The sequence below is a fragment of the Pseudoalteromonas sp. JC28 genome, assembly GCF_013319255.1.
Lineage (GTDB): Bacteria > Pseudomonadota > Gammaproteobacteria > Enterobacterales > Alteromonadaceae > Pseudoalteromonas.
In genome coordinates, this window is the sequence record NZ_QOKX01000010.1 from 115,344 (window position 1) to 230,686 (window position 115,343).

100 protein-coding genes and 15 tRNA genes (2 of these 115 cut by a window edge) are annotated in these 115,343 nt (G+C 43.9%); 65 read left to right on the plus strand and 50 right to left on the minus strand.

What is annotated here, in order from left to right:
- Window positions 1–1,384, minus strand: the 5' portion of a protein-coding gene (locus DS891_RS20450; protein WP_174170789.1) for a DUF2339 domain-containing protein. The gene continues 1,298 nt to the left of window position 1, outside the view; only the first 1,384 of its 2,682 coding nucleotides appear in the window; the start codon lies at window positions 1,382–1,384; its stop codon lies off the left edge, out of view.
- 242 nt (window positions 1,385–1,626) lie between these two features.
- Between DS891_RS20450 and DS891_RS20455 the strand changes: the two genes are divergently transcribed.
- The gene (locus DS891_RS20455) at window positions 1,627–2,175 is read left to right on the plus strand and encodes a carbohydrate binding domain-containing protein (protein ID WP_174170790.1); all 549 of its coding nucleotides are present in this window, start codon (window positions 1,627–1,629) and stop codon (window positions 2,173–2,175) included.
- A 196-nt stretch (window positions 2,176–2,371) separates the two neighbouring features.
- Here the strand turns inward: DS891_RS20455 and DS891_RS20460 are convergent, their stop codons facing one another.
- The 3 genes from DS891_RS20460 to DS891_RS20470 form a co-directional block, all read right to left on the minus strand.
- On the minus strand, window positions 2,372–2,938 hold the full coding sequence (locus tag DS891_RS20460) for a hypothetical protein (RefSeq protein ID WP_017217868.1): 567 nt from the start codon (window positions 2,936–2,938) through the stop codon (window positions 2,372–2,374).
- 128 nt (window positions 2,939–3,066) lie between these two features.
- On the minus strand, window positions 3,067–3,315 hold the full coding sequence (locus DS891_RS20465; protein ID WP_010370628.1) for a hypothetical protein: 249 nt from the start codon (window positions 3,313–3,315) through the stop codon (window positions 3,067–3,069).
- A 226-nt stretch (window positions 3,316–3,541) separates the two neighbouring features.
- Entirely contained in the window at window positions 3,542–3,850 is a 309-nt protein-coding gene (locus DS891_RS20470) for a hypothetical protein (protein ID WP_174170791.1), read from the minus strand.
- Between the two features lie 154 nt (window positions 3,851–4,004).
- Between DS891_RS20470 and DS891_RS20475 the strand changes: the two genes are divergently transcribed.
- Window positions 4,005–5,141 (plus strand): sensor histidine kinase, encoded by a 1,137-nt coding sequence (locus DS891_RS20475; RefSeq protein ID WP_254605985.1) that lies wholly within the window; start codon window positions 4,005–4,007, stop codon window positions 5,139–5,141.
- Window positions 5,138–5,752 carry a response regulator transcription factor gene (locus DS891_RS20480; protein ID WP_010607277.1) on the plus strand — a complete coding sequence of 205 codons (615 nt, stop codon included), beginning with the start codon at window positions 5,138–5,140 and terminating at the stop codon, window positions 5,750–5,752. The genes DS891_RS20475 and DS891_RS20480 overlap by 4 nt, the downstream gene beginning before the upstream one ends.
- Before the next feature lie 160 nt (window positions 5,753–5,912).
- Here the strand turns inward: DS891_RS20480 and DS891_RS20485 are convergent, their stop codons facing one another.
- The gene (locus DS891_RS20485) at window positions 5,913–6,095 is read right to left on the minus strand and encodes a hypothetical protein (RefSeq protein ID WP_010607278.1); all 183 of its coding nucleotides are present in this window, start codon (window positions 6,093–6,095) and stop codon (window positions 5,913–5,915) included.
- Between the two features lie 212 nt (window positions 6,096–6,307).
- Complete coding sequence (locus tag DS891_RS20490; RefSeq protein ID WP_174170792.1) at window positions 6,308–7,072, minus strand: hypothetical protein; 765 nt, start codon at window positions 7,070–7,072, stop codon at window positions 6,308–6,310.
- A 226-nt stretch (window positions 7,073–7,298) separates the two neighbouring features.
- Here DS891_RS20490 and DS891_RS20495 point away from each other — a divergent pair, with 226 nt between their 5' ends.
- The 4 genes from DS891_RS20495 (at window position 7,299) to DS891_RS20510 (ending at window position 12,911) form a co-directional block, all read left to right on the plus strand.
- Window positions 7,299–9,569, plus strand: a complete 2,271-nt coding sequence (locus tag DS891_RS20495; protein WP_174170793.1) for a TonB-dependent receptor — start codon at window positions 7,299–7,301, stop codon at window positions 9,567–9,569.
- A 2-nt stretch (window positions 9,570–9,571) separates the two neighbouring features.
- On the plus strand, window positions 9,572–10,522 hold the full coding sequence (locus DS891_RS20500; RefSeq protein WP_174170794.1) for an alpha/beta hydrolase: 951 nt from the start codon (window positions 9,572–9,574) through the stop codon (window positions 10,520–10,522).
- A 9-nt stretch (window positions 10,523–10,531) separates the two neighbouring features.
- The gene (locus DS891_RS20505) at window positions 10,532–11,773 is read left to right on the plus strand and encodes a triacylglycerol lipase (protein ID WP_174170795.1); all 1,242 of its coding nucleotides are present in this window, start codon (window positions 10,532–10,534) and stop codon (window positions 11,771–11,773) included.
- Window positions 11,774–11,894: 121 nt separating this feature from the next.
- Window positions 11,895–12,911 (plus strand): AraC family transcriptional regulator, encoded by a 1,017-nt coding sequence (locus DS891_RS20510; RefSeq protein WP_174170796.1) that lies wholly within the window; start codon window positions 11,895–11,897, stop codon window positions 12,909–12,911.
- A 137-nt stretch (window positions 12,912–13,048) separates the two neighbouring features.
- Here DS891_RS20510 and DS891_RS20515 read toward each other — a convergent pair whose 3' ends face one another.
- From DS891_RS20515 to hsdR, 5 genes are all read right to left on the minus strand, one after another.
- Window positions 13,049–13,750 (minus strand): hypothetical protein, encoded by a 702-nt coding sequence (locus DS891_RS20515; protein WP_174170798.1) that lies wholly within the window; start codon window positions 13,748–13,750, stop codon window positions 13,049–13,051.
- Between the two features lie 31 nt (window positions 13,751–13,781).
- The gene (locus DS891_RS20520; protein ID WP_174170799.1) at window positions 13,782–14,165 is read right to left on the minus strand and encodes a hypothetical protein; all 384 of its coding nucleotides are present in this window, start codon (window positions 14,163–14,165) and stop codon (window positions 13,782–13,784) included.
- Between the two features lie 126 nt (window positions 14,166–14,291).
- Window positions 14,292–15,674, minus strand: a complete 1,383-nt coding sequence (locus DS891_RS20525) for a restriction endonuclease subunit S (RefSeq protein WP_174170800.1) — start codon at window positions 15,672–15,674, stop codon at window positions 14,292–14,294.
- Window positions 15,671–17,326: an N-6 DNA methylase gene (locus DS891_RS20530; protein ID WP_174170802.1), complete on the minus strand. Its 1,656-nt coding sequence runs from the start codon at window positions 17,324–17,326 to the stop codon at window positions 15,671–15,673. The genes DS891_RS20525 and DS891_RS20530 overlap by 4 nt, the downstream gene beginning before the upstream one ends.
- A 134-nt stretch (window positions 17,327–17,460) precedes the next feature.
- Window positions 17,461–20,979, minus strand: coding sequence for a type I restriction-modification system endonuclease (gene hsdR / locus DS891_RS20535; protein WP_174170804.1), 3,519 nt, complete (start codon window positions 20,977–20,979; stop codon window positions 17,461–17,463).
- A gap of 1,006 nt (window positions 20,980–21,985) precedes the next feature.
- Between hsdR and DS891_RS20545 the strand changes: the two genes are divergently transcribed.
- Window positions 21,986–24,025 carry a prolyl oligopeptidase family protein gene (locus DS891_RS20545; protein ID WP_227387650.1) on the plus strand — a complete coding sequence of 680 codons (2,040 nt, stop codon included), beginning with the start codon at window positions 21,986–21,988 and terminating at the stop codon, window positions 24,023–24,025.
- 267 nt (window positions 24,026–24,292) lie between these two features.
- Here the strand turns inward: DS891_RS20545 and DS891_RS20550 are convergent, their stop codons facing one another.
- Window positions 24,293–24,946, minus strand: coding sequence for a DUF5034 domain-containing protein (locus DS891_RS20550; protein WP_174170807.1), 654 nt, complete (start codon window positions 24,944–24,946; stop codon window positions 24,293–24,295).
- 200 nt (window positions 24,947–25,146) lie between these two features.
- Here DS891_RS20550 and DS891_RS20555 point away from each other — a divergent pair, with 200 nt between their 5' ends.
- Entirely contained in the window at window positions 25,147–26,325 is a 1,179-nt protein-coding gene (locus DS891_RS20555) for an acyltransferase family protein (RefSeq protein WP_174170809.1), read from the plus strand.
- A 74-nt stretch (window positions 26,326–26,399) separates the two neighbouring features.
- On the opposite strand, the gene DS891_RS20560 is transcribed toward DS891_RS20555, so the two are convergent.
- Genes DS891_RS20560 through DS891_RS20570 form a run of 3 tightly spaced genes read right to left on the minus strand, consistent with a single transcriptional unit; the run spans window position 26,400 to window position 28,810 of the window.
- Window positions 26,400–27,008 carry a glutathione S-transferase family protein gene (locus tag DS891_RS20560; RefSeq protein ID WP_174170811.1) on the minus strand — a complete coding sequence of 203 codons (609 nt, stop codon included), beginning with the start codon at window positions 27,006–27,008 and terminating at the stop codon, window positions 26,400–26,402.
- Between the two features lie 23 nt (window positions 27,009–27,031).
- Entirely contained in the window at window positions 27,032–28,093 is a 1,062-nt protein-coding gene (locus tag DS891_RS20565; RefSeq protein ID WP_174170813.1) for an NADP-dependent oxidoreductase, read from the minus strand.
- A 24-nt stretch (window positions 28,094–28,117) separates the two neighbouring features.
- Window positions 28,118–28,810: a type 1 glutamine amidotransferase domain-containing protein gene (locus tag DS891_RS20570; RefSeq protein ID WP_174170814.1), complete on the minus strand. Its 693-nt coding sequence runs from the start codon at window positions 28,808–28,810 to the stop codon at window positions 28,118–28,120.
- A gap of 158 nt (window positions 28,811–28,968) precedes the next feature.
- Between DS891_RS20570 and DS891_RS20575 the strand changes: the two genes are divergently transcribed.
- Window positions 28,969–29,874 carry a LysR family transcriptional regulator gene (locus DS891_RS20575; protein ID WP_174170815.1) on the plus strand — a complete coding sequence of 302 codons (906 nt, stop codon included), beginning with the start codon at window positions 28,969–28,971 and terminating at the stop codon, window positions 29,872–29,874.
- 24 nt (window positions 29,875–29,898) lie between these two features.
- Here DS891_RS20575 and DS891_RS20580 read toward each other — a convergent pair whose 3' ends face one another.
- Window positions 29,899–30,468 (minus strand): hypothetical protein, encoded by a 570-nt coding sequence (locus DS891_RS20580; protein ID WP_174170816.1) that lies wholly within the window; start codon window positions 30,466–30,468, stop codon window positions 29,899–29,901.
- A gap of 147 nt (window positions 30,469–30,615) precedes the next feature.
- On the opposite strand from DS891_RS20580, the gene DS891_RS20585 reads away from it, so the two are divergent.
- On the plus strand, window positions 30,616–31,047 hold the full coding sequence (locus DS891_RS20585; RefSeq protein ID WP_174170817.1) for a hypothetical protein: 432 nt from the start codon (window positions 30,616–30,618) through the stop codon (window positions 31,045–31,047).
- A gap of 14 nt (window positions 31,048–31,061) precedes the next feature.
- Here the strand turns inward: DS891_RS20585 and DS891_RS20590 are convergent, their stop codons facing one another.
- Window positions 31,062–32,585 carry a LytTR family DNA-binding domain-containing protein gene (locus DS891_RS20590; protein WP_174170818.1) on the minus strand — a complete coding sequence of 508 codons (1,524 nt, stop codon included), beginning with the start codon at window positions 32,583–32,585 and terminating at the stop codon, window positions 31,062–31,064.
- A 146-nt stretch (window positions 32,586–32,731) separates the two neighbouring features.
- Between DS891_RS20590 and DS891_RS20595 the strand changes: the two genes are divergently transcribed.
- From DS891_RS20595 to DS891_RS20615, 5 genes are all read left to right on the plus strand, one after another.
- The gene (locus tag DS891_RS20595) at window positions 32,732–34,204 is read left to right on the plus strand and encodes an alpha/beta hydrolase (protein WP_174170819.1); all 1,473 of its coding nucleotides are present in this window, start codon (window positions 32,732–32,734) and stop codon (window positions 34,202–34,204) included.
- Between the two features lie 127 nt (window positions 34,205–34,331).
- Complete coding sequence (locus tag DS891_RS20600) at window positions 34,332–34,640, plus strand: hypothetical protein (RefSeq protein ID WP_102056286.1); 309 nt, start codon at window positions 34,332–34,334, stop codon at window positions 34,638–34,640.
- A 297-nt stretch (window positions 34,641–34,937) separates the two neighbouring features.
- The gene (locus DS891_RS20605) at window positions 34,938–35,711 is read left to right on the plus strand and encodes a hypothetical protein (protein WP_174170820.1); all 774 of its coding nucleotides are present in this window, start codon (window positions 34,938–34,940) and stop codon (window positions 35,709–35,711) included.
- 237 nt (window positions 35,712–35,948) lie between these two features.
- Window positions 35,949–36,263, plus strand: a complete 315-nt coding sequence (locus DS891_RS20610) for a DUF6172 family protein (RefSeq protein ID WP_010370561.1) — start codon at window positions 35,949–35,951, stop codon at window positions 36,261–36,263.
- A gap of 277 nt (window positions 36,264–36,540) precedes the next feature.
- Complete coding sequence (locus tag DS891_RS20615) at window positions 36,541–37,044, plus strand: RNA methyltransferase (protein ID WP_010607298.1); 504 nt, start codon at window positions 36,541–36,543, stop codon at window positions 37,042–37,044.
- A 21-nt stretch (window positions 37,045–37,065) separates the two neighbouring features.
- Here the strand turns inward: DS891_RS20615 and DS891_RS20620 are convergent, their stop codons facing one another.
- Both DS891_RS20620 and DS891_RS20625 read right to left on the minus strand, forming a co-directional pair.
- The gene (locus DS891_RS20620; protein WP_174170821.1) at window positions 37,066–38,073 is read right to left on the minus strand and encodes a fatty acid desaturase; all 1,008 of its coding nucleotides are present in this window, start codon (window positions 38,071–38,073) and stop codon (window positions 37,066–37,068) included.
- Between the two features lie 217 nt (window positions 38,074–38,290).
- Window positions 38,291–38,728, minus strand: a complete 438-nt coding sequence (locus DS891_RS20625; RefSeq protein WP_174170822.1) for a thioesterase family protein — start codon at window positions 38,726–38,728, stop codon at window positions 38,291–38,293.
- Window positions 38,729–39,138: 410 nt separating this feature from the next.
- Between DS891_RS20625 and DS891_RS20630 the strand changes: the two genes are divergently transcribed.
- Window positions 39,139–39,453: a hypothetical protein gene (locus DS891_RS20630; protein ID WP_010607301.1), complete on the plus strand. Its 315-nt coding sequence runs from the start codon at window positions 39,139–39,141 to the stop codon at window positions 39,451–39,453.
- A gap of 368 nt (window positions 39,454–39,821) precedes the next feature.
- Here the strand turns inward: DS891_RS20630 and gcvP are convergent, their stop codons facing one another.
- The 4 genes from gcvP to DS891_RS20650 form a co-directional block, all read right to left on the minus strand.
- Window positions 39,822–42,722, minus strand: coding sequence for an aminomethyl-transferring glycine dehydrogenase (gcvP, locus tag DS891_RS20635; protein WP_174170823.1), 2,901 nt, complete (start codon window positions 42,720–42,722; stop codon window positions 39,822–39,824).
- A 182-nt stretch (window positions 42,723–42,904) separates the two neighbouring features.
- Entirely contained in the window at window positions 42,905–43,294 is a 390-nt protein-coding gene (gene gcvH, locus DS891_RS20640) for a glycine cleavage system protein GcvH (protein ID WP_095727220.1), read from the minus strand.
- A gap of 76 nt (window positions 43,295–43,370) precedes the next feature.
- On the minus strand, window positions 43,371–44,453 hold the full coding sequence (gene gcvT / locus DS891_RS20645) for a glycine cleavage system aminomethyltransferase GcvT (protein WP_174170824.1): 1,083 nt from the start codon (window positions 44,451–44,453) through the stop codon (window positions 43,371–43,373).
- An 85-nt stretch (window positions 44,454–44,538) separates the two neighbouring features.
- Entirely contained in the window at window positions 44,539–45,114 is a 576-nt protein-coding gene (locus DS891_RS20650) for a hypothetical protein (protein ID WP_174170825.1), read from the minus strand.
- Window positions 45,115–45,243: 129 nt separating this feature from the next.
- On the opposite strand from DS891_RS20650, the gene DS891_RS20655 reads away from it, so the two are divergent.
- Together DS891_RS20655 and DS891_RS20660 are read left to right on the plus strand one after the other, a co-directional pair.
- On the plus strand, window positions 45,244–46,089 hold the full coding sequence (locus DS891_RS20655; protein ID WP_010370532.1) for a LysR family transcriptional regulator: 846 nt from the start codon (window positions 45,244–45,246) through the stop codon (window positions 46,087–46,089).
- A 429-nt stretch (window positions 46,090–46,518) separates the two neighbouring features.
- The gene (locus DS891_RS20660) at window positions 46,519–46,986 is read left to right on the plus strand and encodes a transposase (protein WP_174170826.1); all 468 of its coding nucleotides are present in this window, start codon (window positions 46,519–46,521) and stop codon (window positions 46,984–46,986) included.
- Between the two features lie 331 nt (window positions 46,987–47,317).
- Here DS891_RS20660 and DS891_RS20665 read toward each other — a convergent pair whose 3' ends face one another.
- The 6 genes from DS891_RS20665 to radA form a co-directional block, all read right to left on the minus strand.
- On the minus strand, window positions 47,318–48,487 hold the full coding sequence (locus DS891_RS20665) for an FAD-dependent monooxygenase (RefSeq protein ID WP_174170827.1): 1,170 nt from the start codon (window positions 48,485–48,487) through the stop codon (window positions 47,318–47,320).
- A 10-nt stretch (window positions 48,488–48,497) separates the two neighbouring features.
- Window positions 48,498–49,670: a 2-octaprenyl-6-methoxyphenyl hydroxylase gene (gene ubiH / locus DS891_RS20670; protein WP_174170828.1), complete on the minus strand. Its 1,173-nt coding sequence runs from the start codon at window positions 49,668–49,670 to the stop codon at window positions 48,498–48,500.
- A gap of 12 nt (window positions 49,671–49,682) precedes the next feature.
- On the minus strand, window positions 49,683–50,993 hold the full coding sequence (gene pepP, locus DS891_RS20675) for a Xaa-Pro aminopeptidase (RefSeq protein ID WP_174170829.1): 1,311 nt from the start codon (window positions 50,991–50,993) through the stop codon (window positions 49,683–49,685).
- A 1-nt stretch (window position 50,994) separates the two neighbouring features.
- Window positions 50,995–51,558 carry a UPF0149 family protein gene (locus tag DS891_RS20680; protein WP_174170830.1) on the minus strand — a complete coding sequence of 188 codons (564 nt, stop codon included), beginning with the start codon at window positions 51,556–51,558 and terminating at the stop codon, window positions 50,995–50,997.
- 196 nt (window positions 51,559–51,754) lie between these two features.
- Window positions 51,755–52,678 carry a DUF945 family protein gene (locus DS891_RS20685; protein WP_174170831.1) on the minus strand — a complete coding sequence of 308 codons (924 nt, stop codon included), beginning with the start codon at window positions 52,676–52,678 and terminating at the stop codon, window positions 51,755–51,757.
- 15 nt (window positions 52,679–52,693) lie between these two features.
- Complete coding sequence (radA, locus tag DS891_RS20690; RefSeq protein ID WP_010370516.1) at window positions 52,694–54,064, minus strand: DNA repair protein RadA; 1,371 nt, start codon at window positions 54,062–54,064, stop codon at window positions 52,694–52,696.
- 128 nt (window positions 54,065–54,192) lie between these two features.
- On the opposite strand from radA, the gene DS891_RS20695 reads away from it, so the two are divergent.
- Window positions 54,193–56,694, plus strand: a complete 2,502-nt coding sequence (locus DS891_RS20695) for a PilZ domain-containing protein (RefSeq protein WP_174170832.1) — start codon at window positions 54,193–54,195, stop codon at window positions 56,692–56,694.
- A gap of 72 nt (window positions 56,695–56,766) precedes the next feature.
- Here DS891_RS20695 and ampE read toward each other — a convergent pair whose 3' ends face one another.
- Together ampE and ampD are read right to left on the minus strand one after the other, a co-directional pair.
- Complete coding sequence (gene ampE / locus DS891_RS20700) at window positions 56,767–57,618, minus strand: beta-lactamase regulator AmpE (protein WP_095727228.1); 852 nt, start codon at window positions 57,616–57,618, stop codon at window positions 56,767–56,769.
- 6 nt (window positions 57,619–57,624) lie between these two features.
- Window positions 57,625–58,167: a 1,6-anhydro-N-acetylmuramyl-L-alanine amidase AmpD gene (gene ampD, locus DS891_RS20705; RefSeq protein WP_174170833.1), complete on the minus strand. Its 543-nt coding sequence runs from the start codon at window positions 58,165–58,167 to the stop codon at window positions 57,625–57,627.
- Between the two features lie 1,018 nt (window positions 58,168–59,185).
- Between ampD and nadC the strand changes: the two genes are divergently transcribed.
- From nadC to pilB, 6 genes are all read left to right on the plus strand, one after another.
- On the plus strand, window positions 59,186–60,028 hold the full coding sequence (nadC, locus tag DS891_RS20710; RefSeq protein WP_174170869.1) for a carboxylating nicotinate-nucleotide diphosphorylase: 843 nt from the start codon (window positions 59,186–59,188) through the stop codon (window positions 60,026–60,028).
- 658 nt (window positions 60,029–60,686) lie between these two features.
- Window positions 60,687–61,145: a prepilin-type N-terminal cleavage/methylation domain-containing protein gene (locus tag DS891_RS20715; RefSeq protein WP_130126778.1), complete on the plus strand. Its 459-nt coding sequence runs from the start codon at window positions 60,687–60,689 to the stop codon at window positions 61,143–61,145.
- A gap of 61 nt (window positions 61,146–61,206) precedes the next feature.
- Window positions 61,207–62,436 (plus strand): type II secretion system F family protein, encoded by a 1,230-nt coding sequence (locus tag DS891_RS20720; RefSeq protein ID WP_130126779.1) that lies wholly within the window; start codon window positions 61,207–61,209, stop codon window positions 62,434–62,436.
- A 133-nt stretch (window positions 62,437–62,569) separates the two neighbouring features.
- Window positions 62,570–63,448: an A24 family peptidase gene (locus DS891_RS20725; RefSeq protein ID WP_174170834.1), complete on the plus strand. Its 879-nt coding sequence runs from the start codon at window positions 62,570–62,572 to the stop codon at window positions 63,446–63,448.
- Window positions 63,449–63,457: 9 nt separating this feature from the next.
- Window positions 63,458–64,087 (plus strand): dephospho-CoA kinase, encoded by a 630-nt coding sequence (gene coaE / locus DS891_RS20730; protein WP_174170835.1) that lies wholly within the window; start codon window positions 63,458–63,460, stop codon window positions 64,085–64,087.
- Window positions 64,088–64,196: 109 nt separating this feature from the next.
- Window positions 64,197–65,873, plus strand: a complete 1,677-nt coding sequence (gene pilB / locus DS891_RS20735) for a type IV-A pilus assembly ATPase PilB (protein ID WP_010607343.1) — start codon at window positions 64,197–64,199, stop codon at window positions 65,871–65,873.
- Between the two features lie 129 nt (window positions 65,874–66,002).
- Here pilB and rlmM read toward each other — a convergent pair whose 3' ends face one another.
- The 12 genes from rlmM to hemA all read right to left on the minus strand — a co-directional run bounded on the left by rlmM (window position 66,003) and on the right by hemA (window position 77,423).
- Window positions 66,003–67,088, minus strand: coding sequence for a 23S rRNA (cytidine(2498)-2'-O)-methyltransferase RlmM (gene rlmM, locus DS891_RS20740; protein WP_010607344.1), 1,086 nt, complete (start codon window positions 67,086–67,088; stop codon window positions 66,003–66,005).
- Window positions 67,089–67,101: 13 nt separating this feature from the next.
- Window positions 67,102–67,470, minus strand: coding sequence for a DUF423 domain-containing protein (locus tag DS891_RS20745; protein WP_174170836.1), 369 nt, complete (start codon window positions 67,468–67,470; stop codon window positions 67,102–67,104).
- Window positions 67,463–68,101, minus strand: a complete 639-nt coding sequence (locus DS891_RS20750) for an alpha/beta family hydrolase (RefSeq protein ID WP_174170837.1) — start codon at window positions 68,099–68,101, stop codon at window positions 67,463–67,465. Before DS891_RS20750 ends, DS891_RS20745 begins: the two co-directional genes overlap by 8 nt.
- A complete protein-coding gene (locus DS891_RS20755; protein WP_128725963.1) occupies window positions 68,098–69,003 on the minus strand; it encodes a transcriptional regulator GcvA in 906 nt (301 codons plus the stop codon). The genes DS891_RS20750 and DS891_RS20755 overlap by 4 nt, the downstream gene beginning before the upstream one ends.
- Before the next feature lie 85 nt (window positions 69,004–69,088).
- A complete protein-coding gene (kdsA, locus tag DS891_RS20760; RefSeq protein ID WP_010370475.1) occupies window positions 69,089–69,943 on the minus strand; it encodes a 3-deoxy-8-phosphooctulonate synthase in 855 nt (284 codons plus the stop codon).
- Between the two features lie 10 nt (window positions 69,944–69,953).
- Window positions 69,954–71,204 (minus strand): DUF819 domain-containing protein, encoded by a 1,251-nt coding sequence (locus tag DS891_RS20765; RefSeq protein WP_010607347.1) that lies wholly within the window; start codon window positions 71,202–71,204, stop codon window positions 69,954–69,956.
- 36 nt (window positions 71,205–71,240) lie between these two features.
- Window positions 71,241–72,107: a tetratricopeptide repeat protein gene (locus DS891_RS20770; RefSeq protein WP_017217935.1), complete on the minus strand. Its 867-nt coding sequence runs from the start codon at window positions 72,105–72,107 to the stop codon at window positions 71,241–71,243.
- Between the two features lie 149 nt (window positions 72,108–72,256).
- Window positions 72,257–72,631 (minus strand): SirB2 family protein, encoded by a 375-nt coding sequence (locus DS891_RS20775; RefSeq protein WP_029215915.1) that lies wholly within the window; start codon window positions 72,629–72,631, stop codon window positions 72,257–72,259.
- Window positions 72,632–72,639: 8 nt separating this feature from the next.
- Complete coding sequence (locus DS891_RS20780; protein ID WP_102056258.1) at window positions 72,640–74,181, minus strand: response regulator; 1,542 nt, start codon at window positions 74,179–74,181, stop codon at window positions 72,640–72,642.
- A 47-nt stretch (window positions 74,182–74,228) separates the two neighbouring features.
- On the minus strand, window positions 74,229–75,071 hold the full coding sequence (gene prmC, locus DS891_RS20785) for a peptide chain release factor N(5)-glutamine methyltransferase (RefSeq protein ID WP_174170838.1): 843 nt from the start codon (window positions 75,069–75,071) through the stop codon (window positions 74,229–74,231).
- Window positions 75,071–76,159, minus strand: coding sequence for a peptide chain release factor 1 (prfA, locus tag DS891_RS20790; protein WP_010607352.1), 1,089 nt, complete (start codon window positions 76,157–76,159; stop codon window positions 75,071–75,073). The genes prmC and prfA overlap by 1 nt, the downstream gene beginning before the upstream one ends.
- Window positions 76,160–76,166: 7 nt before the next feature.
- On the minus strand, window positions 76,167–77,423 hold the full coding sequence (hemA, locus tag DS891_RS20795; RefSeq protein ID WP_010370453.1) for a glutamyl-tRNA reductase: 1,257 nt from the start codon (window positions 77,421–77,423) through the stop codon (window positions 76,167–76,169).
- Window positions 77,424–77,506: 83 nt separating this feature from the next.
- On the opposite strand from hemA, the gene lolB reads away from it, so the two are divergent.
- The 18 genes from lolB to DS891_RS20885 all read left to right on the plus strand — a co-directional run bounded on the left by lolB (window position 77,507) and on the right by DS891_RS20885 (window position 85,015).
- Window positions 77,507–78,091 carry a lipoprotein insertase outer membrane protein LolB gene (gene lolB, locus DS891_RS20800; protein WP_174170839.1) on the plus strand — a complete coding sequence of 195 codons (585 nt, stop codon included), beginning with the start codon at window positions 77,507–77,509 and terminating at the stop codon, window positions 78,089–78,091.
- Window positions 78,088–78,936 carry a 4-(cytidine 5'-diphospho)-2-C-methyl-D-erythritol kinase gene (gene ispE, locus DS891_RS20805; RefSeq protein WP_174170840.1) on the plus strand — a complete coding sequence of 283 codons (849 nt, stop codon included), beginning with the start codon at window positions 78,088–78,090 and terminating at the stop codon, window positions 78,934–78,936. The genes lolB and ispE overlap by 4 nt, the downstream gene beginning before the upstream one ends.
- A gap of 92 nt (window positions 78,937–79,028) precedes the next feature.
- The gene (locus DS891_RS20810) at window positions 79,029–79,976 is read left to right on the plus strand and encodes a ribose-phosphate pyrophosphokinase (RefSeq protein ID WP_010370444.1); all 948 of its coding nucleotides are present in this window, start codon (window positions 79,029–79,031) and stop codon (window positions 79,974–79,976) included.
- A gap of 161 nt (window positions 79,977–80,137) precedes the next feature.
- Window positions 80,138–80,746, plus strand: coding sequence for a 50S ribosomal protein L25/general stress protein Ctc (locus DS891_RS20815; RefSeq protein ID WP_010607355.1), 609 nt, complete (start codon window positions 80,138–80,140; stop codon window positions 80,744–80,746).
- 19 nt (window positions 80,747–80,765) lie between these two features.
- Complete coding sequence (pth, locus tag DS891_RS20820; protein WP_010607356.1) at window positions 80,766–81,350, plus strand: aminoacyl-tRNA hydrolase; 585 nt, start codon at window positions 80,766–80,768, stop codon at window positions 81,348–81,350.
- 96 nt (window positions 81,351–81,446) lie between these two features.
- On the plus strand, window positions 81,447–82,538 hold the full coding sequence (gene ychF / locus DS891_RS20825) for a redox-regulated ATPase YchF (RefSeq protein WP_174170841.1): 1,092 nt from the start codon (window positions 81,447–81,449) through the stop codon (window positions 82,536–82,538).
- A gap of 310 nt (window positions 82,539–82,848) precedes the next feature.
- Window positions 82,849–82,925, plus strand: a tRNA-Met gene (locus DS891_RS20830).
- Window positions 82,926–83,049: 124 nt separating this feature from the next.
- A tRNA-Leu gene (locus DS891_RS20835) sits at window positions 83,050–83,134 on the plus strand.
- Window positions 83,135–83,170: 36 nt separating this feature from the next.
- Window positions 83,171–83,245 (plus strand) — tRNA-Gln (locus DS891_RS20840).
- Window positions 83,246–83,286: 41 nt separating this feature from the next.
- A tRNA-Leu gene (locus DS891_RS20845) sits at window positions 83,287–83,371 on the plus strand.
- Window positions 83,372–83,519: 148 nt separating this feature from the next.
- A tRNA-Gln gene (locus DS891_RS20850) sits at window positions 83,520–83,594 on the plus strand.
- Between the two features lie 79 nt (window positions 83,595–83,673).
- Window positions 83,674–83,758 (plus strand) — tRNA-Leu (locus tag DS891_RS20855).
- Between the two features lie 36 nt (window positions 83,759–83,794).
- Window positions 83,795–83,869 (plus strand) — tRNA-Gln (locus DS891_RS20860).
- Window positions 83,870–83,871: 2 nt separating this feature from the next.
- Window positions 83,872–83,948 (plus strand) — tRNA-Met (locus DS891_RS20865).
- A 9-nt stretch (window positions 83,949–83,957) separates the two neighbouring features.
- Window positions 83,958–84,042: transfer RNA gene (locus tag DS891_RS20870), tRNA-Leu, on the plus strand.
- A 131-nt stretch (window positions 84,043–84,173) separates the two neighbouring features.
- Window positions 84,174–84,248: transfer RNA gene (locus DS891_RS20875), tRNA-Gln, on the plus strand.
- A gap of 41 nt (window positions 84,249–84,289) precedes the next feature.
- Window positions 84,290–84,374, plus strand: a tRNA-Leu gene (locus DS891_RS20880).
- Between the two features lie 86 nt (window positions 84,375–84,460).
- Window positions 84,461–85,015, plus strand: coding sequence for a hypothetical protein (locus tag DS891_RS20885; RefSeq protein WP_174170842.1), 555 nt, complete (start codon window positions 84,461–84,463; stop codon window positions 85,013–85,015).
- 117 nt (window positions 85,016–85,132) lie between these two features.
- On the opposite strand, the gene DS891_RS20890 is transcribed toward DS891_RS20885, so the two are convergent.
- Window positions 85,133–86,299, minus strand: coding sequence for an FAD-dependent oxidoreductase (locus DS891_RS20890; RefSeq protein ID WP_174170843.1), 1,167 nt, complete (start codon window positions 86,297–86,299; stop codon window positions 85,133–85,135).
- A gap of 230 nt (window positions 86,300–86,529) precedes the next feature.
- Here DS891_RS20890 and miaB point away from each other — a divergent pair, with 230 nt between their 5' ends.
- The 5 genes from miaB to lnt are packed head-to-tail and all read left to right on the plus strand — an operon-like array spanning window position 86,530 to window position 91,970.
- Complete coding sequence (gene miaB, locus DS891_RS20895; RefSeq protein ID WP_010607359.1) at window positions 86,530–87,963, plus strand: tRNA (N6-isopentenyl adenosine(37)-C2)-methylthiotransferase MiaB; 1,434 nt, start codon at window positions 86,530–86,532, stop codon at window positions 87,961–87,963.
- Between the two features lie 54 nt (window positions 87,964–88,017).
- Window positions 88,018–89,052, plus strand: coding sequence for a PhoH family protein (locus DS891_RS20900; protein ID WP_174170844.1), 1,035 nt, complete (start codon window positions 88,018–88,020; stop codon window positions 89,050–89,052).
- Window positions 89,053–89,055: 3 nt separating this feature from the next.
- Window positions 89,056–89,514: an rRNA maturation RNase YbeY gene (ybeY, locus tag DS891_RS20905; protein ID WP_174170845.1), complete on the plus strand. Its 459-nt coding sequence runs from the start codon at window positions 89,056–89,058 to the stop codon at window positions 89,512–89,514.
- Window positions 89,515–89,536: 22 nt separating this feature from the next.
- Window positions 89,537–90,415, plus strand: coding sequence for a CNNM family magnesium/cobalt transport protein CorC (corC, locus tag DS891_RS20910; RefSeq protein WP_174170846.1), 879 nt, complete (start codon window positions 89,537–89,539; stop codon window positions 90,413–90,415).
- On the plus strand, window positions 90,393–91,970 hold the full coding sequence (gene lnt / locus DS891_RS20915) for an apolipoprotein N-acyltransferase (RefSeq protein ID WP_174170847.1): 1,578 nt from the start codon (window positions 90,393–90,395) through the stop codon (window positions 91,968–91,970). The genes corC and lnt overlap by 23 nt, the downstream gene beginning before the upstream one ends.
- 307 nt (window positions 91,971–92,277) lie before the next feature.
- Here the strand turns inward: lnt and DS891_RS20920 are convergent, their stop codons facing one another.
- Window positions 92,278–94,434, minus strand: coding sequence for a tetratricopeptide repeat protein (locus DS891_RS20920; RefSeq protein WP_174170848.1), 2,157 nt, complete (start codon window positions 94,432–94,434; stop codon window positions 92,278–92,280).
- 101 nt (window positions 94,435–94,535) lie between these two features.
- Between DS891_RS20920 and DS891_RS20925 the strand changes: the two genes are divergently transcribed.
- Window positions 94,536–95,195 (plus strand): hypothetical protein, encoded by a 660-nt coding sequence (locus tag DS891_RS20925; RefSeq protein WP_174170849.1) that lies wholly within the window; start codon window positions 94,536–94,538, stop codon window positions 95,193–95,195.
- An 18-nt stretch (window positions 95,196–95,213) separates the two neighbouring features.
- On the opposite strand, the gene DS891_RS20930 is transcribed toward DS891_RS20925, so the two are convergent.
- Window positions 95,214–95,939, minus strand: a complete 726-nt coding sequence (locus tag DS891_RS20930; RefSeq protein WP_029215916.1) for a Sir2 family NAD-dependent protein deacetylase — start codon at window positions 95,937–95,939, stop codon at window positions 95,214–95,216.
- A gap of 32 nt (window positions 95,940–95,971) precedes the next feature.
- Entirely contained in the window at window positions 95,972–96,478 is a 507-nt protein-coding gene (locus tag DS891_RS20935) for a winged helix-turn-helix domain-containing protein (RefSeq protein ID WP_102056247.1), read from the minus strand.
- Window positions 96,479–96,739: 261 nt separating this feature from the next.
- Here DS891_RS20935 and DS891_RS20940 point away from each other — a divergent pair, with 261 nt between their 5' ends.
- Both DS891_RS20940 and DS891_RS20945 read left to right on the plus strand, forming a co-directional pair.
- Window positions 96,740–97,111, plus strand: coding sequence for a hypothetical protein (locus DS891_RS20940; RefSeq protein ID WP_174170850.1), 372 nt, complete (start codon window positions 96,740–96,742; stop codon window positions 97,109–97,111).
- Window positions 97,112–97,248: 137 nt separating this feature from the next.
- On the plus strand, window positions 97,249–97,842 hold the full coding sequence (locus tag DS891_RS20945) for a porin family protein (RefSeq protein ID WP_010607368.1): 594 nt from the start codon (window positions 97,249–97,251) through the stop codon (window positions 97,840–97,842).
- A gap of 55 nt (window positions 97,843–97,897) precedes the next feature.
- Here the strand turns inward: DS891_RS20945 and uvrB are convergent, their stop codons facing one another.
- The gene (uvrB, locus tag DS891_RS20950) at window positions 97,898–99,901 is read right to left on the minus strand and encodes an excinuclease ABC subunit UvrB (protein ID WP_102056245.1); all 2,004 of its coding nucleotides are present in this window, start codon (window positions 99,899–99,901) and stop codon (window positions 97,898–97,900) included.
- Window positions 99,901–101,277, minus strand: a complete 1,377-nt coding sequence (locus DS891_RS20955) for an MATE family efflux transporter (protein WP_010607370.1) — start codon at window positions 101,275–101,277, stop codon at window positions 99,901–99,903. The genes uvrB and DS891_RS20955 overlap by 1 nt, the downstream gene beginning before the upstream one ends.
- 1,261 nt (window positions 101,278–102,538) lie before the next feature.
- Between DS891_RS20955 and DS891_RS20960 the strand changes: the two genes are divergently transcribed.
- From DS891_RS20960 to nth, 12 genes are all read left to right on the plus strand, one after another.
- Window positions 102,539–102,615: transfer RNA gene (locus tag DS891_RS20960), tRNA-Asn, on the plus strand.
- 19 nt (window positions 102,616–102,634) lie between these two features.
- Window positions 102,635–102,711 (plus strand) — tRNA-Asn (locus DS891_RS20965).
- Between the two features lie 34 nt (window positions 102,712–102,745).
- Window positions 102,746–102,822 (plus strand) — tRNA-Asn (locus DS891_RS20970).
- A gap of 47 nt (window positions 102,823–102,869) precedes the next feature.
- Window positions 102,870–102,946: transfer RNA gene (locus DS891_RS20975), tRNA-Asn, on the plus strand.
- Between the two features lie 187 nt (window positions 102,947–103,133).
- Complete coding sequence (locus DS891_RS20980) at window positions 103,134–105,077, plus strand: EAL domain-containing protein (protein WP_174170851.1); 1,944 nt, start codon at window positions 103,134–103,136, stop codon at window positions 105,075–105,077.
- Window positions 105,078–105,675: 598 nt separating this feature from the next.
- On the plus strand, window positions 105,676–106,257 hold the full coding sequence (gene rsxA, locus DS891_RS20985) for an electron transport complex subunit RsxA (RefSeq protein WP_010370383.1): 582 nt from the start codon (window positions 105,676–105,678) through the stop codon (window positions 106,255–106,257).
- A 2-nt stretch (window positions 106,258–106,259) separates the two neighbouring features.
- Entirely contained in the window at window positions 106,260–106,814 is a 555-nt protein-coding gene (rsxB, locus tag DS891_RS20990; protein WP_010370380.1) for an electron transport complex subunit RsxB, read from the plus strand.
- A 9-nt stretch (window positions 106,815–106,823) separates the two neighbouring features.
- Window positions 106,824–109,649 carry an electron transport complex subunit RsxC gene (gene rsxC / locus DS891_RS20995; RefSeq protein WP_174170852.1) on the plus strand — a complete coding sequence of 942 codons (2,826 nt, stop codon included), beginning with the start codon at window positions 106,824–106,826 and terminating at the stop codon, window positions 109,647–109,649.
- Window positions 109,646–110,707 (plus strand): electron transport complex subunit RsxD, encoded by a 1,062-nt coding sequence (rsxD, locus tag DS891_RS21000; protein WP_010607374.1) that lies wholly within the window; start codon window positions 109,646–109,648, stop codon window positions 110,705–110,707. Before rsxC ends, rsxD begins: the two co-directional genes overlap by 4 nt.
- Window positions 110,704–111,339: an electron transport complex subunit RsxG gene (rsxG, locus tag DS891_RS21005; protein WP_174170853.1), complete on the plus strand. Its 636-nt coding sequence runs from the start codon at window positions 110,704–110,706 to the stop codon at window positions 111,337–111,339. The genes rsxD and rsxG overlap by 4 nt, the downstream gene beginning before the upstream one ends.
- On the plus strand, window positions 111,336–112,034 hold the full coding sequence (locus tag DS891_RS21010) for an electron transport complex subunit E (protein ID WP_174170854.1): 699 nt from the start codon (window positions 111,336–111,338) through the stop codon (window positions 112,032–112,034). The genes rsxG and DS891_RS21010 overlap by 4 nt, the downstream gene beginning before the upstream one ends.
- Before the next feature lie 99 nt (window positions 112,035–112,133).
- Window positions 112,134–112,769 (plus strand): endonuclease III, encoded by a 636-nt coding sequence (gene nth / locus DS891_RS21015; RefSeq protein WP_039491909.1) that lies wholly within the window; start codon window positions 112,134–112,136, stop codon window positions 112,767–112,769.
- A gap of 80 nt (window positions 112,770–112,849) precedes the next feature.
- Here nth and DS891_RS21020 read toward each other — a convergent pair whose 3' ends face one another.
- Complete coding sequence (locus tag DS891_RS21020) at window positions 112,850–113,845, minus strand: YncE family protein (protein WP_174170855.1); 996 nt, start codon at window positions 113,843–113,845, stop codon at window positions 112,850–112,852.
- A gap of 300 nt (window positions 113,846–114,145) precedes the next feature.
- Between DS891_RS21020 and DS891_RS21025 the strand changes: the two genes are divergently transcribed.
- Window positions 114,146–115,343 carry the 5' portion of an aminotransferase class V-fold PLP-dependent enzyme gene (locus DS891_RS21025; protein ID WP_010607380.1) on the plus strand. 713 nt of this gene lie beyond the right edge of the window, so only the first 1,198 of its 1,911 coding nucleotides appear in the window; it begins with the start codon at window positions 114,146–114,148; its stop codon lies off the right edge, out of view.

The window sequence follows — 115,343 nt, forward strand, 5'->3', positions numbered from 1 at the left end:
ATAACATCGTGATGACCACTGCTACTTGGATAAACAAATACTTACCGGTGAAAGGAAAAAGTACGTCGCCGTAAGTGCCCACTTTGGGCATCAAGTAGAATGAGAGAAGTACAAACAATAGTAAATAAAATGGCCAACTATCCAATGCACTATGTCTATAAGCCGCGCACAAAACCACGCTAGCAAATAAGACATTAGCCCAAATAAGCGTATCGATTTGGGTTTTTATTATTAGCGCACATGCGATAAGTAACAGTGGGAGTAAAATTCCCAATTGCTCTTTTCTTGGCATTAATAGATCTTTGACCGGCAACGGACTTATCATTGAATTCGTCAGCCGCCAACCCAGTACGTCTACCAACACATATAAGTACATAGAGATAAGCGCAAAAATCAGCAGCACCCAAAAGTCGCCGCTTCCACCAACCGCAACCGCGGTGCAAAACCATAAGAAATGCCCAACAAAGCTTTGCCACCACAGCCATTTGCGCTTCACATAATCCGCAACCCAAATCGCAGAGAGTGAAACAAAGCTGATATACAGCAGTAACGCACCGATATTATTAGAACCGGTCGATACCAAAGCAGGCACGACATACGCACCAACGATGCCGATACCTGCGAGCACAGGGCCAAATCTCAGTGCCAAAGAGGTCGCAGCCAATGAAATAATGGCGAGTAAAACAAAGGCCATATTAGCCGGTATAAAATGATAGAAATCAAAAGCAACCAATGTCATGGCAAAGCAAGTGATCACGCCACCACTGGCAAGTGCTGCAGAAATGTATGGCGTATTAATTTTTAGCTTTTCTTTGTAGCGATTTACAACTTCAGCGGCAGTAACCAAGCTAACTCCAAAAAGGGCCCCCAGTATCACTCGCACACTAGGGGGAAGAAGTCCGGCTTCAATAGAATACTTCGTCAGAAAAACGCCGCCCAAGGCTAGCACTACGGCACCTATCCAAAAAAGTCCATTCCCTTTTAATAAAGAATCTAAAGTAAAGTCAAATTCAAAGGCTGGTTTACTCTTACTAGGCTTGGCTCTTGCGATAGTCACCATACTGTCGCTTTCAGGCTGCTGAGGTTGTGTAGGATTGGCTGTTGCAATGGAGCCACCCAATGCTGTTCGTGCAGTTAATGATGTGCTATCAGCTGTTTCGTCATTCCTTTGTCCACGCACAGAAAGCTTCTTCTCTGAACGTGCTTGATCTGAGAATTCACGACCTTCAAGTGTCGAGATCCGGCGACTTTGCTGCTCTATCGTATTTTGTAACTGATGTACTTTTTTGACAAGTTGCTTAAGCCTTTGTCTATCTTGTAGAGCAAATACAGCGCCAATAAATACAAAAAGATAAAAAATAAAAGAGATAAACTCCGTTTCCATACGATTCCTTATTTGTTTGCTAGACCCTAGCTAACCTGTATTAGAAACAGTATGAGATCAACCACACCAATAAATCAATCTCTCATGATAGGTGCCATAACTTTAGCAAGCCACATTGAAGTATGATGACTTGAAATTTTCTAACATTGGCCAAAAATGCACATGCGCCCCGTTGTCATATTACCTTCTTGTAAATAAACTAAAAAATTATATTTTAGGGACGTTGTTCTAAGGATTTTTCTATGCGTTTTTTATCACTTTTATTCGTTATAGCGGTTTCTGGCTGTAGCTATACTCAGCCGAACTTAAAGCCAAAACAATGGCGTTATGCGACCGATCCGCATGGCAGCCAAGCAATTCTGAACGGCCCGCTTGTTAATGAAGAGCAAGTTGCTATTCAGTTTAAACGCGTGCCGCGAGTCGATAAACAAAACAACTCTTGGGTAGAGCTTATTTACGACTTGCCCACTAAACAGCTCCCCTCTCAATTCAACATTGCACTGACGTATAAAAGTGATAACGCTTTGATAGTTAAGTTATCGCAACAGGAGTATGGCGGCTCAGGTGATAAAAGCTATGCGCACTACCAAACTAAATTACCAGCATCAAACACTTGGCAAACAATCAACGTAGCTCTGAATGATTTTGCCAGACCCAACTGGACACCTGCTTGGTCAAAAGACAAAGGGGTCATACTCAAGCATGTTTCCGCACTTTACTTTGTACCAGACTTGACAGACACAGAAGGTGGCGAAGCAAGCCTTGCAATAAAGAGTCTTCGAATTGAGTAATTTAGCCAATTAAATTGATGTGCATCTACATGTGGGGTATTCCACTTTACTAAACAATCGCTGCCAATTTAAGGTTAAAACGAATAACGTAAACGCAATGATTTGAATGTGATTTTTCAATAAAGCATAGTGTAGCCAGCTCATATAATTGTTAAATTAATAGCGCTGGCTAATCAGGGAGTCATTAAGCGTTAGATTACGCACCTAACGCAGTTAGCTTTTCTTTTAATTCTTCTTTATTGATTAGACCCATTTCGTGCTGCTTTTTGGTTTTACGAATTTCATCGAAATTGTCTAGTTTCAAACGTGCTTTAGCCAGCTTAGTATCAAACTCGTCTTGCGAGATAACATCAAGCTTTAGCGCTTTTTCTAGCTTCTCTTTTTCACCATCAAATTCTTTTTGGAAAACCGCTTTTTCCTGGATAACTATCTGATCTTTTAGTTGCTTCTCAATAGCGATAACTTCCGCTTCCAGATCGTCTTTACGCTTAATTAACGGATCGATACGCTCGATAGTGTCTTGCAATACAGCTTCAAGATTTGCACCATCGTTTTTGATTAGGTTTTCAATATATTTGCGGCCAATATCTTGGTATGCAATATTAAGTTGACCATCGATTGACGCGATATCTGATTTCAAACCAGCAAGCTTTGCATTGTCTTTCGTTGAAGACACAATATCACCGCTTAGTTTACTGGTAGATTCACCAATACTACTGCCAATAGATTGCGCTTGAGTTTTGAATTTATTTAATAGACTCATGGTTATTTTTCCTTAAATAGATTGAGATTTTCAATTTATGTAATATCTAGTCCAGCAGACAAACAGACAAAATATATTTCAGATTAATTAAGTAATAGGTATTAAACCCAGAGTATCTTGATTTAACTTTAAGACACTCGTTTCTTGCGCTTCGACATGATGCGTTTAGTGCCACTCCACGCCATCCAACAGCCGAATAACACAGCTCCCACGACCAAAGAGTAAATGGCAAAAGAGGCAACTTTAATAATAAAAATGACGAGCAAGGTGATAAATAGCACAACAAACAGCAAAAGTTTTGGTGATTTAGCTAGTTGCTTGGCAATAAAAGAAGGTAAAAACGCACTTAATATGCGCTCCAATCTTTGAGCATTCATAACACTATAATCCTTGTGTTTAAGTGAGATTATTTTGAGACGGACAATAGGTTATCAGCTTTATTTCTACCTGCCAAATTAATTATAGGTTAATTATCAAACTGAACAATCCCTTTTTTTAAACCAGTTATCAAATGAAACCAACCAAGAAAATAAAAATTAAAAATTTACAATAACTTAAAGAAAGCCATCTATAAATTATGGGGTTTAAATCCTTTTCATTTAATCAACAGTCAATAGAATTGAACCACCTTACCCATGATTCAGGTTCTGATAAAATAAATTTGAACGTTTGATTACTCTTTAATGTAATTTGGATCGCTTGAGTTGTAAGAGGAAGCAGTCCTGCGCCTTTGCCAAGGCACTGTTCAACCTTAATCACATCAACGATATCAATTTGATATGGACCTAGCCCCAGCAAGGTATTGAAAGGAGTAAAATGCAGTGTATCTGCCGTCGCCCATAATCTTCCATCAGCACGAGCGACGCCACATTGAACAGTGGCCATTGAAGAAACCGTTGCCATATCCGTCATAAATAAGCCTCATATGAATTACCGATACCCATCACTATCTTAGTAAAGTGATGTCACGTCACCAGTGATAAATCTCATATTTTGACTATGACAATTATCACTGTTCTCACCATAGCGATTCTGTAATAATCGAAAATAAAAACTTTGCGCAGAAATGATGGACTCTCCTATCCGCCATACAACAGACTGGCGTTTTTCAACACTTGCTTCTTGGTTAGGTGTCACACTTGCATGTATGTATTACCGTAACTCTCAGCTCGCATTGGTCGGCCAGCTAATAATTAGCGGTGCCATTTTGACATTGCTGTTTTTTATCATTAACAACCCAAATAAGCGAGTCCATGCGGCAGCCTGTACCTACCTAGTATTGATAGCGCTACTTATGCAGGTATCAACAACTTCATTAGTTTTTATTCATTTGGTCATGTTTTCTGCAATTTTTAGTCCGCACTTTTCATTCCCTAAAGTTCTGTCTGCCGTGTTACTTGCTATGCTGGTATACGGATTTACACACTATACAATGTGGGAAGGTAGCGTACCTTGGATCATCTTTGCTGTTTGGCTATTTTTTTGTGCAATGAACTGGTTTGTCAGCAGACGCATAGTTGAGAGCCTCAATATGCACTACCAATCTCGGCAAAATTACAAAGAGCTTAAAGCCACGCAACACATGATGGAAGCCATATCAGCAGCGCAAGAAAGACTCAATATTTCCCGAGAATTGCATGATTCACTAGGCCATAAACTCACAGCACTGAGTATTAATCTTGATTTCGCAAAAAGAACGGCAAGCGAAGATATGGAGCCAACCCTAGCAAGTTGCCATCAACTAAGCCAAACTTTGCTTGAGGAAGTAAGAAGTATCGTATCCACTCAGCGCCACAATAAAACACTCTTGAAACAAGCACTAGAAGCAATTTTCACGGCTACACCCAATTTGCGCTACACCTTAGAGCTAGACCGTGGTTCAGAACAAATCTCGCAAGCGCATTCACTCTGCGTGATCCGTTTTTGTCAAGAAATGGTAAGCAATACGCTCAAACATACCAAAGCAAATCATATCAATTTTGAGGTCGTAATTGACACAGCAAACCATAATCTAAAAGCTAGCGCCTTTCACAACCAAAGCGAGTCTAGCTTGCCAAAACAAGGCAATGGCTTATCTGGGCTACATGAGCGACTAGCACTACTTAACGGCTCATTCACACAAAAAATTGAAAATCAAAAGCTCATCAGCTCGATAACCATACCTGTACCCGAACTTAACCTTTTATCCGAGAATATTACATGATCAATTGCCTACTCGTGGAAGACCAAACCTTGGTGAGGTTAGGCCTAGCCAACTTGCTTAACCTTGACGAAAACATTTGTATAAAAGGGCAAGCTGAAGACGGTATACAGGCACTTGAGTTACTCGCTTCACAACAATTTGACATCATCTTACTGGATATGCGCATGCCTAATTTAGATGGACTAGGTGTACTTAATGCATTGCGCACTAACGCAATACCCACTCCAGTTTTGATTATCACTACCTTTGAAGATTGCGATGTATTGGTAAAGGCCATTAATCTTGGTGCACGGGGCTATGTACTTAAAAATATTGAACTAGAGGCATTAATCGACGCCATCCAACAAGTGATTGCAGGGAAAAAAGTGCTACAAAGCGCTTTGACGACTTACCTTCTAGATCAGCAATTAGCACCACAAGAAAAATTGACTGAAAAAGAACAAGCAGTGTTGCGCTGTTTATCTCTCGGCATGTCAAACAAAATCATCGCCAACACCTTACACAATTCCGAAGGCACCATTCGCAACCATGTCTCTCAAATACTCGCAAAACTTGAAGTTAAAGACAGAACCCAAGCGGTCATAAAGGCGATTAACCAGAGTTTGATTTAAATGAAGCTTAACCGTGACGATAGCTGGTTATTGAAAGTGAGCTCAATCCGGTTAGCGCCAAAGCTGACGGCTAGGATGGCATTAACTATCCGAAGCTAAGGTTATTTATACAAAAAAGCATAAAACGTGATACGAACTAGGTCCGCATCACGAATCAATATTACATTTCCGTACAGGCAACTTTATCCGTAGGATAGCAAGTGCCGGTAACTAAACATTTTGGACCCATGCTGCACCACTCAGTTTGCTTCACGCCACCTGCAACTTGAGGAGTCGCTTGCGCATTGAGTTCGGTATTATTAGATAGAGATTTAAGTGGTTTTTTTTGTAATTTCAATTTCATTCTTTATTTTCCTTATTGATAATTTGTACCCTTTTTAAAAGAGTACCCCAAAGTATCACCTTTAGAGATAAAGAACAATAATTCAGCAAATACTAAAATTGTAAATAATTCTTTCGCTCAGTTTTAACTAAGGGCTTAGCATGCAATCTTTACATATCGGATAATTTGCTGCGTGCAATGGACTGAGCTCAACCCAGCCCAATGCCTTTAAACTAGTATAGTGCTCGGTCTCTTTGTCCATACCCATAATATGGAAAAATATCCCAGCAAAATAAACCATCTTCTCCCACCGCACAGGTTGAGTCTTCCATTAATTTCGTCACATTTTGAATCGAAGGAAGCGTTATCCCCTTTCCTTCATTACTCCCTAAGGGCCAGCAAGATAGACCGTTATCATCTACTGCACAAGCTTGGTAAGTGTATACTTTGAGTTGCGTCGGATTAACGAGTGGTTTGCTATATACATCATTAGCGCGATTCCAGCACACCGCTCTATCAAGTTCTAAAACACATGTTTCTATAGCACCAACTGAGACACTTTTTGTAGTTAATAAGTCACCAGGAACAAACAGTTCTTCATGAGTTCCCTCCTTGATACATTGCACAAAGCGAGAATTAATCTGCTGATAACCTCTAACCATGCAAATACGGTCCTCACTTAAATCCAGAGATAATATGTTATCAAAATACATACTAGGATAATTCCAATCAGCCCCAGAGTTGTCGCTGTCACACAAAAAGCCGCCTGTGTATAAAGCGCATACGCTAATACCTTCCCAACTAAGGTAAGATTTTCTTGCTGCGCTTCCATTACTAATAGAATCTAAATTTGTTGGACGCGCTTGCAGTCGAATTTTAGGGTCTTCTTGGCTCCATTCTTTTACCAACTCGAAACACTCCAACTTACCATTTTCAACGATACATAAGTTGTCATCTCTCAAAGAAATGTCATCAGGATAGTATTGTTTATCAAACAAAACCTGACCGTAAGAATTACTTGAACACTCTAAGCCACTTTCATCAGCATCATAATATAAACACCCATTGAGCCGTAGAACAGGTTTGAGTTGAATGGATGAATAAGATATCCATGTTCGTAATGAGCTAATTTGCTCATCAAGTTGACTGTTTTTGTCCTAGCTATTGAATTTTCTTCATTCCTATACTGGAGAACATAATAATAACGACGAAAGGTTACTCAGCATGATTGCAGCAACTCAATCGCACAGAGTCAGTTCAACCAAAGGTATACCACGGCATACACTATCACTTCTGATAGCGGCTGTATTATCAGGCCATAGCTATGCCGAAGCGGAGTCCACGCTAAGCACTCAGCAAAGCAAAAAAATTGAGCGGATCAGCGTTACCGCAACGCGGCAAACCGAAAACCTACAAGATGTCGCACTTGCGGTGACCGCCCTCTCCGCCTCAGAGCTTGAGAAGATGAACGTACAAGATCTCGGTGATCTGGCATCTCACGTTCCGAACCTTAACCTGCACTCAGGTGATGCTTCCAACGCCGTCATTTATATTCGCGGAATTGGCCAAATTGACTCTATCTCCTTTAATGACCCTGGCGTTGGTGTGTATCTCGACGACGTATATCTTGGGCGCGTTCAAGGTGCCTTTTTAGATGTTGTCGACCCGGAACAAATCGAAGTATTACGCGGTCCACAAGGCACCCTTTACGGTCGCAACACCATAGGTGGCGCGGTGCGTTTCAGTAGTGCCAAACCTTCGCAAGACAACGAAGGATATGTCAGCGTGGCACTTGGAAATTATAATGCTCGGACGATAAAAGCTAGCGTCAACGGCGCATTGATTGAAGACACGCTCTCTGGACGTTTTGCGATTGCCAAAAGTAGTCGAGATGGTTTTAGTGAGAATCGCTATAACAATAGTGACGACCACGACAAAGACACCTTAGCGTGGCGCGGCAGTTTACTTTATCAACCAAGTGAGAATTTTTCGGCCTATTTAGTCGTCGACGGCTCGAACGCATCCCCCTCAAACTCACGCACCCCACATAGAGAAACGCCTATCTATTCGGTGGTAAAAGAAGGCTACTATGCGCCCGAGGAAGACCCTTTTCTCGTTGACGTTAACTACAACGATTTAGAAGAGCTCGATACCTCGGGAGCGGGCTTAACGCTTGAATATTTCACGGGCCACTCGGTATTTAAATCCATCACTGCTCGGCGCGAAATGGAATACCGCACGCACTTAGACTTAGATGCCACCCCTGATGCATCGTTTGGTATTTTTAACTTCGAAGATCAACAGCAGATAAGCCAAGAATTTCAATGGTTATACAAAGACGACAAATTCTCTTTGGTATCTGGGCTCTATTACTTTAATGAGGACGATCTGAGTTTTGGAGGCTCCGTCGCACCGGACTTTTTTGTTATGGTGGCGCCAGACGTTTACCTGCCTTGGCCTGTGATTAACGCAGGAGAACGCGATCAAGAAAATACCAGCTCAGCCCTCTACGCTAACCTCTCTTGGTCTTTGACTGAAAAGCTCGACATCACGCTTGGCGCACGCTACACCATTGAGAAAAAAGAAGTCACGTCCAAAGGCGAGGAGTTTTTTGGCACCGGTGTAACAACGGCTGAGGAAATGGAAGCGGTATTCGGCACAGGCATTGGCTATAGCCCTACAGGCTACAGCGCATCCAAGGAGTGGAAAGAGTTTACCCCAAAAGTGGTGTTCGATTACACCATATCTGACGACAGCATGGTTTACCTGAGCGCCGGAAAAGGGTTTAAAAGTGGCGGTTTTAACGGCCGGATCACCTCATTTGCACAACCTTTTGAACCAGAAACCTTGTGGAGCTATGAAATTGGCTCTAAGTCCTTATTGAATAAGCAGAATATTCGCTTAAATACCGCGGCTTTTTTCAATGACTACAAAAACTTTCAGCTCAGCCGCTTTTCTACCGACCCCGACACCGGTGCGTTTTTATCACTGTTTGAAAATGCAGGTAAAGCCACTATTTATGGCGCAGAAATGGAGCTCGAAGCCGTGGCTTCCGATAACCTCACTCTAAACCTCAATCTGGGCTATTTAGGGGGCGGTTATGATGAGCTTATCGGCGACTTTGGTAAAGAAGTCAGCGATGAAAGGGAGCTGGTTAATTCACCCAAATGGAATGGCCGTGCGGGCTTTGAATACTTCTTTAGCGCCTTTACGCAAGGCGAATTTTCACTACGTGGTAGTGCCGCCTATCGCAGTAAAACCTATCTCACCGTGAGCAGTTCAGAGGTACTTGCACAGTCTGGCTACACCCTCTTTGATATGTCACTGCACTACCGCTCCGCGGACGACAGTTGGGAAGCCAGTTTATACGGCAAAAACTTAGGCGATAAACGCTATCGTCAACACGGCTTCGATCTTAGCGCAGCACCCGGGGTTCAACTTGGTTATTACGGCGCGCCTAGAACGTACGGTATCAACCTTAAATATAAGTTTTAATTATGAAATTAGACAAACAAACACAAGCACTGTTAGACGACCTCGCGGCTCAAGCTGGCGACATTCATGACATCGAAATCTCCATTGAGACCTCACGACAAGGCGCAAGAGCGATGTTTTTGGGGCTCGCGGGAGAAATTGACGCACAAGTAAGTAGCCAAGACCTACACATTGAACACAATGGTATTCACGTGGGCGTTCGCTGTTACCGACCGGCGCAGTCTTTGGCAAGCCCCAGTCCCGCGGTGGTGTTTGTCCACGGTGGCGGCTGGTCTTTAGGAGATGTCGACTGCTATGACGGACTGGTAAAAGACTTATGCCAGCAATCCGGTGTCGTTTTTTTCAGCGTCGAATACAGCCTCGCGCCTGAACATAAGTTTCCATGTGCCCTGCAGCAAGTGATAGCCGTAGTAGATTGGCTACAAGAAAACCACCAGCAGTTGGAGCTAGACCCCACAAAGATTTCCCTGATGGGCGACAGTGCCGGTGGTAACTTAACGCTTGTTGCAGCGCATAACTTACATCAACAACAGCCAAACACCCTAAGTAACTTATACCTAGTTTACCCTGTGGTTGACTCTTTTTCTCCCCATGAAACCTATCCGTCACGCATGCAGTATGGCGATGGAAACTTGTTGCTAACCAGAGACGCAATTAAAGACACCTGCGACTGGTATTTAGCACCTGAGCAAAGCGCAGCGGACGTCAATGTCTCACCATTATTTATTGAAGACATGACGCATCTTCCTGCCACCAGTGTGCTGCTTGCCGGCTGCGACCCACTTTACGATGAGGGAATACTGCTCGCCAAAAAACTAAAGCAAGCGGGTGTGCTTAATACCTTAACCTGCTTCGAAAATACCATACATGCGTTTTTCTCCTTTGCCGTGCTCGACGTCTGCAAGCTCGCGCGCAGCAATATTGCCAATCAGTTAAAGCATGACTTGACCTAGGATAAAAATATGAAAAACACAAACACGACTTTGCGCACTCACACTTATGGGTTGCTCGTTTTTATCTCACTCGCAGCAAGTGGTGTAGCGCACGCTTCAGCGACACTTGAAGCCACCTATACCACGGGTATTAACAATGGCTGGCAAAAGGTTGAAAGATGGCGAGATAGCTCAGGGCATATCGGCAATGAAAGCTTTCCTGCTGACAACCGTGGCGATCAATCAGGTCAGCGTGCTACTTTCTTTGCATCTAACCAACCAAGCTCTGCGCAGTTTCTGCTTTATCATGCGCCGGGTTGGGATAGTAATAGCCGCCAAACACCGGTGTTGCTGATCCACGGTGCCAATCAAGATGCTGATTTGGCTTGGGCAAATCCAAACGAGGCCGGTAGTTACGGCTGTGGTCGACAAAACTGCCCTTCGCAAGGCTTAATGCAAGTGCTTGCCAATGATGATTACAAAGTCTTTGCCTTAAATCTGGCGCATAAAAATGGCGATGGCTTTATCTGGGCGGAGCAGATAGCCAATGCCATCGCTCAGGTTAAAAATAAGACGGGGGCAACGCAAGTCGATTTAGTCACTTGGTCAAAAAGCGCGTTTAATGCCCGCATGTATATTTCTTCTTTGACCAATGCTTGGAGCACTAAATTCAACAGTGACGTACGTAAACTGGTGATGCTCGGCGCCCCCAACAACGGTATTGATTGGTCATTTCGTCACGGCGTTAATCATACCTATGGTGCTTATTCGCAATGTGGCGGCAGCATAAATGGGCCTACCGCGCATGATCAAATATTATGTTTTGGCTTATGGTATTCAAGTTCCGAGTGGGTTTACGACTCGCCTTATTTTCCCGGCTCCGCGCAGATGCTAAAAGCACTAGATGATAAATATGCACTCCCCACCACAGAGCAAGATTGGTACACCACTTACTACGGTGGCTTAGGGTTTGTGAGCAAAGGCCGAGGTATCGCAGCGTTTACGGTCAACTCACTGGTAGACCAAGTTCGTAGCGCTGGCACCGACAGCAGCGTTCAAGTTTATAATCTTTGTGGCGATCAGGCCGATATGGCATTTATTCACAATGAACATACCGGCCCTTCCGATGGCGTTGTATTTATCAGTAGCTGCATCGACAGCACAGGAATAAGTAACTTGGCGGGCTCAGCGGTTGTGGCCACCAACCATCTAGAGCTTGGCTGGGAACCCAGTGCAATCAACCAAATCAAAAATTGGTTAAGTGCTCCCTAGCAGCCCCCTCGGCGGGTGGTGACAAAATACTGCACTAAAGTTGCAACGCAAAACTATTGCTATCTTGAGTTGATGTTGATTAACTGAATTGTTGAGAGTGACAGGATGAGCTTACGTATTTATGTCAAACACCGCTATTGCACCTTGCTACGTGCAATTGATGCAGCACACACTCACCGCAGCAAAACTGGAATTTGCTGCGGTCGCGCAGTATTTGGCTATCAATAAAGCCATTGACGCCCTAGATGCCATTGAGTTTATGCGCGTGATGGAACACTGTGCTGTCGAGCTCAATGACGAAAGTCTAAACCTCAACCGCAAAAAGCTTCTGCCTGGCACCAACGAATTTGTATTCAATAGCCTGCGCCATTGCCGCACCATTACTCAGCTCTTACAGGAGCTTGCCCGTGGCTATAACTTTATCCACGCGGGAACTTACAATTTCTGCGAGGTGTCACACTCTCAAGTGAGTTATATAATTGATGATGCGGCCTTTGACTATGCCACGGCCGCTGACGCGCAATTTTCTCGCTGTATGTTAGATAGCATGCTGATATTGATCCATGGCCTCGTAAAATATGTGTGCGCCGAAACCACCCAAGTTCAACTCACACAAGTGCAGACCAAAAGTGACTCAAGCTCGCTGCTAAATTCGGTTATCACCCACATTCCCATTAAACCCGTAAGCAATCGCTACTTACTCACCTATCAATACCAAGAAACGAATCAATCATTGGATTTGGCGAAGCTAGAGCATCTAACGCTCAATACCATTTATCATTCGCTCGCACGTACACTCCATCACCAGCAGTCGATCAACGACCATGCTAACTTGCTCGATAAAGTCTATAGTGAGCTTAACGCGGGAACACTGTGCCAAGAACAAATGGCTGACAAGCTCAATATCAGTCCGGCAACATTAAGACGAAGGCTCGCTGAGTATCAAACCAGTTTTAGGCAACTCAAAAATAACGTACAGAACAAGCAGGCCAAACTGCGACTAACTCAAGGCAGTAGTTTGTATGAGGTGGCGCACACGCTACAGTTTTCAGATGAGCGTAGCTTTATCCGTGCGTTTAAGTCGTGGAACGGCGTAACGCCTATGCAATTTCTGCAGGGTTTGAGTTCAAAGTCCTAACTATTAAATTTTGTTTAGAGCTGCTAATACAACTCATGTAAAAGTTGACGTTAAACAAAGTAAAGCACAACAAAAGTGATATTGTGCAACAAGCAAACAGAGTAAAAATGTAATACCGATTAGCTTAATTAAGAGATCTATTTTGAGGCCACAAAATGGAATTCAAACAAAGTAAAATCCAGCTGAGGAAGCTGCCGTTGTAGGCTATTAAGAACTTTATACTCTGAGTGAGTGCATGTCAGCGCTACTCTTATTTTTTCCTCGTAATATGAGTAACAATCAACAAAGTGTGCTTTGGTTCTCGCGTGTTGATCAACAAGAACCGTTCGCGATACGTAAGCGCTTCTTACAAATTCTTCTATTAAGTGTTTATTTTTAAAAGCAGAAGAAACATTATCGAATAAGTAAAATTCTTCGCCACTTATCCAACTAGGGCGTGAATTATAATCGTTGCCTTCGTCACTTTGCTGTATTTCACCCCTTAAAAAACCACTGCCTTGCTTCTTCAATTCCGTTGAAAAATCAATAAGTTTAAGCTGGATATTAGCATTGGCAGCTTCTTTGACTAATTGCTGATTGGTCTCTTGCGGGTGTTCACTCACCCACACCCTCATTGAATTTGCAGGAAAACGCCCCCAAATAAAATTCAATTTATTGGATTTTTTATGATTTTGTTGGGTACTTAGCGCATTCGTAGCGCTGGCATGAGAGTTAGTAGCACTTGTATTAGAATTTGTATCACTCGCGCCCCCATTCATTGCTCCCTTACCAAACTGACTTCCAATTTGTTGTAAAGCGGCGCCTAATGCTGCTTGTTTGTTATTGCTATTATCAGCCATAATTCAGCCTCTTTAATAATAAATTATTATTCTAATCTAAGTGCGTTAATTCTTTCGCCTCGGCTTCAGTCATGCCAGCTTCAATCAGGGCATTTAAGCTATCTCTTTGCATTTCATCTAATGAATTTTTAGGGGTGTATGAAACGTGAGTCGTTAGGTGCCACCCTGCTGGTATGTTGCCGCACTGCTCCGTGTAATAAATCTGAACAGCATAATGCGTTTGCTTAAGTTTTTTATATAACTCAATAGCCTCATCTAAAGTAGGAACAAAGAGTAATTCCTGCTCTGGCTCGGCATTGCGATTTTCATCGGTCACGCTCCTCACATTTTCTTTTTTCAGCCACGTTGAAGACTTAATCTCTTCAAGCTTGGCCTTCATTGCTTCTTTATTGTTATCTGAAGTGTTATCTGACATTTTATCAACCTTATTAATATGGCTATGCCGCTATGCTCAGCAAGGCACAGCTTGCTCCCTCACGAATATTAAAACCTGCATAATTAAATGCCAAAAACGCCTCTCGCCACCAAATTAATGAGTTAGTTACTTACTGATGGTTTTTGCTGCGCGTTTTTTGCCGGCCTCGGCTTTTTTAACGGCTTTAGCGAGGGCTTCTGCCTCTGCTTTTGCTTGCGCTATGCGTTCAAGCAGTTTTTCTGCTGGTTCGTCGTTGTCATCTTGTGGCACCAACTCGCCGCGAAACGCTTTCGCTAAAATACTTTGAGTCAGCTTATCCACACGCGCGCGGGCTTTATTGACTTGCGCTTCAATGGTGTCAGCAAGGGCAAAATACTCATCAACCAGGCGAACGATTTCTGTTTGTTCTTCTAAGGAAGGTAAATATATAGTTATTTCTCTAACCTTATTTAAGTTAAGGTTTGGTTGATTACCACCTACCGCAGCTTTTCGAGTTTCTTCATAGTTTTCTTGCAGCCTTAGTTTCACATAACTGGTTAGTGCAATATTATTATTTACAGTTATGGCAGCACAGGCTTGGTTGCAAGTAGCATCAATAGTTAATTCGGTCACTTGTCCCCGCGTTTTTCCTTCACCATACATAGCTAGCAGCAAAGTACCACTGGGGAATAGTTTTAACTTACAGTCTTTAACTGCAAAGTTTGAAACAAACTGTTCTGATTCATTACAAAGTGGGCTGCCAGTTGCGCTACTTGTTAACCAGGGAATGTCTGCTGAATCCCAATACTCTTCGATAGTACGTTTCGGAGTTTTACCGGTGGCAACACTTGCAACATCGCCAACAGCTAGGCTTTGCCAGTCACGTAGTTCTGATGTTCCTCGCCATTCTTCTGTTAGTTTACCGCTGACGGCGTTGGCAAGTACGGATTGGCGGAAGCGTTTGATAATGGCAGGGATGCTGTCTAAACGCCCTTTAATGGCATCAACCTGCGCCAACACATCATCTAACTTTTCAACTATTCGTTTTTGTTCTTCTACAGGAGCTAGAGGGAAAGGTAGCGTTTTAGCTACTTTTCCAGATAACTCTTTAAAAGTTGTTCCTGTTGCCAAACTTTCAGCAAGATGTTTAATAGATTTTAGGTAATAATATAGATACTTACTTTTGACATCTCTATAAGGTACGAAGCTTTTAAAGCCCTGATTTGTACAAATTTCATTTTCAGCAATGACCACGTAGCCAACAGGAGCTCTGCTACTGAAAAGCACAGAGCCTTTAGGCATCAACTTTGCTGAACAAGATGCATAACCGATTTTAGTGATTGAACGTCTTCCATGTGAAATATACAGCTTACTATATCCACTTAAATCAGCAGGTGTTATCCAAGAAATATCTAATTCATGGTTGTCAGAATAAAACTCTGAGTTTGTCGATTTTGGGGTTCCACCACTAACAACATCAGTCACCTGTTCAATTGGAACCAGCTCCCAACCTTTTGGTAATTCGTTCATGCTTCACCGTCCTGCGCCACTGGTTCAACTAAACCAAACTCAGCCTCTAACAGTTGCTTTTGTGCTTCGGCTTCATTATCTGCACCGAGGGCTTTCATCAATTGGTAAATTTCACCCATAGCGGTTGTCAGTTCTGCCATGGCCTCACCTGCCAGCACTTCTGGCTCTGGTAGGTTGTCAGCACTGGTGGCATCGTTATCTTTTAACCAAGTAATATCTAAGCTATCGCCTTTTTGCTCGCGAATATACTCACGGGAGAATTTGCGCCACCTTGCGCTCTCTAACTTTTTATTTAGCTCAAGGCTGTCTTTCTCGCCTTGCTCTTTATTTGGCTCAAGGCTGTTTGTTTCATTTTCGTCAGGGTGGATTGCGCCTAGGATGTCGTAAACACCTTCAATGCGTGGCGATAAACCGTTTTTATCTTCGCCATAGGCGGTAACAAAGGTTTCAAAGTGTTGTTCTGTGAGTGGGCGGCGTTTACCAAAAGTATTCATATTGGTACGCATATCAAATACCCAGGTCTCGGTAGTGCAGGCTGTGTCTTGGTGGATATTATCTACTGCGCCTTTTTGGAAAAACAGCACATTGGTTTTTACGCCTTGGGCGTAAAAAATACCCGTTGGCAGGCGCAAAATGGTGTGTAAGCGACACTTTTCCATTAAATCGCGGCGAATATCTGTGCCTTTACCGCCTTCAAATAATACATTATCGGGAATGACTACCGCAGCACGGCCGCCTGGTTCAAGTGCCTCAACAATATGTTGCATAAAGCACAGCTGTTTGTTTGACGTTGGGTAAACAAAAGTACGGGTAATGTTGGTGCCTGATGCTGCTCCAAACGGTGGGTTTGTTAAAATAACGTCGGCTTTTGGTAAGTTCTCACCGGCTGCACCTAAGGTATTACCTAAGCGAATAGCGCCTTCGTTTTCATCGCCTTCAATATCGTGCAATAAGCAGTTCATCAGTGCTAAACGGCGGGTTTCTGGTACTAACTCAAGGCCAACAAAGGCTTTTTGCATTTGAAAGCCTTGATCTTCGTCGCTTAAGTCAAACAAGTTGTTGGTTTTACTTTTAATGTATTTGTCAGCTTCGATTAAAAAGCCTGCGGTGCCTGCGGCTGGGTCTTGGATCACTTCACGGGCTTGTGGCTGCATTAACTTAACTATAGTGTTAATAAGCGCCCTTGGGGTAAAGTATTGCCCAGCGCCCGATTTGGTTTCGTTGGCATTTTTTTGCAATAAGCCTTCGTACATATCGCCAAAATCATCGCGGGTTTTACTGCCAGTGCCATCACCAGAATTATCTATCCACTGCAATTTGTCCATGCTCGTGATCAGCTGATTTAGCTGAGCAGGCTGGGTAATGCTGGTATTCACATTTTGGAAAATAGCGCGCACAATGGCGTGCTCATCTGCGCCCAGTTGTACTAACAAGTTACGATAAAACTGGTGCTGCTCTTGACCTAATTTGTTTTTAAGGTCATGCCAGCGAAAGCCCTCTGGCAGTAGGTCGTCTTCTTGGCCTGTCTCTTCACACATTTTTAAAAATAGCAGTGAGGCCAGCTCGTTTACGTAGTTTTGGTACGACACACCGCCATCGCGCAGGTTATCGCATAGCTTCCAGAGTTTATTGACTAAATCAGAATTGTTCATTGGTTCTCTTTGTTACTGCGTTTGGCTGTTTTTGGCAAATAGCAGCATTTTTGTGTTAAGCACAGTAGGGCTGTGCTTAACCATAAAAATTAATGGGCTAAATTGTACGTGATTTTTACTTTTGATAAACCGCTTTAAGCAGGTTCATCCCACATATATTCGTAAAACTGTTGCAGTATGCTTGATAATTCATCTTCAAAGATGCGCTCAAGCTTGCGTTTTCCGCCACTGCGGCGGTAATTGCCAGTTTTAAAGGTGGTGTCATCCAGTACCACTTGCTGTTTAATGCTCACAGCTAAACGTTCAAGCCAACTGAGTTGCGCCTCATTCCAGTTTTTACTGGCTTTTATTTTGTTAAGCGCTTTATCGACTCGGGTGTCAAACGGTAACAAGGCATCGCCCATAGCAGCACGGCGAATATGGCCGATTAAACGCGCGGCTATGTCTTCATTTTTAGTGGCTTGCCAGGCTTTACGTAAGGTTGATTCATCGTAATTTTGCGCGTCAAACCATTCTTGTAAGTCAAGCAGGGCTTTACGAGTGAGATCGCGCGGGCGATTGATGATCACTTCAAGGGCTGCTTGTTTATTTACCGAGTTGTCGACCAGTTTATCAAACGACTCAAGGAAGTCCTCAGGCTTTTCGTGATCGCCCCATACATGGGTCACTGAGATGACTTCGTCTGGCATATCGGTAAAAATAGGCATATCACGCAATGCGTTAATATCGTTTTTTAGCTGCTCTAGGCGACTAACAAAGTTAGGTAAGCTGTTAATAATCTCAGCACTTAGCCTTGGCCCCTTTTCTTTTAAGGTGTTTGGCAAGCTTAAAAAGTCACAACCTGCTTTATCAGCCAGTATTTCATCAAAGCGCTTAATGTGGCTGTCGATTTCTTTTGAGCGGTCGCGGTTACACTTTGCATGGCTGGTAATACGTTGCAGCTTAGCTACTAATTGCTCGTGGCTATGCTCTGCAAAGCTTCGGCCATCTGCCTCTTTGGTGTGGTAGGTTTCATCCGCCGTAATTTCGTTCACTAAGGTTTTAATATCAACCTCTGGGCGCACCACGACTGGACGCATGGTATCGACACTTTGTAAGGTGCTGTATAAGTTAACAGCATCAAATATCTTAAAACTGGTTTTGCCCACTTCAGGGCAAAGGCGAGTGGCGCGGCCTTTCATTTGCTCATACAAAATACGACTGCGCACTTTTCGCATAAAGACCAGATTGCAAATACTTGGTATATCAATACCCGTGGTGAGTAAGTCAACCGTTACTACAATGTTAGGTAAGCGGTCTTTTTTAAAGCGGTTAATAAGCGACTGTACTTTTTTACTGTCTTTGTCTGAGTCACCTGTTATTTTAATAATGGCGTTGTGCTCAAGCTTTGGGTACTTTGTTTTAAATGCGCTACGCAGCTCTTCTACTACCATATCGGCATGTTCATTGTTAACGCAAAAAACTAGCGTTTTTTGTTTACTGGTTGGATCAATATGATTTACCAACTCTTCGCATACAGCCTTATTAAAGCCTGTCGAGATTAAGCTACGGTTAAAGTCCGCAACCTCAAAGTTTTGCTCATCTTCTAAAGTATCGTTTAGCAACTCACCTTGTGATGACAAACGCATTACTTCAGTACCTGCACCCATAACTACGCCATCTCGTGACTGTTTAGTGAGAATTTTGACCGGTGGCTCTTGGTCAACTAAGTGACCATCAATTACTGCTTTGCGATAGCTGTAACGATAGACAGGCTGTTTTTGCGTGCCACCAAAAATATCTACTGTATGCAGGGCTGGAGTTGCTGTTAGGGCAATTTTAACAGCATCGAAGTGGTCTATTATCCGGCGGTAAGACGAAATAAAGTCTTTTGCATCGCGGAATTTTTCTTCACCTTCGGTTTGTTCTTTATCGAGAATATATCCGCGGTGTGCTTCATCAACTATGATGCAATCGTAACGCCCAACTGGCATAACTTCTTCACTTTGCAGAGTGCGTTTTACTAATGATTGCACGGTTGCTACGTGGATTTGCGTCTCGTCATCAGGGAAGCGCTCAGTTAAATCGCTGACGTTATATATAGTTTTAAAGGTATCACCTTTAATGATGGTATCTTCAAATGAATCAAGCGCTTGCTCACCAAGCGACGTTCTATCGACTAAAAATAATACGCGATTAAAGCGCTTCGATTGAATTAAACGGAACATTAAGCCAATAGCGGTACGGGTTTTACCCGTGCCTGTGGCCATTGCCAATAAGATGTCTTGTTCGCCACGAGTAACTGCTTGCTCTACCGCTTGGATGGCCTCTTTTTGATAATAACGCAGGCCTAAATCATCGGTGATTGGATTTTGCTTAAACCAATCGTTGTAAACTTGGTTGTCGGCTTCAAGTTTAGCAATAAGCTCTTCTGGTCGATGCCACTCTGGCAGCGCTTTGGGCATATTGGTATTATGACGAACATCGCGATACCAAATACCACTTTTTGTTTTGGATGCAGCGCGATATTCACGTCCATTAGCCGAGAAGCAGAATGGAATTTTATAAGGTGAGCTATTTTCGTCCTGCCATGTTGGTAAATACTGTGGCAAAGCTTCGTTAACTAGGTCGCCGTCTAAGTGTGAGAGTGTTTGACGCAGCAAGCCATGATCAAATGTTTTTGAATAGCGATACGCTTCATTCAATTTAGCGCTTACATCGGTATTCGTTTTTTTCGCTTCAATCACACCAATGGGACGAAGACCGACAAACAATACGTAGTCTGCAAAGCCTTGCTTGCCTGTTTCGTCAATGCCCGTAGGCCATTCTGCAATTGCCATATTACGGCCAACTTGTGGGCGCGTACCTTTAGCATAATTAAGTGCTTGTGTATCGGCATCCCACCCTGCTTTACGCAGTTGGGTATCGATTAGATAACGGGTCTCTTTTTCGGACAAGTTTAAGCTGCGCTTGGCTGCCGATTTTCGTAGCTCCGCATGGTAAGCTTGACGCTCGTCTTTGGTTTTTGCTGCAAGCTCTTGTTCTTTTGCTTTTAGCTCAGCTTCTAGCGCTTTAATGCGCGCCTCATTTTGTGCCTGTGTTTCCTGCTGTTTAGATTCTAAAACTGAAATATAGCCCTCAAGGCTTATTACAGTGCTTTGCTTCTCTTTAAGCTCTTTATCTGTTTTGAATTTTTTGTTGATGACTTCATCAAGCTTAGTTTTAAGCTTGAAGACTTCTGCATCCATCACAGTCGCGAGTTCGCCTTTTGGTAGTACAAATACAGGCGCTTTGTAATCTAGATTTTGTGTTACTAATGAGTAGTACCACGCAGCTAGGCGATGCGCGAATCGCAGCGTCATTTCTGCGTCTTCTAAGTCATTATGATAATCGTGAACCGCTTTATTGCCGACTTTTCGCAGCACGTGAAATACTTGAATGATATCGTCTTTTATTCCTGGTACTCGGGCGAGTTCACGGACGATCTCAATTTGCGTTTCTTTTTGATCAAATTTGAGTGCGTGGGCTAATTTTTTTGCTATCGTTTCTGCAAAAATACGTAGCTTTGCCATGGTGGTGTTTGGATCGCTAGGGTAATTTCGCTCTGCTGCCAGTGCAATTGTATATAGTTGGTTATCTATTTCTTTTAGAAATAAGAAGTTAGACTGTTTCATTCTGTATTCCTTTGCTGAGCACCTAGCTTATTTTAGATGCTGCTAACGCCATTTGTTTTTTACTAACTGGCTAGCCTATTTCAGTTATTTTTATATGATTAAGCAGTGCAGCGGCAAAATAATGTATGTTATTGTCTTGCTTGACTGATTCGATGCCGATTTTTCAGCAAACGCCATTGTCAGTCGGCTACTTATTTTTGATTAATTTGGCTACGTGCTTGTTACGCAAAATCACGTTTCATTACTTTCAAACTAGTATGTTCACCATCACGAAGCTCTTCAGGTTCTAGCCCATATTTGGTGTAAACACTTTAGTCACTGCCATGTTGACTAAAGTGTGTTTCGCAGCCTGATTCATAGGCCATCTTTGTCATACTTTGAAACACATATTACCTTATAAAAATTATTGAATAAATAACACGTTATAACAACAGAGCTTAAGATTCATGTTGTTATAACCTTTTTGGGTCCAAAACTATTATTTATTTCTTTTGAGCTTGTTTTCGCTTTTTTCGATCAGGCTGCTTGAACTTGGTGCGTGTTGTTACAAAGCTGTTGTCGCGCATAAGTTACTTCCCTCTTGATAATGCCAATAAACTCTATGTCAGCAAATTAACCTTTTTATTGTGTCGGTAGAGCAATCAGCATTATCATCACAGACCACCTCACTACTCGCTAAACTCGTACGTATTGAGCAGTATTTATTTACTTGTAGCCACTGTGTAGAACAGTTAATGGAACGATTAGATGGTAAGCAATATCAATACACTGGCGGAGGTGTGGCAACTTTCACAGCAGTGGCATAAAGCGATGTTGCTGATCCACGCCATTGAAGCACAACTCTCTCCATCGCAAGCAGATTAAGTGTGAATCGATGTAAGCAGATCACGTTTTTTTAATCAGCACACATTCCTATTTTGACGACTTGATGATAAAACGTAATAAATAACTATAAAATAGGGACTAAGTTTTGAGAAAAAAAATTACAAATATTGCGACACTATGTATGCTCACCACCTTTGCTGGTAAATCGATAGCATTAGAAAAAGATCCATACCTATGGCTTGAAGAGATTGAAGGCAAACAAGCGCTAGAGTGGGTAACGGCACAAAACGATAGCTCACTAAAACAACTCAAAAGCCACAGCCAATATAATCATATCTTTCAAAATACATTAGATATTATCAATGATCGGTCTCGTATTCCGTACGCAACTGAACGTGCAGGTTATTACTATAATTTCTGGAGAGATGCGGAGCATGTAAGAGGCATATACCGCAGAACAACTCTTGAAGAGTATAAAAAAGCGGATCCTAAGTGGGAAACCATTCTCGACTTAGATGCGCTAGCAAAAGCTGAAGACGAAAACTGGGTTTATGGCGGAATGAACTGTCACTATCCAAAGTATGAACGCTGTTTGGTGTACTTATCCCGCGGTGGTGCTGATGCAAAAGTAGTGAGAGAGTTCGACATTCCAAGCAAATCTTTTGTAAAAAATGGGTTTTATTTACCTGAAGCAAAAACCTCAGTATCTTGGTTCAACGAGAATTCAATATTTGTTGCAACAGATTTTGGAGAAGGCTCATTAACTGACTCAGGTTATGCTGGAACGGTTAAAGTGTGGCAACGCGGTACGCTGCTGGACGACGCTAAAACGGTCTATCAGGCAAATAAAAGTTCTATCAGTGCCGGAGGCTTTACGGTATACGATCAAGGCAACACAAATCACTTTCTATACGATTCTACAAGCTTTTATACTCGCGACGTCTATAAACTCGAAGGTGATAAGCAGATAAAAATTCCAGTGCCTAGCGATGCAAGCCTCCTCGGATTAAACAATGGCATGCTCTTTATCCAGCTAAAATCTGCTTGGAAGCACTTTTCACAAGCAGAAGTAATATATGCCAACATTAACGATTTGGATTCTAAAAATATCCAGTTTACAAGCTTAATCAAGCCAACAGCAAATCGTTCAATAGAAAATTTGAGTTTTACCAAATCAGCCATACTAGTTACCGTGTTAGATGATGTAAAGAATAAGGTTTTCCGCTATATGCCTAAAGCTAATGGGCAGTGGAAAATAGACCCAGTGAACTTTCCTGATACCGGTTCATTATCCGTTTTTGACACTGATCCCAATAGAGATGACTTTTTTGTCACCTACACGGACTTTTTATCGCCGACCAGTCTTTACTTAGTCGATGGTAAATCACTTGGAACAACAAAACTCAAAGGTAATAAATCACATTTCGACGCAGATAAGTTTGTTACCCAGCAAAAATTTGCGACATCAAAAGACGGTACAAAAGTGCCTTACTTTATTGTTCATAAGAAAGATATCAAGTTAGATGGTAGCAATCCTACTTTATTATATGCCTATGGTGGCTTTGAAGTTTCTATGCAGCCGTACTACTCGGCATCAACTGGTAAAAACTGGTTAGAACAAGGCGGTGTTTATGTGCTTGCGAATATTCGTGGCGGCGGTGAGTATGGACCAAGCTGGCACCAAGCAGCACTAAAAGAAAATCGCCACAAGGCGTATGAAGACTTTGAAGCCGTAGCAGAGCAGCTGATAGCAGATAAAGTAACCAAACCTCAACATTTAGGTATTAAAGGTGGTAGTAACGGCGGATTGCTAGTGGGCGCCGCTTTCACTCGCAGGCCTGAACTTTACAACGCCGTTATTTGCCAAGTGCCATTACTCGATATGAAGCGTTTTAATAAGCTACTCGCTGGCGCAAGTTGGATGGGCGAATATGGTAATCCAGATGTTCCTGAAGAGTGGGAATACATTAAAACATACTCGCCTTACCATAACCTAAGTAAAGACAAACAATATCCGAAAGTATTTTTCACAACCTCAACCCGAGATGACCGCGTTCACCCAGGCCATGCACGTAAAATGGTTGCTAAAATGAAAGATATGGGATTTGAAGTTCTGTATTTTGAGAATACCGAAGGTGGCCATGCAGGCGCTGCAAACAATGAACAGCGAGCGATGGTAAATAGCCTTGAGTTTGTTTACCTCATGGACAGACTCAAATAGCTTTAAATTTTACTATCTAACCTGAGGTTTGGATAAAGAATGTTCCAACTCATTGTTTCTAAAGCACAACTTAGTTTTTTCCTTGTCTAGCCAGAGAGTTTTAGGGAAAGCAAGGCGAATTTACGCACCAATAGCTGGCTATTGGAAGTGAATTCAACGCAGTTAGCGCTAAAACTGGCTGCTAGAAAGGCATTAATTATCCGCAGCTCAGGTTATCTAGTACGTTAAAAGCGCTCAAGCTCATATTGAGCGCTTTTCTCATTTCACCTACTCGGCAAAACTAAGCTCATGAGATTCAAGCAAGAATTGCTCACCGGTATCCAGCGAAATTTCAATATAAAATACATGGTTCTGTTTGTAAGTAGGTTCACTGTTCAGTGCAAACTGGATAAATTCGCTCGTTTTTTTATCTTCCATATCTAAAAATTCGGATATTGAAAAGTAGTCTTTTTCGCCATTATCCAGCCTACGATAATCAACCTGATTAGAGTAATCGGAACCGATATACACGATGTCGAACACCTCATTTAAGCTTGAACCTGCAGGTAACTCGTCACTAAACGCAGCGCTAGAGGTAATATTTATATCCGTGATTTTTTCATTGGTATACGGGGGAACAGGTGAGCAGGCATAAGCGGCGCTAATTAAAGAAAACTTAAAACTCGGTGCGCTTAACTGCGCTACAGACTGCGTGTCAGCTTTAAGCTGAAATACGAGCGTTTGATACGAAATAGGTTCAACGCCATCATATTCAGTGTTAACCCACTCATCTACCTGATCAGCGCTAAACTCACCGAGGTTAAAGCCGGTTATATCAAACCTTGAGTTACCAACACCACTACATTGACCATCATCAGGACCACTACTGTCGCTATTACACCCCACTAACCCTACTGCTAATGCTGCGCATTTTGCTTTCATTCTGGCTCCGTTTCCAGCAAGATAAAGTCTCAATTTTGAGTCCAAGACAGGATAAAAATAAAGTCGGTCAGCCACTTTATTTGTTATTAAATGTTCTCGTAACAACGATTCAGCCTGAAGAGTCGCTTTTCTTCAATATTTTAGTAGGCAGAAAATATAGTATAACCACCTGATAAAGCATCCAATGTAGGGATAACAGAATGCACAATAACGCGCGGTTTCATTATATTGATAATATGCGAGGCTTGGCACTATTGCTTGGCGTTGTTTTTCATGCGGCCTTAGCATACGGCCCATATTTTCATAACCTTTGGATCAGTGTCGATCCAGACAAAAATGTCTTTTTTAACTACCTCGCCATGTGGACGCACCTATTCAGGATGCCACTATTTTTTATCATCGCCGGCTTTTGTGCCGCCCTGCTTATTCAAAAACGTGGTGGTAAAGCTTATATTCAAAACAGGTTAAAACGACTACTCATTCCCTTTATTATTTTCCTACCGCTCACCTTACTGGTGTTATTACATGCGATGCATTGGGGCAGCAGCGTTGCCAGCACCCCACCACCGTTATTTGGTGTTATACAGCAGATAAAAGAGCCACAGGTGACAAGCATGCATTTATGGTTCTTATGGTATTTAAGCCAGTTCTGTGTGTTATTTTGGCTGTTACACAAGTTTCCAAAATTTTATCAACACACTCTCGCTATCGTTGTTAAACCAGTCTTTTTATGCGTTATATTGCCGGTTATCATCACGGCATCTATGTCCAATTTGATGGTGCCATTTCCAGCTCCTGATAAACTGCAACCTCATTGGTGGGCTTACGGGTTTTATGGCTCTTTATTTTTGTTGGGAGCAGGACTATTTCATCATCATGAAGTGGTAACTCGCTACTCAAAACAATTCAACTGGTTATTAATTACTGCCTGCACTTCATTGGTTGCATACTTTTACTTTTTGCCGCCATCACCGTCGCTTGAAAAAGTCATCATCGCGATCAAAACAGGCGACGCAACGCCTGAAAAAATCAATTTGATCAGCGTTGTAGTTCAAACCATCGCCATTCTCAGTTGGACTGCTGTCGCTTATTTAGCCGGGTTCAAATGGTTAAATCAATTTAACAAACAAAGTCGCTATATTTCAGACGCATCCTATTGGATTTATCTCATCCATATTCCGCTCCTTGTGTATATTCAACTTCCTCTTACGAACCTTGAAGTACCTGTCTTCATCAAGTTTATTATTGCTCTATCTCTGACGGTGACGATAGGCATTATTAGCTACCGTTATTTGGTTAGAAATACGGTGATTGGTATTTTATTAAACGGCCGAAAAGCCGAGCCAAAAAATGTAAAAGCAGGCATGTTGACGGAGTGAACTTTAGTAGAGGAAGTCGGCGTGCGAAAGTTACTTTCGCAAAAGCCAGAGCAAACCTCTGGCTTTTAAACAGCCTAACCGTAGCTGCGTGCAGCTTGATATGCGGCGCGAGCTTGCACTTTTTCAAGATAAGCCTTGATATTGCCATGCGCTGTGAGCAAACCGACTTTGTCTGCGATTTCTAGCATCACTGTCATCATAATATCGGCGGCGGTAAAGTCGTTGCCTGCGAAATAGCTTTGCTTGGCGAGTGTGGTATCTATATAAGAAAAGTCGACATTGACTTCTTTAGCAATGTAACCATCCATTGGTTTATCGCCTGCACGCTGCTCCATCTTCATCATCAAAGACGCGATCACCGGCAGTGCCAATGACCCCTCAGCAAAGTGCAACCATTCTTGATATTGATAGTACCCAGGAGTCCCCGCACTTGGTCGCAATCTACTGTCTTCTGCCTTATCTAGCAGATATTCCATGATGGCTCCAGACTCACATAAAACTAGGCTGTCATCGACCAACACGGGGGCTTTTCCAAGCGGATGCACCTGTTTTAGGCTTTCGGGCGCAAGGCGCGTTTCAGGGTTGCGCTGGTGCTTCACAAGGTCATGAGGCATATCGAGTTCATGTAAAAGCCAAAGTACTCTTGTCGAGCGTGATTCGTTTAAGTGGTGAACAGTTAACATCTAATTTTTCCTGATAAATCTAATTATACGAGTTCGTCTGGACCTAAGCGCACGACAAGTTTGCCGAAGTTTTTACCTTCCAATAAGCCAATAAATGCCTCCACTGTGTTATCCATCCCCTCGACTAAGTGCTCTTTGTACTTAATCTTGCCCGCGTTTAACCATGGCAGCATCGCTTCACTGAACTCGTTGTATCTATGTCCATAATCGTCGAATACAATAAAGCCTTGCATTTTCACTCGCTTAATCAGCAGTGTCGCCATCAGCATCGACATACGATCAGGCCCCGATGGCAACTCAGTGGCATTATATTGAGAGATCAACCCACAAAGTGGAACCCGAGCACTTGAGTTAAGCAATGGCATAACTGCATCGAACACCTTGCCACCCACATTTTCAAAATAGACGTCAATTCCCGATGGGCATGCCTGCGCTAACTGCTCAGCGAGATCATCCTTGCGGTGATCAAGACAGGCATCAAAGCCAAGCGCCTCGGTAGCGTAACTGCATTTTTCGGCGCCACCAGCAATGCCTATTACTCTACAGCCTTGCAGTTTTGCTATTTGTCCAACAAGGCTGCCTACAGCACCGGTTGCTGCGGCAACGACTACAGTTTCTCCAGCTTTTGGCTGACCGATATCCATCAGTCCCATGTAAGCGGTAAGGCCTGGCATCCCTAACACGCCCAAGCTATATGATGGGTTAGGTAGATTGTTGTCTAACTTAAGTAAGCCTGTACCATCCGAGACGCTATAATCTTGCCAGCCGCTCATCGCGAGTACCCAGTCACCTTTGGCAAATTTAGGGTTATTTGACGCTTCAACTCGGCATACTGTGCCACCCACCATCGCTTCACCAATAGCGACCGGCTCAGCATAAGATTTTGCATCGCTCATACGGCCACGCATGTATGGATCTAACGACAAAAAGACAGTACGAAGGAGCACCTCGCCTTCTTTTGGCGTTGGGATCTGTGCCTCTTCATAATTGAAGTTTTCTTGGCTTGGCGCACCATGTGGGCGTGACGCTAAGGTAATGCGACGATTCGTTTGTGCGTTTTGAACTTGGTTTATTGCGTTACTCATGATTTATTCCTTTTAATAAGCAGGTTACAGCTGGTTTAGGTACGTCAGCATTTTCTCAGCGACAAGTTCAGAGCTTGCTGGGTTTTGTCCTGTAAACAGTAAGCCATCTCTAACAGCAAACACATTCCAATCATCGACTTTCTGGAAATCAGCGCCTCGTTTAACTAGCTCATCTTCTAATAAAAACGGTACAACATCAGTCAGCCCTACTGCCGCCTCTTCGCTATTCGTAAAACCAGACACCACTTTACCTTTTACCAGATACTCACCCGATGTGGCTTTTACATCCATCAGCACAGCGGTTGCATGGCATACCGTACCAACTGGTTTATCTGCTGCTAAAAAGGCGCTTATCAATTGGATTGAATTGGCATCTGTTGCTAAATCCCATAATGGTCCGTGACCGCCAGGATAGAACACAGCGTCAAAATCTGCCGCATTCACCTCTGCTAGTGGCAGCGTATTTGCCACCAGTTCCTGCGTTTTTTGATCATCAAAATAGCGTTTAGTGCTGTCAGTTTGGAAATCAGGCTGTTCACTTTTTGGGTCAATTGGCGGCTGACCACCTTTTGGTGAAGCAAGCGTTACTTCTACCCCAGCATCCACAAAGGCATAGTAAGGTGCGGCAAACTCTTCAATCCAAAATCCTGTTTTCTCACCTGTCTTGCCAAGTTCTGCATGTGACGTTAGCACCATTAAAATTTTCTTTGCTGTCATCAAAGTTACCTCTCATTCTTTCTTAAAACTTCAGGCTATTTGGCCTGCGGATAAATATAAAAGTATGAGCTTAAGACAAGTTAGACAATGCAAACAAAAGCTAACTCTTTGTTCAAACAATTGATACAATCAATTTATCTCAGCCAGTGGAGTAATGTGTGGACATTTCGTTTGAGCAACTCAAAAGCATGGTCGTTTTTGCCCAAGTTATTGAGCAAGGCACCTTAAGCGGCGCCGCCAGGCATTTAAACTTGTCTCGTGCAGTGGTGAGTTATCATGTCAAAAAACTGGAGTCACAGTTAGGCATAAAATTGCTCAATCGCTCGACCCGCACCATTTCACTTACAGAGGCAGGCCGCGAATATTATCAGCGCTGCCGTGTGATTGCAGAGCAAGCCTTTGCTGCAAACCAGCAAATTGAGAATTTAAAGAAAGAACCAATCGGTCTAATAAAGCTTACCTGCCCTGTGAATGTTGGCCTGCAAACCATAGTGCCTGCACTCAATGAATTTAGAGCTATGTATCCAAAAATTCAGCTCGATATCATGCTTACAGATGAAGTCGTCAATATCATCAAAGAAGGGATTGATCTGGCCATTCGAGGCGCCCCACTTCCCGATTCAGGTTTGCAAGCCAGTAAACTTTCAGTGCTAAAAACCTGCCTGTGCGCATCGCCCGACTATTTGCAAAAGTACGGCGTCCCCAAACACCCTACCGATCTCTACCAGCATCAATGGGTGATTTACAAGCTGACATCGGGGGCACTCACATTGAGTAAAGGGGCTCGAGCTTATAGCATCACGATGAAAGGCGATATAAGCACCAACAATGCGGCGGCACGCACCGCTTTTGTTGAGGGAGGTCACGGTCTTGGACGAATTCCAACTTACGATGCATTACCAAAAATACAGGCCGGTACTTTAGTGCCTGTATTAGAAGATTACACGCTGCCAGACATACATGTTTATGGCGTTTTTCCAGAAGGCAATGCCAACTCTAAAAAAGTGCGACTACTGATCGATTTTCTAAAAGGGTATTTTCAGCGCCAATTGGTTGAAGCGTAAGCCTCAAACAATTGCATATTTAGCCTAGTAACTTTCAGCGGGTTTAAGTCCGTAGCGCTTTCCCAATTTGATAAGTCTGGGCTCTGCTACGCTTGGTTTTACCGTCAATACTTGGATAGGTAAATCATCTCCAACCTGCAACTTGTCATAAAAATCTTTGTTATCCAGAATAAACTCACCTTCACGACTGCCCTGAAATTGATAGCTGTACTCAACGAAATAGAAAGTCTCCTGATGCTCCACTTCTCGGTCATACTCGTCCCGGTGAACATACGTATTAGATTCAATTCTTTTGTTAGTAATGGTGCCGAAAAGGTGTTTACCAAACTCTTTCGTCAATTCTTTTTCGTAGTAGTAGCGAATACTTGATGGCAGGGAAAAAGCGTACATTCCAAGAGGTATCAAGATAAATATAGCGCCAAAAATAACAGCCCCAATACCTGCACCGTATTGCTCAGTTACCCCAATGTAAATAATGAATCCACCAACAATATAAAACGGAATGCCAACGGAGATAAAACCCAAATGCTTACCAATTGCAGCAAACAAAAACTTCAGCTTTGTAGAGAGTGATAACGATTTTTCCTTGGTCATAACAGACTATGCTCCTTGCATAAGATTTATACTGCCACGATAATAAAATATTTAGCCCTTTTGGTCGAGCAGTACCTCAGCTGCAGGATGAGATACTAATGTAAAGTGACCACACAATGATGAATAGGGATATGCAAGGAGGCTTTCATGAAATATTTGGCACTTATAGCAACGATCAGCATAAGTAATTTAGCGGCTGCACAAGGCGAAGTAGCAGCAGAGTGGCAACTGGGACAATACGCTGTATCCATTGGTGAAAAATGTGTTATTACCGTTTCAACCCCCGCTTCAAAAGAGATAATAGCAAACGGTTTCAATAACGATAAAGCCTGTAAAGTCGCCTATCTAGCCCAAACCAACATTCCCAACGCTTACGTGATAGGTGGTGGACATATTCTTATCGTCGAACAGCAAACTATCCAATCAAAGAGCTGCAGGCGTGTATCAAAGGCACTTTATTTACCAACCGATGGTCAAGCCGCATTGAGCACCACTCAAATAGAAAGCGGCAACTGCGACGGCCATATAGAGCCAAACGGAGCGATGTATTTAATTTCAGCTCTGCAAAACCCAATTTAAAAGACCTGCAGCGTTTAAGGTTTAGTAGACGCTTTAAGCGTCGCTCTAACCGACGAGACAAGCCGACGACTGACGGGAACACTTGCTCCATTGGTTAATTTCAAGTTGCTTTGATTATTATCACTTTCTAATGACACCACTTCATTTAGATTAGTTAAATAAGAACGATGTGTTTTTACAAAAATAGAGGGCAAAGTAAGTTCGAGTTGTTTTAATGAGCCTGTAAACAGCTTCTGCGTGGTGTCCTTCATGTGCAGCTCAACGTAGTCCCCTGCGGCTTTACAAAACGCAATATCCGTGAGCACAACATAGTCAGTTTTGCCTGCAATACTGACTTCCAGCTTAGAAGGAGACTGAAGTTGTTTGTTCTGCGCGAGTTTAAACTCAAGCTTGGCAATATGAGCTTGATCACTACTCAACTGTACTTGCTGAGCACGATACTCTTTAGCTTGACGAATGAAAAGGTAAGCTAGCAAGACTGCAATGATCACAAAGTGAATAATTTCGTGGAAGCTTGATGCAACAAATAGCACGGTTGCAGCCACCAACAACTGCACCACAAACCAAGCCGCCAAATTATTGTTTTTCGCGCGTCGCCAACAATAGCCTAGCTGGACTAGGCTAACGAGTAATGGCACAAACACTCCGGCCGTGGTTTTAGAGTCAAAGCCTGGCGCAAAAATAATAACAATAAGCGTGATTAGTGTACCGATATAAATCCAGTGAAGCGCGTGCTTTTCTGCAACTTTTATGGAGCTATATACAAGCAACAAAGTGCCAAATAAAAACGATAAGCCCGTCACGGTCAACAGTCGAATATCATGCCACACATAGCCATAGTCAACTAACCCTCGCGATATTTCAGCACTGAGCTGCATTGCCGCGAGCAGGCACAGTACGGCAAATATCCGAACGCTTGTATTGCCATAACGACCAAAGCTCAGACTTATAAAGTACAATGCGCCCAACAAAAAGGCACCAACCAGAATCAGGCCCAAACCACTAAATGATTGAATATACTGCTTAGGATCGCCAAATTGCCCTAGCCCAATAAAATGAATTGGGTATCCTAATGAAATAAGGCTATGCTGTGCAGACAGACCAAACACCAGTTGATTGCTTTTCTTTATAAGTGAGTCTGGCAAATAAAATACGCTGTCCATTTTGCCTATTTGCTCAGTTTTATCTACGGCAGGAAAACCGCTGCTCCCCACCTTACTACCATTTAAAAAGACTTCGCTTGATGTTTTAGCAAATAAATACAACCCTACGGGCCTTGGTATTGAGGCTAATTTCGCTCGCTCAAATTCGATTAACACCCAAACAGCCTGATTTTGCGGATCAACCTCAGATAACTTAGCTCGGTGACATTGCGGCTCAGTAAACTGTGGAATTTCTTTTGCCGAGACTGACCATGGGCAAACCGTCACGGCTTGCTCATAAGAAAATGGCAACAAAGGTTGACTGGCATAAGCCTTACCTAGAGCGCCCGAGCAACACACAGCCATCACTAAATAAAGTACAAGATTAATATTCACACTCTACCGCTTTTCCTTTTACCGTTCGTCGGCTTTTTACTACCGCTGAGCCTACAAGCCAATAAATATCGGCCTCTCATAGAAGTTCACTACCCCATAAAGTTGCCATGGTATTCAATAAAAACAAACTATTAAGGAGTAATACTATGCGATCAACACACACATTAATAGCCGCGTTAAGCTTATTCACTTGCTTATGCGTAAGCGCAGAGAAAGGTAGCGATAAGCAAGTGCTGTACAGCAATGAGCAACAAATCGAGTTTCAAGCCAACAGCGGAGAAACAACGGATGCCATAGCTGGGCACCTCTGGGTACCTGAAAACAGGAATAACCCCAACAGCAACAAAATTAGAATCAACTATGTGCGCTTTCCTGCAACCGGCAGCAATAAAGGTTCACCTATCGTGTATTTATCTGGTGGCCCCGGTGGTTCAGGGACCGCGACTGCCAAGTGGCGAAGATTTCCGTTATTTCAAGCACTAAGAGAGTTTGGTGATGTTATTGCGCTAGACCAAAGAGGTACGGGGCAGTCAGAGCAAACTGCTCCTTGCGTGTCTAGTGAACACATTGCGCTTAATGCTGTTACCACTGAAGCGCAAATTGCAGACCGTTACCGCAAAGCCGCATTAGAATGCTTTACTCAATGGAAGTCTCAAGATATTGATATATATGGTTATAATACCGCTCAGAACGCGCTAGATATAAACGACTTACGAAAACACCTAAAAGCTGACAAAGTATCACTTTGGGGGATCTCTTACGGCAGCCATCTGGCACTCAGTGCCATAAAAGCAATGCCAGCGTATCTTGACAAAGTAATTATCGCCAGTGCTGAAGGGCTCAATCAGACCGTTAAACTACCTCACCAAACCGATCAATACTTTGAAAGAGTTCAAGGAATTATCAATCAGCAAGCGCTTAAACAACAAGTGTCGGATCTACCTGCTTTGATACGCCGAGTGCACAGTAAACTTGAGCAACAGCCTATTGCACTTCAAATTACACAAAAAGACGGCTCAAAAACACCCATGTTATTTCAAAAGCATCATATTCAGTCGTTAGCTAGCATGATGATTGCCGACCCTAACCAATATCTTGCCATGCTAATTCATGTTTATTTAGGTTTAGATAACGGCAATACCGAGCTGTTAAAGCATGTTTTGCAGCGTGGAATGTTTACCGATGAGCCCATTACATTCAAATTGATGCCACTGGCGATGGATGTAGCTTCAGGGATCACCGCTAAACGCCTTGCAAAAATGACAAACCAATCGCCAACAGCCTTGCTTGGCGACAAGCTTAACTTTCCAATGCCAACACTTCACTTGATAGATAAAAAACTAGATTTAGGTGATGATTTTAGAACCGCTCCCCTATCCAACATCCCAACTTTATTGTTTACAGGTAGTCTAGACGGTAGAACGTATCCGGAAGAACAACTTGAAGCTGTGAGAGGACTTACAAATTTGACCCAGATTATGGTGAACAATGCGGGCCACAACCTTTATACAAGCTCACCCTTGGTGCTCGCCAGAATGCAAACATTCTTAAGCGGAAAACCCGTCAGTGCAGAAGCAATCCAACTACCGCTACCAAAACTTGCGCTGTCAGCACCGTAATTCGAAAAAACGACTCTAAGTGAATTGAAAAAGCAATTCACTTAGAGCGGGCTATCATCAACAAAGTTGTTGATAGCCCATAAGCTTGAGTATAATCAGGCTTTTGGCCTCTTACATCCATAGCATTATGAAAAAGCTCTCAAAAGTACAAGAAAAACAACAAGCCTTGGTACTGACCATTGCAGACAAACTCGAGGAACAAGCTCGTGCAGAAATTCCCGGCATGGTGCAATGTTGGTTTGATGTGGAATATCACTTGTTCCCCGGCTCATTAATACTCTTTTTCCAATTTGAGAATGAACAAGCATTGGAAGCCGCAAAGCCAGACCTTCTTAAATGGCAAAAGCGTTTAAGCGCCGCCATGCTGAAAAAAGGGGTGATTTTAAAGGATATGCGTAAACATTTAACCTTTACTTTGCTTGGTCCCGAGGATTAAAACTGGCGATAAAATCTAGCCGGACAACTGAACGCTATTCGGCTAGTCGATATTAACAGCTCTCATTCGCCATAGTGTTGACGCCACAATTGATTGCTAAAACGATGATTGGGAATGAGTTCTTGTTTTAAAGCAAAAAATGCTTTTGCATTTGGATTGGATTGGATTGGATTTTTTCAGCTTATTGACTGCAATCCTCCTGCTCCAAAGGTTCTTATCGATTGCAAATTCCATATTGCGTTATTTTCAAGTAAGCTGCTAAAGCTCCTTATAAATCTCAAAAAAGAGGAAAGTACGTTGGATAAGAGAATTGAACCTGAGCTTCCCAGTATTACGCCAGATTTAGATCAGGTTGAAGCCTATAAAAACTCCACCACCCAAGCGAGCCATAAAACCTCAGCACCAAAAGAAAGTACCAAACAAACAAGCCAGCCCGCCAAAGGTATGGGGATGATGAATTGGTTGGGTGCAATCTCGATTATTGCGTTGGCTGCTGCGGCGTTTGCGCTCTACCAACAAAACTTAACAACCCAGGCACAATTACTCGAGTCAACAAATCGCATTGCCGAGCTTGAACATACCCTCACCGCCACAGATGAAGAGATGGACTTGTCCGCGGGTGCAATGCAAGCAAAATTGAACACACTAACCGAGCGCACAGACGAGCTTTGGTCACAGATGGATAAACTATGGGCGTCAGCGTGGCGAAGAAACCAATCAGACATCAAAAAGCTCGAAGAGCAAGCAAGTAATAACGCTAAAAACCAGACCAGTACGACTACCAAAGTAGAAACACTATCGCAGAGTCAAACAGAGCTTGCTTTAAAACTATCGCTATTAGAAGAACAACAGCAAGCCGCTAGTGTGCTAAAAAATCAAATTGCAGCCATTAATGGCGATGTTGATCAGTTAAAGTCTCAAGCGCAAAGCAGAGACTCTAAACAGATAGAGATCGGCGCAAGCCTTACCCAAATAGAGATGACACAAACCGCACTGGCAGAAAAATTAGAGCGTTTGGAGCGTAAATTGGCAGCAGCCCCCACAACTCAAACGCAACCAAAAGCGAATTAATCCGTCATTATCAATGGTACATTAGCAATATGAGTTGGTAGCGAACTCGTGCAACCAACTCAGCTTTTATTCTCTTCGGCATTCACAAAGTCCCTCGCCAGTTCACAAAATATAACGTAAAATATCCTATTACATTCCTGTATTTATTCGCGCGTAAGCTTTACGCTTAAATCAATACACATTATCTACTCAGGCATACTGTTTTGCCGATTGAGTATTTCTTGCTTGAAGGCAACTATGAAAAAGACATTTGAACTAATTCACCCTAAAATCAAACTTGAAAGACGCGTTGACGCGGTTAAGCATGAACTTAAAAAATACCTAAAGCGCGAGCGCAACAAAACTTTGCCAGCGGGCGCTGATTATTGGGATTTTGATTGTAAGTTTGGTAACACAGAAGCAGAAGCCGAGCCGGTGCACCTATCACAACTAAACAAGTTGATTGATAAAACGCAAACTGAAAACCTCACTTCCTTTTATGTTGAGATTTTAGCAAAGCCAGGCTATAGAAAATCAAACGATTTATCTGACGATGAGTTAGAAGACTACTAAGCCCAACTTCTGTAGGTCGAGCTTTAGCTCGACAACACCATCCCCTAAAAACACAGATCCCTCAACCTCAAAAAGCGTAGGTCGAGCTTTAGCTCTACAACACCAGCCCCCTAAAAACACGGATCCCTCAACCTCAAAAAGCGTAGGTCGAGCTTTAGCTCGACAACATCACCTGCTCTCCCCCAACAATACCAACTGGCACAAAATCACGCGCATGATACAATCGCTCGTCGAATTTTTGGTGGCGCTACTGCCGGTATAGTGAGAATTAAAAAGTATGAGCGAGTCATTTGTAGCAATCGGATTAGTAAACCCTAAATCACCAACCAATGTGGGTGGCGTATTACGGGCCGCAGGTTGTTATGATGCGCAAGCCATCTACTTTAGCGGCAATCGTTACGCAAGAGCTGCAAAATATCATACGGATACAAAAAACGTTGCCGACAACATTCCCATCAAACAAGTTGATGATTTCATCAGTTTAAAAGTAGCAGGCCGTGCACTTGTCTGCGTTGAGCTGGTAGAGGGCGCAATCCCACTGCCACAGTTTGCTCACCCCGACAACGCGTTATACATTTTTGGTCCTGAAGATGGCAGCCTGCCACAAGAAATCGTGGATGCCGCTGATGCAGTGGTGTATGTACCAACCACAGGCTGCATGAACTTAGCCGCGACAGTCAACGTGTTGTTATACGACCGTATGGCAAAACGCTCAACGGGATTTGATGCTAGTCAGATACTCACCAGCCGTGATATCAATAACCGCCTAACAGTTGGATAAGTTTTTGCTGTAAGCATCTTTTTATTTTTGACTAACCCGCTCTTTGTCCGGGTAGTGATTTGCATTTTTTAGGCTTTGTAAGTCATCAAAACGTACTCCGTGCTGAGCCATAACTGGGCGTACTTTTTTACTTATCAATTGCCGAATATAAAACGGTTGATTAGGCACAAAGTGATGAATTGTGTGCGTGCGACCAAAGTCAAAACAAAACAGCTGAAACGGTAAAAACCAGCGACTGGTGATCACATGAGTCTGCTCCAGTATGTTACTCACACCACCATAATAATGCATTGAAGATGTGACGAGGTTCAAAGACGCTGAGCGGATCATATTAGGCACAATCAGCACCACCATTAAGAACTCAGCAACCGCTAGTAACTCTGCTCCCCACCTAGGTAATTCAAATGGTTGTATAAATTGCAGTACGTAATAAGTAATCACACCATATAAAGTCGCAAAATAAGCCGTGGCAAGCGGAAAACCAGCATTAAAGACCTGCAAAAACTTAAAACCCTTGATTTCTCGACTAAACCGCTTGGCATTCAATAATAAACCTAGCAATCCGTCTGTAACCACCACAGCTCGCAACCAAGGAGATTGGATACCATTACCCACCAAGCGCTCCTCTAAGTCTTGTTCAGTACCAGACATTTTATGGTGATGTAAATGAATTTGCCTGCGATACCAAGGGTTCACCGTATTTGGCCGCATAAGCCACACCGTCAACATCATGAAATGATATACAAATGGGCGGTCACTAAAATACTGCCTGTGGATCAAATCGTGCTCAAGTTCATGAGAAATAGAGGTAATAAAAGCCGCCAAGATAATACACAGCCATGCAGGAATAACGGCAAAATAGTAAAGCGAGGCAACACCAATTAGCGCACTTAACGACAACAGCAAAATCACCATAGCAATACCGTTTTGCTGATTTAAAATAGGATAACGCGTTCGAAGCGTTCGCTCTTCAGCTTGAATCGCGGAAACTATCGCTTTGATATTCTGCCTCGCCGTTAATGTTGGCATAGATAACTTAATTCACCTTTTGATATCAAGATCATAACGAAAACTCCTACTACCGTAGCAGCGGCTTTACGCCGCGACAACTTTAAAACAGCAACGCAACGAAACGCCCAAACTCCAAGCTTCTATTGACTATCGTCCATCTCACATTGTCGTAACAGCGACTTTACGCCGCGACAACTCTAAAACAGCAACGCGACAACACCTAAACTCCAAGCTTCTATTGATTATCGTCCATCTCGTATTGCTTCAAAATGGCCAACATGCTCTCTGGAATTGGCGATTTTTTCCCTGTTTTCATATTAAACATCACCACATTCGCATACCCCGTTGTGCATACTGCTTGTTGCGATTCGCTAAACGCCTCATAGCGCATGGTAAAGCGATCTTCTTTGATATCAGTGATATATGAACCAATATGCAAGGTATCTGGAAACGTAACTGGTCGTTTATATTGCGCGTACGTATCACGTAAAACCGGACTATGGGTAGGTTCTGATAATACAGAAAGTAAGCCCGTTTGAGTCAAAAAATCGATTCGCGCGGTTTCAAAATAGCGAAAATACGACACGTTATTCACATGCCCCAACGCATCCATTTCTCCCCACACCACATTCACTTTGGTAGTGATTGCAAACTTTTCTAAAAATTCCTGCATGATGTTGCCTTTAATTTTGTTTATTGAACTCGAGAGTAACAACTCATCGTACCAGCAACAAGGTTAACGAGATAGTTTAAGGCAACTTGTCAAAACAAAGAAAGTAAAGCCAGCATTTCGCAGTGCAACCTTACGCCCCCCGTAGGTCGCCATTTATGGCGAAAAATAATGCCTCAGCTCCCTTCGTTTTCAGCGTAGCTTTAGATACAAACACAATTCAAGCGCAATCCCTATCATTCCATCTCACAAAAAATTGACGCCTTTTATAGGATCAACACCTAAGATAAATCACCAATGATTTTTCTCAATACTTTCAATATATAAGCAAACAGCAGAGCAATATTTATAAGCTTGGTTTAAAAAATGCATCTGAAATCAAAATCAGAATTAAACTTAAGCATGTCACCAATATGAACAAAAGCACAAATACAGTTTATGTGTTGAGCGGTTACGCTAAATGCGCCATCACTCAGCAAGGGAAATACAAACCCGGTAACAAACACTCCATCGGCCTGCTAACCACAGACGAAAACTATGAAGATAACATCAATAAACTTGAGGCCTTTATTAAAGATTTAGGTTGGGAGTCTATTACGTTTTGCATGGTCGAAACCGTTAACGACATCAGCACCCTATCCAACGACGTTTTGGTATCCAGTTTTCTTCGAGCTCAGCAAAATGGCCAATCGTTAGTAGTAAACGATCTCCCTATTACCGTCCATTAAGGCGGTAAATGCACGCCGCGATCTTCAGGTGCTTGCCAGCGACTACGAACAATTTGTAGCAGCGACTTTATGTCGCGACTTGTTTTTGAATCCAGCTTTCAACTTTACCTCATGTCGCTTCGCCGGCAAGGCAAAACCAGAGTGGTATATTATTTGTCGCCATAAATGGCGACCTACATAGATATTTGGTGTGAAGTCGCAGTTATGCGTCGTTATAAGGGATCACGGCGTGAAGCCGTTCCCACAAACCAAGAACAGAGCCAAACACGAGTCTTCACCATATTCACACTCATAAAAAAGCCGCCCTTTTTACAAAGGGCGGCTTTTCAATATTTGCTAAGTCGCGCTCAAGCGCGACCTACAATCCCTTACGCGTCGCGGTAAGTATCAACCGCTGGGCAAGAACAGATTAGGTTACGGTCGCCGTATACGTCGTCGATACGGGTTACCGTTGGCCAGAATTTGTCTTTTGCTACGCTTGGTACTGGGAATGCAGCTGCGAGGCGATCATATGCACGGTTCCAGTCGTTGCTTAGTACGTCTGCTTGCGTGTGTGGTGCAAATACTAATGGGTTGTCTTCGATAGACCATTCGCCTGATGCAATCTTGTCGATTTCACCTTTGATAGAAACCATAGCTTCGATAAAGCGGTCGATTTCTACCTTAGACTCAGATTCCGTTGGCTCAACCATTAGTGTGCCCGCTACTGGGAACGACATCGTTGGTGAGTGGAAGCCATAGTCTTGTAGACGCTTTGCAACGTCCATTTCGGTAATGCCTGTGGCTTCTTTCAGTGGGCGAAGGTCAACAATACATTCGTGAGCAACGCGGTCGTTACGGCCACGGTATAGAATTGGGTAGTGCTCGCTCAACTTAGCCGTTAGGTAGTTAGCGTTCACAATTGCCATTTCTGTTGCTTGTTTTAGGCCTTCGCTGCCCATCATCGCGATGTATGCCCACGAGATAGGTAGAATAGAAGCAGAGCCGTAAGGTGCCGCAGAAACCGCGCCGTTACCTACGTTTGTACCTTCTACGTTGATCACGCTGTGGTTAGGCATAAATGGCGCTAGGTGCGATTTAACACCGATAGGACCAACGCCTGGGCCACCGCCACCATGTGGAATACAGAATGTTTTGTGTAGGTTTAAGTGTGATACATCAGAGCCGATTGAACCTGGGCTAGTTACCCCAACCTGCGCGTTCATATTTGCGCCGTCCATGTATACTTGGCCGCCGTGCTGGTGCACGATGTCGCATACTTCACGGATAGATTCTTCGTACACACCGTGTGTAGACGGGTAAGTGACCATGATGCACGATAGGTTTTCAGCTACGTCTGCGGCTTTCGCGCGTAGGTCTTCCATATCGATGTTACCGTTTTTATCACAGTCAACCACAACCACTTTCATGCTTGCCATTTGTGCAGACGCTGGGTTTGTACCGTGCGCTGAACTTGGGATCAAACAGATATTACGGTGACCTTCACCGCGAGACTCATGGTACTTACGGATCGCGATAAGACCTGCGTATTCACCTTGTGCACCTGAGTTAGGCTGTAGTGATACTGCGTCGTAACCTGTGATGTTCACAAGCCAGTCGTGCAGCTCAGTCATCATGATCTTGTAACCTTGTGCTTGGTCGATTGGGCAGAACGGGTGTAGCTCTGCAAACTCAGGCCAAGTCACTGGGATCATTTCTGCGGTTGCGTTTAGCTTCATGGTACACGAGCCCAATGAGATCATTGAGTGGTTTAGTGCTAAATCTTTGTTTTCAAGACGCTTGATATAACGCAGCATCTCGGTTTCGCTGTGATAGCTGTTGAAGTTAGCGTGCGTTAAAATTTCGTCGTCGCGCACTAGGCTTGCAGGAATACCTGTGATGTTCTCGCCTGATACTTGTGCGTCTAGCGCATCTACATTTAGGCCGTGGTCGTCGCCTAAAATGATGTCAAATAGCTCAGCTACGTCCGCACGCGTTGTGGTTTCGTTTACTGCAATTGAGTATTCGCCGTTGTGGTTAAGGGCAAAGTTCACGCCTTTTGCTACGGCACGCGCCACAACCGCTTGCTTGTCAGCGTCGTCCGCTTTAACAGTAATAGTGTCAAACCACGTATCGTGCTTAAGTGCCACGCCTTTTGCTTTAAGACCCGTTGCAAGAATGCTTGCAAGACGATTAATACGCTCAGCGATGATCTTAAGACCTTGAGGACCATGGTAAACCGCGTAAAACGCAGCCATGTTCGCAAGTAACACCTGTGCAGTACAGATGTTTGAGTTCGCTTTTTCACGGCGGATATGCTGTTCACGTGTTTGCATCGCCATACGTAGCGCGTCGTTACCTAAACGGTCTTTAGACACACCAATAATACGGCCTGGTAGTGAACGCTTGTAAGCATCACGCGTGGCAAAGAATGCCGCGTGTGGACCGCCGTAACCCATTGGTACACCAAAACGCTGTGCAGAACCAAGCACTACGTCTGCGCCTAGTTTACCAGGTGCTTTAAGTAGCATTAAACTCATGATGTCTGCGGCAACACAGGCAATCGCTTTTTTGTCTTGTACTTGTGCGATTAGGTCAGTAACGTCAACCACTTCACCTGATGTTGAAGGATACTGGAATAACGCACCAAAAATCTCGTGGTTAGCAGCGTCGCTAGCAGGGCCTACTACTACTTCAAAGCCAAACTGCTCAGCACGTGTAGATACCACGTCGATAGTTTGTACGTGTACGTCGTCGGCAATAAAGAAGATGTTTGCTTTTTTCGCTTTAGATACACGTTTCGCAAGCGCCATTGCTTCTGCCGCTGCGGTTGATTCGTCAAGTAGTGATGCACTGGCTAAGTCTAGGCCGGTAATGTCCATAGTCAGCGTTTGGAAGTTAAGTAGTGATTCCAAGCGACCTTGCGCAATCTCTGGCTGATAAGGGGTGTAAGCCGTGTACCAACCCGGATTCTCAAGTACGTTACGTAAAATAACATTAGGTACGTGAGTTGGGTGGTAGCCTTGACCGATGTAAGATTTGAAAACCTTGTTTTTGCTTGCTACTGACTTCAGGTAGCTTAGGGTTTCCACTTCTGTGCGGCTTTCACCGATCTGTAAGCCCTCTTCTAAACGAATTGAAGCAGGTACAGTTTGACCGATCAGCTCTTCAACACTAGATACTCCAAGAGCGCTTAGCATCTCGCTCACCTGTGCTGGGCTTGGCCCGATATGGCGGCGGATAAAATCTTGCTTTTGCTCTAACTGTTCAAGAGATTTGGCGTTTGACATTAGTCCAGGTTCCTATGATCCAAATGAAAAAGGTGAATACTGTTTTTATCTAAATGAGATACCTTGGTAACGGCAGTATTCTAAAAACGTTGGCATGATCTCGTCATACCTTGAGCAAGTACCCTTGCCCAAAAAGCAACAATAAAAGCCCCTAAAAAGGGGCTTTTATTACTATCAACAAATTAGTCTTCGTCGATTGAATTTGCGTAGCCTTCAGCGTCTAGTAGGTTATCTAGCTCAGACTCATCAGACGCTTTAATACGGAACAACCAACCGTCGCCGTAAGCATCGTTGTTTACAGTTTCAGGCGCATCTTCTAGGTCTTCGTTTACCGCAATGATAGTACCGCCGATTGGTGCGTAGATGTCTGATGCTGCTTTTACAGACTCAGCAACTGCGCAATCTTCACCCGCGTCAACTTCATCGTCTACTTCTGGTAATTCAACGAATACCATGTCGCCTAGAAGTTCTTGTGCGTGCTCAGTGATACCTACTGTGTACTCGCCATTGCCTTCAGCGCGAACCCACTCGTGTGAAGTAGCGTACTTTAACTCGCTAGGAATGTTGCTCATTTTTTTGTTCCTTTGGTCGGTTGCGATGTCACCCCGTGAGCGACATCAATGTTATTCTATTTATTACCTATAAAAACTAGATAATTGACTTGCCGTTACGAACGAAGCTTGGCTTAACTACTTTAACATCAACTAGCTTCTTACGCATTTCAACTTGTGCAGTCTCGCCAATTGAACGAGGTACACGCGCAAGCGCTACACTGAAGCCTAAAGTTGGTGAGAATGTACCAGAAGTAATAACACCTTCGCCACCTTCTACGATAACTTTAGAACCACCACGTAATACGCCTTTGCTTTCTAGGACTAAACCTACCAGCTTATCAGTGCTTTGCTCAGCACGTTGTTTAGTGATAGCTGCACGACCGATAAAGTCACGCTCCTCTGGCTCCCATGCAATTGTCCATGCCATGTTCGCTGCAAGTGGAGACACCGTCTCGTCCATGTCTGAGCCGTAAAGGTTCATGCCCGCTTCTAAACGTAGCGTATCACGTGCACCTAGGCCAGCTGGACGCACACCTGCGTCTAATAATTTTTGCCATAAGTCCGCCGCACCATCGTTGTGTACTACGATCTCATAACCCTCTTCACCAGTGTAGCCCGTTGTTGCGATAAATAGGTCGCCAGCTTGCACACCAAAGAATGGCTTCATGCCTTCAACAGCCGCTTGTTGTTGTTCGTCTAGGATAGTTGCTGTTTTTGCTTTTGCGTTTGGACCTTGTACCGCAATCATCGCGTACTCAGGACGCTCAGTAACTGTCACTTCAAAATCTGCTGCTACCGCACCGATATGTGCAAGGTCTTTTTCGCGTGTTGCAGAGTTAACTACTAGGCGATATTGCGTTTCAGTGAAGAAGTAAATGATAAGGTCATCAATTACACCGCCCTGCTCGTTTAGCATGCCTGTGTATAGCGCCTTACCAGCCACAGTAAGCTTAGCTACATCGTTTGCAACAAGCTTTTGTAAAAATGCCTTTGCGTCTACACCTTCGATATCAACAATCGTCATGTGTGAAACGTCAAACATGCCCGCGTCAGTACGCACCGCGTGGTGCTCCTCAATTTGTGAGCCATAATTGATTGGCATTTCCCAACCGTGGAAGTCTACCATTTTCGCGCCAGCTTCTAGGTGCTTCGCGTGTAGTACTGTTTTAGAAGTCATACTTATCCTTCACTTTTTTACTCAGCCGCCATCGATTGGCGCTGAGGGGGTTATTGTTATCGCGCTTACGATAACTGCACGGAATTTATGAAACGAGTTTAAAACCAGCGTCAGTGAGCGTCGTTTGCCACTTATCTAACACAGCAGCTTGCGCAATCAACTGATACTGTTGCTGTTCGTCCACCAGCAAGGTCGTAATAAATACTTCACCGCTTTGCTTGCCATAGCAGGCATTTTTATCTGAGATCCTAAGGCCTGGCGTTAACGTAAAGTCACTGACTAAACGCTCAAACGCAAGCTCACCGCTTATGGTGGCGGCAACTAAATCATGACGGCGAACCAGTTCAATATCAAACTCGTCGGCATGGCTATCAATCAGTGTTGCCAGCTCAGCGGCTGCACTTTCACTTGCAACAAAACGGTAAGCCGTTTCACTAAAATAGTACACAGCGAAATTTTCGCCACTGTCTAGTTTGCCTTGAAAACCTAAGCCAGGTGCCATTAACTTATTCAAGTTAAGTGCAAGAATTTGGCTTAAGAAAGGCGTGGTCTCAAAGCCGCTGAAATCGAGTACAACAACAGCATCAGTTGGCATGTAATGGTTTTGCGCCGGAACACTGCCCTGACGGTGCTTTGCAAAGATAATTGGCGTGACGCTCATGGCACTACCTTAGTGAAATTTCGATGAGCAAAAGTATAAGGATGCGCAAACTCAACAACAAATTGTATTTACTTATCAATTGATAAATAATATTAATGTACTTGGGTTTTATAAATTGCATTTCCTTATATGAAAAACTTATCAATTGATGGATTAAGAACGCTGGTCACTGTGGTTGATGTCGGTGGCTTTGCCAAGGCGGGTGAGTTGCTTGGCTTATCTCAGCCTGCTGTTAGCTTGCAAATCAAACGCTTAGAAGACATGCTAGGTTGCAAGCTGTTTAAAAAGCAGGGCCAAAGACAGGTATTGAATCAATATGGTGAGCTACTTTTGCCCCTAGCCAAACAAATGCTGCAGCAGAACGATGCAATTATTCAGCAATTTACCTCTGAGAGTGTGACGGGCCGAGTGCGTTTAGGCATTCCAAGTGAGTTTGCAGCACGGATCTTACCTTCTATTATTGGCGATTTCGTTTCTTTATATCCTGATGTGGCGCTGGAAGTTAAATCAAGATTGAGTAAACACTTACTTTCTGTGGTAAGGCAAGACCAGTTTGATTTGGTGCTAGCGCTCAATGAAGAGCTTAGCTCATCCAAGTACCCGGTGTTTATGCAAGACCAACTGGTCTGGGTTGGCGATTTATCGCTTGCGCAGCATTCGGTTGTCACTTTAGTCACCGCCCCGGAGGGCTGTATTTATCGCCGCCGCGCTATCGAGGCGCTGCAGCAAGCTGGATTACAATACCGTATCGTATATAGCAACGCCGACTTAACTGGCCTTACCGCCGCTTTAAAAGAGGGACTCGGGATCACTGTGCTAGCCAAAAGCACCGTGCCAGCAGAGCTGCCTTATCAGACCCAAACCCAAATATTACCCGAACTCGGTCAAATCGGTATCAGCCTTGTCAAAAACACCCAAGAATCCGCCCACGCCGTAGATAAACTCGCTGAGTTTATCGCATTGAGGTTAGGTTAAAAGATCGCGGGGTGAACCCGCTCCTACCAACAACACAAAACCCTTGTGGGAGCCGCTTTATGCGGCGAGATTGTTGCAATGATCGCGGGGTGAACCCGCTCCTACCAGCAATATAAAATCTCTGTGGGAGCCGCTTTACGCGGCGAGATTGTTGCAATGATCGCGGGGTGAAGCCGCTCCCACCAGCAACACAAAACCTCTGTGGGAGCCGCTTTATGCGGCGAGATTGTTGCAATGATCGCGGGGTGAACCCGTTCTACCAGCAATATAAAATCTCTGTGGGAGCCGCTTTACGCGGCGAGATTGTTGAAATGATCGCGGGTAAGCCCGCTCCTACCAACAACACAAAACCTCTGTGGGAGCCGCTTTATGCGGCGATCTTGTCCTATATTTACGTGAACACTTATCAATGAACTCAAGGAGAGAGTCATGCCACATAGCTGCCGTTTAAGGAAAGGCCGAGTTTCATCAGCCGGTCAATATTATGCAATCACTATTTGCTGTAAAAACAAAACAGCTGTTTTTAATAACCTCGCAGTCAATCAAGTTGTTATTCATGAAATTTATCACCTTGAGCAGGATAACTTTATCAAATTAATTGCCTACACACTGATGCCAGATCATTTACATCTCCTGTTTCAACTAATGGATGTGTGTTCTTTGTCTGATGCCATTCGGTCTTTAAAAGGAAGAACGGCAACTAAGCTAAGAACAATGAACATTCGACAGCTATGGCAAAAGGATTTTTATGACACCTGTATTTTGCATAACACTATGTTAAAAAACCAAGCAAGATACATAGTTGCAAACCCGCTTCGGGCAGGGTTGGTAAAACAGATTGGTGATTATCCTTATTGGAATTGTATTTATTTAAGCAATGGGATTGGGGATTTATAAAGTTGGTGATACCTGTTTTAGGAAAAGATCGCGGGGTGAACCCGCTCCTACCAGCAACACAAAATCTCTGTTGGAGCCGCTTTACGCGGCGAGATTGTTGCAATGATCGCGGGGTGAACCCGCTCCTACCAGCAACATAAAACCTCTGTGGGAGACGCTTTACGCGGCGAGATTGTTGAAATGATCGCGATGTAAAATCGCTCCGACCAACAACATAAAACCTCTGTGGGAGACGCTTTACGCGGCGAGATTGTTGAAATGATCGCGATGTAAAATCGCTCCCACCAGCAGCATAAAACCTCTGTGGGATCCGCTTTACGCGGCGATCTTTTTATTTACCGCCTATCGCTTCTTTGGCGAACAGATGTTTGATTGGCCCGAGGTTGTCGACCAAGCTTAGGCCCACACCGCGCACTAGCTTTTTCAACGGGTGATTGCCTTCAAACAGCTCTTTAAGTCCTTGCATCATGGCAATATGCTTTTGAGCATCTGCTTTTCTGCTGCGCTCATATTGGCGCAGTATCCGTGTGCTGGCAAATTGCTCTTGCGGTGCTGATAACAAGGTGATCAAATAGGCAGCGTCTTTTAGCCCTAAATTCATGCCAAGACCTGCAAGCGGGTGAATGGTATGTGCCGCGTCGCCCATTAAAACGATCCGCCCTTGCACCCATTGTTTTGCATAACGCATGGTCAATGGAAAAACATGTCTTTCGCTAATCAATTCACACACACCGCACTGCATATCAATTGCAGCACTCAACGCTTTATTAAACGCCTCGACCGGCATGGCTTGTAGCTGCTTTGCTTTATCCGGTGCGGTAGACCATACAATTGAATGAGTATGTGGATCATCAAGCGGCAAAAAGGCCAGCGGCCCATCAGGAAGGAACACTTGTCTTGCTGTTGCATCATGTGGCGCTGCGGTTTTTATCGTTGCAACCAGCGCATGGTGATCATAATCCCAATACGTGATTGGCATATTAAACTGCTGGCGAATAGCCGAACGTGCGCCATCAGCTGCCACCACTAGTTTCGCCATCACAGGTTCACCAGTCGCTAAGGTTAACAGCACATCGGTGTCTGTTTGGTGCAAGCTTTGGTATTTTGTGTTCCACATCAGCTTGGCCGATTGCTGTGCTTCAAGTGCTGTTAACAAGGCATAGCGAATGGCGTCGTTTTCAATGATGTGACCAAGCTCAGGTAAGTCTAACGAGACATTATCAAAGGCGATTTTACCAAAGCTGTCTTTATCGCGTACATCCATACGAGTATATGCCGCGGCGCGCTGCGCTTTAATATCAGGCCACACGCCCAAGCGCTCAAATAAAGCCTGACTTGCAGCGCTTATTGCGCTCACGCGTGCGCTGTATTCTTGTGCCAATGGTGTTGGCTTTTCACCACTGTCTAGCACTAGTACCGAGATATTTTGCTGCGCAAGCCCCAGCGCCAGCGTTAAACCAACACATCCACCACCAACAATACAAACTTGAACTTGTTGCATGCCAACTCCTTTATCCTTTATATCCCATCAATTGCTTGGCCAGCGGCGCTCTTGCTGTTTTGGACAGCGCCATGGTGAGTAGACCTAAACTACGGCCTAAGGCTAAGGTTCTTGATGAGTTTGAAAATAGTCGAACGAGCGCATCGGTTAATGTCATCACCGTATTAATATCTTGCGCTCGCGCCAGTTGATAAGCACGCGTAAATTGAAAACTTCCCCACTCATCAAGCACGTTCGCCTGACATTGTGAGGTTAGGACTTGAATATCTCGTAGACCTAAATTAAAGCCCTGTCCTGCAATGGGATGAATGGCATGCGCCGCATTGCCAATCACCACCACCCGATGATGAGTGAGTTGCTCTACTCGCCCAAGCACTAGCGGGTAGCTTGCTCTCATACCCACTTGCACAAAGCGCCCAGCGCGATAACCAAAGGCTTGCTGCAATGCAGCTAAAAACTCGTGTGCTGTCATCGCTTCAAACTCGCTAAGGTGTTCATTTGGCATACACCACACCAGCGAATAACGATTATCACTCATTGGCAGAAGTGCCATTGGTCCATGCTCAGTAAAGCGTTCAAATGCCTGACCACCATGAGTTGAGTCAATCTGCACATTGGCAATCAACGCGCCTTGCTCATAGCCTATGCTATCAAAGCCGATATTGAGTTTAGTTCGCGTAGGAGAATTCGCGCCGTCAGCAACAACCAATAATCGACTTTGTAATTGCTCACCATTATCGAGGACCAGTTCAACCTGTTCAGGTTGTTGATGTATATGCGCCACTTGGTTTGGGCAAAACAGTGCAATATCAAGATTGCTCAGCTGCTCGTGTAAAAATCTGCCATAGGGATTGACTTCAACTACATAGCCCAACGCTTTTTGGTTGTAGTCTTCAGGGTTTATCCACGCTTTACCGAAGTGACCTCTGTCTGAAACATTCACTTGTGTGATTGGCTCAACGTACTGCCACTCGGGATTAAATAGATTTAGCTCGCCCAAAAATGCGACCGATTGCGCAGCAAGCGCAATACTACGGTCGTCAAAACTTGGATGCTGCTTACCTTTGGGCGCAAAGGCTTCAATAACCGCAATCTTTGCCTGCGGAGAGACTTTTTTTATGGCGATGGCGGCGCTGGCTCCTGCCATACCACCACCAACCACGACGACATCAAACTGTTGCACGCAAAGTGTCCACTAGTTATTCATTAATGCTTCTATTTCTGCGATGGTTTTTGGCACCAGTACGGTTAAGTTTTCATAGCCTGACTCAGTGACCAACAAATCATCTTCGATACGAATGCCAATTCCTTTATACTCATCAGGAACTTGCGCATCTTCGTCAAAATACAGACCCGGCTCAATGGTAAGTACCATGCCAGGTTCGAATGGACGATCCGCTTCATCTAACTTGTATTCACCGACATCGTGAACATCAAGACCTAGCCAATGACCTAAACCATGCATGTAGAATGCTTTGCATGCCTGCGCTTCTACGAGTTCATTAACGTCGCCCGCAAGAATACCTAAATCTACTAGTCCTTGAGTCAATACAGTCATCGCCACTTGATTGGCTTTGACTAATGTACCACCCGGTTTTACTTCACCAAAGGCCGCTTTTTGCGCCGCCAATACCAACTCATAAATCTTACGCTGCGCATCAGTAAACTGGCCGTTTACAGGGAAAGTGCGAGTTATATCAGCCGCATAGCCTTCAAGTTCACAACCCGAATCAATCAGTACTAAGTCGCCGTCCAGTAGCGCATCACAGTTGTCGGTGTAGTGTAAAATCGTCGCATTGATGCCGCTGCCAACAATGGTGCCATAGGCTGGGTGACGCGCCCCATTCATTGCGTAATGATGATGAATTTCGGCTTCAAGCTGGTATTCCGTTGCGCCCGGCTTGGCAAACTGCATGGCGCGTTTGTGCGCCTCAGCACTGATCCTGCCCGCTTCGCGCATGATGGCGATTTCAGCATCCGACTTAAATAAGCGCATTTCATGGACGAGTGGACGAATATCTTTGATGATCTCAGGTGCGCGATAGCCCTTTTTCGGTGCACCACGCAATGTGCTTAGTAGCTGCCAAACCTTATCATCAAAGGCGCTATATGTGCCTTGTCCGTAGAATAATACCTTGCGACCATTCACAAGATTTAATAGCTCGTCGTCTAAGTCACTCAGCGCAAAGGTTTGGTCAAGTTCAAGTTGCGATTTAGCTTGCTCATAGCCCATACGGCGACCATGCCAAATCTCAGCAACCTTATCTTTATTACGACAAAACAGCGTAGACTGCGCATTGCCGTCTCTGTCTTTCGTAAGCACCAAAACCGCATCCGGCTCTTTAAATCCAGTCAGGTAAAAAAAGTCGCTATCTTGGCGAAATGGAAATTCAGTGTCGCGGCTACGGGTTAACTCTACGGCCGCAGGAATAATCGCTACGGCGTTGTTATCTAATGCCGCAATAAGACGCGCACGGCGTGCTACAAACTCGCTGTTTTTTATCATATTAATGTATCGTCTTTGATGTGCTAACGGACTGGGGTTCTTTACCCATCTCGGCAAAGCATAGCAGTGTAGAAACACGCACATATTCTACCACTTCGAGCAGTGCTTCTTTATCGTCATTGCTGTCTTCAAAACCAGTATCAAGCTTAGTTATTTCGCTAAAATCGTTAATCACTTCTTTAACATCAGCAGATAACTTACCGTAATCTTTTTGCTTTAAACCAAAGCCAAGTAAAAAGCCTGATACCCAAGCAATCAGTGCGTTAGCTTGGTCATGTAATGACTCATCTTCTAGCGGCAAATACAGTTCAAACTGAAACTCGCCGTCATTGAAGTGCTCGGCAACTTGCTTATATAAATCGATGCAAAACTCTCTAATTGGCGCTGAAAATTTTTGACCGTCGTTAAATACGTCACTCAATAGCCCTAAATACTCTGAATCTTCGATATTCAGACCACAGGCCAATAACCCAGAAATGGTGCCGTGAACTTCGGCGGGGGCAATAAATAATTCGTGTTTTTCTAATAGCAATTGAGCTTGCTGGTAGTCTTTGAATTCGCTCATAAATACATTCCCAAGCAATTGATACTCCAATGCTACCACCGCAGCCTTTGCAACTCCAACGAATTGTATGATCAACCTCAAGGCTGCTTTAGATTTCACCAATTTGGTAAAACTAATATTGCGAATGAGTGGGCTTATGAGAGATGAAGGGATTTAGGAGCAAGCCCAAAATCCCTTTAACCATGCTGGATTAGCTTTACTTACCGCTCGCGTTGATCTCGATAAGTTCCGACAGTGTTTCTGGACTTTGCGCCATAGCCATAGATAATTGCTGCCCCAGAGCCATCATACTTTGACTTTGTGGTATCGAAACAGATATAGCAAGTGACTCCATTCCATTGGCAAAGTCATTCACAGCCGTTTGAATTTCAGCAGGTAGCATCATCATTTGTAGTTGCTGGGCAACAATCGCCTGAAAGTCAGCCTTGCTCATACCCTGCTGAGCAATTTCAGACTCAAGTAGCTGAGGTAAGCTGCCTGCATTGTCGATATTAACAGCCAGCGATTTTAATTCGAGCGATTGCATTGCCGCCATCATTTGCGACTGCACTTGAAGCTCTTGTTCAAGGTTTGGTGTATCACTTTGAATTTTTGATGCCGCTAATGAAGCATCCATAAGGGCCTTACTGTTTCCAAACGCAGCATTAAAAGAGCTCTTTGCAATGCCTTCTGCAGAAGATGCGAATGTAAACTCGCTGGCGCCAGATGCTTCATCATAAGCGAGACTTGTATTCAAATGGTACGTTGCATTCACCAGCTCCGGCGACATCCCTTGGGTAAACTCTTCAGCTTCTTTTGCTAATTTTAAACCGACTAGGTCAAGCTCGGTATAGGGGCTGATTTTGTCTTGCTCGTAACCCACAACATTTAACTTCTCAATGGTAAATATGGGAATATTTTCATCGACTTGTGAAATTGTTAGGTCGGTAATTTCTACACCACGGGTAAACAAATCAACAGAGCTGTTTGCAAAACTCACCGTAAGGCCACTGTCTTGTTCGAAGTTTTCTATTTGCTTGGTGATTTCTTGCTTCACTTGCTCATTTACATAATAGTTGGCGCCAACATACCCTGCGCCCGCTAGTACCACAACGGCAACTGCTAATGTGGACTTATTCATATTTCACTCCATTATTTAAAAAAGTGCCTCAAGCGCTTCGCTGAGGCTAGAGACGGCAACAATTTCCATCCCTTCAATATTTTCTTTTGGTTTATTTGCTTTTGGTACAATTGCTCTTGTAAATCCATGCTTAGATGCTTCACGCAATCGCTCTTGCCCACTTGGCACCGGGCGGATCTCACCTCCTAACCCCACCTCACCAAATACCACCAGCTGCCTGTCTAAGGTTTGGTTTTTAAAGCTTGAAACCAGTGCGGCTATCAAGGCTAAATCAGCACTGGTTTCGGTCACTTTGACACCGCCTACGACGTTTACAAACACATCTTGATCCGACACCTGCAAACCACCGTGACGATGCAGTACCGCAAGTAGCATGGCTAGGCGATTTTGTTCCAAACCAACAGTGACGCGACGCGGGTTGGCGAGCTGTGAATAGTCGACTAGCGCTTGAACTTCCACAAGGAGTGGCCGCGTGCCTTCCCAAATAACCATAACTAATGAGCCTGGTGTTTGCGCTTCACCACGATTTAAGAAAATGGCCGAAGGATTGTTTACTTCCTTTAGACCTTGGCTTGTCATCGCAAACACACCCAACTCGTTTACAGCACCAAAACGGTTTTTATTGCCACGCAATGTTCTAAAGCGGCTGTCGGCACTGCCTTCCAGTAAAATAGAGCAGTCAATACAATGCTCCAGCACCTTAGGGCCGGCAAGTGTGCCGTCTTTAGTTACGTGTCCCACCATGATAATGGCGACCTGATTGGTTTTGGCAAAACGCGTCAAATAGGCCGCGCTTTCACGTACTTGAGAAACCGACCCCGGTGCAGATTGAATATCACTCATATGCATTACTTGAATCGAATCGATGACCATAATGCTTGGTTTTTCACGAAGTGCGAGCTGGCAAATCGTCTCAACATTGGTTTCTGCGAGTGTTTTTAACTTATTTGTAGGCAGCCCCAATCGTGTCGCACGCATGGCAACTTGTTGCAGCGACTCTTCACCGGTGACATACAAAGTGTTCATGGTTTCGGCAAGGCGACACATGGTTTGCAGCAGCACCGTACTCTTACCAGCGCCGGGGCTACCACCGATTAATATTGCACTTCCCGGTACAACTCCACCACCAAGGACACGGTCAAACTCTTTAAAGCCAGTTGAAAATCGCGGTAACTGCTCTAGGTTAACTTCATCTAAGGTTTGTACTTTAGCTTCAACAAGGCCGGCATAGCCTGACGTTGAACCGCCTTGAGGGACCGATTTTGCTGACGGAACGCGAAACTCCGTTACGGTATTCCATGCCTTACACTCCGAGCATTGGCCTTGCCAACGCGCGAATTCGGCACCACAATCGCTACATACAAATGCTGTTTTCTTTTTTGCCATAAATTACAGGTATATATCTTGCTTAAACACAATAATAGGTTAAGAATAAACTAATAAAGCGCCAATGTTGACATAATATTGGCGGTGACCCAACTGGTCACATAAAATGAGCGCGTGTAAAACTGTTTATGCCTGAAGATAGATTACAAAAATATCAAAGCTTAATTGAGGATTTAAAACTGGATCTTGGCGATCCGGCTTTTGATCGCATATTTAAGCAACGTACTGCGGACCTGTCCAAGCCGGACCAATTTCTATTAAAAATGGAAATGTCGCGGCTATCTCAGCCCGTGGCACGATTTATTGACCTCAGAGGACAAGTCGCAGGTCAAGTTAAGCCTTATGAATATGAAGGCAAACAGCATTTTATGGATGACTTGGCCATTGAGGTATTCGAGCGAGAAGTCGCTAAACATGGGGGTTATACCCTTGCAGTTTACGAATCCGTAATGAGTACCGACAATAATTATAAGGTCATGCAAAAGCAGGCCCAAGCACGCGAAGAAGAGGTAGAAAAGGACGCGGTCAATCATAACTACACTAAACTCGTTCGTTTCGCGTCATACGAAAGTCGCTCTGAAGAGCGCATGAATTACTCCATTAAGATCACAGTGGAACTGGCAAAAAATCGTCCTAAGGTTTCCGCTACTACCTCCGATATTTCCCTCAGCGGCGCTAAAATAAAATTACCAACCAATCAGCAAGTAGATCCCGGACAAATCATTTCGATCCGCTTGGTGGGTCTCGAGCAAGACTTTGAACTTGGCTTGAAAGAAGGTATTCAGTATGAAGTCGTCGCCGTAGAACCGGGTACGATTGAATATAATCAAGTTCGCTTAAAACGTACATTTATCGAGAAAAACCAAGGGTTTGATGACTTTTTAAATAGCTTTATTCACGGTAATAAGCGCCGTTATAAAATAAATCTCGACAACACTCTGGACGCCGTTGTTTGTAAGGGCTATGAGCAATACTATCTACCACGGGTCTGCTCTTTGTTTGTTTTCATCAGTGAGAAACAAAAACAACTTTATCCAAGCATGGTGCTTACCAACGAAAATAACGCTTACATCAATTACTACTTTGAAGACGAAAGAAAGCAATCAAGCCTATATTCCGTCTTCAACCAAAAACGAATGCAGCGACTGCTAACGCTTTGTGGCGCGGTAAAAGAAGCGGTATGCCATGTGTTTACTCACTCTAGTCAAGGTAAAATGTACTTTTACTCAGCCTTTGACTTTGAGCTGGAAGAAATGCAGCAGCTAAACGATCTGTTTTTTGCCTTTGGCAGCCAAAAAGACAGCTGGCGCACGTTTAAAGTTCAGTTGATGCCAAGTCACCATGAAGACGCCTTTATCCCACTTTCGCTTCCTGCAAGTGCAGGTAAAAATGTCGAAAAGCTAAATAAACGCCCCACGCCAAGGGTGCAAGGCTTTATCCAAGACGTAAAATATCTCATGTTACTGACAGATATCGGAAACCCGTCTATCACTGAGCGATTCCAACGTCTGAGTTATGAACAAAGCTTAGTTAATCAATTAAAGAAGTTCGGTCACGGCAAATCAGCCACCCCCCCGCCACTTGAGGTGGTTGCGTTAGAATACGTTAACTTGCGTGCACACAGGCGCTATCTTTATAAAACCAATGTCGTCGTTCATATTGATGGTCAAGGCACTTTCAACTGCGTTACCCGTGATTTTTCTGTCATGGGTTTACAAATAGAGTGCGGCCAAGAAATGCCGCTTAATAAAGGTGACTCGATACACTTGGACTTAGTTGATTTACAAAAATTGACGAAGCAGCATAATTTAACGAATTTGCGCTATGAAGTGATGATGGTCAATAAAACTAAAACTATCATTAACTTGAAAGTGCAGAAAATAGGTCAACTCGACCATTCTGCCATGGGGTTCTTTAAAGCCCTTATTGAGAGTAATAAAGACAAGCTAGTTGCTTGTGATGAAGCACCAAAGGTACCGGGACTATCACTTGCACTGCGTAACATGGTGACTAAATCCGTTTGTCAGTTTCCACTTTATTTACACAAAGAGACCTCACATAATGCGGTGGGAGCAATTGGACAGGGGCTTTACCCGACATCCCTTCACCACTTATTGCATTCGTTTAGTGATAATGACGATAACACTTTGGACGCCAAAGCGATTTTCCCCGAGCGCTTCGTCGAAGAAAAGCTAACAGAAATTCTAAAGGCGAAATCGCGACAAGATAAACCGCTTAAATACTTGGTGTTTATTAAGTTCAATCCAAACCAAACCAATCAACATGAGGCGGTTGGTGCGCAAGTTATCGCTCATGATGAGTCTATTGACAGTTTGTACTTGTATGCTAAAAAAGCACTGCGCAATGACCTACTCTTCGTCTATCAGCTCTATGTATCAAAAACCGGCCGCCCAGATATGGATTATCTTGCGAATGAGCTGCGCTATGTAAGCCACTATGCAATCCACAAAGCAAAAGACCTGGAAGAAGCGCTTTGGTCAGTAACTGGGGTGTGTGATTTGATAGACGTTACGGATTATGTGATTCAAAATATGGGCTTTGATGCGCCGCTTGTTACCAAAATGGAAGAGCAGAAAAAACGCTGGTTAGAGACCAATTTTAAACACTGATTTCAACTGCTCCATATGCGCTTACAGTATATGGAGCATTTGTTATAAAAGGTGTGTAATTTGCAGCTAGGGCTACTCCACCCAACCAAATAGGGTTAATACTGCGATAATCACGAGATAAAACAAAATATTACGCTTCACAAGACGCATCATACAGCTTGCTTCAAAAGTACAACCTAAAAACTGCTGTTCAATTTGCTCAGCCGCAAGCGCAGTGCTTGTGACGATTTGACGATTTGTGGTTTTAAAATCTAGCACATACTTCAACCAACTTGATGTACCTTTACTAAAGTTACCAATGATCAAAAAACCAAAACTTGCGATCCGTGCTGGAAGCCAATTTAGCCAATAAAATAACCGACAAAACTGCTCAAACACATGCTGTAGCGGCGGATTTTCTTGCTCATGATGCCAATGCACAATTTGCCTTACCATCGCATATAGCACAGCACCCGGTGCGCCCAACGCCACAAACCAAAAAATAACTCCGCAGTAATGTTGAAAGTTGATCCACGAAAGCGTCTGACCAAACGTCTCACCGCCCGGCTCATCTTCTAATTTGTCTTGCCCCATTTGTAACGCATAAAGCGTAGCCGCTTCGTTATCACCTCTGGTCAGCGCATTTAAATAGCCTTTATAAAGCTTGCGATATTTTGCACAACCAAAACAGACTAAGAGCACACAGATATTGATTGCAAACTGCCAAAATACAAAGTCACTTAGACTGTAAATAAAAGCAACGACCAATGCAGGAATAACTAACCAAAGCATCACACCGAAATGCGAGCCCAACATGGCATTTGGCTGGGTCCAAGATTTGGTTTTCGCATAGTAACTTTGCAGGTAATAGTCGACTTGCCAGTAATTCGCCCGCGCGCCAAGTCGTTCAATAATAAGCGCGATGATGATAGAAATTAAGATCATGCTTGCCTAGCTCTCTTGGTTATTTAACAAGGTAAAATAATGCTGCCAATCAAATGCAGCCCCCGGATCTGTCTTTCTTCCAGGAGCAATATCATTGTGCCCTACAATACGATCATTCGTCAGCTTTGGATAGTGCTGCTGCAGCCAACGCGTTGTTTTTACTAAACTCGCATATTGTGCTTCGGTATATGGCGTGGTGTCTGTGCCCTCCATTTCAATACCAATTGCAAAGTCATTACAACGCGTTCGACCTTGCCACTGCGACACTCCAGCATGCCAAGCCCGTTCAATGAAGGGAACGTATTGGGTGATGCTACCGTCACGACGTATAACGCAGTGCGCCGACACCCTTACTCCCTCTAAGTCAGAAAAAGTTGGATGTGCGCCGCAGTCCAGCGTGCCCATAAATAAGTCTTCCACGTACGGCGTGCCAAAGCACTCTGCAGGCAGCGAGATATTGTGGATCACCAGTAAATCTATCTCACACGCTTGTGGTCTTTCATCGTAATGCGGGGATTGCTTGTGTTTAGCAAAAGGTAGCCAATTCAAAGTATTAGTTCCAAGCCTTGGTTTGCATTCGATTATAAAGACAAAATAAGACAAAAGGTAGGGATGGGTTTAGTATAACAATAGTGTCGCGACATCAAATCACAACAAACAACACCTAACCGTAGCAGCGGGTTTACCCCGCGACCTCCGTTTTGGCCATCAACTCATTCTTTACAAACACGGCTTTGCATTTCAAACACACCATCGCGACATAAAGTCGCTGCTACAAAACACACAAGGGCTCAACAGTAAACAACACATAACCGTAGCAGCGGGTTTACCCCGCGACCATCGTTTTAGCCGTCACCTCACTCTCTACAAACAAGGCTTTGTATTTCAAATACTCTGTCGCGACATAAAGTCGCTGCTACAAAAATACACATTGGTTTCGGCATAAAGTCACAGCAAGCAACACATAATCGTAGCAGCGGGTTTACCCCGCGACCATCGTTTTAGCCATCAACTCATTCTTTACAAACAAGGATTTGCATTTCAAACACGCTGTCGCGACATAAAGTCGCTGCTACAAAAATACACATTGGTTTCGACATAAAGTCACAGCAAGCAACACATAACCGTAGCAGCGGGTTTACCCCGCGACCTCCGTTTTAGCCGTCAACTCATTCTTTACAAACAAGGATTTGCATTTCAAACACGCTGTCGCGACATAAAGTCGCTGCTACAAAAATACACATTGGTTTCGACATAAAGTCACAGCAAGCAACACATACACGTAGCAGCGGGTTTACCCCGCGACCTCCGTTTTAGCCGTCAACTCATTCTCTACAAACAAAGCTTTGTATTTCAAATACTCTGTCGCGACATAAAGTCGCTGCTACGAAAACACACAAGGGTTTCGACATAAAGTCACAGCAAGCAACACATAACCGTAGCAGCGGGTTTACCCCGCGAAATAAAAGCCACCCCGCCAAATATCGTGAATTTTTCTCCATCAATTGTACTCCTAGGCAAACGCGCGTAAAATTCGGCCATTGCAGAAAAAATGAAAAGACAACCTATGATTGACCAAAACCTTATCAGCCAATTGGTAAAGCAGGCGCTAGACGAAGACCTTAATTATCAAACACCAAACGAAGGTGATATTACCGCAGCCCTTATCCCAGAAACGCAGCAAGCAAGTGCCTATGTGATCACAAGGGAAGATTGTGTGTTCGTTGGCAAAGCGTTAATCGAAGAAGTTTTTCAGCAGGTCGACCCAAGTGTTAGCGTCAACGTACTTGTGAACGACGGCGATTTTGTTGCCGCCAACACTCGCTTATTTACCGCAAGCGGCTCAGCAAGAGCGATTCTAACCGCAGAGCGCACGGCGCTTAACTTTGTACAAACGCTATCTGGCACGGCAACCACCACAGCAAAATATGTTGAGGTTTTAAGTGGTACGCAAACTAAACTGCTAGATACACGTAAAACCATCCCAGGATTAAGAGCGCTACAAAAATACGCCGTTAAATGTGGCGGTGGTAAAAATCACAGAATTGGCCTCTTCGACGCGTATCTTATTAAAGAAAACCACATTGCCGCCTGTGGCAGTATCGCCAAAGCCGTTGCGACTGCGCGTAATAACCACCCAGACAAGCCGGTAGAAGTTGAAGTAGAAAACCTAGGCGAATTACAACAAGCCTTAGATGCGGGCAGCGATATTATTATGCTGGATAATTTCAGCGTAAGTGAGATTCAACAAGCAGTTGAAATCACACAAGGCAAAGCCAAGCTGGAAGTCTCTGGTAATATGACCATTGAAATTTTGACGACTTACGCACAAGCCGGTGTTGATTTTATTTCAAGTGGCGCACTGACCAAACATGTACAAAGCATCGACCTGTCGATGCGCTTTGAATAACTTTCGCTAAATTTAAAAAAGCGCTCTGATAGGGCTCATTGCCGGGCCCTTTCTTTTTTATAGTGCTATCAAGTAACCAGTAAATCACTCACCTCAGCTGATTTTTCCGCTCCTTAAGATATCAGATTTTCATTTTTAAAAAGAATACCACTTTGTACCAGCAAATAGTGTTGCACTCACTCTGTAACCCTCCGTAATAGAGAAAGTTTTCTATTTCGTTGACAAACCTACTTAAAACCCGTTAAATACGACAAAAGAACTAGAGTGTAACAAGATCTTAATGTTCAGTAACGATTAATTCCGTTCGTTTTTTGAACCGATATTAGGAAAGCTTGCGCTATCGCAAGAGAATCAATAATTTATTATTAAAATTTGATTGTAGGCATCAGTGTTTACTATTAAAGTAAATGTTAATTGTGATCGCTGAAACTAAATCGGTGCTACACTCTTAGTTGATTAGGGACCGGTCACAAATTTAACGGGTCTAGCTTATAGAGACTTGGAACGATGTGTTTGTTTCATCCTCTTGGTCGCCGTTAAGTAAATTTGAGCACACCAGTTTGTTGATTCGATGGATTGGTAATTATTGCAAAGGTTTTAATAAACGCTTAACTTAAACCTATTATGGTTAAGTCACTTAAAATTTAGGAGACACATCATGACTCAAAAACAACAGGGTGGTTTTACCCTAATCGAACTAATGATTGTTATCGCAATCATCGGTATTCTTGCAGCTATTGCTTTACCTGCTTACACTGATTATGTGAACCGTGCGAAAGCTTCAGAATTACTGGCTGCAACTAGTATGCCGAAAGCATGTATTGAAGAAAGGGCACAGTTAGGCACAGCACCAACTTCATGCTCTACAGGAGATGCTGCATCTCAATATGTCTCCGCAACGGCGGTAGATTCAGGAGGAGCGATTACAGTTACGGGTCAAGGTGATATGTCAGGTATTTCTCTAGTCCTAACACCATTGACCGCTGCAGATACCCCAGCTGACTCAGATTCATTTGCTACATCTTTTAGTGTATTTGGGTGGCGCTGTACAGCTACTGTTGATGCCGCAAACAAACTAAATTGGTTACCAGGTACTTGTACTGGAACAGTTTCTTAATATCTGTTATAGCGAGGTATAGCTAGACTTTTAAAGCTATACCTTCTTTAATTCTAATGAAATGAAATCAAAAAAAAACGAATCAAACCTTGATACCTTTATTTGGGCTGGCTTTAATAGTCGAGGCAAAAAGCTCAATGGCGAAATGACCGGCCAGAGTGTAGCTTTAGTCAAAGCACAATTGCGTAAGCAAGGTATAACACCATCCAAAGTGAAGCGTAAGCCGAAACCTCTGTTTGGCTTTTCTGGAACGCAAAAAATAAAATCCGTTGATATAGCAACAACAACCCGGCAAATTGCTACCATGTTAATGGCTGGTGTTTCTCTAGTGCAAACACTAGAAATGTTAGCTCACGGTATCAAAAATAAAAGTCTCGCGAAACTAATCAGACATATAGCTGATGAAGTAAAAGCAGGGCAACCCTTAGCTAAAACACTTCGCGCTTATCCTCGATATTTTGATGAACTCTATTGTGACCTTGTCCATTCGGGGGAACAGTCTGGTGCACTTGATACCATATTTGACCGCATAGCACTCTATAAAGAAAAAACGGAAGCGTTAAAGTCTAAAATCAAAAAAGCGCTTTTTTATCCAGTTGCTGTGATTGTTGTCGCGTTAATTGTTACTTCAATTTTATTAATTTTTGTCGTACCTCAGTTTCAGGATATATTTAACGGTTTTGGCGCTGAGCTTCCCGCTTTTACGTTGATGGTTATCGCGATTTCCGAATTTATGCAGGAATACTGGTGGGTATTTGTGCTTGGTATTGGCCTTTTTGGTTATACCTATAAAGAAATGCTTATTCGCAGTGCTGCGGTAAAGCATTTTAACGATCGTATGGTTTTACGTATTCCAGTGATTGGCGAGATCCTTAAAAAAGCCGCAGTAGCACGTTATGCTCGTACCCTTTCGACCACCTTTGCCGCAGGTGTTCCACTTGGTGATGCACTCGATTCTGCTGCAGGTGCATCAGGCAATATTATCTACAAAAATGCAATTAAAGAGATTAAAGCAGAGGTTAACTCGGGTAACCAAATGCACTGGGCTATGCATAACACCAAAGTCTTCCCTGATATGGTAGTGCAAATGGTGTCTATTGGTGAAGAATCTGGTTCTCTAGATGGCATGCTGGCAAAGGTTGCCAACATTTATGAGCAAGAAGTCGATGATGCGGTGGATGGCCTATCTAGCCTATTAGAACCATTAATTATGGTGGTACTCGGCGTACTGATAGGTGGCCTTATTATTGCCATGTACTTACCGATATTCCAACTGGGTTCTGTTATTTAATTTTGTTCACAAAATTACACTATTAAGAGGTGCAGTGCTGTGCCTCTCAATAGTGCTGTGTGGTAAACTGCAAAAACCTATACCGAGCATGCCTCGGTAATTTAAACAAAAAATATAAGCAAGCGCCCAACTTATGCAAGATATTATCAACTTGATGCAAACACAGTTATGGTATTGGTTACTCACCGTCGGACTCGTCAGTCTTTGCATCGGTAGCTTTCTCAATGTGGTTATTCTTCGCTTACCTAAAATGATGAAGCAGAGCTGGCAATCAGAATGTCGCGTGTTGCTCGCCGATGAGCTACCCAAACAAACCACTGAAGCACCCGTATTTAATTTAATTAAACCAAATTCTCATTGCCCCAGCTGCAAAACGCCGATTAAAGCGTGGCAAAACATTCCACTGATCAGCTGGCTATTATTAAAAGGCAAATGCAACCACTGCGACGCGTCAATCTCTGTACGCTATCCTTTGGTAGAGCTAACAACCGCCCTACTCTCCATATGGGTTGCGTGGTATTTTGGTGCCACTTTAGAAGCCACTCTATATATTTTGATTACTTGGGTATTAGTCGCACTTACGGTTATCGATATCGACGAAATGTTACTGCCTGATCAGTTAACGCTACCAACCTTATGGTTAGTACTGGTTGCCAGTTGTTTTGGTGTTGGCATCGAACCTAATAGTGCCATTATCGGTGCAGCGGTTGGTTATTTGAGTTTATGGAGCGTGTATTGGCTCTTTAAATTACTCACAGGTAAAGAAGGCATGGGCTATGGCGACTTTAAACTGCTAGCCATCTTTGGGGCATTGATGGGCTGGCAAGCAATCTTAACCATAGTGCTACTTTCAAGCCTGGTCGGCGCAATCATTGGTAGCATCCAGTTAAGTGTTCAAGGCAGAGATAAAGCCACCCCAATCCCATTTGGCCCTTACTTAGCCATCGCAGGCTGGATCACCCTAATGTACGGCGAGCAGCTACAGCTGTGGTACGTAAACTTAATAATGTAAAGTAAGACAATGCTAAAAACGAATAATTGGATTTTAGGGGTGACGGGCGGTATTGGTGCGGGTAAAACGGCCATCACTAATCACTTGCAGCAAAAAGGGATAGTGGTTGTTGACGCCGATATCGTTGCACGAGAAGTAGTCGCGCTAGGCAGTACAGGACTACAAGCAATTGCTGATAAGTTTGGCAGTACCATTTTACAGCCTGACGGCAACTTAGACAGGGCTAAGTTAAGAGCCATTATTTTTGCTGATGCCGATAAAAAACAGTGGCTTAATGAGCTACTTCACCCGCTTATCCGTAATGAAATACTCACGCAGTTAAACGCAGCGCAAAGTGATTACGTGGTTTTAGCGGCGCCTCTGCTGTTCGAAAATGGTTTAGAGCGCTACTGCGACGCCATTTTACTTGTTGATGTCGCCGTTGATACGCAAATCGCGAGAACAATCAGCCGTGATTCGGTAGATGCAGCGCAAGTAAACCGTATTATCGAGTCGCAGTTACCGCGCTCAGATAAACAAGCAAAAGCGGACTACATATTAGACAACGACCAACCGCTAGTTGAAAGCCTGCAAGAGGCAGATAGATTACACAGTGAGTTTGTCAATCTAGCAAAAGTGAAAGTAAGACTAAATAATTAGGCTAGACTTGGCTGTAAAACTTAATCTACACTCACAGTGATAGCTTGGCATTTTTCCAACTTAATGATAAATATTGAATATGCATTCAATGTGAAGGCAAAGAGGTACTATGGAACATCATTCCCCGCTACTGCGTAAATTTATTACCTTAGGGCGAGTTACTGCTGAGCAAATAAAGTCTCGCCAGTCAGAAGCAAACACCACCGCCGAGTTGATTTGCCTAAGTTCAGGAATGAGCTCCAAAGAGCTAGCTGAAGAATGCCTAGACTTATTCAAGGTGCCCTTTTTTAATCTTGATCACTTTAACGTTAGTGAAATTCCACCAGCGCTAGTCAAAGAAAAGCTGATCCGTAAGCACCATATTTTACCGCTGGTACAAAAAGGTAGAAAACTCTACGTTGCGGCCTCCGACCCTACTGATTTTGGCGCATTTGAGAACTTTGAGTTTAGTACTGGATTACAGTGTGAAGTCTTAGTCGCCGACTACAAAAAGCTCGAAGCAAAGATTGATCAGCTGTTTGATGCAACGGGCGGTCTCTCGATCTCTGAAGAAGAATTTAAAGAATTTGCCGACTTAGAAGTTGATGACGAGCCTAAACAGCAAAACACCAACGAAGATAAAGACGATGCGCCAATCATCGTTTATATCAATAAAATCTTAATGGACGCGATAAAAAAAGGCGCGTCGGATCTGCACTTTGAGCCCTACGAAAAAAAATACCGCGTGCGTTTTCGTATCGATGGCCTGCTGCATGAGATGGCAAGTCCACCAAACACACTAGCGACTCGCCTCGCCGCCCGTATCAAAGTGATGGCACACTTAGACATAGCAGAAAAACGCAAACCGCAAGATGGCCGCATTAAATTAAAGATCTCCGAGCGCAAAAGTATCGATTTTCGTGTGAGTACACTGCCTACCATGTGGGGCGAGAAAATCGTAATGCGGATTCTAGATTCGTCCAGCGCCATGCTCGGCATTGACGTGCTAGGTTATGAGCCTGAGCAAAAACAACTTTACCTCGACGCACTAGAACAGCCTCAGGGCATGATTTTGGTAACCGGTCCAACGGGTTCCGGTAAAACCGTTTCACTTTACACTGGCTTGAATATTCTTAATCAGCCAGAGCGCAATATCAGCACAGCGGAAGACCCTGTCGAAATAAACCTTGAGGGTATTAACCAAGTACAAATCAATACCAAAGCGGATATGACTTTCGCCAATGCCTTGAGAGCATTCTTACGTCAGGATCCGGATGTGGTGATGGTTGGTGAGATCCGTGACCTTGAAACCGCTGAAATATCAATAAAAGCCGCCCAAACCGGTCACTTAGTATTGAGTACACTGCACACCAACTCTGCGCCTGAAACGCTCACCCGTCTATTAAACATGGGCGTGCCGGCGTACAACGTAGCAAGCTCGGTGAGTTTGATTATTGCCCAGCGTCTCGCAAGACGTCTTTGCCCTAAGTGTAAAACACCTGAAACGCTGCCAGAAGAAGCCTTGCTAGGGCAAGGCTTTACTGCCGAGCAAATTAAAGAGATTACCCTTTTTGCGCCTAAAGGCTGTGAAAACTGCACCGATGGTTACAAAGGCCGTGTGGGTATATATGAAGTGGTAAAAATCACGCCAGAGCTTTCACACCTGATCATGGAAGGCGGCAATTCTCTTGAGATTGCCGAAAAAGCAGAGCAGTTAGGTTTTGATAACTTACGTAAGTCTGGCCTGAAAAAAGCCGCCGCAGGGGTGACATCGCTTACAGAAATCAACCGCGTAACAAGCTATTAAGACTGATTGATTAAGACAAAAAGATCGCGATGTGAAATCGCACCTACAACTAAGCTAACACCCGTGTGGGAGCCGCTTTATGCGGCGAGCTTGATGAAAAATATCGCGATGTAAACTCGCTCCTACAAATCAGCTATACAAATTTTGCGGTACTTTAAGCACATTAATATGTACCGTGACTTCCTCACGGTCATGATATAGGTGCTTTGCTTGGATCTCATAATCCACATTGTACTTTTGCAGCTCTTCATGGATAAGCGTAAGACATTCATACACGCTATCGAAGCGTTTTTTCATCGGTAGCTTTAAGTTAAAGATCAGCTCTCGAGCAAACGCATTCACCACCCAGTCCACCATCAAATCAGCAACACGCGTTGGCTTTTCGACCATATCACACACCAGCCAATCAATATTGCGCTTTTCTGGGCGATATTTGAATCCATCTTCACGGTAGTGCTTCACTTGTCCCGTTTCCATCAGGTCATCATTCATCGGGCCATTATCAATTGAGGCTACGAACATGCCACGACGTACGAGTTGGTATGTCCAACCACCAGGACAAGCACCTAAATCAACGGCTCGCATCCCCGCACGCACACGTGTCTCTTGCTGATCTTTAGGCACAAAGACATGGAATGCCTCGTCTAATTTTAGCGTCGAGCGGCTTGGTGCGTCCGATGGCATTCTCAGACGTGGGATCCCCATAAAGAATGGCGAATTGTTATCACTAAACGAATAACCAACATAAGCGGTGTTATTGGCAAGGAACAGTACATGTAATACAGGCTTGGTAGGTTTTAGCTCACGAGTCAGCTTGTTTTGTTTCTCGAGCGCCTTAGACAAAGGCGTTGAAAACTTTTTACAGAATTTAGAAAGCTCTTTTCCTTCGTTAGTATCTGGCGTTTCAACGCGCAGCTCACCACACAAAGGAAAACCTTCCACAGCCGCTTTTATCACGCTCACTCTGTCTTCAATCGGCATATGGGTATGTAAAGTGCCAACAAACCACTGCCTTGCAAACACCAGTTTCTTAAAGTCGATTTTCTTCGCTAAGGTCTCAGCATCATTTGGCGAAAAGCACTCAAATGTTACAAAAGCAGTATTCGGCTTAGCTTTTACGTAGCCAGCAATTCCATGCTTTGCAGCATAATGATTAATTTCGGCTGCGGCGTCACTTTCAAAACCACCGCGACAATAGATAACGATACTCGACATTAGATTCTCTAGATTAAAAGGAAGATTTAGCAGCTTGAACTATCAATAAAATCCAAGCAATTAAAAAACAGGTACCACCGATTGGGGTGATTGGCCCTAGCCATTTCATACCCGTTAAGGCAAGTAAGTACAAACTACCACTAAATAGCAATACACCCGCAATAAAAAAGCCACCAGCAACTTGTACCTTGAGGCCCCATTTGATTAAAAATGCGGTGGCAATAATGGCAAGGCCGTGAGTCATTTGGTACTGTGCCGCCGTGTTAAAAATACCAATGGCATAGTCGCTCAAACGTCCTTTGAGACCGTGAGCGGCAAACGCGCCTAGAGCCACAGACAATAAACAAAACACGCTGCCAATAATCAAGTAGAACTTAGCCATGACAGCGCTCCTTGATAAAATTCGCCGCAATCACGGCAGCATTCGCACGGCTCTCTGACTCGCTTACACCACTCACCTTACGTGGCTTTAGTGAATGGTCGCCATCTTTGAGCCATTTCACCATGACTTGCTCTGGAAAGCACATGGCATCAACCTCTGTGCGGTTGCCAAAGGTATCACGTTCGCCTTGTAAAATGAGCAGCGGGCATTTCAACTCAGGAAAATGGTCCACTCTGAGCTTTTCCGGCTTACCTGGCGGGTGGAATGGGTAACCAAACGCAAGTACCCCTTCCACTTTTACGTTGGTTTCACAGGCCAGCATAGATGCCATACGCCCGCCCATAGACTTACCACCAATAAAGAGCGGTAAACTTAGCTCTGCTGCTGCCAATACTTGCTGAAAATACGCGAGTAGCTTAGGGGCACGCTCTGGTGGGCGTTTTTTCCCTTCTTGTTTGGCTTGCTGCATATATTCAAAATCAAAGAGTCCAACTTGAACGCCCTTAGAGGCAAGCAATTTAGCCATTTGTTGCATAAAATCACTATCGCTTCCTGCACCTGCACCATGGGCAAAAATAAACTGTGCAACTGGGTTTTCAGCATAGTGCCATTCGATATTTACTGCGCTCATAAACTATTTAACTCTTGTTCGTGTTCTACCATATCAAGCATCCATTCCTTGAATGAAACTATTTTACCCAGCTCTGACTGCGACTCTCTAAATACCAAGTAATAGGCATTTTTACTTTCAAGGTGGTGGCTAAATGGAATAACCAGTCGCCCTGCATCTATATCCGGTCTTGCCAGTACGCTATTGCCCAGCGCCACACCTTGGCCGTGAATTGCTGCCTGTAACACCATAGAGGAGTGACTGAAGATAGGCCCAGTATTTACTGCCACATTTCTGACCCCAGCGGTTTTCATCCATGCCTTCCAAGCACGACGCGTGGTGTCATGAAGCAAAGTATGCTGGGCCAAATCGCTTGGCTGATTGAGCGGTTTGGGGCCCGTTAATAAAAATGGGCTACACAATGGCACGAAGTACTCGGTATGTAGCTTATGGGTTTGCACCCCATTCCAGTTACCACGACCGTAGTAAATCGCGACATCAACGTCATCCGTTAACGAGTTGTCGTCGTGATCTTGGGCTTTGATCCGTACGTCGATTTCAGGGTGCAACTCGTTAAAGTTACTCAGCCTTGGTACCAACCATTGAATTGCAAAACTCGGCGTCAAACTCACCGTTAACGACCCTTTTGCGCCTCGCGCTAGGAGCTTTTCAGTCGCATCGATTAATTGTGAAAAAATATCTTTAATATCGAGGTAATAGCCCTGCCCTTCCTCAGTTAATAGTAAGGAGCGATTTTTGCGCAAAAACAGCTTTAAACCTAGATGTTCTTCTAAGATTTTAATTTGATGACTAACCGCAGCTTGAGTGACGTATAACTCCTCTGCTGCTTTGGTAAAGCTCAGGTGTCGTGCTGCCGCCTCAAAGGCTTTTAATGCATTTAATGGTGGAACTCGTCGTGACATTCATTCATGCCTATAAAAAACCCGCTAACCGCGGGCAAGTAAAATCCCCAAACAACATCTAATTATGAGGTCGCTTGGGTATAGATTATAAATCAGCTGCGCTGGTGTCCAGTGGCGCAAAACTCTTAACTAGCTCATCTACCGCTTTCATCTGTTGTAGGTAGCCTTCAAGTTTAGCCAGTGGCAATGCACAAGGACCATCACACTTAGCTTCATTTGGATTCGGATGCGCTTCAATAAAGAGTCCAGCTAACCCAAGTGCCATACCGCTACGAGCAAGTTCTGCAGCCTGAGCACGACGGCCATCAGCAGAGTCGCTACGACCACCAGGACGCTGTAGCGCATGTGTCGCATCAAAAATAACAGGAGCCATACGCTTCATGTCATCCATGCCCAGCATATCTACGATCAAGTTGTTATAACCAAAGCTACTGCCGCGTTCACAGAGGATAACTTTGTCATTACCCGCTTCATTGATTTTCTTAATGATATGACGCATTTCATGTGGCGCTAAAAACTGTGGTTTTTTCACGTTGATCACCGCGCCAGTTTCTGCCATCGCTACAACTAAGTCAGTTTGACGGGCAAGAAACGCCGGTAACTGGATCACATCAGCAACTTCTGCAACAGGTTTTGCTTGGAATGGCTCATGTACATCGGTGATCACCGGTACATTAAAGGTCTTTTTGATTTCTTCAAAAATCTTTAAGCCTTCTTCCATGCCAGGGCCACGGTAAGAGTTAATTGACGAACGATTAGCCTTATCAAATGACGCTTTAAATACGTATGGGATCCCAAGCTTACTTGTGACTTCGACGTAATGCTCTGCGATTTGCATTGCTAAATCACGAGACTCAAGCACATTCATTCCACCGAACAGTACAAACGGCTTATCGTTTGCAACTTCTCGTCCCGCAACGTTAATAATATCTGTATTCATTTTTTATCCTTTAGCTGCCTATTACACGAAGCAATTGTCCGCATAACCAAGCCATATAAGTACCAAGGGCATAACCAAGCACCGCCAGTAACACACCGACCGGAGCAAGCGCTGGGTGGAACGCCGAAGCCACCACCGGCGCAGATGCCGCACCACCAATGTTTGCTTTACTGCCAACGGCAACATAAAACACAGGTGCTTTAATTAATTTAGCAACGATAAATAACAAACCAACATGCACGGCCATCCAAATAACACCAATAACGACGTATTTAGGCGCCTCAACAATTTTGGTGATATCCATGTGTAGGCCAATGGTTGCTACTAAAATATATAAAAAGCTTGAGCCAATTTTTGACGCGCCAACCGCTTCATATTGACGTGCTTTGGTAAACGAAAGTGCCAGACCTATGGTCGTAACGAGAACAATGATCCAAAACAGTTTGCTATGAAGAGAAAACTTCTTCAGCTCTGGGTAATTGCTACTAAAAAATGGCACCAATAAGTCCGCAGCAAAATGCGCAAGCCCCGTAGCACCAAAAGCAAAACCAACTAGGATCATCAAATCTTTTAGCTCGGGTTTTCTTGCGTGCTCGGCTTCAAATGCTTGTACTTTGTCAATTAGGCGATTGATTGAAGAAGTATCCGCCCCGGTTCGCGCATCAATTTCTTTATTGCGCGCCGCCATATAGAGCAAGCACGCCATCCACAAGTTTGCGACAACAATATCAACCGTTACCATGATGGTGAAGATTTCTCCGCCTGCGCCGTAAATCTCTTTCATCGCCACCATATTGGCACCGCCACCAATCCAGCTTCCTGCCAGCGCGGCCATACCACGCCATACAGCTTCTGGGCCAGTTACACCTAGTAGCTCAGGCATAAAGGTAGCAGTAAGTAAAAGCGCAATTGGGCCACCAATCACCACACCCACCGTTCCCGTTAGGAACATGATAATCGCCTTTTTACCCAAAGCCGCTATCGATTTTAGGTCAATACTCAGTGTCAATAGCACCAAACAAGCGGGTAACAGATAATACTTTGCTACCGTGTAAACATCGTTATTGTTGCCATCAACGATACCAAAGGTATTTAACAGAGATGGTAAGAAATAACACATCAACAGCGCTGGCACGTACTTGTAAAACTTTGCCCAAACTCCGCTTTTTTGACTCGATGTGTAAAAAACAAATCCCAGAATAACGGCCAATAGGCCCATAATTACCGCGTTATTGGTAACGAGCGCAGCGCTTTGCTCCATAAATCCTCGCTGTTATTATTTTTTATATAACTATTTTTAATGCAAAATATTATTATGATCGGCCAACTCTTTGATCTGATGCTGGATCACTTCAATGGTTGGGTCGTCCGGACATTCATCAACAAAAAATTGTAAGTCGTCTTTTGCCATCTTCGGACAATTTAATTGGTTGAGTAGATAGCCTCTATCACGACGTTCGTAAGGATCATCGCCTAAGATATCCATCAACTGCTCGACGCAACTTAGCGCGTGACCAAACTTTTCTGCCGCAATAAACGCCCATTTTTGCTGAGACAAATAAAGCTTTAACGACTCTTCGTTAAAAATAAGCTCCATCGGCTCTTGGTCTTTTTCTTGCTCTTTGTCTTGGTTGTTTTCGTTTTCTGGAATTATGTACCAGCTCTGGTGGCCTGAGCTTGGCTCAATGACATAACCTTCTTCCTCGCTAAAAGCGACGTGTACGACAATCTCTCCTTGGCTTAGGGCAAGACTGGCCTCTAATTTCGCTCGTTCAAGCAGATGCACTAAAACAAGACCCAGTGCGGTATTGGTACCACTGCGCATAGAAAGTGCGTAACAAACGCTATTGAGCTTATATTCAGGCACCTTTTGACTGCTACCACTGAATAGCCACAAGGTATAAAAAGCGTCTAAGATTTCATCCAAACATTTATGATTGTTTGTATGCTTATGGCGAATTTCATCCACGGCAAATTCAAGCTCTGCTAACTGACACAAAGTTTCATTGGTGTCAGCTTGTGCATCCCAACTTTGCTCAGCCTTGATACAACGGATCAATGGCGGATAGGAAAATGCATCTGAATTGTCATCGAGAGATAAGTCATTCTCATCTAACCAGATATCATTCTTCATAGAATTCGGTTTCTCTTGAATTGCTTTCATTTAGAACGACTAGTTTACCACTTTTTGTCATATTCCCAAGGGGGGAAATTTAGTAATACCAATCTATCGTTCGCTGAAATAGTAAAAATGTTTACTTATTATGGAGATATAGGAGCGCTCGGTGATAAACCAAGCGCCAATTGAAATGGTTAAGCAAAGAAGCCTTGTTTGCTCACGGCGAGGTGCGCGATGGCCATTAGTACCAATGTTGCAGCGCCTAGCGCCAAATATTTGGTCTTTTTAACACTTGCTTTTGCAATTACAAAGCCCAATGCGATATAACCAAACACCAATACGATTTTTTGTAGTAGCCAAGGTTGTTGTGCAGGATTGAGCCCCGCCGTTACCGCCAAAATAACTGCTGTAACTAACAACAAAGTGTCTACACTGTGGCTGGTAATAAACACGCCTTTGTTTGTTGCTAATTTACCAGAGCCCAAACGCGAAAACGCCCGAGTGTAAAATAGCACTATGCTCAATACCACAAATAGTAAGTGCGTATGTTTTAACGCCATGTAATCCATATTATTCTCTAATCAGGGAAACGTTGTAGGATCAATTCTAACTCATTAATACAACGGTTGAATACATCCACGAGTTTGGGGTCAAAGTGTTTTCCCTTTTGCGCAGTAATCTCTTTTTGTGCATCTTCTTGGCTCCATGCCTCTTTGTAGCAACGTTTATGGCGTAACGCATCATACACATCAGCTAGTGCTACGATGCGACCATAAAGGTGTATTTCATCGCCTTTTTTACCTTTCGGATAACCGCTGCCATCCCATTTTTCATGGTGGTCACGAGCGATTAGTGCGCCCGCACTGACAATCTCACGGCGAGAGTCTTTTAACAAGTCAAAGCCTTTGTCTGTATGGGTTTGCATGACTTTCCACTCTTCGTCATCCAGCTTGCTAGGCTTATTTAAAATCGCGTCAGGAATACCAACTTTACCCACGTCGTGCAGTGGTGACGCCATTTTCACCAGCTCAGCTTCTTTATCAGAAAGACCCATTTCTTTGGCAAGCGTATGACAAAGATATGCAACGCGCTTAACATGATTGCCGGTATTTGTGGAATGAAGCTCAAGCGCTTCACTTAAACGGATCACCAGTTCTTGCTGGGTATCTTCAATCTCGGCTTGTAGCTGTACATTTTCGTACGCCAATTGCATATTCTGGGCAAAAATATCGATTAAATGACGCTGAGTTTCGGTTAAGAATTCAGGAATACCAGACACAAATAGCATTGAGGCGTGGTTATAGTCACTGGAGCAATAGGCAAATAGATAATTGTCTTTATATACAATGTCTTTATCTTGTAGTGCTTTTAAGCAGGCATCCATTTGATCGCTGCTAAGCACTTCAGAAATCGGCTTACCTTCGCTACTTTCAAACTCTCCACGCCCTGCAAATACAACCAGTTGATCGTTCGTTTGGCCAGCTTCTTTACCGGCCGCAAGTGACGTTGCATACATAGCTTGGTCGACCGTACCTATCAGCGACGTAAGTTGCTGTAACACCCCCTCAATAAAACTCTCAATTGAATGAGTAGCAAAAATATCACGGGAGGCTTTAATGATTTTCTCAAGCCCTTGTCTTGATTGATCGATGGCGAGAATGTCACGATATGAACGTAAACTCGACATGACGACAGTAAAGAGCTTTTGCGCGGTGAGTTCTGTTTTTGACTTATAGTCGTTGATATCGTAGTTCACGATAACTTGGCGCTCAGGCGCTTGGCCCGGCTGACCAGTTCTTAAAATGATACGGATATGATTGTTTTTGGCGGTTTCACGAATGTATTTTGCGACCTGCAAGCCAGCATCGTCGGTTTCCATGACAACATCCAGCAATACCACCGCAGCATCGGGATTGGCATCGACGATTTTCTTTGCTTCTTCACCCGAATAAGCGCTAATAAATTCCAGACGCTTTTTTTGAAACTCAAAGTCACTCAGTGCTAATTTTGTCACTGCATGCACTTCGGGCTCATCATCGACAATAATAACCTTCCAAGTGCCTACTTTTTCAGGTTCAACTACGTCAGCGGGTTCGTCTGAAAACAAAAAATCATCCATATTGCGGATCCTATTGAAGCGCCTAACTTTCGTGTGAGTTCGTGACTTTACGGCAACATTGCCAACGTCACTCTATCACACCCTGCCATATCTTTTATTGTAAGTATATTAATATACGCCATTTCTGCAAAAAACTGTTGGATCTTATCTGCTTGCTCAAAGCCATGTTCAAGTAGCAAATATCCCCCCGAGTTCAGATATAGCTTAGCCGTCCTGATGATATGAAAAATATCCGCATAGCCATGGTCATCCGCGACCAGCGCGCTAAGCGGCTCAAATCTCACATCTCCTTGTGATAAGTGGTGATCGGCTTCATCAATATAAGGTGGATTACTCACAATCAAATCAAACTGTTGCTCTGCAACTGCGCTAAACCAATCACTTTGCAAAATCGACACGTTTTTAAAGCCCAACTGAGATTGATTCGACTTTGCAAGCGCCACGGCGTCTGCTGAAGCATCTACTGCGGTGATTTGCCAAGCTGGATATTCACTCGCCAACGCCAGTGCAATCGCGCCAGTACCTGTGCCTAAGTCTAGCACCTGAGCGTCATTTGGCATGCTGAGAGTTAAAACATGCTCAACCAGAGTCTCAGTATCAGGCCTTGGAATAAGCGTGCTGTTGTTCACTTTTAAAGGCAAGCTCCAGAATTCTCTTTGACCTGTGATGTGTGCGACAGGCTCTCCCGTAACACGGCGTGCAATACATTCTTCGAATTGCTGCTGCTCTAGTGTAGAAAGCTCAGCTTCGGGCCAAGTAAAGAGATAAGTGCGGTTTTTATCGATAACATGGAGTAATAACACTTCGCTATCGAGCTTTGCTGACTCGGAGTGTGGTAACAACTCAGAGGTTGCCCAAGCAACGGCTTGGGCAATGTTAAGTGTTGGCATTAATCGCTTTCGCTCATTGCTGCTAATAGATCAGCCTGATATTCAATAACCAGCGGATCGATAACAGCACCCAACTCACCGGAGATCACTTCATTAAGGCGATATAGCGTCAAGTTGATACGGTGATCGGTAATACGGCCCTGCGGGAAGTTGTAAGTACGAATACGCTCAGAGCGGTCACCGCTACCTACTAGATTACGACGTTCAGAAGCTTCTGCTGCTGCACGTTTTTCATCTTCTGCTTGCTGTAAGCGCGCACTTAGTACAGACAGCGCTTTCGCTCTATTTTTATGTTGTGAACGTTCGTCCTGACATTCAACCACAACGCCTGTCGGCAAGTGAGTGATACGAATAGCAGAATCGGTTTTGTTTACGTGCTGACCACCTGCGCCCGAAGCACGGAAAGTATCCACCTTTAGGTCAGATGGATTAATTTCAATTGCTTCTGCCTCTGGGATCTCTGCCATCACGGCAACCGTACATGCAGAGGTGTGAACACGGCCTTGAGATTCCGTTTCAGGCACACGCTGTACACGGTGAGCGCCAGATTCAAACTTAAGCTTGCCATAGACACCGTCGCCACTAATGTTAGCGATAACTTCTTTATAGCCACCGTGCTCGCCTTCGTTAGCGCTCACGATTTCAACACGCCACTTTTGCGTTTCTGCATAGCGGCTATACATACGGAATAAATCACCAGCGAAAATCGCGGCTTCATCACCACCAGTTCCCGCACGCACTTCCAAGAATACGTTGTTATTGTCTTTTGGATCTTTGGGTAACATCAATACTTGAAGGTCATCTTCAAGCGCAGCAATGGCAGCTTTTGCTTCTTTATACTCTTCCTGTGCCATTTCACGCATGTCTGGATCTGAGTCTTTTAGCATTTCTTCAGCAGTTGCGACGTCTTCCTGAGCCTGCTGGTAGGCTGTAAACGCTTTAACTACGTCTTCCAATTCTGAAAACTCTTTTGACAAGGCGCGAAAGCGGTTCTGATCGCTAATCACCTCAGGCGAGCTTAGCATCGCTTGAACTTCTTCATAGCGCTCTACTAAGGTTTCTAACTTACGATATACAGACTCTTTCATTTACACGTTATTCCTGCTCAATACCTAATGTTTGCTTGAGTTGCGCTAACTTATCTATATCGCCTTCTTTCGCAGCCTCTTGAATGGCGCGTGTTGGTGCGTGTGTTAGTCGATTACTCAGCTTATTTGCTAATTCAATAATAATTTTATCTGCTTCTTTGCCCGATTGTAGCTGATTTAGTGCTTTGTCCACGAGCTCATTTTTAATTTCTTGCGCGCTTTGGCGATACTGCCTAATCACATCCACTGAATGCAGCGAACGTTGCCACTCGGAAAACTCTTGCGTGCGTACATCGATGATCTGCTGCGCTTCAATGGCCGCTTGTTCTCGACTGGCCAAGTTTTCATTGACTATCGCCTGCAGGTCATCAACTGAATAAAGATATGCAGCATCCAACTCTGACACTTGGCTTTCGATATCGCGAGGCACCGCGATATCAATAAATAACATTGGTTTATGGCGACGTTTTTTAAGCGCTTGCTCGACCACTCCTTTACCGATAATTGGTAAGGTGCTCGCAGTTGAACTAATAACAATGTCTGCACTTGGTAGCGCATCTGGTAACTGTGCCAGTGAAATAACACTGCCGCCAACTTCTTTTGCTAGGTTTTGTGCGCGCTCAATTGTGCGGTTCGCGACTGTGATTGACTTTGGATTATGCTGCGATAAGTGTTTAGCAACTAACTCTATTGTTTCACCGGCACCAATTAACAAGACCTGAGTTTTATCCAATTGACCATAAATATGCTTTGCTAAATTAACAGCGGCATACGCCACTGAGACAGCACTTGCACCAATATCGGTTTCGGTGCGCACTTGCTTCGCCACCGAAAAAGTTTTTTGGAATAAACGCTCAAATGTTGGCTGAATTGCATGGTGTTGTTTGGCCGTACTAAAAGCTTGTTTAATTTGGCCAAGAATTTGTGGCTCACCTAACACCAATGAATCAAGACCGCAGGCAACTCGCATTAAATGGTTCACCGCATCCTGATTCATATGCACATAGACATTTTCTGTTAAGTCTCGTTGCTCTATGTTATGAAAATCTGACAACCAACCGAGTAGTGCTTGGGGATCAGCAGACTCAAGGCTACAATAGATCTCGGTTCGATTGCAGGTCGACACAATCACAGATTCTTTAAACTGCGAAGAATGTTGGAGTTGGTGCAATGCTTCTGTAAGCTGTTCTGGAGAAAACGCCACTTTTTCACGTAATTCTACAGACGCGGTTTTGTGATTGATACCAAGTGCGATGATGGTCATAGATGCCAGTATTGCTCGAGCCCTGCTTTAAAGCCGGCAATTTTACCAAAAATCAATCGAATATGGAAAGTAAGGAAAGGCCTTTGAGACAACTTCATTTGATTTTACTCATATTTTTATTAATTTTAACCGGTTGTGCGCAACAATTACCTCAGCAAAACGTAGCACAAGACTGGCAATCTAGGCTAACACAACAAAAAAATTGGCAAGCGAGAGGTAAACTTGCATTTATTGCCCCAGACAATCGTCAATCAGCTAACTTTAATTGGTATTTAAAAGAAGAGAAACAAAATCTGATTTTAACCAGTTTTGTGGGCACCCGCATATTCGAGCTAGAAGAATTAGACACACATTCGGAGCTGACCTTTGAAGACAATGTCCATAAAGGCATGGACAGTAGCGATTTGGTTAAGCGTTTAAGTGGTCTCTCTCTTCCGGTCAATCAAGCCCCTCAATGGCTAACGGGCTTAGTTGAAGCACCAGCCAGTGAACTTGATGATCTTGGCAGAATAAGCAATGCACAGTGGCAAAGCCCATCTGGCCGAGTGTGGCAAATCACCTATCAACAATATAAAATGCAAGACGGAATGTGGCTGCCTAGCCGCATGAAACTCTTGTCGACCAATATTGAGGTCAAAGTATTAATCACTTCATGGCAGTTTAAATGAAGACATTGACGCTAAGCGCTCCGGCAAAATTAAATCTTTTTTTGCATATCAATGGCCGTCGAGAAGACGGCTACCATGAACTAGAAACTTTATTTACTTTCTTAGATTTTGGTGATGAATTAGCATTTACGCTAACCAGTAACCAGCAGGAAATCGTCATTTGTGGTGACACCGCAGGTATTCCACTTGAAGATAACCTCATTTATAAAGCCGCCAAAATTCTTGAGCCCTATAAAAAAATAACTGCTGGTGTCGATATTCAGTTAAATAAACGGCTTCCCATGGGTGGAGGTGTTGGTGGTGGCTCGTCCGATGCCGCGACAACTTTATTGGCACTCAATACGCTGTGGCAATGTCAGCTTACTATCCCAGAACTTGCAAAACTCGGTCTCCATCTAGGCGCCGATGTGCCTGTTTTTGTTGAAGGTAAAACAGCTGTAGCCCACGGCGTTGGCGAGCAACTTGAGCCAATTGACATCACTCAAAAATGGTATTTGGTGGTTGCCCCACCTGTTCATGTCAGCACCGCGTTAGTCTTTACTCACCCAGATTTACCACGCAATACGCCTAAGCTAAAAAGCGGTTGGAAACTCTCGGATACGGGCAACGACTGTCAAACTCTTGTCAAAAAGCTTTACCCCGAGGTTGAAAAGACCCTCGCGTGGTTGCTAAAATATGCACCAACCAAAATGACTGGTACTGGAGCTTGTTGTTTCGCGGAGTTTGAAAATCGTGAGGCAGCGCTGCGTGTGCTCGAAACTCTACCTTCATCTTGGCAGGGCTTTATTGCCCAAAATACAAGTGAGTCAATTTGTCATCGACAATTGCGCGCTTGGCAAAACTAGAAGTAAATTGTTTAAGTTAGCTTGTTTTGACTTTTTTATTTCATGGTCATTGCATGTTAGTCCAAAAAATTCAGTGCCTGAGGAACCCTACCGTGCCCGACATGAAGCTCTTCGCTGGTAACGCAACACCTGAGCTAGCTCAAAAAGTTGCAAAACGTTTGTTTATTGAGTTAGGTGATGCCGTTGTTGGCCGTTTTAGCGACGGTGAAATTAGCGTTCAAATCAACGAAAACGTTCGTGGTTCAGATGTATTCATCATCCAATCAACATGTGCTCCTACAAATGATAATTTAATGGAGTTAATCGTCATGGTTGATGCGCTACGTCGTGCATCTGCTGGTCGTATCACAGCCGTTATTCCTTATTTCGGTTACGCACGTCAAGACCGCCGTGTGCGCTCTGCTCGTGTTCCAATTACTGCTAAAGTTGTTGCAGACTTCCTTTCAAGCGTAGGTGTTGACCGTGTTCTTACCGTTGACCTACACGCAGAACAAATCCAAGGCTTCTTCGACGTACCTGTTGACAATGTGTTCGGTAGCCCAGTGCTAATCGAAGACATGAAAGAGCGTAAGTTCGAAGATGTAGTAGTAGTTTCACCTGATATCGGTGGTGTGGTTCGTGCTCGTGCGATTGCAAAACTGTTAGATGATAAAGACCTAGCGATCATTGATAAGCGTCGTCCACAGGCTAACGTTTCTCAAGTTATGCACATCATTGGTGATGTTGCTGGTCGTGACTGTATCATTGTCGATGACATGATAGATACAGGCGGTACTTTATGTAAAGCAGCAGCAGCACTTAAAGAGCATGGTGCAAAACGCGTATTCGCTTACGCAACCCACCCAGTACTTTCGGGCAATGCTGCGGAAAATCTACGCAACTCAGTTATCGATGAAGTTATCGTGACTGATTCAATTCCACTTTCTGATGAATTGAAAGCGCTTGATAACATCAAAGTACTAACACTTGCAGATATGATGGCCGAAACTATCCGCCGTATCAGCAACGAAGAGTCAATCTCTGCGATGTTTCAACACTAATCGGCACCAAAACTGATTAGCCAAAAAGCACCTCTGGTGCTTTTTTTGTTTTATAGGTTTCATTGCAGGTGCGTTAGTGGTATATTGGCGCGCCTTTTTTAGGCAGGGAGCTTGGTCGCGAGCTCTCTGACACATTAACTTAAATTATTTTGGAGACATCCATGTCTGTATACAAATTAGACGCTGAAGTACGTTCTGACCTAGGTACTGGTGCGAGCCGCCGCCTACGTCGCGCTGACAAAGTTCCTGCAATCCTATACGGTGCTGGTAAAGATGCAGTTTCACTAACTCTTGATCACAACAAAGTATTGAAAGCGCAAGAAGACGAAGGTTTCTACACTCACATCCTAACGCTAAACATTGGCGGTGAGTCTGTTGAAGCAATTCTTAAAGATATGCAACGTCACCCGTACAAGCCTAAGATCACTCACTTAGACTTCCAACGCGTTGATGCTTCTCAAAAGCTTCACACTAAAGTTCCTGTTCACTTCATCAACGAAGAGAAAGCAACTAAAGGTGGCAACACTATCGTTCACCAACTAACTGAAATTGAAATCACTTGTCTTCCAGCAAGACTTCCTGAGTTCATCGAAGTTGACGTAGCGACTCTAGCTGTTGGCGAAACTCTACACCTATCTGATATCAAGCTTCCAGCTGGCGTTGTTTCAGTTGAACTTGCTAAAGGTGCAGATCACGACCAAGCGGTTGTTTCAGTAAACGCTCCTAAAGCAGCTCCTGCTGAAGAGTCTGCTGAAGACGCAGCTGAGTAATTGTTCAGGTGTTAACACCTTGAATAATATTCAAATGCTTGTGGGCCTGGCAAATCCAGGCCCCGAATACGCAAACACCCGTCATAACGCTGGCGCTTGGTTTATCGAAGAACTAGCCAGAAGATACAACTGCCTCCTAAAACCAGACGCTAAACATCACGGCCTCACCGGCAAAGTGCTCATCAATAATCAAGAGTTTAAATTGCTGATCCCTACGACTTATATGAACTTAAGTGGTAAAGCGGTCGCGAGTCTTGCCAATTTTTATAAGATCCCCGTCGAGAGCATTCTTGTTGCTCACGATGAAATGGATTTAGAACCCGGTATCGCCAAACTCAAAAAAGGTGGTGGTCACGGCGGTCACAATGGCTTAAAAGACATAATCGCTAAAATGGCAAATAACAAAGAATTTATGCGATTGCGCGTTGGTATTGGTCACCCAGGACACAGAGACAAAGTCACGGGGTGGGTTTTAGGCAAAGCACCACAAGCTGATCAAGAGAAAATTGATGCCGCTGTGGATGAAGCAGTCCGATGTATGGAAATACTCGCAAAAGACGGTGTGTTAAAAGCGCAAAATCGACTACATTCATTTAAACCGTAACAGTTCACTGCTGCGATTGATTGAGTAATACCTAAGCTTCTCGTTCGCCATGATGCGTGCTTGAGATAATACGGTAGAAATTTAGGAATAAACACTATGGGTTTTAAATGTGGCATTGTTGGTTTACCTAACGTAGGTAAATCTACTTTATTTAATGCGTTGACTAAAGCGGGCATTGAGGCCGCAAACTTTCCTTTCTGTACTATCGAACCGAATACCGGTGTAGTACCAGTACCAGATGCTCGTCTTGACCAGCTAGCTGAAATTGTAAATCCTCAGCGTACTATCCCAACTTCAATGGAGTTTGTGGATATTGCCGGTTTGGTAAAAGGCGCTTCAAAAGGCGAAGGTTTAGGTAACCAATTTTTGGCAAACATCCGTGAAACGGATGCTATCGGTCACGTAGTTCGCTGTTTTGAAAATGAAAATATCGTTCACGTTGCTGGTCAAATCGATCCTGCTGAAGACATTGATGTTATCAACACTGAGCTGGTACTTGCAGACATGGATACTGCTGATCGCGCGGTTTTACGTAACGCGAAGAAAGCGAAAGGCGGCGATAAAGGCGCGAAATTTGAACTTGTTGTACTTGAAAAAGTAAAAGCGCACTTGGACGAAGGCTTAACGCTTCGCTCACTTGAGCTAAATAAAGAAGAAGCGGCAGCAATAAGCTACCTAAACTTTTTAACGATCAAGCCAACTATGTACATCGCCAATGTTAACGAAGATGGCTTTGAAAACAACCCATTCCTAGACAAAGTACGTGAAATTGCAGCAGCAGAAGACGCGGTTGTGATCCCTGTATGTGCAGCAATTGAGGCTGAACTTTCTGAACTTGAAGAAGAAGATAAGAAAGAGTTTATGGATGACTTAGGCTTAGAAGAGCCAGGCCTAAACCGCGTGATCCGTGGTGGTTATGAGTTGTTGAAACTGCAAACTTACTTTACAGCTGGCGTAAAAGAAGTGCGTGCATGGACTATCCCTGTTGGCGCGACAGCACCTCAAGCTGCTGGTAAAATCCACACAGACTTTGAACGTGGTTTTATTCGTGCGCAGACTATCGGCTTTGATGATTATATCGAGTTCCGTGGTGAATCTGGTGCGAAAGACGCAGGTAAAATGCGTCAAGAAGGTAAAGAATACATCGTAAAAGATGGCGATGTGATGAACTTCTTATTTAATGTGTAACTATAGTTACTACACGCTATTTCAATAAAAGGAGCTTCGGCTCCTTTTTAGTTTTATCAACTCTGCTTTTTAATCAAATAAGTACCTTGCTCTTCAGAGTAAGTTATAGACTTCAAAGGAATAAAAATTCACAGGTTTTGTTAAAAATTTGCAATTGCCCCGCATGATTTGATATAAAAACAAGCCGTTTCGCTTAATTTATCTGCAAACAAACTGTGTTAGCAGATTTTTTGCAAAAAAGGTGTTGACGGCTTGGGGGCATATACGCATAATACGCCCCGCATCAGCGATGATGAGAAGTTAAAGAGATGGCTATGTAGCTCAGCTGGTTAGAGCACATCACTCATAATGATGGGGTCCCCTGTTCAAATCAGGGCATAGCCACCATGCTTTAACTACTACCAAAACTCATCGATTTGTTGACGCAAAAAATATGCGTAAGTAATGGAATTGGCAGTTGTCTTAATATAGACGCTGGATTTAGGTTCCAATAACTAATGCTAAAAGATGTGCGGAAGTGGCGGAATTGGTAGACGCGCTGGATTTAGGTTCCAGTATCTTCGGATGTGAGAGTTCAAGTCTCTCTTTCCGCACCATGTTCTCGATTGGAACTAAAACAATCAAATTTTCGTTGGAGTATCGCCAAGCGGTAAGGCAGCGGGTTTTGATCCCGCCATTCCCAGGTTCAAATCCTGGTACTCCAGCCATCTCTTTTTGAGATGTTAGCTACAAATAAAATATCTACTGTGCGGAAGTGGCGGAATTGGTAGACGCGCTGGATTTAGGTTCCAGTATCTTCGGATGTGAGAGTTCAAGTCTCTCTTTCCGCACCATGTTCTCGATTGGAACTAAAACAATCAAATTTTCGTTGGAGTATCGCCAAGCGGTAAGGCAGAGAAGAGAGAGGTTTTGATCCCTCACTCATCCACCCCCAGATTCAAATCCTGGGTTCAACAATTTAAGTTAGATTTGAGTTTTCGTTGGAGTATCGCCAAGCGGTAAGGCAGCGGGTTTTGATCCCGCCATTCCCAGGTTCAAATCCTGGTACTCCAGCCACATTTCTAAAGTTTTGGAATTGGCAGATGTCTTGAAATAGACGCTGGATTTAGGTTCCAATATACTCTAGATAATAAATGCGGAAGTGGCGGAATTGGTAGACGCGCTGGATTTAGGTTCCAGTATCTTCGGATGTGAGAGTTCAAGTCTCTCTTTCCGCACCATGTTCTCGATTGGAACTAAAACAATCAAATTTTCGTTGGAGTATCGCCAAGCGGTAAGGCAGCGGGTTTTGATCCCGCCATTCCCAGGTTCAAATCCTGGTACTCCAGCCAATGGCTATGTAGCTCAGCTGGTTAGAGCACATCACTCATAATGATGGGGTCCCCTGTTCAAATCAGGGCATAGCCACCATTTACAAATGCGGAAGTGGCGGAATTGGTAGACGCGCTGGATTTAGGTTCCAGTATCTTCGGATGTGAGAGTTCAAGTCTCTCTTTCCGCACCATGTTCTTTCAAGTAGAACTCAAACGCTTGAACTTACCTCTATTGCTGGGTATCGTCTCGACACGAATTGGAAGCGGTAAGGTAGCCTAACTCAAATCTGGGCTAAATAAGATTTGAACTTACCTCTATTGCTGGAGTATCGCCAAGCGGTAAGGCAGCGGGTTTTGATCCCGCCATTCCCAGGTTCAAATCCTGGTACTCCAGCCATCTCTTTTTGAGATGTTAGCTACAAATAAAATATCTACTGTGCGGAAGTGGCGGAATTGGTAGACGCGCTGGATTTAGGTTCCAGTATCTTCGGATGTGAGAGTTCAAGTCTCTCTTTCCGCACCATTTAGTAACAATTTATTTCCTCTTTATTCATTCCTAGCTCATTTTCCTAATGTTACTTTTATACTTTCTCCGTGTTAGGAAAGAAAGTGCTAAAGTCTTTATTTCTTTTATTTTCATTAATCATTTTCAGTATACCTAGCTTTGTAGAAGCGAGGGCTAGCTCAATTTGCTCTCCATCACACATAGAAATAGCACTCAAGCATTTTAGCTACTGTCAGCCCTCGGAGCAGGCAAATAAAGTTTCATTCCAAACTTTTACTAACGATACCTACTCAGTTGTGATTCGCGACAACTCTTCTGAACTAACGTTAAGCTGGATAACTGGCGCTACCGCGCTTGCTGGTCTACCTAACAAGTACGATTTAACACCTCTTGAGTTTATGACACGAGCTTTCAATGGTACGTTTGATATACAGAGTGAAGACATGCAGAAAGTCAGTGCTGAGCTTGGCGTTATAGACGAAGCAAATGTATTTACCGCTACTCACGGAGCAAAACATATTTTTTCTTCTATCAGACCTTCAGGGGTTCAAACTGCTTACATTTTGCAGCCCAACAGTGATTGGTTATTAAGGCTAGATGGCAAATTTGATATTAATACCTTGATGTATGTCGTCGATAAGCTAACACTGATGAGATAATCTCGGCACTAAATAATGAAGCGTGCAGTAATACCAATTTATCTTAATACTTGCTCCTTCAAAAAGATCACTTAATTAAGTAAATTGGTATAACACGCTCAGTGTAGAGAACAAAGATTAAAAACCAACTCCTCCCATGGCGTGCTTAAGCACTTCTGTTTTTATCGGCCCAGCTTTATTCGCCACATTCAGCGCCAGATTTCTCAAATGCTTTAACGGTGTTACTTGATTCGAAAAGCCAAAATAACACGCATCCATCATACTCATCATCAAGAGGTTGTCTTTCCTACGCTTTGACTCGTAATGATGTAGTGCACTGCTGTCACCAATATCTTCTTTTGCCTCAATCGCTTCGGCAAGTGCCGCTACGTCTTTAAAGCCAAGATTTACTCCCTGCCCTGCTAACGGATTAATGGTATGAGCTGCATCTCCTACTAATACCACTCGTTCGCTCACGTATTGGTTAGCATGTTGCCTTGCTAAAGGAAAAACCGCCACTTCTTCAATCTCAAAGTCACCGGGTAGCTCAAAAAATGCAGCTTTTACTTCTTGTTTTAGCGCCTGCTTATCTAGTTGCTTAAGTAAATTGAGTTTATTGCCGTTGTCATACCAAATCAGATTGGCATACGGATACTGCATAGGTAAAAAGGCAATGGGACCTGATGGCTTAAATTGCTGCCATGTTTTTTCTTGCTGCGGCGCGTCGAGTTTAATCAGCAGCCCCATACAATGTTGCTCATATTGCCACCCCGTCACGCCTATGCCACTCATTTGTCTGACGATAGAACGGCCACCATCAGCTGCAATTAACAAATCGGTGGTAAAGGATGCTGCTTGATACTCAACCGTCACGGAATCCTCATTATGAACAATGCGCTTTGGGATCCCCTCTGGTGAAACCACTTTGATATCAAATTCCTCAAACTGTTCCCACAATGCTGCTTGAATGAGGTTATTCTCAATTAAGTGTCCTAAGTGCGAGGCGTTTAGCGCTTCACAATCAAATATCAATTGCCCTGGCTTATCCTCATAGGCTTCTAGCTGCTTGTAAACCGCGGCTCTGGTGCTTCTTAACACAGGCATAGCACCAAGCTCATCTAGTAACTGCTCGGAAAAGCGATTGATAGCAGAAACGCGAATATCTACCTTATCACTTGCGAGTATTGCATCAGGTGAGATGGGAGAATGTTCAATAATGGTTACGTCAACACCTTGCTTCGCTAGCTTAACAGCACACGCTGCACCAACCATGCCACCACCGACTATCAGAGCCTTGTTTTTCATGCCATATTCCACTTAATTGAGTCTTTGCGCATTGTAACGCATATAAAAACAGATGTTTGCTTAAAACACTCTGTATTGATCCACATTTTGAAAGTTAAAATCTATACTTGGCTAGACAAGATAGGTCATATAAAATACGCGTCCTTTAGGCATAATGATATCAATTCAGCATCGCCTGCACGAGAAACGCGTAGTGCTAAACACCGAGTTGTAAACGAGGCAATATTTAAATGAGTAAAAAACTGCATATTAAAACCTGGGGTTGTCAGATGAACGAGTATGACTCCCAGAAAATGGCGGATCTTTTGGATTCAACAAATGGCTATCAGCTTACAGAAGAAGCTGAGCAAGCTGATGTGATCCTACTCAATACTTGCTCGATTCGTGAGAAGGCACAGGAAAAAGTATTCCACCAACTTGGTCGTTGGAAACTACTAAAAGACACAAACCCTGATCTTGTTATCGGTGTTGGTGGCTGCGTAGCGTCACAAGAAGGTGACACCATTCGTCAGCGCGCGCCATTTGTTGATATCGTGTTTGGCCCACAAACATTGCACCGCCTACCAGAGATGATCAAACAGGTGCAAAGCAAAGAAGGTGCTGTCGTTGATATTTCATTCCCTGAAATTGAAAAATTTGACCGTCTCCCTGAGCCAAAGGCTGAAGGCCCGAGTGCATTTGTTTCAATTATGGAAGGTTGCTCTAAGTACTGTACTTTCTGTGTTGTACCGTACACGCGTGGCGAAGAAGTAAGCCGTCCTTTAGATGATGTGATCCTTGAAGTTGCTCAGCTTGCGGAGCAAGGTGTACGTGAAGTGAACTTACTCGGTCAAAACGTAAATGCTTACCGTGGTGAAATGCACGATGGTGAAATTTGTTACTTCTCTGATTTAATTCGCTACGTTGCGGCAATTGACGGTATTGACCGTATTCGTTATACAACATCTCACCCTGTTGAATTTACACCAGATATTATTGAAGCCTATGCGGATGTGCCAGAGCTTGTTGACCATTTACACCTACCGGTACAAAGTGGTTCAGACCGTATTCTAAACCTGATGAAACGCGGTCATACTGCGCTTGAGTACAAGTCAACGATCCGCAAGCTACGTAAGATCCGCCCGAACCTAAGCATGTCTTCAGATTTCATCATTGGTTTCCCAGGTGAATCAAACGCAGACTTTGAAGCAACGATGAACCTGATTAATGATATCGGCTTTGATATGAGCTTTAGTTTCATCTACTCGGCGCGACCTGGCACACCAGCAGCCGACTTACCTGACGATGTTGCAGAATCAGAAAAGAAAGAACGTCTGTATCTTCTACAGAACCGTATCAACCAAATGGCGCAGGATATCAGCCGCAAGATGCACGATACCGAGCAGCGTATTTTGGTTGAGGGCCCATCGAAGAAAAACCCAATGGAACTGCGTGGTAGAACCGAAAATAACCGCGTTGTAAACTTTGAAGGTCCACACTCAGTGATCGGCCAATTCGTCGATGTACGTATTACTGAGGCATTACCAAACTCGTTACGTGGTGAACTTATCCGTACTGAAGCAGAAATGGATTTACGTCGTGACGTAAAACCGTCGGATATCTTAAATAAAGCACCACAAGAACCTGAAATTAATGAATTAGGTGTTGGTACTTTTACCCCCTAGCATTTTTAAATTGTGCGCTAGCTTCGGCTAGCGTCATTTTTATAGGAAGACATTTTGAGTAATCAGATAAAGAATATAGAAATTTACTTAGAACCCGCAGATAATCACCGCCTTTCTTCACTTTGTGGTCCGTTCGACGAAAATCTAAAACAAATAGAACGTCGCCTTGGAGTTGAAATCGCACACCGTGACAATTGGTTTAAAGTGACCGGACAAGCGGTAACGGCAAAAGCAGCTGTGGATATTCTAAAGTCTCTATATGTTGATACTCAGCCTGTGAAAGGAAAAATGACAGAAATTGAACCGGATCAGGTTCATCTGGCCATCACAGAAGCGAACGTACTCGAACAAGACGCCCCAACCGTATGGGACAAAGAAGTCTATATTAAGACTCGTCGCGGTGTGGTTAAGCCTCGTAACCCAAATCAGAGCCAATATGTCGCTAATATCTTAACTCACGATATTACCTTTGGTGTTGGTCCTGCGGGTACAGGTAAAACCTATCTTGCTGTTGCAGCAGCGGTTGATGCGCTAGAACGTCAAGAAATACGTCGCATCCTCCTCACTCGTCCAGCGGTTGAAGCTGGTGAAAAGCTGGGTTTCTTACCGGGTGATTTAACACAAAAAATCGACCCTTACCTTCGTCCACTTTATGACGCCCTATTCGAGATGCTTGGTTTTGAAAAAGTTGAGCGCTTAATCGAAAAAAATGTCATCGAAGTTGCACCTTTGGCGTATATGCGCGGTCGAACACTCAATGACGCGTTTATTATCTTGGACGAAAGCCAAAATACCACGACTGAACAAATGAAGATGTTCCTTACGCGGATTGGCTTTAATTCAAAAGCGGTGATCACCGGCGATATCACGCAAATCGATTTACCTCGTGGTGCGCGCTCTGGACTTCGTCATGCGATAGAAGTGCTCAATGATGTAGAAGAAATTTCATTTAACTTCTTTAAATCTCACGATGTAGTTAGACACCCTGTGGTTGCTCGTATCGTCGAAGCATACGAGAAGAAAGAAGAACAAGAGCGTCTCGCTAAAGCTGGAAAGCATCAGGCGAAACAGCAACCTTCTGAGGAATAAACCATGGACTTAATGCTAGATTTGCAATTGGCTTGTGAGTTTGAAAACTTGCCATCCGAAGCACAATTGCAATTATGGGCAGAACATGCATTAACGCAATTTCGCGAAGAAGCGGAATTAACGATTCGCATCGCTGACGAGCACGAAAGCCAAGAGCTCAATAGCCAGTATAGGGGCAAAGACAAGCCAACCAACGTGTTGTCTTTCCCATTTGATGCGCCACCGGGGATTGAGTTGCCACTTATTGGTGATTTAATTATTTGTCCCCAAGTGGTATACCAAGAATCCATAGAGCAAGAAAAGACCTTTCATGACCACTTCGCCCATATGGTTATCCATGGTTGCTTGCATTTACTTGGATTTGACCATATAAATGAACAAGACGCGGTAGAAATGGAAACAATAGAGAAGCAAATTCTCGCTTCTTTGAATATCGCAGATCCTTACAGAGACGATTGTTAAATTAACGGAGCAGACACAACTAATGAGCGACGATAACTCGCAAAGTAGTCAGGGTTCTTCTAGCAAGACCTGGCTGGGACGCATCACACAGATGCTGCAAGGGGAACCCCAAAATAAAGAAGAACTGGCTGAAGTCATCGCTGATGCGCAAGAGCGCCAGCTGATTGACCCAGAAACCAAAGATATGATGGAAGGTGTACTCAGCGTTTCAGAGCTGAAAGTACGTGACATCATGATCCCACGTTCGCAAATGATTACACTTGATGTAGATGAGCCGCTCAGTGCTCAACTCCCTATGATGGTAGAATCTTCACACTCGCGTTTTCCTGTGATTTGTGAAGACAAAGACCACGTAGAAGGCATCTTACTTGCCAAAGATCTCTTACCTTTGATTTTGCGCGAAGAGCGCGATTTGCCAAATATCCGCGAATATCTTCGCCCCGCTGTGGTCGTGCCTGAAAGTAAGCGTGTCGATACCCTGCTCAACGAATTCCGTCAAAAACGTTACCATATGGCTATCGTGATTGATGAATACGGCGGTGTATCTGGACTGGTTACTATCGAAGATATTCTCGAAACCATTGTTGGTGAAATCGAAGATGAACATGATGACGACGAAGAGCAACAAGATATTCGTCAGCTGTCTAAACATGTTTATACCGTACAAGCACTCACGCCCTTGGATGAATTCAACGAATTCTTCAAAACCAACTACGACACCCAAGAAGCAGATACCATTGGCGGTATTATTCTTCATGCATTTGGCCATATGCCAAGCCGTGGTGAAACTATAGACATAGATCCCCTTCAGTTTAAGGTAACTAACTCCGATAACCGGAGGATCTTACAAATTCAAGTAAGCGTACCTAAATCTGAACATGTTGAAGACTCTAGTATCTAACCTGAGTAACCTCGCAAAAGATAAGTTTGCATGGCTGGCACTCACTTCTGGCTGTGCGCTTACTTTTGCTTATTCCCCTTTTGGTTTTTGGCCTATCGCGTTTGTCAGCTTGATTATAGCTACTTGGCTTACCGATAAACCCAGTCCAAAGCTCGCGGCTAAATATGGCTTTTTATTTGGCTTTGGCTGGTTTGCCCTTGGCATAAGCTGGGTGCATGTCTCTATCGCTGAATTTGGTGGTTTACCCTTACCTGTCTCAGTGCTGTTGATGGCATTACTATGTGCTTATCTTGCCATCTACCCGACATTGGCATTTGCTTTTGCCAGCTACTTTACTCGCACACCTTGGCAACGGGTGCTGGCACTTGTTGCGGGTTTTGCCATTACCGAGTGGCTGCGAGGCCATATGCTCACGGGCTTCCCTTGGCTTAGCTTCGGTTACACATTAACTGACTCGCCATTGGGCAGTTTAGCCCCTTGGATCGGTGAATTTGGCTTAACATTGTTAGTTATTTTAGCGACAACAAGCCTTTACTATCTACTTAAACAACGTGCGATTTATCTCACCATAGTCAGCTTTGCTGGCATTGCCGGTCTATACAGTGTGCCAATCATTCAAGGCCCACTGAAATACTCGGGTGATGAAATTACCACCTTACTTGTACAAGGTAATATCAAACAGAGTCTGCGCTGGGAGCCTGAACAGTTTTGGCCTACCATGTCTAAATATCGAGATATGACCAGACCTAACTGGCAAGGCGTTGATTTAGTGGTGTGGCCAGAAGCGGCTATTCCAGAATTTGAAGATATCGCCTACCCATTTTTAGAAGGGCTGGACAAAGCCGCCGCGTTTAATGGCACGGCGCTAATAACGGGTATTCCCGATTATCAGTTTGATACCAGAACCGCGTACAACACGCTGATCACCCTTGGTAAAAAAGAAAAAGAAGATAGCGAAGGGCAATATCACTATCTGCACAAAAACCGCTACCAGAAGCACCAATTGTTACCTATTGGTGAGTTTGTACCGTTCGAAGACCTATTGCGTCCTATAGCCCCTCTTTTTAACTTAGCGATGTCGTCATTTACTCGAGGTGATGCGGTACAACCAAACCTACTTGCGAACGGTTTGCATGTGTTACCCGCTATTTGCTACGAAATCGCGTTTAGCGAGCTTGTCAGAGGTAACTTTACCTCTGAGTCAGATATTCTTTTTACTGTGAGCAACGACGCTTGGTTTGGAGATTCCCACGGCCCGCATCAGCATATGCAGATCGCTCGCATGCGTGCCTTAGAATTACAGCGCCCATTAATTCGAGTAACGAATAATGGTATCACTGGTGTTTACGATCCACTTAGCAAAGTTCAGCATGCCATTCCACAATTCGAAGCCAATATACTGAAAAGTGATGTAAAACTCATTAGTGGAGTGAGCTGGTATGCAGAGCATGGTAATCGCCCCATCTGGTTTATTGTCGCTTTTATTTTGCTGATACTCACCGCCGCAAAGGCAAAGTCCATAGTGCTTAAGCGATTTGAACGCAACTTTTTGTAGTTGCGGTGTTGTACCTGTCGCGATGTAAAATCGTACCTACATACAATAAATAACCTTTGGTAGGAGCCGCTTTACGCGGCGAGCTTTTGTGCCACATCGCGATGTGAAATCACTCCTACACAAAATATATAACGTCTCGTAGGAGCCGCTTTACGCGGCGATATCTAATGCCATATCGCGATGTAAAATCGCTCCTACATGCAATATATAACTCTGGCCAGAGCCGCTTTACGCGGCGAGCTTTTGCTATATCACAATGTGAAATCGCACTGAATATATTACCTCAGCTAAAAGCAGGTTTGTGTTATTACTCACAAGGTATAATAACACTCACTTTCAACCCACCTAATTCGCTATGCGCGACGGCAATGCTGCCACCATGCAATTCAACCAGTTTTTGACAAATAGATAAACCTAAGCCGGAGCCACCAAGATCTCGGCTACGTGATTTATCACAGCGGAACAAACGTTCAAACAATCTCCCTAAAGCTTCATCACCCACACCTGGGCTTGAATCTTCAATAACACATTGGATTTGCTGGCTTTGATAGCTAATATCCACACAGACTTCTCCCGGCTTGTCAGTATAATTCACACTATTACGAGCCAAGTTATTAAATACCTGAGCGAACCTAGTTACGTCAATATCGATTTCCAGCTCATCAGGTAGTTCAATATGGGCATTAAACTCAAGCCCTTCATCCGTCACAAAGTCATCAATATCTTCAACAAGACCAATAAAGGCTTGTTTGGCATTGACGCGCTCTAACGCCAAGTTAAGGCTGCCGGTATCTGCCTGCGCGAGTTCGTAGATATCTTTAATTAATGTGTTAAGAGTATCAAGACGGCGGTTAAGCACTTTGTAGCTCTGCTGGGGATTTTCCACCAAATTATGTTCAAGAGATTCAATATGTAGCTTAAGTACGGTAAGTGGTGTTCTTAATTCATGAGAAATATCTGCAAGTAGTTGCTGCTTTAAGTCCAAGGTTTTGTTGAGAAGCTGCTTCTCGAGTTCCAGTGAGCGACGTTTGTTTCTCGCAAGTAGTAAAAATGCGCTCAGTAGAACGACCAAAACTCCCACCACTGCTGCCGTTACTATTTGTTCTACGCGCTGTTCGGCCAGCTCTACATCACGCTGTGTTTTTAGACTTTGTAGCTCATATTGATTTTTCTGGTACTCGGTATCCATCTGATAGGCCAAGGCTTTTTGACTGGCTTCTTTTTCAAGCTGAGAAACCTTAGATTCCGCATATTGTAAGTGATAATTAAGCGCAGACTCAAAATCACCTTTCGCGCTGTAGGCGTCCTTTAACACTCGTAATGCGGTTTCCTTGAGGCCAAGATAAACCTCATCTTGAGCAATAATTTGCTCCATACTTTGAATAAAAAAATCAGCTCGTTCAGGTAAAACAATTTGCGCATAGGTAGTCATCGTCTCTTGATAAAGCACTTTACTTTGTACCGGATCAATTAACTCTAGCGCCTGTTCAACATACTCTTGAGCCTTAGCTTTTTCATTTGCTTTTAATTTAACTTCAGCCAAATTGCTCAGGGCCCAGCCCTGATTTCTGGTGTGGTCATTCTCCTCGAAAATCGTAAATGCTTTTTCAAATGACGCTTGTGCATTGTCATATTGGCTGAGTTTCATTTGTTCACGACCAATGCGGATCAACGTGTAAGCTGAATAAACGACATTGCCCGCTTTAATGTCATAGTCATATGCGGTTTGATAGGCTTCAAGCGACTTTTCATGGTCGCCAATCACTTGATGTGCACCACCTAGGTTATAGTAAACTTGTCCAAGTAAAACCGTATTTTCCTGTTTTTGGCTTTTTAGTACCGCTATCGATTGCTGCAGTAATTCAAGTGCCTTGTCCGGTAATGAAAGATCCGAGTAAACATCTGCTAACTGAGTAATCGCAGACACTTGCAAATCTGGGAGTTCATACTTCTTTGCCACTTCAATTGAGAGTTCATAACTCTCTATCGAGTCTTTATAACTGCCATTGCTTTTGTAAGCAGCAGCCCGAAAGCGGTAAGCGTGGCTTAACAATCGATGCATATCAAGCGCAGATAGCTGAGATACGGCTAGGTTTAAATAACTAATCGCATCGCTAAATCTCCCCTCTTTGAGCATGAGGTCACCATACGTTAAAGAGTATTTAGCTTCATATTCGGGTAAGTGATGTGAGAGTAATACCTGTTTAAAGCGCTCCGCCCATTTATATGCTTCTTCGAGCTGGAAACCGTTTTTTAATGCAACCGTGGTCTTATGGTGAACGTCTGCAATTTCTTCCGGCGTTAAGCCTGACTCTAATACTTGGTCGACTTTTTGAAGCGCGCTATCACGTGTTTCTTGTTGCTGAATTTCTTTTATAAAAGCATCATATAAACGCTCACTAGCGTGAACTAGTGGGCTTAGTAGTAGGCAACAAGTAAGCAGGATTATCTTAAAGTGCAACACGTTATCGTCTCTTTTTTATTATCATTATAAATTGAGCAAAACAGCAGGCGAATAGGCTATCATATTGCGTGAGCATTAAATAATAAATTGTGGTTCTATGTATGTCGAATAATTGTCTAACTCAGTTTTTGTTAGCGTTAAAAAGCGCGGATATAGAAAAAATAAAAGCCGTGTATGCACAGGTGACCAGAGACGAGCAGATTGAGGTCCTCAAGTTTCTTTTTCAAAGTGCGCAGAGTAACACTGTACTCTATGGCCACTATCAAGATATAGCGAGTGTTTGCTTACAAGCAGCACGCTTTCCAGAGGCGATGATAGCTGCGATTAACTCCTTGGAGAAGTTTGCCTTTTTTTCAACACCATTGATCCAAGCTGAGCAAATCAATAACCTTAACCCGCAAGGAAATAACATACTACATATCCTTTTATCGCAAATGTCCGCGAAAGATAACGGTCTAAATTACCTTAGAACCTTATTGCACTTTGAAAGCAAAGAGCTACTTCAAAATGCGCTGAGTCAAAGAAATGCAAAAAAGTTAACACCTCTAGAATGCTACTTAGCTTTTAATAGCCATACTGCGCCACTGAGCATTCAAGAATTAAGTGCGTTACTTGGCTTGATGGAAATCGAAAGGCGACATATAAGCGCAGTGGAACCCCACAACGCTAAAGTGATTGAATCACACCTCCAACAACAACACCGGCTCAGTGAATATAAACAATTTCTGCTAGCCACTTACTATCAAAGCAATGCAGGCTAACTTTCCTCAGGCTTTAAATTAAGAGGCAGGCAAACTGGCGATGTATTCACTTGCTGTCATGCGGTGATAGGTGACTTGTTTGTAAAGTAAGTGCGCAGGGTTTGGGTCAACCACTTCAATTGGAATTGCTTTGTGCCTTGCTATTTCCAAGGCCATTTGAGTGATATTGACACTAAAGGAAGTGCCCATAAAAATGATTCTATCCGCAGCATACATTCGTGACTGTGCTTCGCTAATACGATACAGATCGGTGTAGTATTCGTCGAATAACAATACATAGGGTTTAAGTGACACGCCTTTTTCTGGGCCTTGTCGCGCGATCTTGAAAAGTGCTAACAACGACTCGGCCAATCGACTTTCGTCTACCTCATCCCAAGGGGCAGTAAAACACGCTGTGGGCTCACCTTGGGTATGAAAGGGAGTCACCTGATCAACGCGTCCATGGATCGCAATAAAATGATTATTTCCCGCTTTACCATCTAAACCGTCGATATTTTGCGTGATCACATTTTTATCACTAAGCCATTGATGAACCTGATTGGGGCCGTGATTACGGTAAGCCACAAAACGATGGTAGTACCATTTTAAGAATTCCGCCGGTTGCGATTTATACATTGCGCGCGTTGCCATTTCTTGAGGAGTGTAATTAGCCGAACCTATCGTCCAAAAACCATCATCTCCTCGAAAAGTCGGAATACCACTTTCGGCACTCACCCCAGCACCTGTGATATACAACGTTTGCAACATGACACAACCTCAACTCAAGTAAATTTGACTCACGATAACGTAAAGTAGATACCCAAGGCTAGCAACACAAGTGCACCCGCAAGCCCAAACATAGGCAGTTTGCTACCAATAGATTCTGGTCTTTCGAACACTTCAGAAGGTGATTCAGTCACTACTGTTTCTTCTTCCACCGTTTTTACATCCGGTTTAGTCGACTCATGGGGAGTAGTCTGAGGTGAAGCCTGAGCTTCCGCAGTCCCTTCAAAGGCCGTACAAGGGATCTGCCATTGATACCCTTTTCGTGAAAAGGTTTTGATGGCATCATCACCAAACAAAGCACGTAAATGGCCAATATTTTGAAATACGACCTGATCGGTTACTTTTCTATCTGGCCATACCTTCTCTAAGATGTCTTCTTTACTGTGGATGGTTTGAGGAGCAGATAAAAATAGCTCCAATATCTGAGCAGGTTTTTGTTTTAAATTGAGCTTTCTGTCGTCTTTATAAAGCTTCAGTTCTTTGCTATCAAACAAAAAATCCTTAAAAGCGAATTTCATTTCCCTAGTTCCCAACTTGGTCTTAATTACTGTAATAGTTATTGTTTTATTCGAATTTACTACAACTTAACATTGCATTTATAACGAAACATGCCGCGAAAATATAGGGCAATGTTACATCGGTTTACAAACTATTGATAAAATCGGCTTTAGTATAGAGCGATCACTCAGAAAATCACTACCTAATCCTTAGAATAATTCGAATAGACTCAAAACCTAAGCATATATAAACTACATTTTCTGTAATTGTTAGGCTGGCTCATGTTACTTGCTTTTATCTACTCCATCGTGTTGATAAAAACCTCATTACTCGGGCTGGGACTTGTCAGTATTGTGCTCTCAACAGTCTTTATTCTCGCGCTACATCTCAATATACCCACCCTCTCAACCAATGCAAAAAGCGAATTTATTAAATCCTTTAAGTTTGTGACCTTCTCGCACCTGCTCGGTTACTTGTTGTTATTGGGTAAACTTTTGTTTATTGATGGCTGGCAAGACGTACCTATGTTCATTGCAAGTCACTTGATCATGCATCACATATGGAGTGGGCTTATTGCTGCGATTTTGACATTGACAACCATACTAAAATACCAAACGCTCATTGCAAAATCTAAGGCAACTAAAAGCACTTAACAAGTGCAACTATTTATATTTGTAAAATAAAGAGAACCAAACTAGACGCCTTCTTACACTTTATGACAGCCCCCCAACAGACCTTGACACCTACCCTATTTATACTGTCCTCAAGTTAACCACAACGGACATTGATTATGAAAATTAAAGCGCTTTTATCTCTTGCATTACTCACAACAAGTTTATCGTCTTTTGCAGAACAAAATAACGAGACGCATCGCGTTGGTTTAGACATCTCTGGCGGCGGCGCTTCTTATAAAAGCTCAAGCAAAGATGGTGATGGTGTAGGCCAAGCATACCTGTATTACAACTATCACTTTACGCCAATTTTGGCGCTTGAATTAGGTTATAACAGCGGTGAAGACTTAGATGATTGGAAGTGTGAGGACGAAAATGATCGCAAGTTTACCTGTACGCAAAACAACAAAACTTTGTTTGGCCTTGGCGCTAACAATTTAGAATTTGATAACTTTGTTGTTGCCGCAAAAGGCTACTATCAAATTTCTGACAACAGCTATTTTTACGGCAAATTAGGTGCGAACTACTACGATTACGAAATCACTCGTGGCCGCACTAAATTAGTTACCGACGATGGCATCGGTTTTGTCGCTGAAGCGGGTTGGCAATATGACTGGGATAACGGCATGGCAGTTAACCTTGGCTATAAGTACCTTGATATGGGTGACTTGGATACATCGAGCCTATCTCTGGGTGTCAGCTACCGCTTCTAATACCCAACCAATAAAAAAGCATGTGAGTCTCACATGCTTTTTTATTCTTTAAAACCTAGGCTTTAATCAAACGCTTTTGTAAGATTTGAACTTGATCGCGCGCTTGAGCTGCTTTTTCAAACTCAAGCTCTTTAGCAAACTTCATCATTTGTGCTTCGAGTCGGTCTATTTCTTTAGCGATCTCTTTCGCATCCATTGCAGGCATACCTGGTTTAAATTTGGCATCGATATCAACCACTTTGTCATCAGCCACTTCCTCACCGAGATCCATCACATCCGTGATCTTCTTATTGAGTGCCGTTGGGGTAATGCCATTGGTCTCATTGTACGCCTCTTGCTTTTCTCTACGTCTTTGCGTTTCATCTATAGCTTGGCGCATTGAGTTCGTCACCCTATCACCATATAAAATCGCTTTACCATGTAAGTGACGTGCCGCGCGGCCAATTGTCTGAATAAGAGAGCGTGTCGAGCGTAAGAAGCCTTCTTTATCAGCATCAAGAATGGCAACCAAAGAAACCTCGGGCATATCCAAGCCCTCTCGTAATAAGTTGATGCCAACGAGTACATCAAAGACACCTTTGCGCAGGTCTCTAATGATCTCCATACGTTCAACGGTATCGATGTCAGAATGTAAGTAACGTACCTTAACATTATGATCGTTAAGATAATCGGTCAGATCTTCTGACATGCGTTTTGTTAGCGTAGTAACCAGTACACGCTCATTCACTTCCACCCGTTTGTAGATCTCAGAGAGCAAATCGTCAACTTGAGTTGCAACTGGACGCACTTCTACTTCTGGATCTAATAGCCCTGTTGGACGGATCACTTGCTCGGCAACATCACCCGCAGATTTGTTCAATTCATAATCACCAGGAGTCGCCGAAACATAAATAGTTTGCGGCGAAATCGCTTCGAACTCTTCAAACTTTAGTGGCCTATTATCTAGCGCAGACGGTAATCTAAAACCATATTCAACCAAGTTTTCTTTACGACTGCGATCGCCTTTGTACATCGCACCAACCTGCGAAACAGTAACGTGAGACTCGTCGATGATCATAAGCGCATCATCCGGCAAATAATCTAACAAAGTTGGTGGTGGCTCGCCTGGTGCACGTCCCGATAAATATCGGCTGTAATTCTCAATACCAGAGCAATAGCCAAGCTCGGTCATCATTTCAATGTCGTACTGTGTACGTTGAGCAATGCGCTGCTCTTCGACTAGGCGATTTTTATCCAATAATTGAGTACGGCGGTCTTTTAATTCCACCTTGATACGCTCAATGGCATCAAGGATCTTTTCTCTTGGCGTCACATAGTGGGTTTTTGGATAGATAGTTGCGCGAACTAAGTGTTTCTCAACGGCACCAGTCAAGGGATCAAACAAACTGATCCGCTCTATCTCATCGTCAAACATCTCAACCCGTACCGCAATGGTTTCCGATTCGGCAGGAAAAATATCAATAACTTCACCGCGAACTCGATAGGTACCACGGCTAAAATCCATGTCATTACGCGTGTATTGTAGTTCTGCCAAACGCCTTAACATGTCGCGCTGATCGATAGTTTCACCGACTTTCAGCAACAGCATCATCTTCATATAAGAGTCGGGATCGCCAAGGCCGTAAATCGCTGAAACGGAGGCGACGATGATAGTGTCTCTGCGCTCAAGCAAAGCTTTGGTCGCAGATAAACGCATTTGCTCAATGTGATCATTGATAGACGCGTCTTTCTCAATGAAAGTGTCGCTGGCAACGACATAGGCTTCGGGTTGATAATAGTCATAATAAGAGACAAAATACTCAACCGCATTATGAGGGAAAAACTCTTTCATTTCGCCGTACAATTGCGCCGCTAGTGTTTTGTTATGCGCCATAATGATTGTAGGACGGTTAAGATTATTAATGATGTTGGCCATGGTAAAGGTTTTACCTGTCCCCGTAGCCCCCAGCAAGGTTTGATGTGCAAGGCCCGATTCTAAACCATCACACAGCTGAGCAATCGCAGTTGGTTGATCTCCGTTTGGCTGAAACTCAGAAACTAGCTGAAACTTATCTTCCATTACGCCTCCTTTTGAACCTCGCTTGCTGCAATTTCATTAATTACTTTCTTAAACCAATTGTAGGCTATGGCTGCGGTAAATAAATTCCCCAAAGCAGCGCCTGCAAATAGCCCTGGTAATCCTGCCAACTGTGAGCCTATATAAGCAATAGGTACATAAAATATGAACAACCGGATCACACTTAGAATGAGCGCATTCATCGGTTTATGCAACGCATTAAATGACGAATTGGTTAATATGATCACGCCTTGAAGGCCGTATCCTAGCGGCATGATATAAATAAATAACTGTATGGTTTCAACGACAGCAGGTTCATTACCAAAAGTATGACTGATGTAGTAAGCGCTCAATACCAGTAATAGATAGACCGCAAATTGAAAAGCAAGCACAAATTTAAGTGTTTGGGTATAGGCATCAGACACACGCTGGTATTGTTTTGCACCAAAGTTCTGACTTACAAAAGGAGGCAAAGTCATAGAAAGCGCCAAAACCACGAGACTTGCGATAGACTCGATACGACTCCCAACGCCAAATGCGGCCACAGCTTCTGGTCCATAACTGGCAATAAGTGCGGTCATTACCGCCATTGCCAACGGCGTCAGCATATTTGCGCCAGCTGCAGGCAGGCCGATGGTGAGAATTTTTTTTGCCGCATTTGTGAAGCTGGTGTATTTTGCAGACAGTGAGATAAGACGTTTTTTAACTATCAGCAAATATAAAATAATAGTTACCCCAAGACTCCAAGATAACACACTGGCCACTGCAGCCCCTTTTACACCCATTGCATCAATTGGCCCAAATCCGAAGATTAATATCGGGTCCAGCACCGCATTTACTAATCCCCCGAGTCCCATGACTAAACTTGGCGTTTTGGTATCACCACTGGCACGCAGCACTGAATTACCAATCATCGGCGTTATCAATAAAATCGAGCCAATGAACCACACGGACATATAGTCGTGTATAAATGGCATAACCGCTTCACCTGCCCCGAGGAGAATAAAGATCTCATCGACAAAAATAAAACCAAGAATAGAAAGCAGCGAAACAAAAATGGCAGAGATAATAATAGCCACTGCGGCATCAAACTTAGCTTCGTCGAGCAAATTGCTACCCAAAGCCTTCGCGATAACGGCGGATGTGCCAATACCTAGCCCGATGGCTAAGCTAATTACAGTAAAGGTAACTGGAAAGGTGAAGCTGATTGCTGCGAGCGGCTCGGTGCCAAGCATACTAATAAAGAAAGTATCAACGAGATTAAACATCATCAGCGTGATCATCCCGAATATCATGGGGATCGTCATTCGCTTTAAAGTCGCCCCAATATCACCAAAAAGGATATCGTTGCCATTGGAATTTGACTTAGCTTGAGTCATAACAACCTATTTCTGATACTTTAAGCGGCTCATTGTATGCTATTCAAGATGTTGACGCTATGCGAGAAACGTTAAGAGTCGTTATAAAGTCTAAATTAGCAACAGTTACCTATAAAAAGCTTGTGTTACGTCACAGGATTAAGGTTTAGTGTTGAAAATAACGATTCAGTAAGTTTTGACAAAAAAGTTACAACCTCGCTTGCAAAGTAGCATGTTTTTTGCACAACCAAAAAGATAAAAAGTTCATAAAAGCTTCACACTGAACAACAAATAAACAAAAATAACCAAGCAAATATAACCTATTGATATTGTTGAAATTAAATATTTATCGAATTTTACTTGAAACGGCTGCAGCGCCCTAATTTCATAGTCTTGCAATACTTCTCAAATAATAATAAACAATGTTATCCACAGATTCCGTGGATAAGTCGCTCCAAGCCAATAGAATAAAGGTTTTCAGCTTGGAGTAATTTTGATCAACGGCGAGTTTAGTGTGATCATTCTTAAAACAACAACTGGATCAATTTAGATCTCTAGACTAACCTTGCTTCTGGAAGTAAAAAGCATCTAGCTACTAAAAATAACGAGGATCACATATACAACTGTTTTAATTGAACTTTTTATTAATTTATTGATTCTCACTTTGACGATAGTAACTACTTACTGTTTGCTACACCGCGTTTAAATAGAGATTATCAATATCACACTATTCATGCTCATTGATCTCCTTCACGTGACAATTGCAATGATTTAAAGATCTCAAGAAAACATCATAAAATGAGCAGTTAGGGATATAATTCAAACAAAACGTTCAAAAAATACATTAAACAGAATGTATCACTGTATCGATAAACAGTAAAAACTGTATATGTTAATTTTATTCGACATCCCCCTACATGATGATTTAGGAATTTTATACAACAGCTTCTATTTCATATTTTGCAGCTCTTCATGATATGAGGCTTTTGAAACCGAAACTCACTAAGAGTCATTATATTAACGATGATAAATTACCTATCACTCAACTTTTGCTTAGATTACTAGGCGGCAAGTCGAGCGCTGCGATCAAAACCCACTCAGGGGAACAAAAATCAAACAGCAAAGGTCAACAGGACCTATATCAAGAATTCTAAACAAGCTAAAAAGCCAACAAATAGCGCATTAATTCATCGCTTAGTAGAGTTTTTTACGTTTCTGTGATTTTAGTGGTTGACACCTTGCAATGTCGTCATTAATATTTCGCCCCGTTGAGAGATACGCTTCCCCCTTAGCTCAGTTGGTTAGAGCGACGGACTGTTAATCCGCAGGTCCCCCGTTCGAGTCGGGGAGGGGGAGCCAAATTCTCACACTTGACTATTCCCCCTTAGCTCAGTTGGTTAGAGCGACGGACTGTTAATCCGCAGGTCCCCCGTTCGAGTCGGGGAGGGGGAGCCACTCCTTCACCGGAAAGTCAACATTTTATTGTAGTTCCCCCTTAGCTCAGTTGGTTAGAGCGACGGACTGTTAATCCGCAGGTCCCCCGTTCGAGTCGGGGAGGGGGAGCCAATCAATAAGATAGTGCTCAAAAGAGCATTCCTAAAGTTCCAAATTGTTCCCCCTTAGCTCAGTTGGTTAGAGCGACGGACTGTTAATCCGCAGGTCCCCCGTTCGAGTCGGGGAGGGGGAGCCAATTCCACGAAAGCATTAGACTTTTTCCAGCATTTACACTACTCTACAAGCAATATTCTCACTGCATTTGCCCGAATAACATCCTTCTCTGCAATTTATCGACCAGACAAAAATCAAACCGATGAATTTGATAAAGAAATTGGCAATGCACCCGATACTATGGAATAACTCTCTTTAAGAAGCGTACTATGGCTGGTTTTAAAAAACTTATCGTACTCCAAGTCACCTCTTGGCTATTATTCTCCTTGATTGGTAGCTTTTTTTTCGCAACAAGTTTTGACTCTGCAATCAACAAAGCACAACAAAGTGCCCATACCATGGTGACAGAGTATATAAAGGATAAGAAACTCACTGAAGTTACTCCTGAACATATCCGTCAGGCCTTAAATAGCGGGGATGTTTTCTCAACTTTTATCGTACGAGACTTTGACGGCCAAACTGTTTTGCAAGTCAACACACCAAGCAACCTCCCCTTTATCGCCGAACTCATAGAATCAAATATCAATGCTATTCGCCCCCAATTTGCTGTTAACGATACCAAAGACATCAAAATTGAATTCTTGATCAATGCACAAAGTCAGGCGCAATTACTACAACAAGCCCTACTGCTACTTATCGTTATTTCAGCGTTAGTTGCCTTTATTCCTGTTTTCTTTATGCAAGGCGTCTATAAGAAGCTCAATCGCAACGTCAGTATGACAGTGGCCAATGCGGTAGATTCATACATCACACAAAACCAAGTTACCGACAATATTGAGTTCGATTTTAACGATGGTAAGGTCGCAGAACTCGGGCATGATTTAGTCCCCTCTTTTAAACGATTAGCTAGCTTTTTAAAGTCAAAGCAAGAAGACATTAAAAATGCCGCTCACACTATCAAGCAAGAAGCGTATAAAGATGTAGTCACCGATCTTGGCAACCGCAATATGTTCGTTGAACATTACGAGCAGTATATCGAGTCATCAGCTAAAAAGGCATTTGGCTCGTTGGCGATGATCCGCTGTTCTGAATTGCAGGTCATTAACCAAACTCGTGGTTATCAAAAAGGTGATGAATACATTAAGTCGGTATCGGATATCATCAAACACGTTACAGGTACTTATGCCGGCAGCCAGGTGTTCCGTTTAAATAGTTCCGATTTTGCAGTGATCTTACCCAATGTGCCAAGTAAAGAAGCGGAAGAGTTTGGTGAAACACTGCAAGCGCGTTTTACTCAGTTCCAGCAAAACCAAGAACTATCATCGGTTGCAAACACTGGGATTGTACCTTACGAGAACGGTAAACCACTTGGAGAGCTACTCTCGGTTGTTGATAATGCCATGAGTATGGCACAAAGCAAGCAAGCCAATGCTTGGCATATTCAGCGTGAATCTGACCTAGTGAATAATGTTAGTGCTGGATTTGGCAACCAAAACTGGCGTCGCGTGATCCGCGATGTGATCAACAGCAAACGTGTTAGCTTGATGATGCAAAATATCATGCCAATTGGTAAAAATTCTAAGGCCTATGCTGAGATCCAGTCTCGCTTCAAAACTGAAGAAGGACAGATGCTACCAACGGCTTCTTTCCTTGCCATGGCGGAAAAGCTGGAAATGGCCATCGAGATTGATCAGCTGATCATCGACACCTCGCTAGAACTTATCAAAACGCGTAACTTTAATGAAAAGTATTTTGGGATCAATGTCACCGCATCGAGCGCTCATAACGATCAATTTGTGATCTGGTTAGAGCGTCGTTTGTTAAAAGAAACCAATCTCGCCTCTAAACTGGTATTTGAAGTTAGCGAGTTTGGCTTACAGCAAAATATTAAAGCCAGTAAGCGCTTTATTGATATGGTGCATCGTGCCGGCGCTCGTATCACCGTTGAGCGTTTTGGTGTGGGTTTAACGTCGTTTAAGTTTTTTAGAGACTTAAAGCCTGACTATATCAAAATGGATGCAAGCTATACTCGTGGTCTTGAAGAAGACAAGAATAATCAATATTTTATGCGCTTAATGGTTGACCTTGCGCACCGTATCGGTGTCAACGTATTTGCCGAAGGTATCGAGAGCCAAGAAGAGAAACACATAGTCGAAACGCTTTGTTTGGACGGTGTACAAGGCTATTACATCGAAAAGCCGAAAGAAATCTAAGTAACCTGAGCTTGGATAATTCTCCCCTTATCCAAGTTTAACGAAAGTTCCAAGGGCAACGTATTTGCCCTTCCCTTTCCCGCTGCCATTGCGCTGACTTTCACACACTATCATTTGCCACACCAGTTACAATCTGTGTTACTATTGGCAGGAATTATCATTCAAGTTTGTCCATGGGATCTTAAGAAGTTCACAAAGATAAGCTTGAAGATTATTTCGGCGCTAGCGGTAATCCAATATCTAGCAATAAAATCACTCTATCACCATGATTTTATTGCTAAAAAATCATATATTTAGCCTGATAAGCAAACTCTGAATTAGGATTACTTGCTAATAACTGAATGAAAACTGTCAGCATTACATGACAAGCTACAGCCTCACACTATTTGAGAGGCTAGCTTAAATGATAGCAAAGCACATGTTTTCACTTAAAAAATTCAAAGCGGAACGGTGCTATCGGTTTAATTCTACTAAAAAGTATTTTTAGCAGAGTTAAACCCAGTCAAAACTTGCACCTAGTAAGTTCTTTAATACAGTTAACTATCACCTCGATTTGACGGGAAAACCCGCATAAAGTGAATAAGTTATAGAGGCAGGAATGACCGAATACATTTTGTTGCTCATTGGCACCGTGCTGGTGAATAACTTCGTTTTAGTCCAATTTTTGGGCTTATGTCCATTTATGGGGGTATCTGGAAAATTGGATACCGCAGTGGGAATGTCGTTAGCGACCACCTTTGTTCTTACGCTAGCCTCAGTCACCAGCTATTTGGTCAATCAGTATATTTTATTGCCGCTCGATCTCACTTTTTTAAGAACGATGAGCTTTATTTTGGTTATCGCTGTGGTTGTGCAATTTACAGAGATGGTGGTACGTAAAACCAGTCCAACCTTGTATCGGTTACTGGGAATTTTCTTACCTTTGATCACCACCAACTGCGCTGTACTAGGCGTCGCACTACTTAATATCAAAAAAGACCACACCTTTTTAGAGTCTGCAGTCTATGGTTTTGGCGCTGCGGTTGGCTTTTCTATGGTTTTGGTGCTATTTGCCGCTTTGCGTGAGCGTTTGGCTGTCGCTGACGTGCCGACACCCTTTAAAGGCGCATCGATAGCGATGATCACCGCAGGACTTATGTCGCTTGCGTTTATGGGCTTTTCTGGATTGGTTAAGTTTTAGATATGACATTACTTTACGCATTACTTGCACTGGGTGCGCTGGCGCTTATTTTTGGTATTGTGCTTGGCTATGCAGCAGTGAAATACCGAGTTGAAAGCAACCCAATTGTTGAACAAATAGACGCTATTCTGCCACAAACTCAATGCGGCCAGTGTGGCTATCCCGGCTGTCGACCTTACGCTGAAGCGATTGCGAATGGCGATGACGTAAATAAATGCCCTCCCGGCGGTGAAGCTACAGTGAAAAAACTGGCGGACTTAATGGGCGTAGAAGCAAAGCCACTGGCTGGCGGAGAAGACGCAGAGCCGGTCAAGAAAGTGGCTTACATTCGTGAAGACGAATGTATTGGCTGTACCAAATGCATTCAAGCTTGCCCCGTGGATGCTATCGTTGGTGCAACCAGACAAATGCACACCGTGCTCATCGACGAGTGCACAGGCTGCGATCTGTGTGTCGAGCCCTGCCCGGTCGATTGTATTGATATGATCCCGGTTGCACAGACCAAGCAAACGTGGAAGTGGCAGCTAGACGCCATTCCTGTGACACAGATTGATTAAGAGGTTTAAGTGGAAACATTACTTGAACAAATAGAAAGCGGAAAACTGTGGCAGTTCCCAGGTGGCATCCATCCACCAGAGCAAAAGACATTATCCAACCAACAACCGATTGCTCGTTTACCTTTGCCTGATAAACTAATCCTGCCACTAAAGCAGCACATTGGTGCCAATGGTAGCCTGTTAGTTAACTCTGGCGATCACGTCCTTAAGGGTCAAGCATTGACGGCTCCAGGCACGAACTGGTCGCTGCCCATTCACGCCCCCACATCTGGCACCATTGAAGCGATAAAACCGATGCCGTCGGCGCATCCATCCGCGCTACCTGAGCTCAGTATTATTTTGCGCCCAGACGGTGAAGATAAGTGGACACCACTGAATCCTATTAGCGACATTAGCACGCTTGATAACAAACAGCTTATCGATATTATCCACCAAGCTGGTATTGCCGGTATGGGCGGTGCGGGATTCCCAACCTATGTCAAAGCAGACAGCCCAAAGCCCATTGAGTTTTTAGTCGTCAATGGCATTGAGTGCGAACCATATATTACAGCCGATGATCGTTTGATGCGTGAGCACGCCAAAGAAATCATCGCAGGCGTCGAAGTGCTACAAGGCATATTGAAGCCACAAAAAGTGTTATTTGGCATTGAAGATAATAAACCTGAAGCCATTGCGGCGATCACCGCAGCGGCTCAGCATAATCAGGATATCTTAGTCCGTAGTGTGCCAACCAAATACCCTTCTGGTGGTGAAAAGCAACTGGTCAAGCTATTAACTTCCAAAGAAGTACCAAGTGCTGGAATACCAGCGGATATCGGCGTTCTAGTGCAGAACGTTGGAACACTGTTCGCAATTTGGCAAGCCATTTTTGAGGGTAAACCACTTATTGAGCGTGTAGTTACCGTGACCGGTAATACCATTACTCAGCCAAGCAACGTGTGGGCTTTACTCGGCACTGAAATAAAGCACCTGCTAGACTCACAAGGCTTTTCACCAGTAGAGGCGCAGCGCGTAGTCATGGGCGGTCCAATGATGGGCTTTACCTTGCCATCGGTTAGGATCCCAGTGGTCAAAACCACCAACTGTATACTCGCGCCAGACAACCAAGAACTTGCGATCCCGGGGGACGAAAAGGCATGCATTCGCTGTAGTGCCTGTGCAGATGCCTGCCCTCAAAGCTTATTACCACAGCAGTTACAATGGTTTGCTAAAGGCAAAGAGTACCAAAAGTTAGAGGAATACAACCTCTTTGACTGTATCGAATGTGGTGCGTGCTCTTATGTTTGTCCAAGCGAAATCCCCTTAGTGCAATACTATCGTGTAGCCAAAGCCGACATTCGCGAACAAAAGCTTGAACAAGTCAAAGCAGAGCGTGCTAAAGAGCGTTTTGAAGCGAGAAAAGAGCGCTTAGAGCGCGAACAAGAAGAACGCCAAAATAAACATAAACGCCGTTCGGCGGGCGCTGCACCAAAAGCCGCAGATAAAGAAAAAGTGCAAGAAGCACTCTCACGCGTTAAAGATAAGCAGTCAGATAAATCCGCGGTCCAAGCTGCGATTGCACGCGCCAAAGCCAAACGAGGTGAGAACGGCGAATTAGAGCCGGATAACAGCGCCATTGCTGAAGAGCGTGCAAAACGCAAAGCGCAGGCGCGTAAATATAAAGAAGAAAAAACTGATCAGCCTGAAAGCACAGATAAAAAAGATGCAGTAGCCGCCGCCATTGCCCGTGCAAAGGCGAAAAAGGCCGCAGCCCAAACATCATCTGAGTCTGAGCCAGCAGCAACAGATGATAAAAAGGCAGCCGTAGCTGCTGCAATCGCCCGGGCTAAAGCCAAAAAAGCAGCCGCAGAAGACACGGCAGAACCTGAAGTCAATGCAGCGCCAAGCGGTAAAAAGGCAGCTGTTGCTGCCGCAATTGCCAGGGCTAAGGCCAAGAAAGCTGCTAAAGAGGCGGAAGAAGCTGGCGAGAGCACAGTCGAACAAGAAGAAGCCGCTCCAACGGAAAGCGCCGAGGAAGATCCACGTAAAGCCGCCGTTGCTGCCGCAATTGCCAGAGCTAAAGCCAAGAAAGCAGCTAAAGAGGCGGAAGAAGCTGGCGCAAGCGTGAGCGAACAAGCAGAAGCCGCCTCAACGGCAAGCACCGAGGAAGATCCACGTAAAGCTGCCGTTGCCGCCGCAATCGCTAGAGCTAAGGCCAAGAAAGCTGCTAAAGAGGCTAAAGAAGCAGGCGCAAGCGTGAGCGAACAAGCAGAAGCCGCTCCAACGGCAAGCGCCGAGGAAGATCCACGCAAAGCCGCCGTTGCTGCCGCAATTGCCAGAGCTAAGGCCAAGAAAGCTGCTAAAGAGGCAGAAGAAGCTGGCGCAAGCGTGAGCGAACAAGCAGAAGCCGCCTCAACGGAAAGTGCTGACGAAGATCCACGTAAAGCTGCCGTTGCCGCCGCAATTGCCAGAGCTAAGGCCAAGAAAGCTGCTAAAGAGGCGGAAGAAGCTGGCGCAAGCGTGAGCGAACAAGCAGAAGCCGCTCCAACGGCAAGCGCCGAGGAAGATCCACGCAAAGCTGCCGTTGCCGCCGCAATTGCCAGAGCTAAGGCCAAAAAAGCCGCTAAAGAGGCACAAGAAGCTGGCGAAAGCGTGAGTGAGCAAGGCGAAGAAACAAATGAGCCAACGGCGGGATCAGAAACAGACTCCAGCGGTACAGAGCAAGGTGCTGAGGGCACATCTGAGCAGCAACAAGCCAGCCCTGAAGCACGTAAAAAAGCCGCCGTTAAAGCCGCAATTGCAAGAGCAAAAGCGAAGAAGCAAGCGAAAGAACAAGAAGGAAATGAACCGTCATGAAACTAACCATGGCCTCATCCCCGCACAATCATAGCCATAAGTCGGTCAACAAAATCATGATGACCGTCATGGCAGCCTGTATTCCCGGGATCTTAGTCCAAACCTACTATTTTGGTTTTGGTGTATTGATCCAGTTGGCTTTGGCGCTTATTACCGCAAGCCTTGCTGAAGCGCTAGTGCTAAAGCTAAGAGGTCGAGCGATATGGCACAGCCTCAGCGACGGTAGTGCTTGGCTCACTGCTGTGCTACTGGCCATCAGTATTCCGCCACTAGCCCCTTGGTGGATAACTGTCATTGGCGCATTTTTTGCCATCGCAATTGTAAAACAGCTATACGGTGGCCTAGGCTTTAACCTTTTCAACCCGGCCATGGCGGCCTATGTATTATTGCTGATCTCCTTCCCTGTACAAATGACTTCATGGTCACCTATTCAAGCGCTCACGCTAGAGTCGCTAAGCTTTGTCGACCAACTCGCGATGATCTTTACCGAGTCCACCAGCCAAGGTGTCTCACTTGACGTATGGCGTGCAGGGGTGATTGACGGTGCGACTGGTGCCACGCCATTAGACTCGGTAAAAACCGCAGTCTCGCAAGGCTTAACCGTGAATGAGGCGATGAATAAGCAGGGTTTTGGAGCACTTGCGGGACTTGGTTGGCAATATGTTAACCTGGCCTTTTTGCTAGGTGGTCTTTATCTGCTAAAAGCCAAAGTGATCAACTGGCATATTCCTGTAGCCTTTATTGCCAGTCTTGGCCTTGCTAGCGCAATTGGCTATATCATTGCCCCTGAATCAGAGCCGGGCACCCTATTCCATTTGTTAAGTGGCGGCGCTATGCTTGGTGCCTTTTTTATAGCCACCGATCCGGTGTCGGCCTCTACCACTAACTTAGGTCGCCTGATTTACGGCGCGGCAATCGGCTTAACAGTCTATGTTATTCGTCAATTTGGTGGCTATCCAGACGCCGTTGCATTTGCAGTTGTGATCATGAATATGGCCGTACCACTTATCGATCATTACACTCAGCCTCGTACTTATGGTCATGGAGCAAAATCATGATAATTCAATCGATGCAGAAAAATGGCCTCATCCTCGCGGCATTTGCACTGGCAACAACAGGGGCGGTCGCACTGATTAATGACCTCACCAAAGATAAAATTGCCAGCCAAGAGCAGCAGCACCTGATGCAACTGCTTTCTCAGGTGATTGCAGCAGGTAAGTACGACAATACACTGTATTTGGATTGCACCACCAGCAACGCACTAGAACTCGGCCCTGGCGGCCCGCACACCATTTACAGAGCCAGACTCAATGGCGAACCCTCAGCCCTGTTAGTGAGACACATCACCCCCAAAGGCTACAGTGGCAATATTGATGTCTTAACCGCTATCGATAGACAAGGTCTGATCTCAGGTGTGCGTGTAACGCGCCATGAAGAAACCCCAGGCCTTGGTGATAAGGTCGAGCTGGCAAAATCGGCTTGGGTAACGACTTTCAACGGTGTTCAAGTTGAAGGTGAAGCAGATCCTAAAATGAATGTGAAAAAAGACGGCGGTCAATTTGATTCATTTACTGGCGCAACCATTACCCCACGTGCCGTGGTAACCTCGGTAAATCAGGCCGCATGGTTTGCCAAAACGCATTTTGATGCGCTATTTAACGCGCCTAATACTTGCGAGGTGTCGCAATGAGTCAGTTTAAATCGCTCTTTCAAGAAGGTACATGGCAAAATAACCCTGCACTGGTACAGCTTTTAGGGCTGTGTCCGCTCCTTGCGGTGACTTCAACGGTAACCAATGCATTAGGGCTTGGTATCGCCACACTACTGGTACTGGTTGGTTCTAACTTTACCGTATCCGTAGTGAGAAACTGGGTGCCAAAAGACATTCGTATTCCCGTGTTTGTGATGATCATCGCCGCCTTTGTTACGGTTATTCAACTACTCATGAACGCTTATACCTTTGGTCTGTATCAATCCCTTGGTATATTTATTCCGTTGATCGTGACCAACTGCGCCATTATTGGTCGTGCCGAGGCATTCGCTTCGAAGAATAGTCCGCTGTTATCGGTTTGGGATGGTTTAATGATGGGACTGGGTTTTGCACTGGTGCTATTTGTACTGGGTGCAATGCGCGAACTCATTGGTCAAGGAACACTATTTGATGGTGCCGAGCTACTCCTTGGCAACTGGGCAAGTGTTTTGCGTATTGAGATCTTCTCATTCGATCATCAATTTTTAGTCGCAATCCTGCCACCGGGCGCCTTTTTAGGCCTTGGTTTTTTGATTGCCGCTAAAAACATTATCGACGCTCAGCTCAAAGCCAAAGCAGCGCCAACAGCCGAAGAAGTAAAAGGCCCAAGAGCACGGGTCACTAACTTAAACTAATGTGGTAATAATAAAGCCAGTTTGCAGCGATACCGTCACTATCGCTGCTTAATGAAAATAACCGCATGCTACCGTCATTGAATTTAGCAAGTAAATCTTATGAATAAACAAAAACGTATAGAAATACTCACGCGACTCAGGGACGAAAATCCGCACCCTGAAACTGAGCTAGAATACTCGTCACCATTCGAGCTTTTAGTTGCCGTTACCCTCTCAGCACAAGCCACTGATGTTGGGGTAAACAAAGCGACACGCAAACTCTTCCCTGTTGCCAACACACCTGAGAAAATTCTGGAGCTTGGCCTTGAGGGCTTAAGAGACTATATCAAAACCATTGGTTTATTTAATTCAAAAGCCAATAACGTCTATAAAATGTGTCAGATCCTCGTTGACAAACACGGCTCCGAAGTTCCTGAAAACCGTGAAGCATTAGAAGCACTGCCGGGTGTTGGTCGCAAAACCGCCAACGTGGTACTAAACTGCGCTTTTGGCTGGCCGACAATTGCCGTAGACACCCATATATTCCGCGTCTCCAATCGCACCAAATTTGCCATGGGTAAAGATGTAGTAGCAGTCGAGCAAAAGCTGGAAAAGGTTGTACCAAAAGAGTTTAAAGTGGACGTCCACCACTGGCTTATTCTCCATGGCCGCTATGTGTGCACCGCGCGTAAACCTAAATGTGGCAGCTGTTTGATTGAAGATTTGTGTGAGTTTAAAGAGAAGACTGATAGCTAATCTTTGTTTTAGCATAAGCACAACTTTTATTTGTAGCAGCTCCTACTTCACGCCACATTCGTATCGACGTGATGGTTAGCCTAAGGCAATACCACTGCTGAATACCCTATTCCATCTGGTCCGTTACCAGTAGGGAGTTCAAATAAGGTTTTGCCAGATACAATATCTATAACAAGGACCTTATTTTTTTGGTAAGCGGATAAAAATAAAGTGCGATCGTCTGGATGGAGGATCACGCCTTTTGGTCCTGTTCCCGGCTCAAACTTTATTTGACGCAGCTTTTCTTTGTGCATTGCATCGATCACATCAAGGGTGTGATTCCAATAGTCTGAGATCACAGCAAACTGCTCATCGCGGGTAAGTAACACACGGTATGGAAAGTTATAGCCTTTCCATTGCTTAATTATACGCTCATTTGCTACATCAAACACGGTAACTAAGCCATCATCGTTGCTACCAACCCAGAGCTCTGAGCCACTTTTATTTATGGTGATAGCCTCTGGTACTTTTGGCATTGAAATTTTGCGAAGTAAGGCACCTGACTTTACATCTAATTCAGACACTGAATCTGCGCGCATATTTGTGGTGTAAACACGCTCGCTAGACGCCGGCAGCGCCACCATATGAGAGCCTCTTTGCTCTGTTGCTATTACTTTATCAATTTTCCCCGACTCTATATCAACGATTACCACACTGTCGGAGCCTTCAGACGATACTGCAACGCGTTTTTGGTCTTTTAAAAACAACACGCCATGTGGCCTTGGATAACGAGAAAAATCAATGGTTTTAACTTTTTTTGCTTGCCGAACGTCAAAAACACTTAGACTATTGCCACGTGCATAATTAGTGACAACAGCCGTATGCCCGTCGGCACTCATTGCTAATTCATGTGGTCCTCTGCCGGTTGCGAGCGTCAGCTTAATTTTTCGGCTACTAAGATCGATGAAATCAACCGAGTCCCCCTTTTTATTTACAACAACCAATGTTCCCGACAAGTTATTTGTATCAGCCCATGAAGGGAAGCTGATTAAACACCCAAATAAGAACACATACACAACATAATTAACCAATCTCATTTTGACTCCTATTGATCTGTTAGCTAGTACTGTTGTTTTTATCACTACTGTATTTATCATTGAAAAGCAATCGTAATACAGCCGTCAAAAACACCCTATCCCAAATTTAACTCAGACACGCCTGATACTCGAAACCTTCCTGTTTCCTATGTTGAATAGCACACTTTCCATCACTCGCAACAACTCCCTCGCCTACATCCGTTTTACAATTTCTAGAGCATTTTCAAAGTATTGATTTCACAAATCACTACGCTTTCTTTATGCTAATGAAAGTCTTTAAATTTTAATGCGAATATCATTATGCTACCTGTCCTTCGTATCTTGTTAATAGAACAAGAGCCAGCCGTATTGCAAGCGCTCTCAAGCAATCTGTCAAAAACGATCCCTAATTTTGAGCGAGAGGATGTTCAAATCGATATTATTGAATGTCTCGAACTTTCAAAAGCCTTGGAGCATGTCACTGAAGATGGTGATATTCAAGCTGTCGTGCTGAGTTGGGATGTGCAACAGAAAAGTGGCGAACAAACCTATAGTCGCTTTATCGAGCAATTAAAAAGTATTCGTCTAGAATTACCGGTTTATGTTATTGGTGATGACACTAAAGGGCTTGAGATAGTCAACGAATCCGAGGAAATCGAGTCTTTCTTCTTTAAAGATGAAGTTATCTCAGATCCTGAAGCCATTTTAGGTTATATGATCAACGACTTTGATGACAGAGCCGAGACGCCATTTTGGACGGCGTATCGCAGTTATGTCGGCGAAGCGAACGACTCTTGGCATACTCCAGGTCACAGCGGCGGTTCAAGCTTTAGAAACTCTCCTTATATCAAAGATTTTTATCAATTCTATGGCCGTAATGTATTTGTCGGAGACTTGTCTGTATCGGTTGATTCGTTAGGTTCACTGTCAGACAGCACCAATACCATTGGCCGCGCTCAGGAATCCGCAGCAGCAACGTTTGAGGTTAAACGCACCTACTTCGTGACCAACGGTTCGTCCACCTCGAATAAAATTATTTTGCAAACCCTACTTCGCAAAGGTGATAAGGTGATCATCGACCGCAACTGTCATAAGTCTGTGCACTATGGCATTTTGCAATCGGCCAGTTTCCCTATCTATTTATCGAGTATCTTAAATCCCAAATATGGCATATTCGCACCGCCTTCACTGGCTGACATCAAGCAAGCGATTGAACAAAATACCGATGCAAAACTACTGGTGCTCACCGGCTGTACCTATGATGGTTTGCTGAGCGATCTGAAACAAGTCGTAGAATTCGCCCATCAGCATGGCATCAAAGTCTTTATTGATGAAGCTTGGTTTGCTTACTCGCTATTTCACCCTAGCTTGCGCCATTACTCCGCCATTCATGCAGGTGCCGATTATGTCACTCATTCGGCGCATAAAGTCGTATCAGCATTTTCACAGGCGTCTTATATTCATATTAATGACCCCGATTTTGATGCTGATTTCTTCCGTGAGATTTACAGTATCTACG

What these genes read in the sequence shown, in the direction of transcription:
- DS891_RS20745 (WP_174170836.1), bottom strand. Translation starts at nt 67,470, where the DNA reads ATGGCTAAGTTCTACTTGATTATTGGCAGCGTGTTTTGTTTATTGTCT.
- lnt (WP_174170847.1), top strand. Translation starts at nt 90,393, where the DNA reads ATGTTGAAGACTCTAGTATCTAACCTGAGTAACCTCGCAAAAGATAAG.
- DS891_RS20775 (WP_029215915.1), bottom strand. Translation starts at nt 72,631, where the DNA reads ATGGATTACATGGCGTTAAAACATACGCACTTACTATTTGTGGTATTG.
- DS891_RS20660 (WP_174170826.1), top strand. Translation starts at nt 46,519, where the DNA reads ATGCCACATAGCTGCCGTTTAAGGAAAGGCCGAGTTTCATCAGCCGGT.
- DS891_RS20685 (WP_174170831.1), bottom strand. Translation starts at nt 52,678, where the DNA reads ATGAATAAGTCCACATTAGCAGTTGCCGTTGTGGTACTAGCGGGCGCA.
- rsxG (WP_174170853.1), top strand. Translation starts at nt 110,704, where the DNA reads ATGATAATTCAATCGATGCAGAAAAATGGCCTCATCCTCGCGGCATTT.
- rlmM (WP_010607344.1), bottom strand. Translation starts at nt 67,088, where the DNA reads ATGTCGAGTATCGTTATCTATTGTCGCGGTGGTTTTGAAAGTGACGCC.
- rsxB (WP_010370380.1), top strand. Translation starts at nt 106,260, where the DNA reads ATGACATTACTTTACGCATTACTTGCACTGGGTGCGCTGGCGCTTATT.
- DS891_RS20725 (WP_174170834.1), top strand. Translation starts at nt 62,570, where the DNA reads ATGCAAGATATTATCAACTTGATGCAAACACAGTTATGGTATTGGTTA.
- rsxD (WP_010607374.1), top strand. Translation starts at nt 109,646, where the DNA reads ATGAAACTAACCATGGCCTCATCCCCGCACAATCATAGCCATAAGTCG.
- DS891_RS20510 (WP_174170796.1), top strand. Translation starts at nt 11,895, where the DNA reads ATGTCAAACACCGCTATTGCACCTTGCTACGTGCAATTGATGCAGCAC.
- DS891_RS20500 (WP_174170794.1), top strand. Translation starts at nt 9,572, where the DNA reads ATGAAATTAGACAAACAAACACAAGCACTGTTAGACGACCTCGCGGCT.
- DS891_RS20585 (WP_174170817.1), top strand. Translation starts at nt 30,616, where the DNA reads ATGAAATATTTGGCACTTATAGCAACGATCAGCATAAGTAATTTAGCG.
- DS891_RS20665 (WP_174170827.1), bottom strand. Translation starts at nt 48,487, where the DNA reads ATGCAACAAGTTCAAGTTTGTATTGTTGGTGGTGGATGTGTTGGTTTA.
- DS891_RS20815 (WP_010607355.1), top strand. Translation starts at nt 80,138, where the DNA reads ATGTCTGTATACAAATTAGACGCTGAAGTACGTTCTGACCTAGGTACT.
- DS891_RS20655 (WP_010370532.1), top strand. Translation starts at nt 45,244, where the DNA reads ATGAAAAACTTATCAATTGATGGATTAAGAACGCTGGTCACTGTGGTT.
- ispE (WP_174170840.1), top strand. Translation starts at nt 78,088, where the DNA reads ATGAAGACATTGACGCTAAGCGCTCCGGCAAAATTAAATCTTTTTTTG.
- radA (WP_010370516.1), bottom strand. Translation starts at nt 54,064, where the DNA reads ATGGCAAAAAAGAAAACAGCATTTGTATGTAGCGATTGTGGTGCCGAA.
- DS891_RS20600 (WP_102056286.1), top strand. Translation starts at nt 34,332, where the DNA reads ATGAAAAAGCTCTCAAAAGTACAAGAAAAACAACAAGCCTTGGTACTG.
- DS891_RS20465 (WP_010370628.1), bottom strand. Translation starts at nt 3,315, where the DNA reads ATGAATGCTCAAAGATTGGAGCGCATATTAAGTGCGTTTTTACCTTCT.
- DS891_RS20625 (WP_174170822.1), bottom strand. Translation starts at nt 38,728, where the DNA reads ATGCAGGAATTTTTAGAAAAGTTTGCAATCACTACCAAAGTGAATGTG.
- miaB (WP_010607359.1), top strand. Translation starts at nt 86,530, where the DNA reads ATGAGTAAAAAACTGCATATTAAAACCTGGGGTTGTCAGATGAACGAG.
- DS891_RS20610 (WP_010370561.1), top strand. Translation starts at nt 35,949, where the DNA reads ATGAAAAAGACATTTGAACTAATTCACCCTAAAATCAAACTTGAAAGA.
- DS891_RS20545 (WP_227387650.1), top strand. Translation starts at nt 21,986, where the DNA reads ATGCTCACCACCTTTGCTGGTAAATCGATAGCATTAGAAAAAGATCCA.
- DS891_RS20560 (WP_174170811.1), bottom strand. Translation starts at nt 27,008, where the DNA reads ATGTTAACTGTTCACCACTTAAACGAATCACGCTCGACAAGAGTACTT.
- DS891_RS20890 (WP_174170843.1), bottom strand. Translation starts at nt 86,299, where the DNA reads ATGAAAAACAAGGCTCTGATAGTCGGTGGTGGCATGGTTGGTGCAGCG.
- DS891_RS20925 (WP_174170849.1), top strand. Translation starts at nt 94,536, where the DNA reads ATGTCGAATAATTGTCTAACTCAGTTTTTGTTAGCGTTAAAAAGCGCG.
- pepP (WP_174170829.1), bottom strand. Translation starts at nt 50,993, where the DNA reads ATGATAAAAAACAGCGAGTTTGTAGCACGCCGTGCGCGTCTTATTGCG.
- DS891_RS20650 (WP_174170825.1), bottom strand. Translation starts at nt 45,114, where the DNA reads ATGAGCGTCACGCCAATTATCTTTGCAAAGCACCGTCAGGGCAGTGTT.
- DS891_RS20720 (WP_130126779.1), top strand. Translation starts at nt 61,207, where the DNA reads ATGAAATCAAAAAAAAACGAATCAAACCTTGATACCTTTATTTGGGCT.
- nth (WP_039491909.1), top strand. Translation starts at nt 112,134, where the DNA reads ATGAATAAACAAAAACGTATAGAAATACTCACGCGACTCAGGGACGAA.
- DS891_RS20780 (WP_102056258.1), bottom strand. Translation starts at nt 74,181, where the DNA reads ATGGATGATTTTTTGTTTTCAGACGAACCCGCTGACGTAGTTGAACCT.
- DS891_RS20980 (WP_174170851.1), top strand. Translation starts at nt 103,134, where the DNA reads ATGGCTGGTTTTAAAAAACTTATCGTACTCCAAGTCACCTCTTGGCTA.
- DS891_RS20580 (WP_174170816.1), bottom strand. Translation starts at nt 30,468, where the DNA reads ATGACCAAGGAAAAATCGTTATCACTCTCTACAAAGCTGAAGTTTTTG.
- DS891_RS20955 (WP_010607370.1), bottom strand. Translation starts at nt 101,277, where the DNA reads ATGACTCAAGCTAAGTCAAATTCCAATGGCAACGATATCCTTTTTGGT.
- DS891_RS20570 (WP_174170814.1), bottom strand. Translation starts at nt 28,810, where the DNA reads ATGACAGCAAAGAAAATTTTAATGGTGCTAACGTCACATGCAGAACTT.
- pilB (WP_010607343.1), top strand. Translation starts at nt 64,197, where the DNA reads ATGGAACATCATTCCCCGCTACTGCGTAAATTTATTACCTTAGGGCGA.
- DS891_RS20475 (WP_254605985.1), top strand. Translation starts at nt 4,005, where the DNA reads ATGATGGACTCTCCTATCCGCCATACAACAGACTGGCGTTTTTCAACA.
- prmC (WP_174170838.1), bottom strand. Translation starts at nt 75,071, where the DNA reads ATGCCAACACTTAACATTGCCCAAGCCGTTGCTTGGGCAACCTCTGAG.
- DS891_RS21020 (WP_174170855.1), bottom strand. Translation starts at nt 113,845, where the DNA reads ATGAGATTGGTTAATTATGTTGTGTATGTGTTCTTATTTGGGTGTTTA.
- DS891_RS20565 (WP_174170813.1), bottom strand. Translation starts at nt 28,093, where the DNA reads ATGAGTAACGCAATAAACCAAGTTCAAAACGCACAAACGAATCGTCGC.
- coaE (WP_174170835.1), top strand. Translation starts at nt 63,458, where the DNA reads ATGCTAAAAACGAATAATTGGATTTTAGGGGTGACGGGCGGTATTGGT.
- ampE (WP_095727228.1), bottom strand. Translation starts at nt 57,618, where the DNA reads ATGATCTTAATTTCTATCATCATCGCGCTTATTATTGAACGACTTGGC.
- DS891_RS20455 (WP_174170790.1), top strand. Translation starts at nt 1,627, where the DNA reads ATGCGTTTTTTATCACTTTTATTCGTTATAGCGGTTTCTGGCTGTAGC.
- DS891_RS20750 (WP_174170837.1), bottom strand. Translation starts at nt 68,101, where the DNA reads ATGAGCGCAGTAAATATCGAATGGCACTATGCTGAAAACCCAGTTGCA.
- DS891_RS20680 (WP_174170830.1), bottom strand. Translation starts at nt 51,558, where the DNA reads ATGAGCGAATTCAAAGACTACCAGCAAGCTCAATTGCTATTAGAAAAA.
- nadC (WP_174170869.1), top strand. Translation starts at nt 59,186, where the DNA reads ATGATTGACCAAAACCTTATCAGCCAATTGGTAAAGCAGGCGCTAGAC.
- DS891_RS20620 (WP_174170821.1), bottom strand. Translation starts at nt 38,073, where the DNA reads ATGCCAACATTAACGGCGAGGCAGAATATCAAAGCGATAGTTTCCGCG.
- DS891_RS20530 (WP_174170802.1), bottom strand. Translation starts at nt 17,326, where the DNA reads ATGAACAATTCTGATTTAGTCAATAAACTCTGGAAGCTATGCGATAAC.
- DS891_RS20695 (WP_174170832.1), top strand. Translation starts at nt 54,193, where the DNA reads ATGCCTGAAGATAGATTACAAAAATATCAAAGCTTAATTGAGGATTTA.
- gcvP (WP_174170823.1), bottom strand. Translation starts at nt 42,722, where the DNA reads ATGTCAAACGCCAAATCTCTTGAACAGTTAGAGCAAAAGCAAGATTTT.
- DS891_RS20470 (WP_174170791.1), bottom strand. Translation starts at nt 3,850, where the DNA reads ATGACGGATATGGCAACGGTTTCTTCAATGGCCACTGTTCAATGTGGC.
- ybeY (WP_174170845.1), top strand. Translation starts at nt 89,056, where the DNA reads ATGGACTTAATGCTAGATTTGCAATTGGCTTGTGAGTTTGAAAACTTG.
- DS891_RS20550 (WP_174170807.1), bottom strand. Translation starts at nt 24,946, where the DNA reads ATGAAAGCAAAATGCGCAGCATTAGCAGTAGGGTTAGTGGGGTGTAAT.
- hemA (WP_010370453.1), bottom strand. Translation starts at nt 77,423, where the DNA reads ATGACCATCATCGCACTTGGTATCAATCACAAAACCGCGTCTGTAGAA.
- DS891_RS20520 (WP_174170799.1), bottom strand. Translation starts at nt 14,165, where the DNA reads ATGTCAGATAACACTTCAGATAACAATAAAGAAGCAATGAAGGCCAAG.
- hsdR (WP_174170804.1), bottom strand. Translation starts at nt 20,979, where the DNA reads ATGAAACAGTCTAACTTCTTATTTCTAAAAGAAATAGATAACCAACTA.
- DS891_RS20770 (WP_017217935.1), bottom strand. Translation starts at nt 72,107, where the DNA reads ATGAAAGCAATTCAAGAGAAACCGAATTCTATGAAGAATGATATCTGG.
- DS891_RS20945 (WP_010607368.1), top strand. Translation starts at nt 97,249, where the DNA reads ATGAAAATTAAAGCGCTTTTATCTCTTGCATTACTCACAACAAGTTTA.
- prfA (WP_010607352.1), bottom strand. Translation starts at nt 76,159, where the DNA reads ATGAAAGAGTCTGTATATCGTAAGTTAGAAACCTTAGTAGAGCGCTAT.
- DS891_RS20615 (WP_010607298.1), top strand. Translation starts at nt 36,541, where the DNA reads ATGAGCGAGTCATTTGTAGCAATCGGATTAGTAAACCCTAAATCACCA.
- gcvT (WP_174170824.1), bottom strand. Translation starts at nt 44,453, where the DNA reads ATGACTTCTAAAACAGTACTACACGCGAAGCACCTAGAAGCTGGCGCG.
- ychF (WP_174170841.1), top strand. Translation starts at nt 81,447, where the DNA reads ATGGGTTTTAAATGTGGCATTGTTGGTTTACCTAACGTAGGTAAATCT.
- DS891_RS20765 (WP_010607347.1), bottom strand. Translation starts at nt 71,204, where the DNA reads ATGGAGCAAAGCGCTGCGCTCGTTACCAATAACGCGGTAATTATGGGC.
- DS891_RS20715 (WP_130126778.1), top strand. Translation starts at nt 60,687, where the DNA reads ATGACTCAAAAACAACAGGGTGGTTTTACCCTAATCGAACTAATGATT.
- corC (WP_174170846.1), top strand. Translation starts at nt 89,537, where the DNA reads ATGAGCGACGATAACTCGCAAAGTAGTCAGGGTTCTTCTAGCAAGACC.
- DS891_RS20935 (WP_102056247.1), bottom strand. Translation starts at nt 96,478, where the DNA reads ATGAAATTCGCTTTTAAGGATTTTTTGTTTGATAGCAAAGAACTGAAG.
- DS891_RS20555 (WP_174170809.1), top strand. Translation starts at nt 25,147, where the DNA reads ATGCACAATAACGCGCGGTTTCATTATATTGATAATATGCGAGGCTTG.
- DS891_RS21010 (WP_174170854.1), top strand. Translation starts at nt 111,336, where the DNA reads ATGAGTCAGTTTAAATCGCTCTTTCAAGAAGGTACATGGCAAAATAAC.
- DS891_RS20460 (WP_017217868.1), bottom strand. Translation starts at nt 2,938, where the DNA reads ATGAGTCTATTAAATAAATTCAAAACTCAAGCGCAATCTATTGGCAGT.
- DS891_RS20755 (WP_128725963.1), bottom strand. Translation starts at nt 69,003, where the DNA reads ATGTCACGACGAGTTCCACCATTAAATGCATTAAAAGCCTTTGAGGCG.
- gcvH (WP_095727220.1), bottom strand. Translation starts at nt 43,294, where the DNA reads ATGAGCAACATTCCTAGCGAGTTAAAGTACGCTACTTCACACGAGTGG.
- DS891_RS20595 (WP_174170819.1), top strand. Translation starts at nt 32,732, where the DNA reads ATGCGATCAACACACACATTAATAGCCGCGTTAAGCTTATTCACTTGC.
- DS891_RS20505 (WP_174170795.1), top strand. Translation starts at nt 10,532, where the DNA reads ATGAAAAACACAAACACGACTTTGCGCACTCACACTTATGGGTTGCTC.
- DS891_RS20525 (WP_174170800.1), bottom strand. Translation starts at nt 15,674, where the DNA reads ATGAACGAATTACCAAAAGGTTGGGAGCTGGTTCCAATTGAACAGGTG.
- DS891_RS20630 (WP_010607301.1), top strand. Translation starts at nt 39,139, where the DNA reads ATGAACAAAAGCACAAATACAGTTTATGTGTTGAGCGGTTACGCTAAA.
- DS891_RS20480 (WP_010607277.1), top strand. Translation starts at nt 5,138, where the DNA reads ATGATCAATTGCCTACTCGTGGAAGACCAAACCTTGGTGAGGTTAGGC.
- DS891_RS20485 (WP_010607278.1), bottom strand. Translation starts at nt 6,095, where the DNA reads ATGAAATTGAAATTACAAAAAAAACCACTTAAATCTCTATCTAATAAT.
- DS891_RS20940 (WP_174170850.1), top strand. Translation starts at nt 96,740, where the DNA reads ATGTTACTTGCTTTTATCTACTCCATCGTGTTGATAAAAACCTCATTA.
- DS891_RS20495 (WP_174170793.1), top strand. Translation starts at nt 7,299, where the DNA reads ATGATTGCAGCAACTCAATCGCACAGAGTCAGTTCAACCAAAGGTATA.
- kdsA (WP_010370475.1), bottom strand. Translation starts at nt 69,943, where the DNA reads ATGAATACAGATATTATTAACGTTGCGGGACGAGAAGTTGCAAACGAT.
- rsxA (WP_010370383.1), top strand. Translation starts at nt 105,676, where the DNA reads ATGACCGAATACATTTTGTTGCTCATTGGCACCGTGCTGGTGAATAAC.
- uvrB (WP_102056245.1), bottom strand. Translation starts at nt 99,901, where the DNA reads ATGGAAGATAAGTTTCAGCTAGTTTCTGAGTTTCAGCCAAACGGAGAT.
- DS891_RS20515 (WP_174170798.1), bottom strand. Translation starts at nt 13,750, where the DNA reads ATGGCTGATAATAGCAATAACAAACAAGCAGCATTAGGCGCCGCTTTA.